This is a genomic window from Flavobacterium frigidum (genome assembly GCF_048286795.2).
Genome location: NZ_JBLVPT020000001.1, coordinates 576,715 through 692,057 on the forward strand (window position 1 = coordinate 576,715; position 115,343 = coordinate 692,057).

Annotated in this window: 105 protein-coding genes, 1 tRNA gene and 2 pseudogenes (2 of these 108 only partly in view); 55 read left to right on the plus strand and 53 right to left on the minus strand. The window is 34.1% G+C overall.

The genetic code is table 11. From position 1 onward, the window contains the following. The 5 genes from ACNQGB_RS02640 to nadD all read left to right on the plus strand — a co-directional run. Window positions 1-136: the final stretch of a YicC/YloC family endoribonuclease gene (locus ACNQGB_RS02640; protein WP_417946793.1), read on the plus strand. The gene continues 725 nt to the left of window position 1, outside the view; the window shows 136 of its 861 coding nt (coding positions 726-861); its start codon lies off the left edge, out of view; its stop codon occupies window positions 134-136. Between the two features lie 10 nt (window positions 137-146). Further along, complete coding sequence (locus tag ACNQGB_RS02645) at window positions 147-1,139, plus strand: PDDEXK nuclease domain-containing protein (RefSeq protein WP_472777056.1); 993 nt, start codon at window positions 147-149, stop codon at window positions 1,137-1,139. A gap of 30 nt (window positions 1,140-1,169) precedes the next feature. Beyond that, window positions 1,170-1,742: a guanylate kinase gene (gmk, locus tag ACNQGB_RS02650; RefSeq protein WP_417947577.1), complete on the plus strand. Its 573-nt coding sequence runs from the start codon at window positions 1,170-1,172 to the stop codon at window positions 1,740-1,742. A gap of 88 nt (window positions 1,743-1,830) precedes the next feature. Then, complete coding sequence (locus ACNQGB_RS02655) at window positions 1,831-2,193, plus strand: four helix bundle protein (protein ID WP_417947576.1); 363 nt, start codon at window positions 1,831-1,833, stop codon at window positions 2,191-2,193. Window positions 2,194-2,268: 75 nt separating this feature from the next. After that, window positions 2,269-2,850 (plus strand): nicotinate (nicotinamide) nucleotide adenylyltransferase, encoded by a 582-nt coding sequence (gene nadD / locus ACNQGB_RS02660; RefSeq protein WP_417947574.1) that lies wholly within the window; start codon window positions 2,269-2,271, stop codon window positions 2,848-2,850. A gap of 57 nt (window positions 2,851-2,907) precedes the next feature. On the opposite strand, the gene ACNQGB_RS02665 is transcribed toward nadD, so the two are convergent. The 9 genes from ACNQGB_RS02665 to ACNQGB_RS02705 all read right to left on the minus strand — a co-directional run bounded on the left by ACNQGB_RS02665 (window position 2,908) and on the right by ACNQGB_RS02705 (window position 15,948). Next, complete coding sequence (locus tag ACNQGB_RS02665; RefSeq protein WP_472777057.1) at window positions 2,908-4,368, minus strand: nicotinate phosphoribosyltransferase; 1,461 nt, start codon at window positions 4,366-4,368, stop codon at window positions 2,908-2,910. 42 nt (window positions 4,369-4,410) lie between these two features. Further along, the gene (locus ACNQGB_RS02670) at window positions 4,411-5,484 is read right to left on the minus strand and encodes an adenylosuccinate synthetase (protein WP_417945785.1); all 1,074 of its coding nucleotides are present in this window, start codon (window positions 5,482-5,484) and stop codon (window positions 4,411-4,413) included. A 3-nt stretch (window positions 5,485-5,487) separates the two neighbouring features. After that, complete coding sequence (locus tag ACNQGB_RS02675) at window positions 5,488-6,342, minus strand: hypothetical protein (RefSeq protein WP_417945784.1); 855 nt, start codon at window positions 6,340-6,342, stop codon at window positions 5,488-5,490. Window positions 6,343-6,344: 2 nt separating this feature from the next. Beyond that, window positions 6,345-6,680, minus strand: a complete 336-nt coding sequence (locus ACNQGB_RS02680; protein WP_417945782.1) for a hypothetical protein — start codon at window positions 6,678-6,680, stop codon at window positions 6,345-6,347. A 25-nt stretch (window positions 6,681-6,705) separates the two neighbouring features. Further along, a complete protein-coding gene (gene prs / locus ACNQGB_RS02685; RefSeq protein WP_417945780.1) occupies window positions 6,706-7,539 on the minus strand; it encodes a ribose-phosphate diphosphokinase in 834 nt (277 codons plus the stop codon). Window positions 7,540-7,632: 93 nt separating this feature from the next. After that, window positions 7,633-13,041 carry an AAA domain-containing protein gene (locus ACNQGB_RS02690; RefSeq protein ID WP_417945778.1) on the minus strand — a complete coding sequence of 1,803 codons (5,409 nt, stop codon included), beginning with the start codon at window positions 13,039-13,041 and terminating at the stop codon, window positions 7,633-7,635. A gap of 1 nt (window position 13,042) precedes the next feature. Further along, window positions 13,043-14,245 (minus strand): M48 family metalloprotease, encoded by a 1,203-nt coding sequence (locus ACNQGB_RS02695; RefSeq protein WP_417945777.1) that lies wholly within the window; start codon window positions 14,243-14,245, stop codon window positions 13,043-13,045. A gap of 10 nt (window positions 14,246-14,255) precedes the next feature. Next, window positions 14,256-14,948 (minus strand): NUDIX hydrolase, encoded by a 693-nt coding sequence (locus ACNQGB_RS02700; RefSeq protein ID WP_417945775.1) that lies wholly within the window; start codon window positions 14,946-14,948, stop codon window positions 14,256-14,258. 100 nt (window positions 14,949-15,048) lie between these two features. Continuing rightward, window positions 15,049-15,948, minus strand: coding sequence for a LysR family transcriptional regulator (locus ACNQGB_RS02705; protein WP_417945773.1), 900 nt, complete (start codon window positions 15,946-15,948; stop codon window positions 15,049-15,051). 86 nt (window positions 15,949-16,034) lie between these two features. Here ACNQGB_RS02705 and ACNQGB_RS02710 point away from each other — a divergent pair, with 86 nt between their 5' ends. The 5 genes from ACNQGB_RS02710 to ACNQGB_RS02730 all read left to right on the plus strand — a co-directional run bounded on the left by ACNQGB_RS02710 (window position 16,035) and on the right by ACNQGB_RS02730 (window position 19,796). Beyond that, the gene (locus ACNQGB_RS02710) at window positions 16,035-16,805 is read left to right on the plus strand and encodes a type 1 glutamine amidotransferase domain-containing protein (RefSeq protein ID WP_417945789.1); all 771 of its coding nucleotides are present in this window, start codon (window positions 16,035-16,037) and stop codon (window positions 16,803-16,805) included. Window positions 16,806-16,809: 4 nt separating this feature from the next. After that, window positions 16,810-17,985, plus strand: a complete 1,176-nt coding sequence (locus tag ACNQGB_RS02715) for an iron-containing alcohol dehydrogenase (RefSeq protein WP_417945771.1) — start codon at window positions 16,810-16,812, stop codon at window positions 17,983-17,985. 305 nt (window positions 17,986-18,290) lie between these two features. After that, entirely contained in the window at window positions 18,291-19,286 is a 996-nt protein-coding gene (locus ACNQGB_RS02720; protein WP_309757305.1) for an NAD(P)H-dependent glycerol-3-phosphate dehydrogenase, read from the plus strand. A gap of 38 nt (window positions 19,287-19,324) precedes the next feature. Continuing rightward, window positions 19,325-19,537 carry a hypothetical protein gene (locus ACNQGB_RS02725; RefSeq protein WP_417945770.1) on the plus strand — a complete coding sequence of 71 codons (213 nt, stop codon included), beginning with the start codon at window positions 19,325-19,327 and terminating at the stop codon, window positions 19,535-19,537. Between the two features lie 10 nt (window positions 19,538-19,547). Continuing rightward, on the plus strand, window positions 19,548-19,796 hold the full coding sequence (locus ACNQGB_RS02730) for a hypothetical protein (RefSeq protein ID WP_417945768.1): 249 nt from the start codon (window positions 19,548-19,550) through the stop codon (window positions 19,794-19,796). On the opposite strand, the gene ACNQGB_RS02735 is transcribed toward ACNQGB_RS02730, so the two are convergent. The 3 genes from ACNQGB_RS02735 to ACNQGB_RS02745 all read right to left on the minus strand — a co-directional run bounded on the left by ACNQGB_RS02735 (window position 19,767) and on the right by ACNQGB_RS02745 (window position 21,734). After that, complete coding sequence (locus ACNQGB_RS02735; protein WP_417945767.1) at window positions 19,767-20,174, minus strand: hypothetical protein; 408 nt, start codon at window positions 20,172-20,174, stop codon at window positions 19,767-19,769. The genes ACNQGB_RS02730 and ACNQGB_RS02735 overlap by 30 nt on opposite strands. A gap of 82 nt (window positions 20,175-20,256) precedes the next feature. Beyond that, window positions 20,257-21,276 (minus strand): phenylalanine--tRNA ligase subunit alpha, encoded by a 1,020-nt coding sequence (pheS, locus tag ACNQGB_RS02740; RefSeq protein WP_417945765.1) that lies wholly within the window; start codon window positions 21,274-21,276, stop codon window positions 20,257-20,259. 101 nt (window positions 21,277-21,377) lie between these two features. Further along, the gene (locus ACNQGB_RS02745; protein ID WP_309757296.1) at window positions 21,378-21,734 is read right to left on the minus strand and encodes a hypothetical protein; all 357 of its coding nucleotides are present in this window, start codon (window positions 21,732-21,734) and stop codon (window positions 21,378-21,380) included. Window positions 21,735-21,876: 142 nt separating this feature from the next. Here ACNQGB_RS02745 and ACNQGB_RS02750 point away from each other — a divergent pair, with 142 nt between their 5' ends. After that, window positions 21,877-22,380, plus strand: coding sequence for a CvpA family protein (locus ACNQGB_RS02750; RefSeq protein WP_417945763.1), 504 nt, complete (start codon window positions 21,877-21,879; stop codon window positions 22,378-22,380). A 68-nt stretch (window positions 22,381-22,448) separates the two neighbouring features. Here the strand turns inward: ACNQGB_RS02750 and ACNQGB_RS02755 are convergent, their stop codons facing one another. Then, window positions 22,449-22,793, minus strand: a complete 345-nt coding sequence (locus ACNQGB_RS02755; RefSeq protein ID WP_417945761.1) for a helix-turn-helix domain-containing protein — start codon at window positions 22,791-22,793, stop codon at window positions 22,449-22,451. 143 nt (window positions 22,794-22,936) lie between these two features. On the opposite strand from ACNQGB_RS02755, the gene ACNQGB_RS02760 reads away from it, so the two are divergent. Continuing rightward, window positions 22,937-23,587: a bacteriocin fulvocin C-related protein gene (locus tag ACNQGB_RS02760; protein ID WP_417945759.1), complete on the plus strand. Its 651-nt coding sequence runs from the start codon at window positions 22,937-22,939 to the stop codon at window positions 23,585-23,587. Between the two features lie 188 nt (window positions 23,588-23,775). Beyond that, window positions 23,776-24,627 carry a TlpA family protein disulfide reductase gene (locus tag ACNQGB_RS02765; RefSeq protein ID WP_417945757.1) on the plus strand — a complete coding sequence of 284 codons (852 nt, stop codon included), beginning with the start codon at window positions 23,776-23,778 and terminating at the stop codon, window positions 24,625-24,627. Between the two features lie 80 nt (window positions 24,628-24,707). Here ACNQGB_RS02765 and ACNQGB_RS02770 read toward each other — a convergent pair whose 3' ends face one another. The 9 genes and pseudogenes from ACNQGB_RS02770 to ACNQGB_RS02810 all read right to left on the minus strand — a co-directional run bounded on the left by ACNQGB_RS02770 (window position 24,708) and on the right by ACNQGB_RS02810 (window position 34,347). Next, window positions 24,708-25,451 carry a tetratricopeptide repeat protein gene (locus ACNQGB_RS02770; RefSeq protein WP_417945756.1) on the minus strand — a complete coding sequence of 248 codons (744 nt, stop codon included), beginning with the start codon at window positions 25,449-25,451 and terminating at the stop codon, window positions 24,708-24,710. Between the two features lie 46 nt (window positions 25,452-25,497). Next, a pseudogene (locus ACNQGB_RS02775) lies at window positions 25,498-25,880 on the minus strand (GxxExxY protein). A gap of 49 nt (window positions 25,881-25,929) precedes the next feature. Continuing rightward, window positions 25,930-27,675: a BatD family protein gene (locus ACNQGB_RS02780; protein WP_417945754.1), complete on the minus strand. Its 1,746-nt coding sequence runs from the start codon at window positions 27,673-27,675 to the stop codon at window positions 25,930-25,932. A gap of 20 nt (window positions 27,676-27,695) precedes the next feature. Then, window positions 27,696-28,493, minus strand: coding sequence for a tetratricopeptide repeat protein (locus ACNQGB_RS02785; RefSeq protein ID WP_417945753.1), 798 nt, complete (start codon window positions 28,491-28,493; stop codon window positions 27,696-27,698). Continuing rightward, the gene (locus ACNQGB_RS02790; RefSeq protein ID WP_417945751.1) at window positions 28,493-29,530 is read right to left on the minus strand and encodes a VWA domain-containing protein; all 1,038 of its coding nucleotides are present in this window, start codon (window positions 29,528-29,530) and stop codon (window positions 28,493-28,495) included. The genes ACNQGB_RS02785 and ACNQGB_RS02790 overlap by 1 nt, the downstream gene beginning before the upstream one ends. Window positions 29,531-29,651: 121 nt before the next feature. Continuing rightward, window positions 29,652-30,653 carry a vWA domain-containing protein gene (locus ACNQGB_RS02795; protein WP_417945749.1) on the minus strand — a complete coding sequence of 334 codons (1,002 nt, stop codon included), beginning with the start codon at window positions 30,651-30,653 and terminating at the stop codon, window positions 29,652-29,654. Continuing rightward, window positions 30,653-32,284 (minus strand): hypothetical protein, encoded by a 1,632-nt coding sequence (locus ACNQGB_RS02800; protein ID WP_417945748.1) that lies wholly within the window; start codon window positions 32,282-32,284, stop codon window positions 30,653-30,655. Before ACNQGB_RS02800 ends, ACNQGB_RS02795 begins: the two co-directional genes overlap by 1 nt. A gap of 114 nt (window positions 32,285-32,398) precedes the next feature. Further along, the gene (locus ACNQGB_RS02805) at window positions 32,399-33,262 is read right to left on the minus strand and encodes a DUF58 domain-containing protein (RefSeq protein ID WP_417945746.1); all 864 of its coding nucleotides are present in this window, start codon (window positions 33,260-33,262) and stop codon (window positions 32,399-32,401) included. Window positions 33,263-33,342: 80 nt separating this feature from the next. Further along, the gene (locus ACNQGB_RS02810) at window positions 33,343-34,347 is read right to left on the minus strand and encodes an AAA family ATPase (RefSeq protein WP_417945744.1); all 1,005 of its coding nucleotides are present in this window, start codon (window positions 34,345-34,347) and stop codon (window positions 33,343-33,345) included. Between the two features lie 212 nt (window positions 34,348-34,559). Here ACNQGB_RS02810 and ACNQGB_RS02815 point away from each other — a divergent pair, with 212 nt between their 5' ends. The 5 genes from ACNQGB_RS02815 (at window position 34,560) to ACNQGB_RS02835 (ending at window position 39,038) form a co-directional block, all read left to right on the plus strand. Next, window positions 34,560-35,432, plus strand: coding sequence for an aldo/keto reductase (locus tag ACNQGB_RS02815; RefSeq protein ID WP_417945743.1), 873 nt, complete (start codon window positions 34,560-34,562; stop codon window positions 35,430-35,432). Between the two features lie 41 nt (window positions 35,433-35,473). Next, window positions 35,474-36,229 carry an SDR family NAD(P)-dependent oxidoreductase gene (locus ACNQGB_RS02820; RefSeq protein ID WP_417945741.1) on the plus strand — a complete coding sequence of 252 codons (756 nt, stop codon included), beginning with the start codon at window positions 35,474-35,476 and terminating at the stop codon, window positions 36,227-36,229. An 84-nt stretch (window positions 36,230-36,313) separates the two neighbouring features. Then, window positions 36,314-37,453, plus strand: coding sequence for an ATP-binding protein (locus ACNQGB_RS02825; RefSeq protein WP_417945739.1), 1,140 nt, complete (start codon window positions 36,314-36,316; stop codon window positions 37,451-37,453). A 320-nt stretch (window positions 37,454-37,773) separates the two neighbouring features. Continuing rightward, the gene (locus tag ACNQGB_RS02830) at window positions 37,774-38,499 is read left to right on the plus strand and encodes a metallophosphoesterase family protein (protein WP_417945738.1); all 726 of its coding nucleotides are present in this window, start codon (window positions 37,774-37,776) and stop codon (window positions 38,497-38,499) included. Window positions 38,500-38,540: 41 nt separating this feature from the next. Beyond that, entirely contained in the window at window positions 38,541-39,038 is a 498-nt protein-coding gene (locus ACNQGB_RS02835; RefSeq protein WP_417945737.1) for a DUF6646 family protein, read from the plus strand. A 74-nt stretch (window positions 39,039-39,112) separates the two neighbouring features. On the opposite strand, the gene amaB is transcribed toward ACNQGB_RS02835, so the two are convergent. The 3 genes from amaB to ACNQGB_RS02850 all read right to left on the minus strand — a co-directional run bounded on the left by amaB (window position 39,113) and on the right by ACNQGB_RS02850 (window position 42,700). After that, a complete protein-coding gene (amaB, locus tag ACNQGB_RS02840) occupies window positions 39,113-40,666 on the minus strand; it encodes an L-piperidine-6-carboxylate dehydrogenase (protein WP_417945735.1) in 1,554 nt (517 codons plus the stop codon). A 294-nt stretch (window positions 40,667-40,960) separates the two neighbouring features. Continuing rightward, the gene (locus tag ACNQGB_RS02845; RefSeq protein ID WP_309760409.1) at window positions 40,961-41,500 is read right to left on the minus strand and encodes a 3-hydroxyanthranilate 3,4-dioxygenase; all 540 of its coding nucleotides are present in this window, start codon (window positions 41,498-41,500) and stop codon (window positions 40,961-40,963) included. Between the two features lie 99 nt (window positions 41,501-41,599). Continuing rightward, on the minus strand, window positions 41,600-42,700 hold the full coding sequence (locus ACNQGB_RS02850; protein WP_472777058.1) for an endonuclease/exonuclease/phosphatase family protein: 1,101 nt from the start codon (window positions 42,698-42,700) through the stop codon (window positions 41,600-41,602). A 258-nt stretch (window positions 42,701-42,958) separates the two neighbouring features. Between ACNQGB_RS02850 and ACNQGB_RS02855 the strand changes: the two genes are divergently transcribed. The 3 genes from ACNQGB_RS02855 to ACNQGB_RS02865 all read left to right on the plus strand — a co-directional run bounded on the left by ACNQGB_RS02855 (window position 42,959) and on the right by ACNQGB_RS02865 (window position 45,055). Beyond that, on the plus strand, window positions 42,959-43,855 hold the full coding sequence (locus tag ACNQGB_RS02855) for a S66 peptidase family protein (protein ID WP_417945680.1): 897 nt from the start codon (window positions 42,959-42,961) through the stop codon (window positions 43,853-43,855). A 75-nt stretch (window positions 43,856-43,930) separates the two neighbouring features. Continuing rightward, window positions 43,931-44,290 carry a YraN family protein gene (locus tag ACNQGB_RS02860; RefSeq protein ID WP_417945674.1) on the plus strand — a complete coding sequence of 120 codons (360 nt, stop codon included), beginning with the start codon at window positions 43,931-43,933 and terminating at the stop codon, window positions 44,288-44,290. A 108-nt stretch (window positions 44,291-44,398) separates the two neighbouring features. Then, a complete protein-coding gene (locus tag ACNQGB_RS02865; protein ID WP_417945672.1) occupies window positions 44,399-45,055 on the plus strand; it encodes an aspartate kinase in 657 nt (218 codons plus the stop codon). An 8-nt stretch (window positions 45,056-45,063) separates the two neighbouring features. On the opposite strand, the gene ACNQGB_RS02870 is transcribed toward ACNQGB_RS02865, so the two are convergent. The 4 genes from ACNQGB_RS02870 to ACNQGB_RS02885 form a co-directional block, all read right to left on the minus strand. Further along, window positions 45,064-45,357, minus strand: a complete 294-nt coding sequence (locus ACNQGB_RS02870; RefSeq protein ID WP_417945670.1) for a type II toxin-antitoxin system RelE/ParE family toxin — start codon at window positions 45,355-45,357, stop codon at window positions 45,064-45,066. Then, a complete protein-coding gene (locus tag ACNQGB_RS02875; RefSeq protein ID WP_417945668.1) occupies window positions 45,348-45,572 on the minus strand; it encodes a hypothetical protein in 225 nt (74 codons plus the stop codon). The genes ACNQGB_RS02870 and ACNQGB_RS02875 overlap by 10 nt, the downstream gene beginning before the upstream one ends. A 204-nt stretch (window positions 45,573-45,776) precedes the next feature. Then, window positions 45,777-49,145, minus strand: a complete 3,369-nt coding sequence (mfd, locus tag ACNQGB_RS02880) for a transcription-repair coupling factor (RefSeq protein WP_417945666.1) — start codon at window positions 49,143-49,145, stop codon at window positions 45,777-45,779. After that, window positions 49,138-49,743 (minus strand): hypothetical protein, encoded by a 606-nt coding sequence (locus ACNQGB_RS02885; RefSeq protein WP_417945664.1) that lies wholly within the window; start codon window positions 49,741-49,743, stop codon window positions 49,138-49,140. The genes mfd and ACNQGB_RS02885 overlap by 8 nt, the downstream gene beginning before the upstream one ends. A gap of 385 nt (window positions 49,744-50,128) precedes the next feature. Between ACNQGB_RS02885 and ACNQGB_RS02890 the strand changes: the two genes are divergently transcribed. Together ACNQGB_RS02890 and ACNQGB_RS02895 are read left to right on the plus strand one after the other, a co-directional pair. Further along, on the plus strand, window positions 50,129-51,079 hold the full coding sequence (locus tag ACNQGB_RS02890) for an L-threonine 3-dehydrogenase (protein ID WP_417945662.1): 951 nt from the start codon (window positions 50,129-50,131) through the stop codon (window positions 51,077-51,079). A 147-nt stretch (window positions 51,080-51,226) separates the two neighbouring features. Beyond that, window positions 51,227-52,432 (plus strand): NAD(P)/FAD-dependent oxidoreductase, encoded by a 1,206-nt coding sequence (locus ACNQGB_RS02895; RefSeq protein WP_417945661.1) that lies wholly within the window; start codon window positions 51,227-51,229, stop codon window positions 52,430-52,432. 61 nt (window positions 52,433-52,493) lie between these two features. On the opposite strand, the gene ACNQGB_RS02900 is transcribed toward ACNQGB_RS02895, so the two are convergent. From ACNQGB_RS02900 to ACNQGB_RS02920, 5 genes are all read right to left on the minus strand, one after another. Beyond that, window positions 52,494-54,368, minus strand: a complete 1,875-nt coding sequence (locus ACNQGB_RS02900) for a M1 family metallopeptidase (protein ID WP_417945659.1) — start codon at window positions 54,366-54,368, stop codon at window positions 52,494-52,496. Window positions 54,369-54,429: 61 nt separating this feature from the next. Continuing rightward, a complete protein-coding gene (locus tag ACNQGB_RS02905; RefSeq protein WP_417945657.1) occupies window positions 54,430-56,061 on the minus strand; it encodes a S8 family peptidase in 1,632 nt (543 codons plus the stop codon). A 177-nt stretch (window positions 56,062-56,238) separates the two neighbouring features. Further along, the gene (locus tag ACNQGB_RS02910; RefSeq protein WP_417945655.1) at window positions 56,239-57,900 is read right to left on the minus strand and encodes a hypothetical protein; all 1,662 of its coding nucleotides are present in this window, start codon (window positions 57,898-57,900) and stop codon (window positions 56,239-56,241) included. 6 nt (window positions 57,901-57,906) lie between these two features. Continuing rightward, entirely contained in the window at window positions 57,907-59,043 is a 1,137-nt protein-coding gene (locus ACNQGB_RS02915; protein ID WP_417945653.1) for a hypothetical protein, read from the minus strand. 214 nt (window positions 59,044-59,257) lie between these two features. Continuing rightward, complete coding sequence (locus ACNQGB_RS02920; RefSeq protein ID WP_417945651.1) at window positions 59,258-60,118, minus strand: MBL fold metallo-hydrolase; 861 nt, start codon at window positions 60,116-60,118, stop codon at window positions 59,258-59,260. A 118-nt stretch (window positions 60,119-60,236) separates the two neighbouring features. On the opposite strand from ACNQGB_RS02920, the gene ACNQGB_RS02925 reads away from it, so the two are divergent. From ACNQGB_RS02925 to ACNQGB_RS03000, 16 genes are all read left to right on the plus strand, one after another. After that, entirely contained in the window at window positions 60,237-60,863 is a 627-nt protein-coding gene (locus ACNQGB_RS02925; protein ID WP_417945649.1) for a response regulator, read from the plus strand. 162 nt (window positions 60,864-61,025) lie between these two features. Then, window positions 61,026-62,627, plus strand: coding sequence for a sensor histidine kinase (locus tag ACNQGB_RS02930; RefSeq protein WP_417945648.1), 1,602 nt, complete (start codon window positions 61,026-61,028; stop codon window positions 62,625-62,627). 192 nt (window positions 62,628-62,819) lie between these two features. After that, window positions 62,820-63,458 (plus strand): IPT/TIG domain-containing protein, encoded by a 639-nt coding sequence (locus ACNQGB_RS02935; RefSeq protein WP_417945646.1) that lies wholly within the window; start codon window positions 62,820-62,822, stop codon window positions 63,456-63,458. A 26-nt stretch (window positions 63,459-63,484) separates the two neighbouring features. Beyond that, complete coding sequence (locus ACNQGB_RS02940) at window positions 63,485-64,336, plus strand: hypothetical protein (protein ID WP_417945644.1); 852 nt, start codon at window positions 63,485-63,487, stop codon at window positions 64,334-64,336. Between the two features lie 18 nt (window positions 64,337-64,354). Continuing rightward, entirely contained in the window at window positions 64,355-64,753 is a 399-nt protein-coding gene (locus tag ACNQGB_RS02945) for a hypothetical protein (protein ID WP_417945642.1), read from the plus strand. A gap of 213 nt (window positions 64,754-64,966) precedes the next feature. Then, window positions 64,967-66,334, plus strand: a complete 1,368-nt coding sequence (locus ACNQGB_RS02950; RefSeq protein WP_417945641.1) for a T9SS type A sorting domain-containing protein — start codon at window positions 64,967-64,969, stop codon at window positions 66,332-66,334. Window positions 66,335-66,346: 12 nt separating this feature from the next. Beyond that, the gene (locus tag ACNQGB_RS02955; RefSeq protein WP_417945639.1) at window positions 66,347-66,817 is read left to right on the plus strand and encodes a T9SS type A sorting domain-containing protein; all 471 of its coding nucleotides are present in this window, start codon (window positions 66,347-66,349) and stop codon (window positions 66,815-66,817) included. Window positions 66,818-66,824: 7 nt separating this feature from the next. Further along, window positions 66,825-68,192, plus strand: coding sequence for a tail fiber domain-containing protein (locus ACNQGB_RS02960; protein WP_417945637.1), 1,368 nt, complete (start codon window positions 66,825-66,827; stop codon window positions 68,190-68,192). Window positions 68,193-68,401: 209 nt separating this feature from the next. Next, the gene (locus ACNQGB_RS02965; protein WP_309758429.1) at window positions 68,402-68,731 is read left to right on the plus strand and encodes a HesB/IscA family protein; all 330 of its coding nucleotides are present in this window, start codon (window positions 68,402-68,404) and stop codon (window positions 68,729-68,731) included. Window positions 68,732-68,773: 42 nt separating this feature from the next. After that, window positions 68,774-69,142: a four helix bundle protein gene (locus tag ACNQGB_RS02970; RefSeq protein ID WP_417945635.1), complete on the plus strand. Its 369-nt coding sequence runs from the start codon at window positions 68,774-68,776 to the stop codon at window positions 69,140-69,142. Window positions 69,143-69,186: 44 nt separating this feature from the next. After that, window positions 69,187-70,635, plus strand: a complete 1,449-nt coding sequence (gene sufB / locus ACNQGB_RS02975; protein WP_417945633.1) for a Fe-S cluster assembly protein SufB — start codon at window positions 69,187-69,189, stop codon at window positions 70,633-70,635. A 70-nt stretch (window positions 70,636-70,705) separates the two neighbouring features. Beyond that, window positions 70,706-71,095 carry a four helix bundle protein gene (locus tag ACNQGB_RS02980; RefSeq protein ID WP_417945632.1) on the plus strand — a complete coding sequence of 130 codons (390 nt, stop codon included), beginning with the start codon at window positions 70,706-70,708 and terminating at the stop codon, window positions 71,093-71,095. Between the two features lie 40 nt (window positions 71,096-71,135). Then, window positions 71,136-71,888, plus strand: coding sequence for a Fe-S cluster assembly ATPase SufC (gene sufC, locus ACNQGB_RS02985; protein WP_417945630.1), 753 nt, complete (start codon window positions 71,136-71,138; stop codon window positions 71,886-71,888). A 123-nt stretch (window positions 71,889-72,011) separates the two neighbouring features. Further along, complete coding sequence (locus ACNQGB_RS02990; protein WP_472777069.1) at window positions 72,012-72,305, plus strand: four helix bundle protein; 294 nt, start codon at window positions 72,012-72,014, stop codon at window positions 72,303-72,305. 131 nt (window positions 72,306-72,436) lie between these two features. After that, on the plus strand, window positions 72,437-73,753 hold the full coding sequence (gene sufD, locus ACNQGB_RS02995) for a Fe-S cluster assembly protein SufD (protein ID WP_417945628.1): 1,317 nt from the start codon (window positions 72,437-72,439) through the stop codon (window positions 73,751-73,753). A 450-nt stretch (window positions 73,754-74,203) separates the two neighbouring features. Then, the gene (locus ACNQGB_RS03000; RefSeq protein WP_417945626.1) at window positions 74,204-78,523 is read left to right on the plus strand and encodes a CheR family methyltransferase; all 4,320 of its coding nucleotides are present in this window, start codon (window positions 74,204-74,206) and stop codon (window positions 78,521-78,523) included. Between the two features lie 348 nt (window positions 78,524-78,871). Here ACNQGB_RS03000 and ACNQGB_RS03005 read toward each other — a convergent pair whose 3' ends face one another. Continuing rightward, complete coding sequence (locus ACNQGB_RS03005) at window positions 78,872-80,224, minus strand: serine hydrolase domain-containing protein (RefSeq protein ID WP_417945625.1); 1,353 nt, start codon at window positions 80,222-80,224, stop codon at window positions 78,872-78,874. Between the two features lie 193 nt (window positions 80,225-80,417). Here ACNQGB_RS03005 and ACNQGB_RS03010 point away from each other — a divergent pair, with 193 nt between their 5' ends. From ACNQGB_RS03010 to ACNQGB_RS03040, 7 genes and pseudogenes are all read left to right on the plus strand, one after another. After that, window positions 80,418-81,632, plus strand: a complete 1,215-nt coding sequence (locus ACNQGB_RS03010) for an aminotransferase class V-fold PLP-dependent enzyme (protein ID WP_472777059.1) — start codon at window positions 80,418-80,420, stop codon at window positions 81,630-81,632. 12 nt (window positions 81,633-81,644) lie between these two features. Then, window positions 81,645-82,079, plus strand: a complete 435-nt coding sequence (locus ACNQGB_RS03015; protein WP_417946970.1) for a hypothetical protein — start codon at window positions 81,645-81,647, stop codon at window positions 82,077-82,079. 23 nt (window positions 82,080-82,102) lie between these two features. Further along, window positions 82,103-82,522, plus strand: coding sequence for a SufE family protein (locus ACNQGB_RS03020; RefSeq protein WP_417946968.1), 420 nt, complete (start codon window positions 82,103-82,105; stop codon window positions 82,520-82,522). A gap of 71 nt (window positions 82,523-82,593) precedes the next feature. Then, a pseudogene (locus tag ACNQGB_RS03025) lies at window positions 82,594-83,001 on the plus strand (GxxExxY protein). A 72-nt stretch (window positions 83,002-83,073) separates the two neighbouring features. Continuing rightward, window positions 83,074-83,397, plus strand: coding sequence for an SUF system Fe-S cluster assembly protein (locus ACNQGB_RS03030; RefSeq protein ID WP_309756135.1), 324 nt, complete (start codon window positions 83,074-83,076; stop codon window positions 83,395-83,397). Window positions 83,398-83,464: 67 nt separating this feature from the next. Next, on the plus strand, window positions 83,465-83,977 hold the full coding sequence (locus ACNQGB_RS03035; protein ID WP_417946967.1) for a DUF2480 family protein: 513 nt from the start codon (window positions 83,465-83,467) through the stop codon (window positions 83,975-83,977). 49 nt (window positions 83,978-84,026) lie between these two features. Next, a complete protein-coding gene (locus tag ACNQGB_RS03040; protein ID WP_417946966.1) occupies window positions 84,027-84,875 on the plus strand; it encodes a DUF3078 domain-containing protein in 849 nt (282 codons plus the stop codon). Here the strand turns inward: ACNQGB_RS03040 and ACNQGB_RS03045 are convergent. From ACNQGB_RS03045 to ACNQGB_RS03065, 5 genes are all read right to left on the minus strand, one after another. Further along, a complete protein-coding gene (locus tag ACNQGB_RS03045) occupies window positions 84,859-84,984 on the minus strand; it encodes a hypothetical protein (RefSeq protein WP_472777060.1) in 126 nt (41 codons plus the stop codon). The two genes, ACNQGB_RS03040 and ACNQGB_RS03045, sit on opposite strands and share 17 nt — an antisense overlap. Window positions 84,985-85,271: 287 nt before the next feature. Continuing rightward, window positions 85,272-85,688, minus strand: a complete 417-nt coding sequence (locus ACNQGB_RS03050; protein ID WP_417946964.1) for a hypothetical protein — start codon at window positions 85,686-85,688, stop codon at window positions 85,272-85,274. Window positions 85,689-85,872: 184 nt separating this feature from the next. Continuing rightward, window positions 85,873-86,268, minus strand: a complete 396-nt coding sequence (locus ACNQGB_RS03055; RefSeq protein ID WP_417946962.1) for a hypothetical protein — start codon at window positions 86,266-86,268, stop codon at window positions 85,873-85,875. Window positions 86,269-86,618: 350 nt separating this feature from the next. Further along, complete coding sequence (locus ACNQGB_RS03060; protein ID WP_417946961.1) at window positions 86,619-88,088, minus strand: serine hydrolase domain-containing protein; 1,470 nt, start codon at window positions 88,086-88,088, stop codon at window positions 86,619-86,621. Between the two features lie 88 nt (window positions 88,089-88,176). Then, window positions 88,177-88,716 carry a helix-turn-helix domain-containing protein gene (locus ACNQGB_RS03065; protein ID WP_417946960.1) on the minus strand — a complete coding sequence of 180 codons (540 nt, stop codon included), beginning with the start codon at window positions 88,714-88,716 and terminating at the stop codon, window positions 88,177-88,179. A 514-nt stretch (window positions 88,717-89,230) separates the two neighbouring features. On the opposite strand from ACNQGB_RS03065, the gene ACNQGB_RS03070 reads away from it, so the two are divergent. The 3 genes from ACNQGB_RS03070 to ACNQGB_RS03080 are packed head-to-tail and all read left to right on the plus strand — an operon-like array spanning window position 89,231 to window position 91,135. Beyond that, on the plus strand, window positions 89,231-90,085 hold the full coding sequence (locus ACNQGB_RS03070; RefSeq protein ID WP_309757013.1) for an SPFH domain-containing protein: 855 nt from the start codon (window positions 89,231-89,233) through the stop codon (window positions 90,083-90,085). A gap of 4 nt (window positions 90,086-90,089) precedes the next feature. Next, window positions 90,090-90,260: a type II toxin-antitoxin system antitoxin gene (locus ACNQGB_RS03075; protein WP_309757011.1), complete on the plus strand. Its 171-nt coding sequence runs from the start codon at window positions 90,090-90,092 to the stop codon at window positions 90,258-90,260. 47 nt (window positions 90,261-90,307) lie between these two features. Continuing rightward, window positions 90,308-91,135, plus strand: coding sequence for an alpha/beta fold hydrolase (locus tag ACNQGB_RS03080; RefSeq protein ID WP_417946957.1), 828 nt, complete (start codon window positions 90,308-90,310; stop codon window positions 91,133-91,135). 807 nt (window positions 91,136-91,942) lie between these two features. On the opposite strand, the gene ACNQGB_RS03085 is transcribed toward ACNQGB_RS03080, so the two are convergent. After that, on the minus strand, window positions 91,943-92,137 hold the full coding sequence (locus tag ACNQGB_RS03085) for a hypothetical protein (protein WP_417946955.1): 195 nt from the start codon (window positions 92,135-92,137) through the stop codon (window positions 91,943-91,945). Window positions 92,138-92,514: 377 nt separating this feature from the next. Between ACNQGB_RS03085 and ACNQGB_RS03090 the strand changes: the two genes are divergently transcribed. Then, entirely contained in the window at window positions 92,515-94,029 is a 1,515-nt protein-coding gene (locus ACNQGB_RS03090; RefSeq protein ID WP_417946954.1) for a S8 family peptidase, read from the plus strand. Between the two features lie 70 nt (window positions 94,030-94,099). On the opposite strand, the gene ACNQGB_RS03095 is transcribed toward ACNQGB_RS03090, so the two are convergent. From ACNQGB_RS03095 to hflX, 5 genes are all read right to left on the minus strand, one after another. Then, window positions 94,100-94,780, minus strand: coding sequence for a TlpA family protein disulfide reductase (locus ACNQGB_RS03095; RefSeq protein ID WP_472777061.1), 681 nt, complete (start codon window positions 94,778-94,780; stop codon window positions 94,100-94,102). A gap of 96 nt (window positions 94,781-94,876) precedes the next feature. Further along, window positions 94,877-95,458, minus strand: a complete 582-nt coding sequence (locus ACNQGB_RS03100) for an outer membrane beta-barrel protein (protein WP_417947562.1) — start codon at window positions 95,456-95,458, stop codon at window positions 94,877-94,879. Between the two features lie 177 nt (window positions 95,459-95,635). Continuing rightward, complete coding sequence (locus ACNQGB_RS03105) at window positions 95,636-96,106, minus strand: hypothetical protein (RefSeq protein WP_417947561.1); 471 nt, start codon at window positions 96,104-96,106, stop codon at window positions 95,636-95,638. After that, a complete protein-coding gene (locus ACNQGB_RS03110; protein ID WP_417947560.1) occupies window positions 96,093-96,899 on the minus strand; it encodes a hypothetical protein in 807 nt (268 codons plus the stop codon). The genes ACNQGB_RS03105 and ACNQGB_RS03110 overlap by 14 nt, the downstream gene beginning before the upstream one ends. Before the next feature lie 391 nt (window positions 96,900-97,290). Then, on the minus strand, window positions 97,291-98,541 hold the full coding sequence (hflX, locus tag ACNQGB_RS03115; protein ID WP_309755287.1) for a GTPase HflX: 1,251 nt from the start codon (window positions 98,539-98,541) through the stop codon (window positions 97,291-97,293). Window positions 98,542-98,794: 253 nt separating this feature from the next. Between hflX and ACNQGB_RS03120 the strand changes: the two genes are divergently transcribed. Both ACNQGB_RS03120 and ACNQGB_RS03125 read left to right on the plus strand, forming a co-directional pair. Then, on the plus strand, window positions 98,795-100,429 hold the full coding sequence (locus tag ACNQGB_RS03120) for a DUF6377 domain-containing protein (protein WP_417947150.1): 1,635 nt from the start codon (window positions 98,795-98,797) through the stop codon (window positions 100,427-100,429). A gap of 317 nt (window positions 100,430-100,746) precedes the next feature. Continuing rightward, on the plus strand, window positions 100,747-102,864 hold the full coding sequence (locus ACNQGB_RS03125) for a glycoside hydrolase family 97 protein (RefSeq protein WP_417947148.1): 2,118 nt from the start codon (window positions 100,747-100,749) through the stop codon (window positions 102,862-102,864). A 61-nt stretch (window positions 102,865-102,925) separates the two neighbouring features. Here ACNQGB_RS03125 and ACNQGB_RS03130 read toward each other — a convergent pair whose 3' ends face one another. From ACNQGB_RS03130 to ACNQGB_RS03160, 7 genes are all read right to left on the minus strand, one after another. Then, window positions 102,926-103,792, minus strand: a complete 867-nt coding sequence (locus ACNQGB_RS03130; RefSeq protein WP_417947147.1) for a hypothetical protein — start codon at window positions 103,790-103,792, stop codon at window positions 102,926-102,928. A gap of 192 nt (window positions 103,793-103,984) precedes the next feature. Then, window positions 103,985-104,434, minus strand: a complete 450-nt coding sequence (locus ACNQGB_RS03135) for an FKBP-type peptidyl-prolyl cis-trans isomerase (RefSeq protein WP_417947145.1) — start codon at window positions 104,432-104,434, stop codon at window positions 103,985-103,987. A 58-nt stretch (window positions 104,435-104,492) separates the two neighbouring features. Continuing rightward, on the minus strand, window positions 104,493-105,848 hold the full coding sequence (locus tag ACNQGB_RS03140) for a DUF5689 domain-containing protein (protein WP_472777062.1): 1,356 nt from the start codon (window positions 105,846-105,848) through the stop codon (window positions 104,493-104,495). A gap of 11 nt (window positions 105,849-105,859) precedes the next feature. Further along, on the minus strand, window positions 105,860-108,697 hold the full coding sequence (locus tag ACNQGB_RS03145) for a carboxypeptidase-like regulatory domain-containing protein (protein ID WP_417945622.1): 2,838 nt from the start codon (window positions 108,695-108,697) through the stop codon (window positions 105,860-105,862). Window positions 108,698-109,240: 543 nt separating this feature from the next. Next, window positions 109,241-109,969 (minus strand): Gfo/Idh/MocA family oxidoreductase, encoded by a 729-nt coding sequence (locus ACNQGB_RS03150; RefSeq protein ID WP_472777063.1) that lies wholly within the window; start codon window positions 109,967-109,969, stop codon window positions 109,241-109,243. 14 nt (window positions 109,970-109,983) lie between these two features. Further along, window positions 109,984-110,280, minus strand: a complete 297-nt coding sequence (locus ACNQGB_RS03155; protein WP_417945619.1) for a Gfo/Idh/MocA family protein — start codon at window positions 110,278-110,280, stop codon at window positions 109,984-109,986. A 748-nt stretch (window positions 110,281-111,028) separates the two neighbouring features. Next, window positions 111,029-112,096 carry an NADH:flavin oxidoreductase/NADH oxidase gene (locus ACNQGB_RS03160; protein ID WP_417945617.1) on the minus strand — a complete coding sequence of 356 codons (1,068 nt, stop codon included), beginning with the start codon at window positions 112,094-112,096 and terminating at the stop codon, window positions 111,029-111,031. A 225-nt stretch (window positions 112,097-112,321) separates the two neighbouring features. Here ACNQGB_RS03160 and rseP point away from each other — a divergent pair, with 225 nt between their 5' ends. The 3 genes from rseP to ACNQGB_RS03175 form a co-directional block, all read left to right on the plus strand. Next, window positions 112,322-113,671: an RIP metalloprotease RseP gene (gene rseP / locus ACNQGB_RS03165; RefSeq protein ID WP_417945616.1), complete on the plus strand. Its 1,350-nt coding sequence runs from the start codon at window positions 112,322-112,324 to the stop codon at window positions 113,669-113,671. 138 nt (window positions 113,672-113,809) lie between these two features. Next, a tRNA-Asn gene (locus ACNQGB_RS03170) sits at window positions 113,810-113,883 on the plus strand. A gap of 194 nt (window positions 113,884-114,077) precedes the next feature. Next, window positions 114,078-115,343 carry the 5' portion of an RNA-binding domain-containing protein gene (locus tag ACNQGB_RS03175; RefSeq protein ID WP_417945615.1) on the plus strand. It continues 582 nt past the right edge of the window, so only the first 1,266 of its 1,848 coding nucleotides appear in the window; its start codon is at window positions 114,078-114,080; its stop codon lies off the right edge, out of view.

Here is a 115,343-nt window from a genome sequence, read left to right on the forward strand (position 1 = left end):
TTTTATTACCCAGGAAATGGGTCGCGAAATCAATACGATGGGTTCTAAATCCAATCACGCACAAATGCAAAAATTGGTCGTTCAGATGAAAGACGAATTAGAAAAAATAAAGGAGCAGGTGTTGAACGTGCTCTAGATAATTTAAGATGCAATACATTCAAGAAATAAAGCAAATATTGATCACAGCCCGACAACAATCGTATCGGGCAATTAATCTTGCAATGATTGAAGCGTATTGGAAAATTGGTCAAAAAATTGTTGTTCAAGAGCAAAATGGCAAAGAAAAAGCCAATTATGGTGAAGCAGTATTAAAAGAATTGTCAAAGAATTTATCCGCAGAATTCGAAAAAGGATTTTCTTCTGCTAATCTTCGCAATTTTCGACAGTTTTACTTGACTTATCCTCACGAACAAATTTGCTACACAGTGTGTAGCAAATTAAGCTGGAGTCATAATAGACTAATAATGCGAATTGACAACCTAGAGGCTAGACAATTCTATCTTACTGAAGCCTCCCAAGAAAATTGGAGTGTCAGAACTTTAGAACGAAATATCAAAACATTCTACTACAATCGCTTATTATCCTCTAAAACAATTTCAAATAGTGAGGTAAACGAAACCAAAGTCAACATTAAAGACTTCATCAAAGACCCTTATGTATTCGAATTTTTAGATATTCCTGAACCTAAAAGCCATTCCGAACAAGAAGTAGAAAGTATTTTGATACAGAATTTTCAGGTTTTCTTAATGGAACTTGGTAAAGGATTTTCATTTGTAGGAAGACAATACCGTATAAGTAGTGAAACTGAACATTATTATATTGATTTAGTTTTTTATAATTATATCCTAAAATGTTTTGTTTTATTTGATTTAAAAATCGGAAAACTCAATCATCAGGATATTGGACAAATGGATATGTATCGTCGTATGTTTGATGATTTAAAAAAACCAGAGGGTGATTTACCAACCATTGGTATAATTCTTTGTACCGAAAAAAGCGAAACAGTTGTTAAATATTCTATTATTAATGATTCACCGCATCTTTTTGCTACAAAATATCTACCGTATTTACCTAGCGAAAAAGAATTGATAGAAGAAATTGAACGAGAAAAAATAAAATTGAAATTATTAGGTAACTAATTCTAATACCTAAACAAATTCATCATACCAATGAAAAAAGGAAAATTAATCGTATTCTCGGCACCGTCAGGATCAGGAAAAACTACTATAGTTAGGTATTTATTAAAACAAGAAGACTTGAATTTAGAGTTTTCTATATCAGCAACTACTCGCGAAGCTCGTGGTGAAGAAGTAAGTGGCAAGGATTACTATTTTATGTCGCTGAAAGATTTTAAAACGCACATTAAAAACGAGGATTTCGTAGAATGGGAAGAAGTTTACAGAGACAATTTTTACGGAACCTTAAAAAGCGAAGTAGAGCGCATCTGGGCACTCGGTAAAAACGTGATTTTTGATATTGATGTAGCGGGCGGATTGCGTATCAAACATAAATTTCCAGAGGAAACTCTTGCTGTTTTTGTGAAACCACCGAGCGTAGATGAACTCAAAAGAAGATTAAAAGAACGCTCTACCGAGAGTGACGATAAAATCAATATGCGCATCGCTAAAGCATCTGTTGAGTTAGCTACAGCGCCACAATTTGATGTGATTATAAAAAATTATGACTTACCGGTAGCTCTTGAAGAAGCCTATCAGTTGGTTAAGAATTATGTTTCTAAATAGTTTCACTAGTCCTTAGTGAATAGTACTTAGTCCTTAGTAATTAGTAAATTGTACTCAGCTAACAAACTAACCGTAACATCGTTTATCTATGAGTGGAGTGAAATCATACAAAGAATTACTCATTTGGCAAAAAGGAATTAAAATTGTGGTTTTAGTTTATAAGCTTACCAAGGATTTTCCAAAGGAAGAAATATATGCTCTAACAAGTCAGTTGAAAAGAGCAAGTGTATCAATTCCTTCAAATATTGCAGAAGGATTTGGACGTCAAACAGATAAATCATTTAATCATTTTTTAAATATTTCTAGAGGTTCATTAAACGAGATAGAAACCCAACTAATCATCGCTAAAGGATTAGAATTTATTAAAAATGAAAATATATTTAACGAACTTTTGTTTTTAATTGAGGAAGAAAGTAAAATGATAAATGCATTTTCTAAAAATCTAAAATAGTAATTAGAGCTTTTTAGTCATTAACACAAACAACTAAGGGCTAAAAACTAAGGACTAAAAACTAAGGACTAAAAAATGAAAATAGGACTTTATTTCGGAACGTTCAACCCAATTCACGTGGGACATCTTATCATTGCCAATCACATGGCGGAGCATTCTGATTTAGACCAAATTTGGATGGTCGTCACGCCACATAATCCTCTAAAGAAAAAAAATACATTACTCGATGATTACCACCGCTTGCAAATGGTGCATCTTGCCACTGAGGATTTTCCAAAAATCAAGCCTTCGGATATTGAGTTTAAATTATCCCAGCCTAATTACACGGTCAATACTTTAGTTCACTTACAGGAAAAATATCCGAATTACGACTTCTCCTTAATCATGGGCGAGGACAATTTAAAATCGCTACACAAATGGAAAAACTACGAAGCCATTTTAAAACATCATGACATTTACGTGTATCCACGAATCTCATCCGAAGAGGAAAACATAGAGTTTAAAAACCACCAAAAAATCAAAGTCATTGATGCTCCGGTTGTAGAAATATCATCGACATTTATTAGGGAAAATATTAAAAAAGAGAAAAATGTGCAGCCTTTATTGCCTGCAAAGGTTTGGGAATACATTGATCATAATAATTTTTACAGGAAATAAAAATCAAAAAAGCCTAAATGAAAATTAACATTTAGGCTTTTTATTTTAGAAACTTAGTTACAACACACTACTTTTAATTTGACTTCGAATCTCAGATAAGCTTCGGTCTATTAAAAGTTTTCCATCTCTAAAAACTTCTTTTAATTCCCCTTTTTGTTCTTCTTCCCAAGACACTTCATCTGTTAAGGTATATTGCCCCTCAACCAATTCTATTTTCATTAAACCTTTAGCCGATTTTTTGGTACCATCATCCGTAATCGGGTCTTTAAAAATAGCTCTTCCTTCTCCGTTTACTTCTCCATAAGTCGCTTTCATTGCAAATCCAAAAGTATCTCTTGTATTGAATTGATACGTAAATGAACCAATTCCAAGAACCACATTAGTAGAAGCAAACCCTTTAACTTTCAATCGCTCGCAGATGGCCGTTGCCCTAGTTACGGTAATACTGTCTCCATAAATAGCGCCAATTTGAGGTACTAATTCTTTAAATCCTTTTGCGTTGACAGTACCTCCAAAAACATCCCAAAGCAATTCAATTACGCCTTTCTTTTCTTGTTCAGTTTTACCATTAGGGTTACCGCAAATAATATCAACAGGATCTCCACTATCGGGACGAATAACTACTTTTCCTTCTCTTGAAACGATTTCATCTTTCAATCGAGGTAAATAATCTGTTAATACTTTCCATAAATCCCAAGTATCTGATACTATAGAAACGATTCCTTTTGGATACACTTCACAAATTAATCTTTTGAAAGTTTCGTATTCTCCCTCGGTAGTGCCCATACACATTACAGAATGTTCAGTTGCAGCAACGGAACCAGCTATTAATTCATTATCAGAATTGGCATTGTAATATTCTTCAAAAAAATCAATTGCAGGAATCGTATCTGAGCCCGTAAAACTCAATAAATGTCCTGCTGCAGATGTTACCGCCGCTTCGATACCTCCCATTCCTCGCATTGAGAAATCGTGCCCTTGCCAATCGACGAACTCTGGCATTGAAGAAGTTTCAGCTGCATATTTATCCAATACTTTCCTATATTCTTTAGCAATTGTAGCCGAATTACAAGGCAACCAAATTACCGCAGAAAGCAATGTCTCAAAATAATTAGTCAGCCAGAAGAACTCAGGAATCGTATTGTACATTGTGAACATTGGTACCCGAATAGGAACGCTGGCCCCTTCTGGCAAAGCTTTGAAAACCATCGGGATATAGCCTAAATCGTGAAGGTCCTCAATATGTTTTGTCCCTACTTGGTTTTCACCCAAATAATTGTTGATTCTGCGGGCATATTTTTTTACTACTTCATCTTTTGGCTGTTTGAAAAAATGAAAATCAAAATCTTGAATGATGTACTTTTTTAGGAAATATTGCAATCCAAAAAACACAACTTCATCAATTCCTTCTACTCTAGATTTCCTTGGAGTCCAGTTAGAATATACTAATGTCGTTCCGTCAGGATATTGTCTTTTATGGTCAACTTTGTAACCGTCTGTTAATAATAATGGGTTCATGTTACTATTTTTTTAATTATTGCTGAAAATGTATATTTAATTTTATAATATTAGCTGTTTGAAATCCTTTGAAAATGGCGAATAAGAACCGTAAATTTTATCCAGTTCTATTATAATTTTTTCTGTCTTAAATGTCTCTTCGTTTTGATCCAAACAAGTAACGACCAAATTTTTTTTGGTTGAAGAAGTATAAGCTGCATCTACTTGAATGGCATAATTCAGTAAATCATAATCCAAATCACCAAACCGAAGTTCTTTTTGATAGTCATTATAAATGCACGTTTCTTCTTCGTTATTTTTTAATGTAATATGACTTTCTTTGCTCATCCAACCACTTCCATGTCGAGTCGAATAATTTCGGGTCACATAATACATTTCTATATCTTCAATCTTTAATAGTTTACATATTTCGAACGCATTTTTTGATGTAGTATTCGCATAAGTGACGTTAGGAAAAACACCATGATCCATGTCCAATAAAACACCTTGACTGCCTTCAAAAATAAGATTATCAAAGGATTCTAGATAACTGTAATCGCTTATTTTCCAATCGATAACATCTATTGCTTCTAAAAAAACCTCTAACTCTTTTTCAATTTGACTTCCATCAAAAAATCCATAGTAATAGGCAATCCCTTTTAATTTTTCAATCAGCATTTGCCTTGGTGCAATCAAATCAATGGCAAATAATTTATACGGACTTTCGTTGCGTTTCATTGTAGCTCCCACTCCTTTTCCACAAGTTCCATGCTCTAAATTTTTGGTATTTTTTCTATTTTGAAAAACATCAAAAGGGGTTGTCACTTTTGCTAATGGATGAATGTGCAGTTCTGTATTTCCTTTGTTTCCTTTTAATTCTTCCCTTTCATTAAATAAAAAAGTCGGATGAAGGGTACAATGCTCACTAAAATAAGAAGGCAAACCTCGAAGTGCTCCGCTGGCAAAACTCGAATGAATATGTTTTTTGTCATCGATCATTACTGTATGTGCCGCTTGTTGTCCTCCAGAAAATCGAATTACTATAGATTCTGGGTTTTGATGAGCTAAAAAATCAGTTGTGATTCCTTTTCCCTCATCACCAAAACCCAAACCTATAACTATTTGTGCTTTTTTCATTATTTATAGCATTTCTAGAAAATCCAATCCTCCTAAATCTACAGATCCTGATGAGCCAACTTTATATTTTTTGCAGATAACATCCTTAATTACATTTGGAATTTCTTTATGATCTTCAATTGACAAACAATTTTGACCTAATGATTCTTTCCAACCACTATTAGCTCTTTTTGCCTGATCAGAATGCAACACGCTGATATGGTATACGTCATACTTTTTTTTAGCCTCTTCCAAAAGTTCTTTAGCTGTATAAGTCAGTTGTCCAGCACCCATAATTTCCTTAATTGCGATTGCAGGCAATACTTCTAAATTAGGTTCATCACCAACGGTAAACAGCAATCCTTTTTGATTACGTTTCTCGAAGGCATCTGTTTTAGTGTGAAAAGCGGCAAAATACCACGCCAAAAGATAACTTTCACCACCATTTCCACCACCACCACCTTCAATGTACGTTCTAGTTAACCACATGTCCAATTCTTCATCACCAGATTCAAATTGTCCAACTTGCAACGGATAACCATCACATTCATGATCTCCAATTCCTAAGAATAAAAGAGCAGGATCAGAAACTCCACCCTCAATAATTCCTCCCATTAATTTTGGAAGACCTTCTTTGATTAATTCAAATGGAATATGTCCCATACTCCCTGTAACATCCAACCCTAGAATAATTGGAACAGAATTAGGATGAATAGCAGAATCTCTTGCTTCTCTAAAAGTAATTCCAGTGGGATTCATAGATTCATGCGCCATTCTTTTGGCGTTTTGCTCAAAAATTTCACCAGCAGATTTTGATGCATAACCTGCTTTTAATGCTCTGCTGCTACGAGCATCATTATCGTATCTTGTACCTCCCATAACTAAAATATTTTACCAAATAAATATTCGAATCTCATTCTTGTAATCTCTAATTGGATATTTAAATTCCTAATTATTAATGCTAATTCCATGTCTTTTTGCACGAATGCCTCTGGTTGAAAATCGGCAAATGTCAGACTGTTTTTGTCTAATGGACTTACGTCAATAAGACCTTCTTGTTCTCTCTCTAGTCTTTTTATTTTTAGCTCAATATCTTCCACTCGTCTTCTATAAATTAATTCGGAATCTGCACCAATAATATTGGCTCTGTCTTCTCTAATTTGATCATTGTTTCTTTTTAAAGATTCAATGAATCTTGGTTTTAAATTGTCACTCATAATTTCTTATTTAGTTTGTTAATAGTTATATTAATTGATTTAATCCTATCACTTCAACACGCTCTCCTTCAAAATCTTTAAATGAGTTGGTGGTAAATATTTTCTCGAAACAATCTAAAACTTCAAATCCTTTATTAAAAATTCCGTGGCTTACCGCCAAAAATAACTTACCGGCGTTCTTATTTTTCAGCACTTCGGCAAGACCTACAAAAGTTCCACCTCCGTCACAAATATCATCTACAATCAGACAATCCATTCCTTGTAAATCGTCATTATAGACTTTAAAACCAGATAATCTTCCTGTTTTAACATCGCGGCTTTTACTGCATTCTACTACTTCAACTCCGCCTATAAATTCTGAAACTTTAAAAATTTTCTTTAAAGCGCCTCCGTCTGGAGAGATTAATCTGACATCGTTCCCAATTGCTTTAACTACCGCTTCAATAAAAGTATGATTAGAAATCACTTCGCAATTATTGACCAATGCCAGAGTAACTTCTGAATGCGCATCAAATACAAATACTTTATCGAATTGCATTGCATTAATAATATCGGCATACACTTTAACAGATAATGGCTCTCCTTTTATCATAACTCTATCCTGTCTTGCAGCGGGAAAGTAGGGAATAAAAAGCTCCATATTTTTTACATCCATTCTGCGCAAAGCATCAACTGCAACACACAATAATCCAAAATCATTGAAAGAATTTAAGCGATGTGTAATGGTTACTTTTTGAGTAGTATCAAAATCAGGATTGATTTTTATATGTGGCTCTCCTCCTGAAAATGTAAAATTTTGAAAATTGATTTCTTGCTCTGGAGCAAATGGTTTAAAGTTTTGGTCTAAATTTAGTATCATAGTTTTTAAATTTTGCGTTAATTATACGCAAATATAAATAGTATTTTTAAATAAACAATTTTATTTGCGTAAAATTTACACAAATATCTGTATTTATTCTTTAAAGTATTCCTTTGCCAGCTTTTGAGCAATCAATTTTCGCTTTTCTTTTACTGCATCATCCTCACTTTCAAAGGCTTTTACCATACGTTGTCCTTTAGTTCCAATTCTGCCATATTGAACAATTACATTTTTGCCATCAGTACCTATTTCCCAGAACTTTTTACTCCCATTGGATATGTTAATGTATTTTTCAAAATCAGTGCTTTCATTTGAATCTGGATGATTTGCTTCATCTTCAGTGGATTCGTTTTCAATTTCAATAAAGCTATTTTCAACTTCAACTTCCTCAAAAAACAGTTCATTATTCAATGATGCCGCTATCATCTTCAAAACTCTTGGTTTGTTTTCTATCCAATCCTTCGAATAAATTTGACAGATATTCCAACCATTAGCTTTCAAGATTTCAGGTCTCAAAAGATACTGTTCCAGAATATCATTGTTCGAATAATGAAGATCATCATCAATCATAATTCCTAAAACAAATTCTTCATCTTCTGTAGATTTTTTAATTCCTAAATGGCACTTGAACTTACTTTGACCAATATTTCTTGTGACAGCATATCCCATTTTTTCAATTTCAGCTTGTAGCTGCTCAGCAATCTGACTTGATTCTTGGATACTATTTTTACTATTTATCGAATTCAAAACATTATTAGCAGCTTCCAATTGCCCCAAGCTAATCAATTCGGCATACTGCAGGTATTTTCTAAAATAATTGGCACCCTCATTGTATTCATTTTTAATATCAAAATACTTAATGGAGCTCACCACACACATACTTTTCTTAGCTCTAGAGAATATTACATTCAATCGTTTTTCTCCTCCCCGTTTATTTATTGGTCCAAAATTCATCAGCATTTTCCCGTTTGGATTGTAGCCATAGCATGTACTCATAATGATAATATCACGTTCATCACCCTGAACATTTTCTAGATTTTTTACAAAAAGTCCAACAAATTGGTTGTTTTCCATGCGTTTGTATTCTTCTTCAAGCAAGTTTTCAAATACTTTATCCTCAATACAAATCGCTTCGATTGCAGTTTCTATTTCATTTTGCTGTTCCATCGAAAATGCTACAATTCCAATGCTTTGCTCCTTATTTTGCACCAAAAGTTCCTGAACCATATTGGCAATATACTGTGCTTCTTTCACATTTGACCTCGCATTATATACTCCATTTTCAATATAATGATAGGAAATTGGCTTAGCAATCAAATGTTCCAAATTGTCTTTGGCCTCGAAAACATCAGTAACAATAATAGGTTCAGCTAACTTGCCATGATCTTTCAAATCAGGAATTGTCAATAATTTGCTGTCATAAAACGAAGCATTCGAAAAACCAATTAACGCTTCATGCTTGCTTCGATAATGCCAGCCCAACATAACAGAAGGAAATTTACGCGCACCTTGCGTCAAGAAACTATCGGCATCTAATGAAAAAGAATCATTGTCCTCAGCCGTTGCATCTGCCCATAAATCATCTTGATTTCCTGACGAACTGCCAAAGAAATTACTCGGTGGCATTTGCATTTCATCACCTACAATTATCGTTTGTTTTGCTCTGTAAATGGGCACAAGTCCTTCCTCGAGTGTAATTTGGCTGGCCTCATCAAAAATGACAACATCAAAATAGTTTTCATCAACTGGCAAGGCATCCGAAACACTCAAAGGACTCATCAGCCACACTGGTTTTATTTCTCTGATAATGGGACCGGAATCCAAAGAGGCCAAATCCCGTATGGACTTAAATCGAATGCTTTTACTAAATTCATTTTCCAGAATTTTTCTTCCTTCTGTAATAGCTCTTTTGCTTTCTTTTTGTGCTGCTGTCATTCCAGAAACTGACATTTCAGAAGTCAAAATCAATTCTTTTAAATTGCTGATCTGTTTTGCAATGATATATTTTCCGTTTAGTTCTAATAAATCGGCATACATTTTTTTTACTTTTTCAATGGATGAATGCAACAAATCCATATTGAATTTTTTATGCGTATAATGAATCGCATAATATTTCTCTAATGATCTTTCTGCTAAAGTAATTTTTAAATGATCGAGCGGGATGTTCTTTGCTTTTAATAATTGAATTATAGATGGATTTACATCTTGTATTTCATCAAAAAAAGAAGCGTACAAATCAAAATAGGCTTTCTTTGCATTGATCGCTATAATTTGATTCTCAATAACTATTAAATTTAAATTCTCATAATTTTCAATGCTGTCGCACAAAGAAGAATTTACTTTTACGAATAAATCATTAATTACAGCAACTTCTTTTCTTTCTGTGTCATTAAGGTTTTTTACAAAATCTAAAATGGTAGAATCCAGTTCTTTTTTTAGCGTTTCGGTATGGTATTTTAATTCAAATAAATCCCCAAGATTATACTTGCTTTCGAAATCACTTTTTAAAGCATTAAATTTTCCTTCTAGCTCAAATTGAGCATTATAGTTTTCTAAAATAAGTGATAAACGAGGCTTCACATTATGTTTATTGATGTCATAAACGGCAAGAATTTCACTTCGTGTTTTTTTATAATCTGAATTTATAAAATTAAAAAAGCTGCTTTCATTTTTTCTGATAACTTCCAAAGCAGTCTTGGCATCGGTTTCAGATAGCGTTTTTATCCAATACGGATATTGTTGGGCTAACTTCTCAATTTCATTTCTTATTTTCAATAAAGTTTCAACTTCATTTTCAAGCGATCTGAAAAGCGTACTGTTTGGCTCCAATAATTCGGACACATTATTGTCAAAATATATATAACTGGACATTGCTTTTTGAAGAAATATGTGAATCTCCAAAAAAGTATCAAAGTTTGTTGGAATAGTCACAAAATCCAATCGTTCTGAAATGTTTTCTAATAGTACCTGACTGTTTTCCAAATCCTTTTTTAGGTCGGAAACTTGCTGATAGGTACGAAACACATCCATCTTTAAAAAACGAAAAGGATGTATTGAGAAAAACTCAGATTGATTCGTTTCCTGATTGATAGCATATAATTTTTCCAACACGTGCTGGTTTTTTTCCCAATCTAGCAAACCGGCATTATCATCCAGAATATTCATATCCTCTAATACTACTTTATGAGGATTAGAAATCAAAACATCAAAAAGTGATTTAACCGTAAGATGATTTTCTGAATTAATCCTGGCATTCATAAAATCATGAAAAACTGCAACTTTATTGATTTCGTCATCAATTTTCTGAACCAATTTATTGCGATTTTCGGCTATCGATTGAAAATTGTTTTTTGATGCTGTAAACGCGTAAAAAGTTTTTTTCAAATCAAAAATAAATTCTTTTTTATCGGCTTGTGAATCGTGAATTAAACAGCATAAATCATCTAATCCCTGATTCATTAATCGGTAAAAAACTACATCGAGTGCGGCTCGTTTCTCGCAAACAAACAAAACCTTTTTATCATTAGCGACATAATTAGCTATCAAATTGGCGATTGTCTGAGATTTTCCAGTCCCAGGCGGTCCTTGAATAATGTAGCTTTCGCCCGTTTCTGAATACTTTACAGCATTATTTTGTGTAGGGTCACTTGCAACAACATTAAAAGTTTTAGTAAAACTGTTGTTGGATTCTACTTCGTTCTTGAAATTTTTTTGCGCTAACGAATTGAACAGACTTTTAAAAACATCGCTCTCCACTTGATTTTCGATTACCTGATTATAATCTCGAACCAGTGACATTTTTTTGTAATTAAAATTACCTAAAATCAAATTACACGTATCAAATTCCCAACGAAAAGGATTGGTTTCTCCTTCATCGAGCTGATAAAATTCTCTTTCAATGGTTTTATTTTCATTAAAAAACTGAGCATTTCTTTTGACATCGCTGTTAATCAAATATTCTAAAGATGATGCTTGTGTATAAACATAATTTCTAAACAACTCTAAACCATACGGCTGAAAATTTTCGGGCTGGTAAGAATAATTCAAAGTGCGCTGATCCTGAATTGCCAGCTTCTTTTTGGAACGTTTATTAAACTGTGTCAGAATCTGCTTAGCTTGTGAATGAATCAGTTTAATTTTAGGCTTGTCAATATAATCCAGGGCAATTCCAGAATTATTTTTCTCTACTTGAACTTTCAATAATCCATAGACTTCTTCTATTTTAGTTTCCGAAAGCTGAATTCGTTCCGGTAAACGGATATCATACAACTCTTTTAGCATATTAGCCAAAACCGGATTTATCTCCACTTCCGAATCTAAAAATTCTAATGAATATTGATCTTTTACGCCTTTTTTCTTGGTTAGGGTTACCGAAACCAAAAGCAAAGGGGAAATTATTTTTTCAGAGTTATTTTCTTTGGTATTAAACCAATTCAGATTACATAAAGCTAGTTTTAACTGACTAAAACCATATTCATTGATGTCTTTATTCGCTTCTAAACGAATTTTATCCAATGTCGGGATGATGTACGGATTATCTCCAATTTCTAAATACTTATTGAGTGAAATCGTGCTTGTAGTGCTGATTTTTTTTGAGATTTCGGGATTCCAGTAGAAAATAGAATTGGGGTTGATATTTTGATAATTCAAAGCTTGCGGAACCGATGAAACCGTAAGATTGAGGAATTTCAAATTCGGTTGGAAATACAATAATCTATTTCGTTTACTATTGTCAAAAAGCCTGTTGCGGAGTTTTTCGTGAATAAACTGATTTCTATTTTGCACTTTAGCATCGACCAAATTTGATAAATCGTATTCAGTTTCGGGGTTATAATCCCTATAATTTTTTAGTTTCTCAATAATTTCGTTTAAATCCTTCCAGCGATTGTCCCGGTTCAATTCGGTCATTCCCAAAATAATGTTGGCAATTGCGGGATTTATTTTGCTATTTAAAAAGTACATTTTCCTTCTGTAATCAACAAATTTTTTGACATCATCAACATCGGTAAAATCAAATTGCAAAGTGATGCTTGCCAGAATCATCCCCAAAATAAAAATATCGGTCAACGGATCATGATGCTCAAATTCAAGTTCAAAACAGCTATAATCTTTTACATAAGCTGCTTTTTTTACATTTTCTACATCATTATCAGCAACACTTTTATCTGCATACTCTCTGCTGATCTTTTCGCCAATTTCAACTGTATTATAATGCTCTCCCGTAATCTCAAATGCACTGCTTTTGCTTTTAAACAATTTTGCAATGGGACTAGAATTATTATTTATTTCAAATGATTTATCAGCAATATTAAAATGCTCATCTTCAACATAGAGAGTAGCAATATCGTTTAACGAAGCAACTTTTCCCTGATTATGAATGGCGGCAACCGTTTTTAACAATGGCAGTATTATGGCAATAATATCGTCGTTCGCAAAATTTCCTTTCTGAAAATTTTCGGTAATGAATTGATAAAAAGCCGATTCCTTTATTGGTGTAATCATGTTAATACGTATTTTCTTTGTCTGCCTCTAAAATGCTATTTAATGTAGTGGTGCAGTTTTGACAGAATGATTTGTATGTTTTTTCGGTAAGGTTCAGCTCTTTTTTCAAGATCGTTTTCAAATTATCCTCCAAAGCTAATTGCTCCGAAATATCCAAAATATGACCAATAAAACCATCCTTCAAATCGGCATCACAAAGTGCAAAATCAAGCATAACATAGGCAAAATAGTCTTTTAGATTTTTCTTGCTGTTGTCAATTTTTAATTTAAAACTGTCATCAATAAATACATCGCTGTTTTTGTCAACATTAGAAAAATACTGCTTGTAAAGTGTGTTACAATATTCAGACTGTGTCCATTTTGGTTTCAGGATAATAGAAATTAATTCTTTTGTAATCTCAAAAACTACCGTTTTCGTAAACAAGTTTAATTGATGCAAATCTATTTTTCCTGAAATAATCTTTTCTGTTCTCGTATAATAATTTGCATTATCCGTTTCAAAGATTTGTAATGATTTGGCACGGATAAAAATTTCCGGATGTGTTTCCCCATCAGAGCCTTCACTGATTCTTTCCAGAATTTCATCGGCTTGTTTAAGATAACTTTCTGCCGAAACTTTTTCTAAACCAGTATTTAATTTAATCAAAGTACTAATTGTAGATTCCAGACTTCCGCTAACTTTTAAAGCTCCCAAATCACAAAATAATTCAGTGTATAGTTGATATAATCTTGCCGTTTCGTAATAAAATAATTCACTTGTGTTATCACTTGCAATAGTATTAATGATTCTGTTTGTGATTTCGAAATCACCATTTTCTAAATTAAATAATAGAATGTGAGACAATTCATGAGCAAACAAAACTAGTAATTCGTCCTCGTTCAGTAATTTTAGAATTGTTCCTGAAAGAATAATATGCGCTTCTTTTTCAAAAAAAACAATACCCGCATTATTGGCTTCAATTGTTTGTGACTGATAAATCGTAATTGGAATAACGATTCCCAATTTATCCTTTGCTTTCCCTAGAATTTCGTACACTTTCGGTTCTGTTTCTAAATCAATTCGGTACGCATTTTTTAACAAATCGGTTTTGTAGGCTTCTTGTTGTTCTTCTTTTACTTTTTCTTCCGAAAACCAAGACCACGTTTTGCCTTGTTTCTTAAAATAGTTTCTCAAATCGGTATGAAATGGAAATGGTTTTATCATAGTAATTTATTTAAGCAAACTTTATTTCAAAATGAAACCCTTTCATTAGTAAATCATTGTATTTCTGTTTATTAAACTTGAATAATTTTGCAGGCCTCCCCGTTTTTAAAGGCGAAAAATGATCTGTTTTTTCAATGATTTCGAAGCTTAAAATTTTTTTTCTAAAGTTTCTGCGATCGATTTCTTTTTCTAAAATGGTGCAATATAAATTTTCAAGTTCTGAGAATAAGAACTCCTTTGGCAGTAAATCAAATCCTATGGGTTCGTAGGTAAGTTTTGCTTTTAAGCGCTGCATTGCTTTGCCTAAAATAATAGTATGGTCAAAAGCTAATGCGGGAATTTCATTAATCTTATACCATTGTGCGTTTTCAGCATCCGAATCAGGCTTAACCTCTAATTTTGATGGATCTACTAATGCAAAATAAGCAACTGAAATAACACGATTCCTTTGATCACGATATACATCGTCACCAAAAGTAAACAGTTGTTCAAAATAATTAACACTAATATTAGTTTCTTCTTTCAATTCTCTTCTCACAGCATCTTGCAAGGACTCTTCATTATGTACTAATCCACCTGGAAGTGCCCAATAAGAATCTTGTGTCCCAAATTTTTGTTGTATTAACAATACATAAAGCTGATTGTTTTGATACCCAAAAACTATGGCATCGACAGCTATTTTGATATTTTGAACTTCATTCATTTAAATAAAATTGTTATGGATAAAAGGAGCATAAAAATAGTTTATTTGTTTCCAATTATTAAGATACGATTGCACTTTTATAGTGAAAATGGTTTTTTTCTTAAAACCCCAAAACCTTTTTCAACTCTATTTGAATATTCTCAAAAACGGCACTCAAATTTTCATTTTTACCTGACAATACAAATACTTCCGTAGTAGGCATTTGCTTGCTATTCCATACTAATTGAATTTTATTTTGGTCTAATAAATTTTTTGCATTGATATCCCAAACTACCCCAATTCCTGTATTTTTTGAAATGATTTCGAGCATTTCATATTCGGATGGAATAATATAATTGGGAATCATCGAAGGTCTCTTTTTGTTAAAAACATACAACCAGAATAATTTGATGTGTGGAATTTGAGCATTATGACTGTACCATTTTTGATCATTTAACCAATGTTCAATAGCCGCAAAATCTTTTAGTTTTATAACGGCTTTTAATGGCGCCGTATCAATTTCGGGAGAGCCAACAATTATTTGCTTAATCGCACCTACTTTTTTTTGAATAGTATCAAAAGTGTCATAACGATTAGTAACTACCGCAAAATCTAATTTTTTCTCATTTACCAGTTCAAATAGTGCGTCGTTGTCGTAGAAACTGAAATCAATATACTCAAATTTTGCAACTAAGATACTCCCTAAACTACTCATTAAATGTTTGGAAATTCCTATAGAAATTAATCTGTTAGCATTGAATGCTTTAGCTCGGAAACCGTTCTCTACATTTTCTAATCGATCTAGAGCTTCAATGATTAAATTATTGAGTAACTTAGCGTAATCCGTTGGCTCGACACCTTTAGACTTTCTATTGAAAAGTTTATAACCTACATGGGCTTCCAACATTGATATTTGTTGACTAACAGCGGGTTGACTAATAAATAATTCTTTAGCTGCCAACGAAAAATTTCCGTTTTTGTAAACGGATTTAAAAGTTCGGTACCATTCTAGATTTGTCATGATATAAATTTCTTTATCACAAACATAACTTAAATTATTTTTACTAATAGCATAATAGCCTTAAATTTGCATCTATGAATAACGTTATGAAAAAAATTGCCTTATTATCAATTATAGTATTAACATTAAGTTGCATTTCAGCAACTGCACAGAAGCAAAATAAAAAAGTTATGAAAAAAGTATTATTTGTTCTTACAAGCCACGATAAGCTTGGGAATACAGGAGAAAAAACAGGATTTTGGATTGAAGAATTTGCTGCTCCTTATTATGAGTTAGTAGATAAAGGAGTGATCATTGATATTGCATCGCCACTAGGAGGACAGCCACCAATTGACCCTAAAAGTTCAGATCCATCTTCGGCTACTGAAGACACTAAAAGATTTGATAAAGACAGTGAACTACAAGCTAAACTAAGTAAAACACACAAACTAGCTGATGTTAAACAAGCTGATTATGATGCTGTTTTTTATCCTGGAGGTCATGGTCCATTATGGGATTTAGCAACTGATGCATCTTCAAGTGCTTTAATTGAAGCTTTTTATACGAATAACAAACCTGTTGCTTTTGTATGTCATTCGCCAGCTGTGTTGAAAAACGTAAAAGTAAATGGGGAATTTTTAGTTAAAGGTAAAAAAGTAACCGGATTTTCGAATACCGAAGAGGAAGCGGTGGGATTAACTAATGTTGTTCCGTTTTTATTAGAAGATGCCTTGAAAGCTAACGGTGCTTCATATTCAAAAATAGGAGATTGGCAGCCTTACGCTGTAGAAGATGGTTTATTGATTACAGGTCAAAACCCAGCTTCGTCTAAATTAGTAGCCGAGAAATTATTGAACCAATTGAATTCAAAAAAATAACAAGATGCTAAATTTCGAATTATACAATCCTACCAATTTAGTTTTTGGAAAAGGACAAATTGAAAAATTATCGACGTTAGTACCAAAAGGAGCAAAAATCCTTTTGGCGTATGGCGGTGGAAGCATTTTCAAAAATGGGATTCACGAGCAAGTTATTAAAGCATTAAAGTCCCGAGACTTCGGGATTGAAATCGTAGAATTTGGGGGAATTGAACCAAATCCGCATTTTGAGACATTGATGAAAGCCGTTGCCGTTATCAAGGAACAAAAAATAGATTTTATCCTTGCCGTTGGTGGAGGTTCTGTAATTGATGGCGTGAAATTCATTTCAGCAGCTGTACATTTTGAAGGGAATCCAATGGAAATTCTTCAAAAGAGATTATTGATTAAAGATTTGTCTAAAGTAATTCCTTTTGGAACAATATTAACTTTACCTGCAACTGGCAGCGAGATGAATTCTGGAGCTGTAGTAACTATTCAAGCTACGCAGGAAAAATTGGCTTTTGGTGGTAGCGCATTGTTTCCAAAATTTTCCATTTGTGATCCAACAGTAATTGAATCTTTACCAAAAAGACAATTGCAAAATGGTGTCGTAGATGCTTACACTCATGTTTTAGAGCAATATTTAACCTATCCACATGAAGGTTTTTTACAAGATCGCATTGCCGAAGGAATTCTACAAACTTTAATCCAAGTAGGTCCTGAAGTAGTCGAAAATCCTAAAGATTATGCACTAGCTTCTAATTTTATGTGGAGTTGTACGATGGCGCTGAACGGATTAATCCAAAAAGGAGTTCCATCAGATTGGGCTACACATATGATTGGTCATGAATTGACAGCCTTGTACGGAATAGATCATGCCAGAACATTGGCAGTTGTGGGTCCAAATTTATACCGAGTGATGTTTGAAACTAAAAAAGGAAAATTGGCACAATACGGAAAACGTATTTTCGATTTAACTGGAACTGAGGACGAAATCGCAAACGAAGCCATCAACAAAACCGTTGCGTTTTTCCATACCATGGGAATGGACACTAAATTATCTGATTATACCAAAGATTTTGATAAAACAGCTAATTTTATTGTAAATCGTTTCGAAGAAAGAGGCTGGTTAGGATTGGGAGAAAAACAAAATATCACTTTAGAAAAAGTAAAAGCAATTGTGGAAATGAGCTATTAATCAGCATAATTATTTCTGGGTTAATTCAAGTCAAATAAAAAGGCGTTCTCATTTTGTGGGAGCGCCTTTTAAATTCTAAAATATAACTAACTAACTCAATTCGCATTAATTTGTTAAATTGATACAAAATCATTAAAAATAACGAGTCGCATGTGTTTTTATTGCGTTGCAAATTAAAAAATATTAAATTATTATTTTTTTAATTATAAAACAAAAAAACTCTGTTACAAAATGAATTTTAGGATGTTACTTTTATTTGCATAAACAGTACTTTTTTAAGTACTTTTGATTAAATTCAATAAAAAATGGCTGACAATATAAAATTCGCAGTAATAGGTGGTGGAAGTTGGGCGACTGCTATAGCAAAAATGTTGTGTGTAAATCTTAGCGAAATTTCCTGGTACATGCGCAATGAGGCTGCAATAGAACATATTAAAACAGAAAAACACAATCCAAATTATTTGAGTTCCGTTGAATTTGACGTTAAAAAACTCAAACTAACGAGCGATATCAACGAAGCCGTAGCCTACGCTGATTATATTATTTTCGCTATTCCTTCTGCTTTTGTGGGTGCCGAATTAGAAAAACTGACTGTTTCCTTAGAAAACAAAATTATTTTTTCAGCCATTAAAGGAATTGTTCCTGAAACAAGCTTAATTGTAGGGGAGCATTTTCATGTGAAATATGATATTCCGTATTACAACATTGGTGTAATTACGGGTCCTTGCCACGCTGAAGAAGTTGCCATGGAGCGTCTTTCTTATCTTACTATTGCGTGTGGTGATCCCGACAAAGCTAAAACTGTAGCTAAAAATTTATCTGGAAATTACATTAAAACTAAAATCACTGATGATATTATAGGAACTGAGTATGCTGCCATGCTAAAAAATATTTATGCAATTGCTGCAGGTATAGCACATGGTCTAGGGTATGGCGACAATTTCCAATCGGTATTGATGAGTAATGGCATTCGCGAGATGAAAAAATTCATCAAGAAAGTCCACAAAATGAAACGTAACATTAATGACTCTGCTTACTTAGGCGATTTATTGGTTACTGGTTATTCGGTATTTTCCCGCAATAGAATGTTTGGGAATATGATTGGTAAAGGCTACACCGTGAAATCAGCAATGATGGAAATGAGTATGGTTGCTGAAGGATATTATGCGGCAAAAAGTGCTTACAAACTTAATCAAGCCTATGGTGCCAAAACACCAATTATTGATGCGGTGCACAGCATTTTATACGAAGGCCAAGATGCGAAAGCCGTGTTTAAAAAATTGACAGATAAACTCGATTAATCCAACGACAGATTTTACAATCAAACAGAAGAAACTTCATGAGCGAAAGATGGAAATACCAGATTAAAATGGGTGGGATTTGGGGCGTGTTTATGACGGTTTTCAATGTACTGTTTGACATCAAGGAAACTCCATTTTCAGCGCAAGTTGCCACTCCTGCTTTTTATTTTAAAGCCATCGCTTATATCTTAGTAGGAATATTTTTTTTAGGCTATTTTACCTGGAAATCCAAACAAAAACAAAACCTTTAAATTTTTAATTATGAGCGAAAGATGGAAATATCAACTTAAATACGGGTTGATTTGGGGACTACTAGTTTCTTTTATAACTGCTGCTTTTGATTTATACAGCATGACTTTTCAAGAGGTGTATTTATCTGAAAAAAACACAATCCGTACCGCATCATTCGTTCTGGCCGGAATATTTGTGGTCAGTTATTTTAGTTGGAAGAAGAAATTAATAAGAGAAAATAGTACTGACTTACCTAACGATAACACCATCGACAAATAATATAGGCACTTCTTCTACCTCTGTTTCATTGATGGAATTGGCTTTGAAAATGAATTTTTTATCGTATAATTTCCCATCCATGAAAAACGTGAGCATAAATTCGTTATTGAGTGCCAAAACACTTTTTTCGATCATTTCAATTTTCACTACTGAAACAGCTGGGACTTCGACAAAAGCATGACGCAACAATGATGTTTTTTTCATTTCGCCATCAATAGTTCCAAAAGCTTTAGAAACTACCATGACACTTTCTATTAGAAAATCACTATCGTTTACTAAATAGGCATACCAAACTTTTTCCATGAAATCGTCACTCCATTGCTGGACTGCCGCAAAAAATACGTTTTCTACTTCGGGGATGATAATGTCTTTTTTCATAAATTGAGTTTTTAGTCCCTAGCTTAAAGTCCTTAGTCATTAATACCAAGAATCTAAGTACTAGTCACTAAGTACTATTAAATTATATACTTGCTTTGAATTGCTCTAAGAAACGAACATCATTTTCGTAAAACATACGGATATCGCCAATTTGATATAGCAACATGGCAATTCTTTCGATTCCCATTCCAAACGCAAAACCATTGTATTCATCAGGATTGATACCACAGTTTTTCAAAACATTTGGATCTACCATTCCGCAACCCATGATTTCTAACCAACCAGTTCCTTTGGTAATTCTGTAATCGGTTTCTGTTTTTAGACCCCAATAAATATCAACCTCAGCACTTGGTTCCGTAAAAGGAAAATAGGATGGACGCAAACGGATTTTTGACTTCCCAAACATCTCTTTGGTAAAATATAAAAGCGTTTGTTTTAAGTCGGCAAAAGAAACGTCTTTATCAATATACAACCCTTCTACTTGGTGAAAAATACAGTGTGAACGGGACGAAACAGCTTCGTTACGAAATACTCTACCCGGAGAAATCGTACGAATAGGCGGCTTATTATTTTCCATGTAACGCACTTGTACAGATGATGTATGCGTACGTAACAAAATATCAGGATTTGTTTGAATGAAAAAAGTATCTTGCATATCACGCGCCGGATGGTATTCCGGTAAGTTTAATGCAGTGAAATTATGCCAGTCATCTTCGATTTCTGGTCCTTCAGAAACGTTGAAACCAATGTTTGAAAAAATATCTATAATTTGGTTTTTGACCAATGAAATAGGGTGACGAGAACCAATAGTTATAGGCTCAGCGGAACGAGTTAGATCACCATAAAAACCTTTTATTTCTTCTTTACTTTCTAAAGCATCCTGAATGGTTTTTACTTTTTCTTCGGCAGAAGTTTTAAGTAAATTGATTACTTGTCCAAATTCCTTTTTTTGGTCATTGGGAACATTTTTAAATTCAGCGAAAAGCTCCTTTAAAAGTCCTTTACTTCCTAAAAATTTAATTCGGAATGTTTCTAATTCTGCTGCGTTCTGCGTAGAAAAAGCTTGTGCTTCGCCAATATATTCTTTTATCTTATCTATCATTTTCCTTCCGTAATTGAGAGTGCAAATTTAGCTTTTTTTAGTGATTATTTAATAGTGAATAGTCCCAAAAAAGCCATTTATAAGCTGCTTTTTAGTGATTTCTATTGTATAAGTTCTCTTTCAACAAAATAATTTACAATAGCTTCCTTCATTAAAACGGATTGTTCCCCTGCTTTTAATGGTGGCAGTTCCTCCTTAACTTTATAATGTGGCCATCCTTCCTCATCAAAAAACTCGAATTCATAAAATCCATAAGGCTCTAATAAACGGCAAATGGCAATATGCATCAAATTGAGTTTTTCGTCTTTCTTAAATTCTTGGTGTACTTTTCCAAGTTCTTGAACCCCAATTAAGTAAATAATGGCGTCTAAATCTAAATCTTCACCTTGCGAAAATTGATTGGAAAGTATATTAACAAGCTGTTCCCAGCGTTCTTTAAGTTGTGTGTCTCTTGACATTTTTTTGAATTATGAATTATGAGTTATGAAATATTAATTCATAACGTTTACAATTATATTGGGCAAAGATAAGAACTTGAAAATTGGCAATGGTACAGAACAATTCATTTATATTTGCGTTTCTATTTTTTAATGAATTATCATGGGATTTTTAGATATTATTTTGGGTGTACTTCTCGCAATTGCGCTGTTTAAAGGCATCAAAAATGGCCTTTTTGTAGAGTTAGCGTCATTGGTTTCTTTATTACTTGGAATTTATGCGGCCGTGAAATTTTCTTATTTTATGAAAGAGTTTTTAGCTGGTTTCGTAAAGTGGAATCCCAATACCATACAAGTAGTAGCCTTTGTTTTGACCTTTATGGTTGTAGTGATTGCCGTATCGATTTTGGGTAAATTTTTGACAGGAATAGCTGATTTTGCCTTTTTAGGTTGGTTAAATTCACTTGGAGGTGGTTTCTTTAGAGTACTCAAAACCATCTTAATTATCGGAATTGTTTTTAAGGTTTTTGAAAAAATAAACTACCATAATTTTTTAGCCAAGAAAGAAACCCTGGACAATTCTCTATTTTATAGTCCCATCCAGAAAATAACGGGATATTTATACCCATCTATTGAAAGCTGGTATGACGATTTGAAGAAAAAGTAATCAAGTGGTAGAGTTCAGTTGCAGTTTAAGTCTCAAACTTTAATACTAAAATTCGAGGGAAATCTATTTTATTTACCCTTTAGATCAAAGATGACTTGTTTTAACTCTTTTATCCTTTCTTCGTATTGTTCAATTAGCTTTTCAGAAAGTTGGTTTACAACTTCTGCATAACCAACTCCATTATTAGTGCCAATATTTCCAATAATAACTTTTTCAGTTTTAACCAATTCCTCAGGAGTTATCTCAAAAACTTCACATATTTTATCAATATGACTAGCCCACGAATGGCTTTCGCCGCTTTCCATTCTAGCATAGGCAGATTGCGATAGATGTAAATAATCTGCCACTTGTTCCTGAGACATACTTTTGCTCTTACGCAATTGTTTGAGTTTGTTACCTACGTTGATATTCATATATCATATTTTTATGCACGAATGTAAAAAACTAATTTGAAATATTTAAATATAGGGTAAAAATACCCTATTTACTCATGAGAATCAATATTAAATTAAGATAATTTTGACAAAAAAAATTTAACAAATTAATTATTACTTTTATGAAAAAAATCAAAATTTCCGTACTAATGTTATTAGTGCTAACATTATTCGCAGGTATCTTCTTTGGATGTACCAAAGAAAGTGATTCGCAGGAATCTACTATTAATGCTAATTTAAGAGAGTCGTTTCTAAAAAACAAAGATTATTCCTCTGTTAAAAATGATTTCAACTTATTAGACAAAAAAGGTAAAATTGAATTGTGGAATGAGAAATTAAACCAACTTTTAAGTCAAGAATTACCTGCAGACATTAAAAATCTTATTAAAAAATTAATTGTAGAATTAAATAAAAAACAAGTTGACCCTAAAATCATGAGTGAAACAGCTGTGAGTTTAGCGAAAAGTATTCCTGCTGAAGACTTTTACAAAATGTTTACCGAATTAAATGATTACAGATATGAAGGTAAATTTAAAGGAAATACAATAGCCCCTAAAGAAATAATTACAGATTTGTATTCAATGAATTATGATTATAAAGCTAACGAAATTGGCGCTGAAATAAATAAAACAACAGTAACAAGAGCTTGTAATTGTAACTGGACTTGTGATTCTTATGCTGGTGGATCTACTGCAAACTGCACATCTACGACATCAGGGTGCGGGTTTTTATGGGCATTTTCATGCGAAAGAAGGGTTGGCCCAGTTTTATAAATAGGTCTACATCAAAAGAAAAGACTTTAGGCAAACCTTAAAAGTTAAATTTAATAGTAAAAAAATGTAATTTTGCTATTAAATTTAACTTTTAAAATTTTAAAGATTTAATTATAATTTATTAATTACGCACTACTTAATTATTAATTTGAAATTAATCTAAGAGACTAAACAAGAATTATTATTTTATGAAATCATATAAAAAAAACATAATAACAGCATTATGTTTAATTGCAAGTTATGTCTTATTTGGCACAATAACCTATGGCAACCATTCCTTGATGTTATTGCTATTTTTAACGACAAGCTTTTTTATATGCATCAAAATATTTCAGACAAATACCTTAAATGAAGCTTTGAAGTTGGTTCTTATTCTGATATCGCCAATGATGCTTATTTTCCTCATGCTTTTTTTTATTTACAATCAATATTCCCGAACAATATTATACTTGGTATTTTTACCAATTAGTAGTGTTTTGGCTTATACTTATTTTAAATTTAAAAATAAAGGAATTATATTTTTAGCGATAGTACTTTTCGGAGTTGTAGGATACGTGTTATTCCCAAATATATTGATTTTGGTTGAAAATCAAAATGCCGAAGTGAATAGTCGATATCCAGTAATACATTTTACTGATGGAGACAATAAAATTGTAAATTTTAAGAAAGACAAAATAATTGTGCTTGATTTCTGGACGACCTCGTGTGCCATTTGTTTTACTAAATTCCCTGATTTAGAGTACACTTATCTAAAATATAAAAACAATCCTAATGTGGTTATATATGCTGTTAATGTTCCTTTAAAGCAAGATGATTTCACTAAAACAACCAAAATATTAAATAATCTTGGATACACTTTCCCGAAAATCTATGCAACATCTGCCAAACAGATTGAAGATAGTTTAAAAATTAATAGCTTTCCTCACTTGATCATTTTAAAAGATGGTCGCATACGATATAATGGTATTTTTGAAAGCGATAAAAAAGTCGCCTTCTACAATATTGAAAGTGTAATTAATAAACTTTTGATTGAAAAATAGATTGGAGCAAAGAACTACAAAAAAGTAAAAAGTAAAGTTCTGCAAATATAAATTCACAAAATTTATGTAGAGAGTTACAACTACTTCACTTCCCTAATCGCGCTGCTATCAATCCAGCCTTCGGTTCCATCTGTAAGTTGTATTTTTTTCCATCGTCCTATTGTTTCAAACACGAATACTTTTGTTCCTTCATGGAGAACAAAAATAGGCTTATCGCCATTTCTTGGTTCGCTTTTAACATCGGACTTTTCAGCAAAAATAATAGCGGGTCGTTCATTATCAAAATAGCTCTTTTCAAAAAATGCAGCGAGCATACTGATGAAAATCAAAATAAAAAACACAAACATCCCAAAAAAGAAAATTCTTTTTGATACTGTAACTTGTGAAAAATAGTATCCAATAAAAAAAAGCAAGAAACCAACAGTTAATCCAACCGAAATCCAAGCCCATGTGTTGTAATGATATACTCCCGTAAAATCGCGAACCAGCTTTGCAAAACCAACTTTTGGGATTACTTTAATTTCATCGATCGTTCGCTTTTGAGCAAATTTCAAGTTGTTTATGGCATCCTTATTATTTGGATTTAAAACCAATGCTTTTTCATAATTATAGATAGAAGGCGCTACCTTATTCAATTTATAATACGCATTCCCTAAATTAAAATACAATTCTGAAGAATGTTTATTTTGTTTCAAAACAGTTTCATAAGCCGCAACTGCTTCCTTATAATTTCCTTTTTGGTAATACGCATTTCCCTTTTCAAAGCCGTTTTGGGCAAAGAAAATTTGGGTTGAAAGTAATAGTATGTATAGAATGTTTTTCATAAAAATTTAAACACGAAGGCCACAAGGAAGTCGCAAAGATCACTATTTATAGTACTCCATTTATAACTCGTCTTACTCCTTCTTTTAGCAATTTTACATTAAAATTAATTAGCAATCCTAATCTGTGCAATCCGACAATCTCAAATATGTTAGTAATTGAGCCAAATGAACATCGGTCAAAGCTTCTACAGATTTTACCTCAATTATAAATTTATTTTCAATAATCATATCAATTCTGTAAACTACATCTAGTTTTACCTCTTCATAAATCAAAGGAAGCGCTTTCTGTTTTTCTACTTTTAAATTACTTTTTTTAAGTTCATAAAATAAGCATTCTTCGTAGGCACTCTCCAATAATCCAGGACCTAGAACCTTGTGCACTTTTAAAGCACTTTCGAATACAATTTTTGATATTTCGTTTTCAGTCATTTATTTTAAAAAACTAGTGTACTCTGTGCCTTCTTTGTGCACTTTGTAGTTAAGAAATCTGTTTTTCTAAATTTGAAATAATCGCAACTGCTTTGTCAAAATCGTGTTGAATTGTAACACTTGATGCTGGTGCATATCGAGCTATTTCACAGTTCTCTGTAAGCGCAATGAAATCATTTACCGCATCTGGATTTGCATTTCTTGACAATAATAATTCTTGAATATTATCCTTACTCATTTCTGAAGTTTCAATATGCAACTTCGCTTTCAAGAAATTATGCATCGCTTTCTCCAGCGCAATGTAAAATAGTTCTTTGTTATTAATTTGCTTCTTGGCTTCTGATAAATATTTCTTGGCCAATTTGTTATTCATTCGGATTCTATTTCCAGTCACATCGCCATCAATAGCTTCTTTTTTCTTTTTGAACAACACAATCAAAGGCAACATCAAAAACGGAAAAAAGAACAATCCGAAGAAAACATTAGACTCAAAGAAATCTTTAGTATCCATGGACAGAAGCTTGCTCTTTACATTTATGGATTTAAATTGTTCTACTTTATCTACTTTATTTTTATTAGAAGAAGCTACCGTAGCATCTGTAGGCGAAGGACCATCGATAACATTAATCAATATCTCTGGCGAACTTAATGTTTTATAGCTTTTTGTATCCAAATCAAAATACGTGAATTTGATTGGTTTTATAGGGTAAATGCCCTTGTATTGTGGTACAATCGTGTAACTGTCTGCTATTTTTCCAGCCATTCCAGAAAGTGGCGTGTTTACTTGTTCGCTATGAACTGCTTCATACATTTCTAAAGCATTTGGCACTACGGGTTTGGGTAAACTAAATAGTTTTAAATTTCCTTTTCCGCTTACACTGACCACTAAATCTAAACTTTCATCGTGCTTTAAAGTCGTTTTAGATGGAGTAACTTTAAAATCAAAACTTCCTACCGCACCCGAAAAATCTTCTGGTTTACCAACCTCTGGCAATGGTTTAACGTTTATGGTTTTGGCTCCAGCCGAAACTTTCTTTGTTGTTTCAGTAAGCACCATTCGACCAAACATATCCCGACGGTTTGTGGGCAACTGCACATCTACCGATAATGTCAATGGCTCAATTTTGAGCTTTCCTGATTTTTGCGGATACAGCACTACTTTTTTCAGTACAATAAACCTGAAATTCTGGCCCTTAAACATTCCTTCTTCGGCCACAGGTTGTTTGATCTCGATATTTTGGCTCCAAAAATCATTGTACTTAGGCTTACTTGATTCTCCAAGGTTTGAAATTCCAATGTTACCAAAATACAATTTATAAACGACTGTAATTGGTTCGTTGATGTAGGGATTACCCTTTGAAACATCAGCTACCAGATACAGGTTTTCATCAGTATTTATTTCAGAATTGTTTGGATCTCTTGGTTCCTCAGTGGCTTCAGTAACTGTTATTTTTACTGGCGCAGTTTTATAGGTAGCTCCATTAAACTCAATAGCAGCACCCTTCAATACAAATGTCCCTTTTTGATTGGGCACAAGATAGTACGAATAGGCCTTTTCAAAAGAGCTTTTTCCATTGATCCACGACTGACTGACCTGTTGGCTGGGTCCAGCTATAACACGAAAACCTGCAAATGAGGGCGGAACAAAGTTATCACCATCTACATTCATCATAAAATCTATCCGAAGTCTCTCGTTTAGACCTAAAGTAGTTTTGCTCACTCTAGCTTCAAACTGAACTTGAGCGTTGAGTAAATTGCAAATCAAAACAAAGCATACTGCAATACATCTTTTCATTTTCAAATTGTCTAATTGAATTACCAATCTTTCTCAGTTTTAACTGGTTTTCCCTTTACTTTCTTGGCATTTACCTTATCCTGCACCTTCTTTTCCTCTTTGTTTACAGCATCCAATAAGTTTTCTAAACGCTCTTTAGAAATCCCACCAGGAGCTGGTTTTGGCTCCCCGTTTTCATTGGGTTTTGGATCTTTGTTTGGCTTATCTTTATCGCCCTTATCGTCTTTATTCTCTTTATCCTTATTGTCTTTTTCGCCGTCTTTCTTATCGTCCTTTTTATCTTCTTTCTTATCCTTGTCACTCTTTTTGTCGTCTTTTTTCTTATCGTCTTTTGGCGGATTTTCTTTTAGCATTTTTTTGGCCAAAGCATAATTATATCGCGTTTCTTCATCGCTAGGATCGTTACGTAAAGCGTTTTTATAGGCTTCAACTGCTTGTGTATAATCCTTTTCATTCATAAAAACATTACCAAGGTTATGAAATGCCCTGTGTTTTTGCGGCCGAGTTTTTGAATTTTTCAAGGATTTAGCATATGCAAATTTCGCTTCGGAAGATTGTTTTTGCTTGTAAATAGTATTTCCTAAATTGAAAGGTGCTGTTGCTTTATTTGGAAATTTTGAATCCGAAATCCTATAATTAGCCTCGGCCTCTACAAATTTATTTTCAGCATATTCCGCGTTCGCTTTAGGCAATATTCTATCTTTCTGTTGTGCGTTTGCAACAAAAGAAATGATTAATAGCAAGTGTAAAATTATGTTTTTCCTCACCCCGACCTTCTCCAAAGGAAAGGGCGACGAGGCTAAATATATTTTTATCATTATGTTTTTTTATTCTCGTTAAATAAATTCAATTTATTAACCCAGCTTGTTTTTCTTTCCAGAAGGAAAATATCTAGAAATAAGAAAACAAAAGCAAAACCCAAAAACCACTGAAATTGCGATTGAAAATCGGCCATTTCTGTTGCTTCAAATTCGGTTTTTTGAATGTTATTCAGTGCATTCTTGATATATTCTACTACTTCTTTAGTGTTATTTCCGTTTACATAACCGCCTTTTGTGGCCTTTGCAATGGTTTGTAAACTTTCTTGATTCAACTTGGTAATCACCACTTCATTATTGTTGTCTTTTTTAAAACCTTCGACAACACCATTCTTTTTTAAAGGGATTGTGCCTCCTTTTTCTGTTCCTACGCCAATGGTAATTATTTTAATTCCCAATTTATTCGCTTCTTCTGCAGCTTCCTGTGCGCCCTCGCTATGGTCTTCACCATCAGAAATCATAATGAGCAACTTACTGGTTTTTTTATCATCATAATACGTTGATGACAATTTGATTGCCTCATTCAGGGAAGTTCCAACAGAGGAAACCATGTCTGTATTCATGCTTTGCAAAAACATTTTGGCTACGTTATAATCGGTTGTAATTGGCAATACTGGGAACGCGTTGCCGGCATAGGCTACAATTCCTATTCGATCGCTTCCTAATTGATTGATGATTTGCGAAACAATTTGCTTGCTTTTGTCCAAACGATTCGGTGCCACATCTTCGGCCAACATGCTTTTAGAAACATCTACTGCAAAAACAATATCTATTCCTTCACGTTTCACCGTCTCCATTTTGGTACCAATTTTTGGATTTACCAAAGCTAGAATTAACCCCGTCAACGCCAAAAGCAATACTCCTAATTTTAAAACGGGTTTAAAAACAGAGCTTTCTGGACTCAGTTTTTTTACCATTTCTAAGTCGCCAAACTCGCGTTGCTTTTTTCTTTTCCAATACAAATTGTATGAGAATAGCAATACCAATAATGGCAGTATACAAAGAAGGTATAAATATTTTTTTTCGTCTAATTCCATTTTTAATTTTAGATTTATGAACTTTGATCTTAGATTTTTACTCTAAGTTAAAATTCTAAACTTGGTCATTCTAATTCCAGTTTCAACTCCCTTCCCTTCGGGGAGGGCTGGGGTGGGGATTTTATATAAAACTTTTAAAAACTGTATTTCGCAATGCTAATTCTAACAACAATAAAAAACCGGCAAACCAAATAAATGGTCTAAATTTTTCATCGTAATCATAGAATTTTAATTCTTCGATTTCAGTAGTTTCTAGTTTATTGATTGAAGCATAAATCTCAGCCAATTTGCTGTTGCTTGTTGCTCTAAAATATTTTCCGTCGGTCTTTCTAGCGATGTTTTTCATCAACTGCTCATCGATTTCAACCTTCATCATTTGGAATAAAAACTGCCCATTTGGAGCAATCGCATACGGAAACATAGCCATGCCGTTTGTTCCAATTCCTACCGTGTATACTTTTATTCCGTACTGCTTCGCGATATCCGAGGCCGTTTCTGGCTCTATAAATCCGGCATTATTTACCCCATCCGTCAACAAAATAATGACCTTACTTTTTGCTTGACTGTCTTTTAATCTATTTACCGCGGTTGCCAATCCCATCCCGATTCCTGTACCATCTTGTAACACATTGTCGTATTTTATACTTCGGATCGCATCTAGAATTACAGCTTTATCGCTGGTTACTGGAGTTTTTGTATACGCTTCGGAGGCATACACCACCAAACCAATCCTGTCATTAGGTCTTTCACCCACAAAATCAGCAGCCACTCTTTTCAGTGCTTCCATTCGGTTTGGTTTCAAATCCTTGGCAAGCATACTTCCAGAAACGTCAATCGCCATAACAATATCAATTCCTTTTGTCGTTTTCGTTTTATTGCTCACATCTACGGTTCTTGGCCGTGCCATAGCCACAATAAGTGAGCATAAGGCTAGAATTCTTAGTCCATTCAACATCGGTTTTAGCTTTGTCAAATAGGAATTAGTTCCTTTAAATCCTTGTAACGAACTTATTTTTAAAGTTGCTGATTGGTGGTTCTTTTTTTGCATCAACCATACAATTGCAACTGGAATCAGAAGAAACAGCCAAAAAAACTCTGGGTTCAAAAAAGTTATTTTTTCCATTATTTAGTTGCTTGTTTTAATTCGACACTATTCAAAACGCGCTCTGATATTTGATTTGCGTACGTATCTCCTTCTTCGTGTAACAATAAAATTTGTTGTAATCCGCCTTCTTGACTGAACAACAATGCTTCATAGTACAACTTGGTACTTGATTTAGTAAGTGCATTTATTTGTGAAAAAGTCCCATACGCTTTAACGCCTTTTACACCCTCTTTGGTTTCAAACTCTTCTTGTTTTACAATCATATTTTGAGCGCCTTGCACTTCCATAGATTGCAACACACCATCCATTGATTTTTTCAAATCAATCTGTGTTTGCTGCTTAAACTTTAATGTAGATACCATTAGATAAAAAGGATCTAAGACACTTCCATAAGCAAAAGACTGCATTTCTTTAATCAAAGCCATTCCATCTTTTGGGAGTGTTTTTGTTAGATCTACTCGCTTCAATACTTTTGGAGTTTCAATTACAATTCCGGGATTTCCGTAATCACTTTTGATCCATTCGCCTTCTAATAATTCTTTGGTAGGATGACCCAAAACATTATCTTTTACATAATTAAACCCTTTGGTTACCACAAAAAATAGTGTGGTGGCGACCAATAAAAAAACTATTGAAACCACTGCTGTTACAAGGCGTTTATTCCTTTGTTTACGCAATACTATTTGGATTTGCTTTTGTCTTTGTGCCTCATTTAGTAACATGTCTTCTTCGTCTGGCACTTCAACTGGAATCGAATTATCTAATGTTAAGATTACTTTTTGAATTTTATTGCGATCGTCAGTGATTTCAAAATCCAATGGTTTTGACTTGGCAAATTTCACTAAATCGGCCTGTTTCAAAACACGCTCCAAATTTTCAATAATTTCCTGAGAAAGCGTCATTTTTTTCTTTACCGATGCGGTTCTCAATCCTTGAATCAGTTCTGAAGTAGTACTTTCCATTGCTGGAATTTCTATCGCTTCTTCAATATAATTTCTTGCAATATCCGTAAGTTCGCTATAATAGGCTTTGACTTCACCTTTTTGCCACAATTCTTTTTTCTCTAAAGTATCTAGCAAGCTGGTGGCTTTCTCTATTGGAGTTTTATAAATTTCTTGATGTAATTTTTTCTCTTGACGTTTTTTAATAAACCAATAAATGAAAACTCCAATTCCTAAAATCAGTGCAACAATTAGCACGTATTTCCACCAATCACCAATAGAATTATCTGCTGGTGCTATGTCCTTAATATCGAACATTTTTTGTTTCAGCGTGTCTACTTGAACATTTGCTACTTCTACCAAAAGCGAATCTGTCAAAAAAGGCTTGCTGTTGATGAAAATCTTAATACTAGGAACCACATAGCGACCAGAATCAAATTGGGTCAACCCATATTTTTTGATCAATTCATAACGACCATCCATTTTAACGGTATCAATAGGATACGACTGAATTACCTCTAGAGCGCCAACGTTTTTCAATTTCGGAAAAATCACTCTAGCCGAAGTATCAACAGTAGTTTTTATAGACAATTTAAATTCTGCGCCAATTTTATTTTTAGTGGTATCAATACTAGTAACCACTTGTTTTTGTTGTGCAAAAACAGCCGTAGAAAGCAGTAATAATAGTAGGTAAAGTCTAATTTTCATTTTTATATTAAATATTTTTTCCTCTCCCCAACCCTCTCCAAAGGAGAGGGAGCCGAATCGTGAAAATTATAATCCTCTTTCATCTCCTCCCCTTTGGGGAGGCTTGGAGGGGATCTATCTCGATTTAAAGTAACTCAGCAATTTCGTCACATAACTTTCATCGACTCTTGTGTTTACAACACCTGAACCTGACTTGCTGAATGTCTCTTTAAAATAATTTACTTTATCGTGGTACTGTTTTTCATAATTCATTCGCACTGCTTTCGCACTGGTATTGATCAATTCGACAGCTCCCGTTTCGGCATCAAGCATAGAAACCATACCTAAATCTGGCATTTTTTCTTCGCGAATATCGTAAACGCGTATGCCGGTGATGTCGTGTTTTTTTGATGCAATTTTCAACGTTTGCTCGTAATCTTCCGACATGAAATCAGAAATCACAAATACAATTGCTTTCTTTTTTTGAGTTCCCGATAAAAATTTCAAGGCTTGCGCAATATCAGTTTTACGGCTTTTAGGTTGAAATTCTATCAATTCTCGAATGATTCGCAATACATGAGATCTTCCTTTTTTTGGTGGAATATACAATTCGATTTCATCCGAAAACAAAATCAAACCTATTTTATCATTGTTTTGAGTTGCCGAAAAAGCCATCGTAGCAGCAATTTCCGTAACAATATCCTTCTTGAACTGATTTTTTGAACCAAAACTTTCTGAACCTGAGATATCAACCATAAGCATCATGGTCAATTCGCGTTCTTCCTCAAAAACCTTTACGTGCGCTTCGTTATAACGTGCAGTTACATTCCAATCAATCGCACGAATATCATCTCCGTATTGGTATTGACGCACTTCACTGAAGGTCATCCCGCGCCCTTTGAAAGACGTATGATACTCTCCCGAAAAGATGTGATCGCTCAATCTTCGGGTTTTAATTTCTATTTTTCGTACTTTTTTTAAGAGTTCTTTTGTATCCATTTCTTTAGTAATTAGTGAATAGTGAATAGTGAATAGTAACCAACCAAGGCTAATTACTATTCACTTATTACTATTCACTTTTAGGGTACTTCTACTTCGTTTACGATTTTGTTGATGATATCTACAGAAGTAATATTTTCGGCTTCGGCTTCATAAGTAACCCCTATTCTGTGACGCAAGACATCATGAACCACCGCACGAACATCTTCTGGAATTACATACCCACGTCGTTTGATAAAAGCGTAGCATTTTGCAGCATTCGCCAAATTAATACTTCCACGTGGCGAGGCACCAAAACTAATTAACGGTTTCAAATCAGCTAATTTATATTTCTCTGGATAACGCGTTGCAAAAATAATATCTAGTATGTATTTCTCTATTTTTTCATCCATATACACCTCACGAACTGCTTCTTGCGCGCGCAAAATTTGTTCAACCGAAACGACTGGATTTACTTTTTCATAGCTTCCTTTTAAATTTTGACGAATAACCATACGTTCGTCTTCCATTTTTGGGTAATCAATGACCGTTTTCAACATGAAACGATCGACTTGCGCTTCTGGTAATTGGTAGGTTCCTTCTTGTTCTATTGGGTTTTGCGTAGCTAAAACTAAAAATGGTCGGTCTAATTTAAAAGTAGTGTCGCCAATGGTAACTTGCTTTTCCTGCATGGCCTCCAGTAAGGCTGATTGCACCTTAGCAGGCGCACGGTTGATCTCATCTGCAAGGACGAAATTAGCAAAAATAGGTCCTTTTTTAATCGAAAATTCATTAGACTTGATGTTATAAATCATTGTCCCTACAACATCAGCAGGCAATAAATCCGGAGTAAATTGTATTCTACTGAACGATCCATGAACGGCTTGCGACAGCGTATTAATGGCTAAGGTTTTTGCTAATCCAGGAACTCCCTCAAGCAAAATGTGTCCTTGACCTAAAAGTCCAATTAATAAACGCTCTACCATGTGCTTTTGACCCACAATAACTTTGTTCATTTCCATGGTGAGAAGATCTATAAATGCACTCTCTCTTTCAATTTTTTCGTTGATTGCTCTAATGTCTAAAGTCGTTGTATTTTCTTCCATTGTGTCGTTTTTAAAACCTTGTATTGAATGCCTACTTTTTGATGGTGCAAATTGAATTTTTTTTTAGAAGTAAGATGTTAAAAAATGGTTAAAACTTCAATAAAATAGGTAATTTTAAGGACTAATTGTGATACAATTTTTATATTTTTAAGAACTTTGAATAATATACACTGAAACAACATAAATACGAATTTGAATAACAAATAAAAACCATGAGTAAAACAAATTTATCTCCCATTGTAGCGGGTGTCATGAATTGGGGAGTTTGGGATAAAAATCTCAATACCAAAGAAATGGAAAACATGATTAATGTGTGTCTAGAGAATAAAATTACCACCTTTGATCATGCCGATATTTACGGAGATTACACGACAGAAGCTGACTTTGGAAAAGCATTTTCTTCCAGCAAAATCGCTAGAGAAAAATTACAATTCATATCCAAATGTGGTATCCAAATGGTTACCGAGAACCGTAAAAACAGTATTAAACATTACGAGTATTCTAAAGAGTACATCATTTGGTCTGTTGAGAATTCCTTAAAAAATTTACAAACAGATTATTTAGACGTTTTTTTACTCCACAGACCTAGTCCATTAATGCGTGCAGATGAAATTGCAGAAGCGGTTTTAAAACTGCAATCAGACGGGAAAATTATTGATTTTGGGCTGTCTAATTTTACTACCTCACAAACTGAATTAATTCGTCAAACAACAACCGTATTATTTAATCAAGTGCAATTTTCTGCCACTCATTTTGAACCGATGGTTGATGGAAGTTTTGATTATATGCAAACCAATGGCATTCGTCCAATGTCCTGGAATCCGCTAGGTTCCGTTTTTAGAGAAGACAATTCACAAACCCGACGCATGAAAAAATTACTTGCGACTTTAGTATCAAAATACCACCTAGGATCTGATTCTATTTTACTTTCATGGATTTTAAAGCATCCTGCACAGGTGATTCCTATTGCAGGAACGGTAAATGTAGCGCGTATTCAATCCTTGATGAAAGCGGTCGAATTAGAATTAGACCAAGAAGATTGGTTTGCTATTTGGACCGAAAGTATTGGCAATGACGTAGCCTAGCAAAGCGTTCAGATCACCTTTAGAATCTAAAACAAAAAAACATGATTAAAACAGCCTTAGTAACTGGAGCTACCAGCGGCATTGGTAAAGCAACAGCTCAAATATTAGCTCAAAACAACTACAAAATTATTCTTTGCGGACGACGTGAAGACCGCTTGGAAGAGGTCAAAAAAGAACTTTCGGCTTTCACAGAAGTGCACACCTTAACCTTTGATGTTCGGGACAAAAAAGCGGTTTTCGAAAGTATTAACTCGTTACCACAAGCCTTTTCTACGATTGATGTTTTGATCAATAATGCGGGAAATGCACACGGTTTAGACCCGATTCAAAATGGTGATTTAGACGATTGGGATGCTATGATTGACATCAATGTCAAAGGACTTTTGTATGTTTCTAAAGCTATAATTCCGCAAATGATTGAACGAAAATCAGGTCATATCATTAACATTGGCTCTATCGCAGGTAAAGAAGTATATCCAAATGGAAACGTTTATTGCGCCTCAAAACATGCTGTTGACGCCCTGAATCAGGCGATGCGAATGGACTTGAATCCGTATGGAATTCGTGTGGGAGCCATACATCCTGGAGCTGTAGAAACTGAATTTAGCGAGGTGCGTTTTAAGGGCGATACCGAAAGAGCAGCTAACGTTTACAAAGGGTTTGAGCCTTTGCACGCTGAAGATATCGCTGATATTATTCATTTTGTAGTTTCTAGACCGTATCACGTAAATATTGCTGATTTGATAGTATTGCCAACTGCACAAGCTGCTGCAACGATTTTGAAAAGAGATATTTAAAATTGATTTTTAGATCGTTAGATTTTTAGACAAGATAGATAATCTAAAAATCCAACTGTCTAATAAATCTAAAAATCTAATTGTATGATCAACAAGCGCCTTCTTATTAAAAACCTGCTCGCTCATAATGATGAAAGTAGTTTTTATGATAAAAAGCGACAGTTGAACTTACACTCTCGTGAGGGAAAAGCTAAGTTTTTAAAACACATTTGTGCACTTTCTAATTCCAATCCTACTAACAATTCTTACATCGTCGTAGGTGTTGAAGATCAAGACAATACTATCGTAGGCGATGATTTTTTTGATGATAGTAGGATTCAGAATTTAGTGAATGCTTATCTAGAAAATCCTCCCGAAATTCAGTATGAAAATGTCCCTTTCCCAAATTTATCTAAAGATAAAGTTGTAGGGCTGGTTACCATCAAGCCAAAGAGCAATACGTCCTATTTTAAAAAAGGAATTCACACCATTCCTGCTAATAGTATTTTTACAAGACGAGGCAGCAACACGATGCCACTGGAAGGTGAAATAGATAAAAATTACCAAAATACAGAAACCGTAATTGGCATTGAAAATAACTCGCGAAATAGCATTGAATATACCCTCGATGGCGTGATTGATTTCATGAATTTCCGCCACAAAGATATGGGGCCTAAATACAAAGTTTTCAAAGAATTATTTGTGATTTGCTGGGCAGGAATTGCCAAAAAGTCGCGTGACAAAACCTATTTATCCCGAGTAGATATTGAACTAATCAACGAACAAATTAAGCTTTTTTATTCGGCTCAGGATGTAGTTGAAATCATTTTCGATGAGGATACTTTTACCATTATCGAATACGTTCCATTAGGTTTGAATGATAAAACAAGCTACTATCCGTTAGAAAAACAAACCATCCACTTTCACGATAATGGGTATTATAAAATTGAACGTGAAATATTGTTTAAACCGCCAGAATTCAACAAAAAAATGCTTTTCCACATTTATAACTCCAATATTGCTTTGCTGAACAAACTGCAAAAAGGAATTTCATTGTCCGAGCGGGAGCACAAGGATTTAGAGAATTTACCTTCCGCTTTTATGATATGTTACCTCAACGGTTTTCAAGAGGCCAAACAAAAGTTGATTGATGCCAAAGTGCTTTTAAAACCTTTCACACCCGTATACTTATCTTTTAAAGAAGCTTTACGAATATTGAGAAAAATGAAGTATGATGTGCAGTGAAGAATTTATTATGATACTAAATCATTGCAATTAATTCTTGTAAAAACTGACAAATCAATTGAACTAAAAGTATCGATAACGCTAGAAGTGTACGCATTTTTGAGTGATTTAATTTTTTGTAAAGTTAATCTTAAAAACTGATAAATCCATCACTAAAAACAGTGATATTTCACTTTGTCACTAAAAAAATATGCTCCATAAATTCTAATCTAAAAAAAATAACCTAAAAAATTGTACGTCCCACTCTTTTACTTATTTTTAGCATATAAAAACAACCTCTTTTATTGGGTTGTTTTAAACTGATAAAATAAAAATCATAAATGAGAACACTCGTCATAGGCGACATACACGGCGGTTTAAGAGCCTTGCACCAAATATTAGAAAGAGCTAAAGTTACTACCAAAGATACGCTTATTTTTCTGGGAGATTACGTTGATGGCTGGAGTCAATCGCCTCAAGTACTCGATTTTATAATTGATTTAAAAACCAAACAAAACTGCATTTGCATTCGTGGCAATCACGACGATCTATTATTGGAATGGCTTGATGAAAGTAAAGACAATCTGTTGTGGTACAAACACGGCGGCGAAGCGACGGTTTTGGCCTACGAATTCGTTAGTGTAGAAACGAAACAAAAACATATTGAATTTTTGAAATCCTTAAAAAACTATCATTTAGACGAGCAACGGCGTTTGTATGTTCATGCTGGTTTTACCAATGTGAATGGTGTTGATTACGAATATTTCCCTGGACTATTTTATTGGGACAGAACCTTGTGGGAAACGGCATTGGCATTAGACAAAACCATGGCAACAGATAATATTTTCTACCCCAAACGTTTTACTTTATACAAAGAAATTTACATAGGTCACACACCTGTTACCCGAATAGGAGAGAATACGCCCGTTCAAAAAGCGAATGTTTGGAATGTAGATACTGGTGCCGCATTCAAAGGGCCACTAACAATTATGGATGTTGACACTAAGGAATTCTGGCAAAGCGAACCGTTGACTCAGTTGTATTTTGATGAAAAAGGAAGAAATTAGTTTTTATTGAACTATTTTTGCAACCATTTAAAGACTTAAATATGAAAAAGAGTATTACAGTACTAGTATTATTGGCCGTTGGTTTGATGCATGCACAAGCCTTTAAAGGAAAAGGAGATATTAAATTTGATGTAGGCGCTAATTTTCAAGAAGGAGGATCTGGAATTCGGGTTTCTGCTGATTTTGGACTCGGAGAAAACATGTCATATGGGTTTGCTACTTCTTATTTGTTATCGGTTTCTAATGATGATTTAGGAAATAAACCAGAATTTGATGATCGTATTGACGCGAAGGTTAGATTCAATGCGAACTTAGGAAATGTATTTCAACTCGACGAAAAAATGGATATTTATCCTGGATTGAATTTGGGTCTCAGAAATTTTGGTGCACACTTAGGATTGCGCTATTTCTTTACCGAAGGATTTGGAATTTTTACTGAAGCTGGTATTCCTATCGCTAGTTATAAAACTGATGCCATAGGTTTTGACAAACTGAATAACCAATTTACATTTAATATTGGTGCTTCTTTCAACCTGTAGGTGACTCATTTATATAAATCAAAAAAGGCAATTTGAAATATTCAAATTGCCTTTTTTAGTTTGTTCTATTTAATCTACAAATCAAATTTAATTCCTTGTGCTAAGGGCAAGCTTGTGGTGTAATTGATGGTATTGGTTTGACGACGCATGTATACCTTCCAAGCATCAGATCCCGACTCACGTCCGCCACCTGTTTCTTTTTCTCCTCCAAAAGCACCTCCAATTTCGGCACCTGAAGTTCCAATATTTACGTTTGCGATTCCACAATCAGAACCTACAACCGACAAGAATAATTCCGCCTCACGCAAATTATTGGTCATGATTGCAGAAGATAATCCTTGAGCCACACCGTTTTGAATTGCAATGGCATTCTCTACAGTTCCTGAGTATTTCAATAAATATAAAACAGGCGCAAATGTTTCGTGCTGTACAATTTCAAAAGTATTCTCAGCTTCAGCAATTGCTGGTTTTACGTAACAACCACTTTCGTAACCTTCGCCCGAAAGCACGCCTCCTGCTACTAAGATTTTTCCGCCTTCGGCAACAACTTTTGTTAAGGCATTGTTGTACATTTCAACTGCATGAGTATCAATAAGTGGTCCCACATGGTTGTTTTCATCTAAAGGATTTCCAATGCGCAACTGACCGTAGGCTGAAACAACTGCATCTTTTACTGTATCATAAATACTTTCGTGAATTATTAATCGACGTGTCGAAGTACAACGTTGTCCAGCTGTTCCTACTGCTCCAAAAACAGCACCTATAACTGTCATTTTGATATCAGCGTCTGGTGTCACAATAATGGCATTGTTCCCTCCTAATTCTAATAATGATTTTCCAAGACGTCCTGCAACCGCTTGCGCTACGATTTTCCCCATGCGAGTAGAACCAGTAGCCGAGATTAGCGGTACACGTCTATCATTGGTCATCATTTCACCTACTTTATAATCTCCGTTTATCAAACATGAAATTCCTTCTGGTAGATTATTTTCTCTGATTACTTCGGCAATAATATTTTGACAAGCAATCCCACACAACGGTGTTTTTTCAGATGGTTTCCAAACACAAACATCACCACAAATCCATGCTAAAGCCGTGTTCCAAGCCCAAACGGCTACTGGAAAATTAAACGCTGAGATGATTCCAACAACTCCCATTGGGTGGTATTGCTCATACATACGGTGACCTGGACGCTCAGAGTGCATAGTCAATCCATGTAATTGACGAGAAAGACCCACTGCAAAATCACAGATATCGATCATTTCTTGTACTTCGCCATAGCCTTCTTGCAATGATTTTCCCATTTCATAGGAAACTAATTTACCGAGTGCTTCTTTATTTTTACGCAATTTTTCTCCGAACTGGCGCACAATTTCCCCACGTTGTGGCGCTGGCATTGTCTTGAATGTTTTAAAAGCTTCGGTTGCTGTTTGCATTACTTTCTCGTAATCTGCTGCAGTAGTTGTTTTTACTGAAGCAATACGTTGACCATCAACTGGCGAATAACTTTCTAAAATTGCTCCGTTAGAAAAATTATTTATCCCTGTTGATGTTCCCTCGTTTATGGATTGAACGCCTAACTGCGCCAATGCTTCTTTCATTCCGAATTGATCTGCTATTGTTATCATTGTAACTTTTCTATTAAAAATTGTTATATTTTTTCACAAATATATTGATTTGACTTGAAATACAACCTAGTGTCGCTTCAAATTTGCGTATTTATGTCCCTAAAATTTATTTAAAATTTACTTGTATTCCTCTTTCGTTTGTCTAGAAAAATTACATTGGCGATCTAAACTGAAAACAAAATAAACTAGTTTACGAATTTTAATTTTTAGCCCCGGTAGTAGCGGCATCCTTTTATGACTGTTTTTGCAGGAATAAAAGATACAGCGAATGACGGGAATAGCTCCCAATGAAAATTAGTCTTTAGATACAAATTTTGGGTCGGCCTCCATGATTGTGCCACAAGAATCACAAGTTCTCAAGGCAATTGAGTTATAGAAATGTTTAAAATGCGGCAAGAAATCTTTTTCGATATCTTTTAGCTCAAATTTTACTTCGTACAGTTTGTGGTTGCAGTTGTCGCAGTGCCATAAAAGTCCGTCCGTAAATCCTTTCCCAACTCGTTTGCGTTCGATTACTAAACCTATTGAACCCGCTGAACGCACTGGAGAGTGAGGAACATTGGCAGGATGCAAATACATATCGCCCGCGTGGAGTTCCATTTCCTTGCGGACACCCTCTTCTTGAATAACAATTTTTATGGAGCCTTCTAACTGATAAAATAATTCTTCTGTTTCGTTATAATGGTAGTCTTTACGGGCATTTGGCCCTGCAACAAGCATTACAATGTAGTCTCCAGATTCTTGATATAAATTTTTGTTCCCAACTGGTGGTTGGAGTAAATGACGGTTTTCGTCGATCCATTTATTGAGGTTAAACGGTTGTGCTATTGCCATTTTTATGAGTTCAAAGTTACTAAGGCACTAAGGTACTAAGATTTTAAATTATAAGCCATACTAATTTTCTCAACAGCATGAAACCTAAGTGGCTGTGTATCATTTTTCCTTAATCAAATAAATATAAACTGGGAAATGATCGCTGAATCCGATTTCGGTGTTTGAATGTCGAAGCGGATAGCCTTTATATTGTCCGGTTGTTTGTATCAAAAAAGACTTGTTGTAAATTCCGGCTTTCCACAACCGATAACTGGAATAATCAGGTTGTATCAAGGTTTCAGAAACCATGATCTGGTCAAAAATATCCCAAGCATCACGAAAGGCAATGGTTCCAAAACCTTTTTTGGCCATATCCTCGAATGGATTGTAGATTCCAAGCTTAGGTACATCTGCTTTTTTGGCTTTGGCGCCAAGAGCCACTTTGACACTTTTATTGTATGCGCCATCGTTTAAATCGCCTAGTGTTATAATTTTTGCCTGTGGATTTATACGTTGTAGAGAATCGATTATTTTTTTGTTTAAGGTTCCGGCTGCTTCTCGAAACGGGCTTGATTTTTTTTCGCCACCAGACCGTGATGGCCAATGATTAACTATAATATTAATTTCCTCACCCTCCAGAAATCCAGTTACAAGCAATTGATCTCGCGTATATACCCGATAATTTTTTGTACTTACTTGTAATTCATCATCTGTTTTTTCTTCGGTATTGGTCTTTTCAATTTCAGTTGTGCCACTTGCTTTTTTGTAAATGTATAAGGGGATATTGCTGTAACTGGTGGGTTGGAATTTCTTTTTTTGATACAAAAGCGCCACATCAATGCCTCTTTTATCAGGCGAATCAAAGTGAATGATTCCGTATTCTTTCTCAATAAGTTTCGGTTGCTTGACTAGATCTTCCAGTACGCCCCTATTCTCTATTTCGCAACCTCCAATAAAAGTAGGCGCATCGGGGTTTTCGGCAGAACCAATTTCGGCTAAGACACGAGCAAGGTTAGTAAGTTTTTTTTGGTATTTATCATAGGTCCAACGCTGCAATCCTTTGGGAGTCCATTCTTCATCAAAAGTATCAGGATCGTTTATGGTGTCAAAAAGATTTTCAAAATTATAAAACGCAATCGTATGAATGTTGTATTTTTTTGATTGTGCAAGTGCCTGGGTGATCGTAAAAAGGTAAAAAAGAACCCAAACTGTTTTTCTCATAAACAACACTTTTAATGAAAATTTGACCTTACTAACTGTTCTCTATAAAAATAGTCATTTGCATTGAACTTCACGTTATATTCTAATTGCCTATCTTTGATTTTATCAAAACAATACACCAAAGTAAGCAATATTTTAGAAAAGCAATACAGCATGAATCAAAATCGATTTCCTTTTACCAGCCATAATCTTATTTATTATCGCCTGCTTTTGCTTATTTTTATTTTTCAATCGTTAAACAGTCAAGCCCAAAAACACATGATTACACCACCCAATTTACAAAAAGGAGATACCGTTGCAATATTGGCTACAGCCCGAAAAAATGTAGAAGATAATTTAAAACCTGCTATCGATTTGCTACACAGTTGGGGACTTGAAGTAGTAATAGGAAGCACAATTGGACTAGACAACAACCAGCTAGCTGGAACAGATGAGCAACGAGCAGCCGATTTTCAGCAGCAATTAGACAATCCAAATATCAAGGCGATATGGTGTGTAAAAGGCGGTTATGGAACGGTTCGAATAGTTGATTTGTTGGATTTTACTGCTTTTAAAAAACAGCCCAAATGGATTGTTGGTTTTAGTGATGTAACCGTTTTACACAATCATTTAAATACGTTGGGGTTTAAATCCATTCACGGAATTATGCCGATAACTGCTCCAAGAGCCACAACGCAAGCCATTGAAACACTGCGAATGGCATTGTTTGGCGAAAAACTTTCCTACACTGTTCCTCCTTTTGGGAAAAATAAAATAGGAAAAGCTTCCGGAGAATTAGTTGGCGGGAATCTGTCTATTTTGTATAGTTTATTTGGTTCGCCATCAGCAATTGACTGTTCTGATAAAATCTTATTTATTGAAGATTTAGACGAATATTTGTACCATATAGATCGGATGATGATGAACTTGAAACGCAATGGGTGTTTGGAAAGCATTAAAGGAATTGTGGTAGGTTCCATGACTAAAATGAAAGATAATGACATTCCTTGGGGCAAAAACGCTATTGAAATTATTGAAGATGTAACTAAAAAATACAACATTCCCATTTTATATAATTTCCCTGCTGGTCACATTCAAGACAATAGAGCCTTGATTTTGGGGCATACAGTAACACTAGATGTTCAGGAAAAAGGAGGGACGCTTACCTTTGAATAATTAAATTGTTGATTAATGATTTTTTACGGCAGCTATTTCAAATTAAATACTGCAACTGAACACTGATCCCTTTATATGGCAGAACACAACGAACTTGGCAAATTAGGAGAAGAAATGGCTGTCGAATTTCTACGAAAAGACGGGTATACTATCTTACAAACCAACTACACTTTTCAGAAAGCAGAAATTGATATTCTTGCCCAAAAAGAAAACACACTTGCTGTTGTAGAAGTTAAAACGCGTTCTTCTTTGGAATTTGGATTGCCTCAGGATTTTGTTAAACCAAAAAAAATCCAGCTTCTTGTTAAAGCTGTTGATGCCTTTGTAAACGAAAGAGATCTCGATATTGAAGTGCGCTTTGATATCATAGCCATCAATAAAGAAGGCAACTCCTTTGTAATTGAGCATCTTATTGATGCGTTTTATCATTTTTAGTGTTATTTTGTTGTTGTTATATTTGTAACAAATTGTTTTTTTATTTACATTTGTGTTTAATTTGCACACAATTTATGTGTAAAACAACAACCAACTAAAATTTACATCATGAAAACCGTTTCTTCTATCGTTGAAAACTACATCAAAACAAAGCCCTTTTTACTAAATGCATTATCATTAGGCATTATCAACTTGACCTCATTATCAAGAAATATAATGACCGAATTAGAAAGTGATTTTGGCAAAGAAGTGAAACAAGGTGCTGTGGTGATGGCGTTAAAACGACTAACGGAAGAATTAGATTTTAGACTGAATCATAAAATTAATAAGGTTATCAAAAACATTGGTGAAATCACAGTTCGTTCTGCCTTGACGGATTACACCTTTGCTGCATCAGATACAGTACTAAACAAACAAGCCGACTTAATTACAGATATTAATTCGCTTCCTGATATATTTTACACCTCATCCAGAGGGGTAAATGAAACGAATATAGTTGTTAGTAATAGCGTTAATCACTTGGTAGACAAACATTTTTCTACTGAAAAACTGATTCAGAAATTAGATAATCTGGCTTCAATAACCGTAAAATTACCCAAAGAAAACATAGTTGTTCCGGGGATTTACTACTTCATTTTTCAGCGTTTGGCTTGGGAAGGAATTATTATAAACGAAGTGATTTCGACTTCAAATGAGTTCACAATTTTAGTAAGCGAAGAACAGGTTGATGTGGCTTTTAAAGTAATTAAGGATTTGAAGAATTAGATGAGTTTCTAATATTTCGGTTTTTGTTTAGTTCCTTTAAAATTAATTATTTCAATACTTGAATTTTTATAATTTACTCGGTAAACCAAATAGTTATTTTTATCTATTATTGCTTTATGAAGATTTTTATAGGTTTCAGATTTTGGATATAAGTCAGGGAATAGACTAATCTGATTGGCAACTTGGTTGATATTTTCTTCCAATTGCAAAATTTCTCTAAAAGTCCATTCTGCTTCTAAATATTCAATAACAATTGCCAAACCATTATCGGCCTGTGGAGTCCATTTGATCTTTAACGCCATTTAGAAAATCTATTCATAACTGTTTCGTGACTTATAAACTCGTCATTTTCTGCTTGTTTTAAACCGATTTCAATTTCCAGTTTTTCTTCTGAATTCAAATCAGTGAACCAATCTTTTTTACTGGTTTTTAATATAATTTCAAGTTTTTCCAATAAACTTTCGTCAATCGCAGACAACTCCTGAATAAAATTATATTTTCTGGTGGCTAAATTCATAACTTAAAATTTTAGTGTAACAAAGTTATCTTTTTTGATTGTGTTAAAAAAACAAATCTTTAAATTTAACTAACTATTTCATTTTCAAATATTAAAGGGAGTTGATCATAAAGCTATTATGTATTTACTTGTAGAAGCTAAAACATAAAATTAAGGTTTAAATTATAGAACAAGTTAAAACAAAAGGCTGGAAACTGCATTGTATTATTCTCCTCCCAACATCTCCATAAATTCTAGCGCTGTTCTAGTGTTTTTTACATTGTCAAAAGTCAATAGAAGTCGCAAACCAGCCGGGGTTTGTTTTTCTTTCATTTTGCAAATAGAACTGTTTTTTTGCACAAACTGCAAGACTTGATGAAAGCGTTTGGATTGATAGTAATCTGATTGTTGATCCGATATGAAATAACCAATCATCTTGCCTTGTTTCATCACTAATTTTTCGATTCCAATTCGGGTTGCAATCCATTTGATTCGAATGCTATTCATTAACGCTTTGGCACGAGGCGGCATTGGACCAAAACGGTCTATCAACTTATTTTGGAAAACAATCAATTCTTCTTCATTTTTGACTGCGCCTAGTTCATTATACAAACTCAATCGTTCCGATACATTATTGATGTATTCATCTGAAAACAGTAATTCAAAATCGGTATCAATTTGTAAATCTTTGACGTATTCTTTGGTTTCTATGTTGCTTTCCTCGGGATATAAATCCTTAAATTCATTTTCTTTCAATTCATCAATCGCTTCATTCATGATTTTTTGGTAGGTATCAAAACCGATTTCATTGATGAAACCACTTTGCTCTCCTCCTAATAAATCTCCGGCACCACGAATCTCCAAATCTTTCATCGCAATATTAAATCCACTTCCCAACTCACTAAACTGTTCCAAAGCCTGAATTCGTTTTCTGGCATCATCCGTCATCGCAGAATAGGGAGGACAAATAAAATAGCAAAACGCTTTCTTATTGCTTCGTCCTACTCGACCTCGCATTTGATGTAAATCAGACAATCCAAAATTATTCGCGTTATTAATGAAAATCGTATTGGCATTTGGTACATCTAGTCCGCTCTCGATAATCGTAGTTGCCACCAAAACATCGAATTCACCGTTCATAAAAGCCAACATCAGTTCCTCTAGTTTTTTTCCGTCCATTTGGCCATGACCAATACCTACTCTAGCATTGGGCACTAAACGTTGAATCATTCCCGCTACTTCCTTAATGTTTTCGATGCGGTTATTGATGAAAAAAACTTGTCCGTTTCGCTGTATTTCATACGAAATCGCATCGCGAATTACTTCTTCGCTAAAACCAACTACATTCGTCTCAATAGGATAACGATTGGGTGGTGGCGTTGTAATTACAGATAAATCACGCGCAGCCATTAGTGAAAACTGTAATGTTCTTGGAATTGGCGTTGCCGTTAAAGTTAACGTATCGACATTTGCAGCAATCGTTTTCAGTTTGTCTTTTACGTTGACCCCAAATTTTTGTTCCTCATCTACAATCAGCAATCCAAGGTCTTTGAAAACCACATTTTTGTTGACCAATTGATGGGTTCCAATCACAATATCGAGTTTCCCTTCGGCTAATAATTTTAGTGTTTCGGCTTTTTGTTTGGCGGTTCTAAAACGGTTTAAATAACCCACAGAAACGGGCATATCTTTCAATCGTTCCGTAAAAGTTCTATAATGTTGGTACGCTAAAATAGTCGTAGGAACCAAAATTGCAACTTGTTTACTGTTATCCACAGCCTTGAAAGCCGCACGAATGGCAACTTCGGTTTTACCAAAACCCACATCCCCACAAACCAAGCGATCCATTGGGCGATCGCTTTCCATATCGGCTTTAACTTCTGCCGTAGATTTGGTTTGGTCTGGCGTATCTTCATAAATGAAAGAGCTTTCCAGTTCGTTTTGCAAATAACTATCTGGCGCAAACTGGAATCCTTTTTCGAGTCTTCTTTTAGCATACAACTGAATCAAGTTGAATGCAATATGTTTGACTCTAGCCTTGGTTTTTTGTTTTAAAATCTTCCAGGCATTCGACCCCAATTTGTAAATTTTGGGAGGCGTTCCGTCTTTTCCGTTGTATTTTGAAATTTTGTGTAGCGAATGAATACTCACATACACAATATCATTATCGGCATAAACTAGCTTGATGGCTTCTTGTGTTTTGCCTTCGACTTGTATTTTTTGCAACCCTCCAAAGCGTCCAATTCCGTGGTCTATATGCGTTACATAATCCCCTACAGAAAGTGTTGTCAATTCTTTTAAAGTGATATTCTGTTTTTTCGAATAGCCGTTTTTGATGCTGAATTTATGGTAGCGTTCAAATATTTGGTGATCCGTGTAGCAGGTAATTTGGTTTTCATTGTCAATAAATCCTTGGTACAAAGGCAAAACTACCGTGTGGTATTGCTTTCGGATATTCTCAGAATTTGCTTCGTCCAAAGTTTCAAAAATATCATGAAACCGTTTGGCCTGAGCGTCATTGGAACAAAACAAATAATTTTTATACCCGTTGAAATGATTTTCGCTTAGATTATTCAGTAACAAATCAAATTGTTTGTTGAACGACGGTTGTGGCTGAATGTGAAATTCGAATTTTTGGGTAGTTCTGAAAACCGCTTTTGAACTCCATTCGACTATAGAAAAATCCAATGCTCTTTTTATGAACTGAGATTGATTTAAAAATAGTTGTTCTGGAGTTGAACGCTTTATTTCCTGAGACAATTTTGCGAAGGCTTCTTCGGCTTTACCAAATTGTTTGTCTAATTGTGCTAAAAGATCTTCCGTATTCTGAATGAAAAGTACTGTTTTCTCCGAAATGTAATCCAAGAAACTTTCTCTGTTTTCTTGAAAAAATTTATTCTCTACATTGGGGATAATCGTAATCTTCTTTTGCGTTTCAATAGATAATTGCGTGGCTACATCAAAGGTTCGAATGCTTTCTACTTCATCTCCAAAAAACTCGATTCGGTACGGATTATCATTGGAAAACGAAAAAACATCAACGATTCCTCCACGAACCGAAAATTCTCCAGGTTCTGTAATAAAATCAACTCTTTTGAACTCGTATTCAAACAATACTTCGTTGATAAAATCAATTGAAATTTTATCTGCCACAGCAACTTTCAACGTGTTTTTATCTAATTCCTTTCGAGTCACGACTTTCTCAAATAAGGCTTCTGGATAGGAGACAATAACGGCTGGCTTCTTGCGGGAATTGATTCGGTTTAACACTTCGGCGCGAAGCAAAACATTCGCATTATCTGTATCTTCGGTTTCGTAAGGACGACGAAAAGATCCAGGGTAAAATAGTACATCTTGCTCGCCAATCATCTGTTCCAAATCGTTCAAGTAATACGCAGCTTCTTCTTTATTGTTCAAAACAATTAAAAAAGGAAGTTCCGCTTTCTTGAAAATCGACCGAATCACAAATGAAAATGAAGAACCTAGAAGCCCTGTAAGATGCATTTTGACTTGTTTGTTTTCTACTAAACGAGCAACTATTTGTTGTGTTTTAGGCGAATTATCGTAGGTAGTGTATAAAGCTGTTTTACTCAACGCGTGGAATGTTTGGGTCTATTTTAGGTGTATTGGGAATGGCTCTTGAAGTGTCCATCATTCTTAATAAATCAGATTCTCCCTCTTCAATTGGAATTTTACTTTTCTCGACAATTTTATCCATTTGACGTTGTAAGGACACCAATTCTAAGTTAATTTCAGCTACAAGTTGCGTCACTTTTTTATCTGGAATGTTATCTAAATGAATGTACAAATCCAACATTTGTACTTTAGTGATCAAAGTCCCAATTCTGCTTCGTATTTGAGGTTTATCGTATTGAATAGGAATTTGGGCTGTAAGCGCCATTACTTTTTTTGTCAGTGCTTTTGATTTTTGCTGAAAAGCGGCAATCGTTTTTTTAGGTTTTTGTGCCAATTCTGTCAAAAAAATTCGCCACTCGTTCCAACTCGATAAACTATTTTCAGAAGCTACGGTCACTGGCGTGTCATAAAAAATCCAGCCTTTTTGTATGTTTGTTAAAATGACTTCTTTTTTCTGTACCTCTTTCCTGTTTTCAGCAAAGCGTTTTTGATCCTCGTTTTTACAAGAGAACAAAACCAAAATAAGAGAACAGCAAACGGCTAATTTATATTTCATTTTTAATTTCATTAAAGCACAAAGTTACAAACTAAATTTACAATAATGAATTCCAGAAATGGGGAATACTTTCATTGCTGAAACTCACTAAAAGGTACTTAAATTAGTTCGTAAAATGAAAAATAAAGAAACTACAAACACCATTTTGGTTCGAAATAAAAACCAAGATTAGAGATAACTTTTTGGTAATTATTTAAAAAACGGTTTCCTGATTATTCTTTAAAATTATCATTTCGATAACTCATTTGCATTTATAGTATTTATAAAAAGCCAAAACCGACTAAACCATTTCTATTTTAAAACTATTTTAAGAGTTTTTTAAACTTTTCTATCAAAACTAATTTACTGACGAAAACGTTATATTTGTTTTTCAAAACAGATAACGATGAGTACTAAAATATTAATCATAGGCGCTTGTGGCCAAATAGGAACAGAGCTTACGCAAAAGTTACGCTCGATTTACGGAACCGAAAATGTAATTGCATCAGACATTCGAAAATTAAATACCGATGTGGTCAATTCGGGTCCATTTGAAGTAGTGAATGCACTAGATTTCAATCAAATTGAGCATTTAGTTGAAGTACACCAAATCACTGATGTGTATTTAATGGCAGCACTTTTATCCGCTACAGCCGAGAAAAACCCAGCATTTGCTTGGGACTTGAATATGAACTCCTTGTTTCATGTTTTGAATTTGGCGAAAGCCGGAAAAATAAAAAAAATATTTTGGCCTTCGAGTATTGCCGTTTTTGGACCAACAACTCCTAAAGAAAATACACCACAATACACGGTTATGGAGCCTTCAACGGTCTACGGAATAAGCAAACAAGCGGGCGAAAGATGGTGCGAATACTACCATAATATCTTTGGGGTAGATGTACGAAGCATCCGTTATCCGGGTTTAATCAGCTGGTCATCTCCTCCTGGCGGAGGAACTACAGATTATGCTGTGGATATTTTTCATAAAGCGCTAGCCGACAAAAAATACGAGTGTTTTTTATCCTCAGAAACCAAAATGCCGATGATGTACATGGACGATGCTATTGCGGCAACCATCCAAATCATGCAAGCGCCTGCTGAAAAAATTAAAATTCGATCTTCATACAATTTGGCAGCTATGAGTTTTACACCTACTGAGATTGCTGCCGAAATCCAAAAGCACATTCCTGAATTTACCATTTCGTACCAACCTGACTTTCGCCAAAAAATAGCCAACAGCTGGCCAGCCAGTATTGATGATACTAGTGCTCGTGAAGACTGGAACTGGAAACATGAATTTGATTTAGAATCAATGACAGTGGACATGTTAAAAAATTTGAGTGCCGAAAAAGCATAATGTTTTTATTTATATAGTTTTCGGGTTTTAAAAAATTAGTGTGAAAATCTAGTTTTTTGAAACCTGTTTTTTTTAATACTCTTTTGTTTTTTTTATTAATCATTATATAAAAAAAATTTAGTTAAATTTGATTAAAGCCTCAGCGCCATGAAACTAAAATCAAGTGAACCTTTTTGGTTGGTAAAAAACGGAATCATCAACTCGTATCCGTCATTAAGAGAAAATCTGGACACAGAAATTTTAATCGTAGGCGGTGGAATAACCGGAAGTCTCATAGCCCATCAATGTATGGCGGACGGTTTTAAAACCATATTAATTGACCGGCGGGAAATAGGTCATGGAAGCACATCGGCAACGACATCGATGTTGCAATATGAGATTGACGTTCCTTTGTACCAACTTATAGATTTGATTGGTGAAAAAGCTGCCGTTGAAAGCTACTGGGCGTGCTATAAATCGATTGATGATTTAAAAAAAATAGTGCAAGAAGTAAAATCTGATTGTGGATTCGAGAAAAAGGAATCGCTTTATTTTGCTGCTTTAAAAAAAGATGTTGGCTGGTTAAAAAAAGAATTCGAGGCGCGAAAAAAAATTGGAATGCCTGTAAAATGGCTCGAAGCCGAGGAAATTGATAAAAAATTTCACATCAAACATTCGCATGGTGGAATCTTATCCGAACAAGGCGGTAGCATCGATGCTTTCCGATTAGCCCATGATATTCTAGCATACAATCACGAAAAAGGTTTACATATTTTTGATAAAACCGATATCAAAAAAGTTACATACAAACAAAATGGCATAACTGTTCTAACAGAACATGGAACTACCATTACCGCTAAAAAGATAATCTACTGCAACGGTTTTGAAAGCACCGAAATCATTAAAGACAAGTTTGTAAAATTACTTTCTACTTATGCCATTGTGGGCGAACGTTTTGAAGACAATCAATCGCATCTTAACGACACGCTATTTTGGAATACCGCGGAACCTTACATGTATATGCGAACCACGGATGATAATCGATTGCTTATTGGCGGAGAAGATGAAGCTTTTGTCGACGCTGCAAAAAGAGATTCCTTACTCAACGACAAGTCTGATAAGTTGACTACATATCTGAAGAAAATCTTACCTGATTATGATTTCAGAATGGATTTTGTTTGGGCGGGTACATTTGGCGAAACCAAAGATGGATTGCCTTATATTGGCAAACATCCTAATTTTACAAGTGCTTATTTTGTTTTGGGCTTTGGCGGAAACGGCATTACATTTTCAGTAATTGGAATGGAACTTGTTTCTGAAATGTTGAAAAACAAGAAACATCCTTTAGCTGAAAATTTTAAATTTAGAAGATAATTTTCAATAGAAACTCCTAAGTATACTGCATAAAAAAAGCCCTTTTCAGGGCTTTTAAATTTTACTTTACTTCGTATGTGTTATTTTCTTTTTTTAAATCTGCCATTAAACCGCTTGGGTCAATGGTGATTTTCTTAATAGAAGCTTTTGGTTTAGCAATGCTAAGCTCATACGTTGGGTACGCCCAGGCCCAGTCCGAAAGTACTGTTCTTTTTACAGCTACATTCGGGTTTGGTTTTTCGAAACTCATCATTCGCAATGGAACGTAAAAACTTTCCATGGTTCCATCATTATATTCCACCAATAAATCAATTGGCATTGGCATTCTACCCATTCGTTCCAAAACTACCTTAGTTTGTCCTGCAGTTTCAGATACTTCTTTAATACCGTAATCAATCGTATTTGTGGTTTGTGTCCAATCTGTTAAATACCAATCTAAGTTTGCTCCAGAGATTCTCTCGGCAGATCTTTTGATATCATTGGGTGTAGGGTGCTTGAATTTAAAATCGCTATAATATTTTTTCAACGTTTTCATCAAATTCTCTTTTCCTATCAAATACATCAATTGGGTTAGGAATAATTCGCCTTTACTATATGATGTTATGCTGTACACTCTATTTTCGTCAAAACGATCTGCGTGTGTTCCCTGAGGCAATTCTTTTCCTGAATTTACCATCGAAAAATATCCTGTATACGCACCCGAAAATGGGTTTTCTACTTTTTTATCGGCAATCGCGTCCAGTCCAAAATCTTCCAAAAATGAAGTAAATCCTTCGTCCATCCAACCGTGCTTCGATTCGTTTGAAGCTAACACATGCTGGAACCATGAATGCGCCATTTCGTGTGCCGTTACACCAAGCAAACCTTCAAACGTGCCTTGTCCTAAAATCAAAGTACACATGGCATATTCCATTCCGCCATCGCCACCTTGAATTACGGAGTACTGCTTATATGGATAATCGCCAACTGTTTTGTTGTAAATCTCCATTAACTGTACTGTTTTTGGTTGTAAATTTTTCCAGTTCTGAATAAACTGTGGGTTGTTTTTATACAAGAAATGGATGTCGACACCATTAGGTCCTTTCGCCACATCGTGAATATAATCCTTATCTGCTGCCCAAGTAAAATCATGAACCATAGGTGCATTAAAATGCCATGTTAACGTTTTTGCTTTCTTTGGCACATTGACCACAACTCCTTGATCTTGGTACCCAAAACCAATTTCATTTTTGTTTTGTAAGTAGCCCGTACCGCCTAGAACGTAGTTTTTATCGATCGTGATTTTGACATCAAAATTTCCCCAAACACCGTGAAATTCTCTGGCGATATACGGATCAGCATGCCAACCTTCAAAATCAAATTCCGCAAGTTTTGGATACCATTGTGCCATTGATAGTTCTACACCTTCGGCATTATTTCGACCGGAGCGACGTATTTGAATCGGAACTTGACCATCAAAATCAAGTGTGAATGTTGTTTTTGAATTGGGTAAAATAGGTTGAGCCAAAGTAACCTCTAGAATAGTTCCTACTTCTTTTGCAACAGCAACTGCACCATCTTGTTTGAAATTCGCAATTCGCAAATAGCCCATTTCATTAGGCTTCAAATTCTTGATGCGGCTTTCTTTGATTTCCTTATCGCCTACTTTTATTTTTGAGACCATTCTGCCGTCTGGATCTTTGATGCTTTGAATTCTCGCATCCATTTCGCTTCCTGGTTGGAAGGCATTATTAAAAAGATGGTAATATACTTTTCTTAATGTATCTGGCGAATTATTGGTATAAACCAATTCTTGTTTTCCTTTGTATTGGTAGGTTTTTACATCCATGGAAACCTCCAGTTTGTAATCTACATGCTGTTGCCAATAGGTATTACTTTGCGCAAACAAACTCGTAAAACTTACTGTTAAAAACGAAAATAAAACTATTTTTTTCATAATTAGTTGAAATAAAAATGGAAGGACAATTTGTCCTTCCATGAATTAAATTTTTAAAATGTTACTTTTTGGACATTTTTTCAGCCATCAATAAAGCATTGTAGGCATTTACAATTTTACCAGATTTGGATAATGTTGCAAAAGAACGAACATCTCCAGCTTTACCTCCAACAATTACATCGGTTGTGATAGCAACACCAGAGTCCATTAAAATATATTTCACTTGCTTAGCTGTTAACTTTGGATAATAAGAACGAATCAAAGCAGCAACTCCAGCGGTATTAGGCGCAGCCATTGAAGTACCTTGTAAGTATTGGTATTCGTTGTTTGGAGTGGTTGCATAAATTTTTACTCCCGGCGCAAAAACATCTACATTCAGTTTCCCGATGTTTGAAAAACGAGCCACAACTTTGTCTCCGTATTCAAAATTTAATGCTCCAATCGTAATTACATTATCCGCAAACTCTTTTACTTTATCCTCCGAGTCATTTGGGAAATTCTCAGCAAAATCAATATCTTTTGCGTCATTTCCTGCAGCATGTACAAACAATACATCTTTTTTCTCTGCATATTTTAAAGCATCATACACCCATTGTCTGTGCGGTGAAAAGCTTTTTCCAAAACTTCCGTTGATTACTTTAGCACCATTATCAACAGCATAACGTATCCCCAATGCAATGTCTTTATCATACTCATCACCATCTGGTACGGCACGAACAGTTAAAATTTGAACATTATTGGCAACTCCGTCTCCACCTAAATTGTTGTATCTAGACTGAGCCACAATTCCCGCTACGTGCGTTCCGTGCAATATTTCGTTTTTGTCTGGACCCATTACATTATTATTACCATATTTAGTATCGGTAATATCGTTAGGATTATCGCCTACAACTTTACGGTAATCTGTTTTAAGATTGTCACCATTAATAAGGGCCTCTTGCGCCTCTTTTTGTTTTTGAACCGCTACCTTAAGTTCAGCAACTGGTAATCCATACCCTAACATTTGTAGCATTGTAGCTTTACTTTTAAGCAAGTCCTGATCTTGAGTGTCAATTGTCTTCACCTCATCAACAGTATATACCGCTTTACCCAAATGTTTTGCAACAGCGGCATCACTTGATGCTAGTGTTTCAATCATTTTTGTAGATCGTTCTTTCACTGTAGCTGCCTCAGCAACTTTTTTGTCATTTAAAGCCTTGGCTTCTTGGTATGTTTTTTCATCTACCAATGATTTATCCTTGATGATTCTTTCGTATTCCAAATTTTCCTTAGTACTGTCTCCTAAGAAATTCCAACCGTGCATGTCATCAATATAACCGTTTTTGTCATCATCAATTCCGTTACCCGCAATTTCTTTGGCATTGGTCCAAAGTACTGATTTTAAATCCTCGTGTTCTATATCAACACCAGAATCTACGATACCTACAATAACGGGCACCCCTTTTTTTCCTTTTAGCAATTCAGCGTATGCTCTGTCAACACTCATTCCAGGAATGGTATCGGTTACAATATCCAAGTGACTCCAACGTTTCAAATCGTTTTCAGCAAGTGGTGCTTTTTTCTTAATATTTAAGGGAGCTGTTATTGCAGTAAAACTTGACGTACTAGCACTAGTTACTTGTTTTGCTGTTCCACATCCTACCAATGCTAAAAAAGCAAAAGCAGAAATGTAAATGGGTTTAATGGTATTCATTCGTTTGTTTTTATTAATTTTTGAAATATTGGACTAAAATAATTGATTTTGTCAAACAAATAAAAGGATTAACAGTACATTAAGAAAATATAAACGTAGTTTTTATTTGATAAGATTCAAAAAAATAAAAAAAGCTACCCTTTACAGGTAGCTTCGATCTTGTGTTTAATCGCATTATTAATTACCGCACATTGCTGTATAATCATCAAACATCTTGATGTAAGTTTCTTTATTTTCAAAATTGTAAAGTCCATTATTGATGTTTTCAATCATTTTAGGACAATCTGAGAAATATTCCCTTAATTCTTTTTTTCTACCAATTAAAACAGCTGGACTGAAAAATTCATCTTGAATTTGCTTCTTCAAAACATAAGCATCTTGAGGGAAAAACTCATGAAATACTGATATTTTTTCTCCTTTTTTAATTTCTTCAAACAAAGAATATCTTTTTGTATTTACATCAGATGTAAGACCTACGCCTTTACCTGTTTGACCAGCTATGTAGAAATGACCTTCATTATCTTTGATAGTAACCACTTTTTTCAAGTTAGTACGTTCTGGTTTTTTCTGTCCTTCAATGGTAATTCTAACTGTACTTTTATCCGAACCAATCCCATTTGCTAGAGCACGAAGAGCTGAAACTTGCGACTCTGTTCTTAAGTCTACCATCTCCGGATAATCACTAATAATTCTTACTTTACCTTTAAAAGCCTTACCGTCTACATCTACAACTTCACCATCAAATTCAGCATATCTAAAAGCCGTTGCAGCCTTTTTGTATGATGGTAAATTAGGCTCTGTTTGCATCGCCTCTAACGTAGTCGCTTTTTCTGTGGTTTTTTTGTATGTATCAATATTAGCAGCGAGGTTTGTTAAAAAAGGATGGTGTGTACGCATTCCTAAAAAGCTTTTTTCATTTTCCTTTACTCCATCAAAATATTTTGAAGCTTCTTCAACTTGACCTAAGAGTAAATTGGTTGTAGCCAAATTATAATAAGCGCTAAAACGAACTTTTTTCTGAAGGTCCTCGTCATTTTTATCTTCAAAAGCTAAATATTCTTTCCAATAGTTTTGAGCTTCTCCAAATAAACTTGGCCAATCCGCTCTATCTACATCGACTAAAGTTGGTAGTACTTGAACCGATTGATTGAACTCATCTGGATTAAAAGTTGATTTTGATTTCTTTTTCTTCTCAATATCAAAATAACGCAAACCAGAAACTTCTGGACCATACAAATAGAAACCTTCGAACTCTTCTAACATCGAGTAGAAATTATTAGTCAATATTTTTATTACTAAAGCTTCATAACTATACATTGGATCTGTTACATACATATTAACTTTTGGACTTGTATACCTTTTATAAATAACCTTGCCCGTTTTATCCATAATCTCAAGGTTAGACTCCATGCCTAAATAATATGCTGGAGATTTTTGATAATAGGTTTGTACGTAATCTTCGTCATTAATAGACTCAAATCGGGAAACAGTATATTTAATTTTAAAGTCTCCATCATTCGTTTTTTTCAAACCTGAAATAAAGAAGATGTTATTTATTTTTTCACTTGAATATGGAATTTTTCTAAATCCGAAACTATCTTCAATACCTGTTGATAAATCTAGTTTGATTTCATAGGTTTTATAGTTGCCATATTGTTTGTCAACAGGAGCCTCAGGACCTCTTAAATTCAGGGTGTTTTTTCTTTCTTCATCTTGACCAACTGGCGTACTTGCATTTTCCACTTTACTAATCATCTTGCCAAGTGAAAACTGACTGTATGCATTACAACTTAATAATGTAAAGGCTCCTATTAAAGCTAGTTTTGTAATTTTTTTCATATGCTATTATTTTAAAGTTGGGTTGTGTCGTGATGTTGTTTTCGCAATTTTAAAATCTTCAATTAATCTATTCGCACGATTAATCAATTCTTTTCCATCTGCCTTATCATAGTCGTTTAAAATTAACTTCTCAGCTTCTACAATTGTTTTCTCTGGTTCGTCTAGCAGCAAATAGATCACCGCTAAATTATAGTAAGCAGAATATCTCATTTTACGAGCTGGTTTGCTATCTTCAGTATATTTGGTTTTTAAAGAATCAAAATATTCAATTAAAGGCTGCATATTGCTTTTTAAATCTACAATTGGCTCATCAGCTTTCATACTTTTAAACAAAGATTTTACAGCTTGTATTGCCTCTATTTGAGTTGTTCCCTCCTCGTTTTTAGCATCTAATATCCATAAAATTTGATTGGTGTTAACTGGTTTATAACCGTAATTATAATTAATACTTGTATTAACTTTATTTAAAGTCCCGTCAACAAAACCTCTTAATGTATTATCATGGATTCCATTTTTATTTAAGTAAAAAGCCTTCATTGCAGATCTTGGATCTGGGAACTCAGCCGATTTAACTTCAATTTCTTCATTGTAATTCAAATTAAATCCTCCAATAGCATCTGTCGTGTCTTTTTTTACAACAGCATTTTTTAAAAACCTGTTCGTAGATGCCGCTGCTTGCTTTGCTTTTTCGTCCTCAATTTGCTTCGCTGATAGCGGAGTTGGTGTTCGTGGACCAACCAATTTTGCATAAGCTCTTCCAGAATATTTTGATAACACATAGTGGTATTCTCTGCGGCTTGTTACTTTTCCATCCCTATCTTTTGTTTCTTCAACACGTATTTTTGGAGTAACATCTCTTTCAACAAAATCTTCAATATTTAGTTCGATTTTTACCGTAGGATTTTCATTAGATCTTTTCCATCCAAAGATGTTTACATTCTCGTTTAAAGTGGTAGGGTTGGCATACGTCTGTATTTTACCACCTAGTTTTACCTCTGATGCAAAAGATCTTTTTTCAAAAGTCACTGGCTCTTTTGGAAGTATCTGATAACTAACATCAAAGTAAAAACGATCTAAATCTACTTTTTGAGCTGAAATAGTAACAGAAACTAAAAACAACAAAAAAATTAAAGTTTTTTTCATAAGTGTATTTTTTATAAATTTGGGACAAACCTATTTATAATATTCAAGAAAAACAACTTATTCTCTTACTAAAGTTTTAAGAATTAAATAATTAGAGATTGCTTAATCTTTTAGAATTATTACTCCACTTTTAAAAAACAAAAAACAAAAAAATAAACTCCAAAAAAAATCCCCTATTACAACTGTAGTAGGGGACTTGCTTTTTTGAAAATGGTTATTTAAAAATTTCATTTGTTGTATAAACCTCCTTCAACCGAACGCCTTTTTCTGTGTTTTGTACTGTAATGATTTCATTGTGGGCATCATGTTCTAAAAATAAGTAGTGATTATTATCTGCAGCATCTTGCAGAAACTTTGCTTTTTCAGGCATTGTTAATAAAGGTCTCGTGTCATAACCCATCACATACGGAACCGGAATATGTCCTGCTGTAGCCAATAAATCAGCACAAAAAACAATAGTTTTATCCTGATATTTCAAACGCGGAATCATTTGTTTTTCGGTATGTCCATCAGCAAAGAAAATTCCAAAACCCAGTTCTGATTTTTCAAGAAAATCGCTTTCAGGTCTTTTTATAAAATACAATTGGCCACTTTCCTGCATGGGTAAGATATTTTCAGACAAGAACGAAGCTTTCTCTCTAACATTTGGTTTTGTTGCCCATTTCCAGTGGTTTTCGTTGGTCCAAAATGTAGCATTTTTAAAGGCTGGTTCATAACCCGTTTTGTCTTTGTTCCATTGTATACTTCCTCCGCAATGGTCAAAATGCAAATGCGTCATAAACACATCCGTAATATCATCTCTGTGAAAACCGTATTTAGCTAGTGAATTATCTAAGGAGTGGGTTCCCCAAAGCGAATAGTACCCATAAAATTTTTCAGACTGTTTGTTTCCCATTCCGGTGTCTATCAAAATCAATTGGTTACCATCTTCAATCAAAAGGCAACGTGCCGCAATATCGATGAGGTTGTTTGCATCGGCCGGATTGGTTTTGTTCCAAATAGTTTTTGGTACCACGCCAAACATTGCGCCACCATCTAACTTAAAGTTACCCGTTTCTATGGAATAAAGTTTCATGAATGTTGTATTTAATTGAAAAAAATGCAATTTAATCCTTTAGTTTTATTTACTACGCTTATTTGCGTATTTTACAAGTGTATTATTATTTTTAATATTGTGCGTTAAATCAGGGAATATGAAAAAAAGAATTGGGATTGTTGAAGACAACCGCGATTTACGAGAAGCATTGGCAATGATGATTCAGTTTACTGAACAATTTGAACTAGCTGGGACTTTTGAAAATGCAGAAACCGCAATTGTAATTGTTCCTACAATAGCAATTGATGCATTATTAATGGATGTTAATTTACCGGGTCATAACGGTTATGAATGTGTTTCGATATTAAAAGCCAAAAAACCTGAACTTCTCTTTATAATGTGTACTTCTTCGGAAGATGATGAAATTATTTTTAATAGTTTAAAAGCAGGAGCTAGTGGATATATTTTGAAAACCGAAGGCCCCACTAAGATTATTGATGCCTTGAATGATTTATTTGATGGCGGAAGTCCTATGAGTGGTAGCATTGCCCGAAAAGTAGTGGCAAGTTTTTCAAAATTAAATATTATTGATGAAAGTGTACAACTATTAACACCTCGTGAGAACAAAATTTTAGAACTGTTGGCTACCGGAAAAATGAATAAGGAAGTAGCGGACGAACTTCAAATAAGTGGCGGAACAGTAAGAAAACACATTCAGCATATTTATGAAAAACTGCAAGTAAAAACTAGGGTTGAAGCAGTAAATCTATTTTTAAAGAGATAATTAAAATGAAAGAAAAATGAAATTATATTACTTCCTATTTTTTCTATTTTCGGCTGTTTTTGTTTTTTCTCAAGAAACAATTTCAGATAAAAAAAGGCGTTTGATAAATGCACAACTAGTACTTGTAAAATAACGAATTCAATTGCTATTTCAGAAAAATATTTGGAACTCGACCAAATTGAAGAAGCTCAAAAATGGTTGGATTATTCTAAAAAGGTTTTATTAAAGTATCCAAATGATAGCGAGCAGTATTTAGTAAACAGTTTACAATCGGCGCTCTTTTATTATTCGGGATTGTATCAATTTGGTTTACACGAAGCTCAAAAAGCAATAAAATTTGCCAAAAAATCCAAAGACAGTGTACTCCTTTCGAATGCTTTTCTCATTGAAGGAATTAATTGGTATGAAATAGGTAAAGTAGCCAAAGCAGAAGCCTCCTATCATAAAGCAAAGAACTATTTTCCTTTCAAATCTAATCTTAATCACAAAAGGTACCAGATCAATAAGGAATACATTTATAATGATATTGCCCAATTAAAAATTAAAACCAGCCAATTTGATTCAGCTTATTTTTATAATAAAAAAGCGTACGGTTTTGCTATAAATTTAAAAGATAAAAGGTGTATCGCCAATGTTGAACGCACTTTTGGATACCTATTTTTAAAACAAAACAAAAAAGATTCAGCTGTATTTTATCTCAAAAAAAGTATCAAAACATCTTTAGACGCAGCGATTTATGATACCGCTTTATTAGGTTTTGGAAGTTTGATAGAATCTAGTTCTAAAAAATCTCGAACAGTTTATTATTATTTTGAGAAAGGACAGGAAATAATAAAAAAACACAATGTAAATCCTTCTTTTCAAAAACTTTTTTACGAGCAGTCATTAGCCAAATTTCAATCTCTAGATGATAAAAACTTATTGTTGTCAACTCAAGAAAAGTTATTGCAAATTGAAAAAGAAACGAATCAAAACGGGAATCTTTATATTCAAAACATTACAGATCAATATATCAACAGTGAAAAAAAACTGTTATTGGCTAAAATTAATGAATTAGATAAAGAAAAAAATATAAAAGTTTTACAACTTCTTGCTACGATTTTTTTCGGTTTAATTTTATTGCTAGTAATTATTATAATAAGAAGGAAAAACCGGTTACAAAAGAAAATTTTAAATCAAAAAAATGAGATTAGTAATGACCTTCACGATGATATAGGCAGCGAATTAAGCAGCATTTTAATCAATGTCAATTTATTAAAAAATTATGATCCTAACGACAAGCAAAAAGTCCTTATTGACAAAATAAGCAATACCAGTTCTGAAATTTCTCAAAGGCTTAATGCCTTTATTTGGTCCCTGAATGCAGATAATAATAATGTTCAGAATTTTACGGAATATGTAAAACAATATGCTTACAAATTTTTTGAAGGAACTGCAATTAAGTTAATTTTTTCGGACGATATTGAGGCTATTTCGAACAGAATTTTAAACGGAAATTCCCGAAAAAATCTATTTTTTTCTATCAAGGAAGCACTAAATAATACTGTAAAACATGCAGAAGCCACTAAAGTGATTATTGCCATTTCTTCAATTGAAAAAAAAGGACTTCTAGTTACTATTAAGGACAATGGCAAAGGATTTCAGGAAGAGAACAAGTTTGGTAACGGACTGGTAAATATTAAAAAGAGAATTGCTTCTTTAAAAGGGAATGTAAAAATACAGTCCGATAATGGATTGAAAATCAGCATTGAAATTCTTTTTTAATATTTATTTAAATACGAAAAAAAGTAAATACGCCATTGAGCGTATTTTTTTTGGCTTACAATCACCTCTATCTTTTAAAAATACTAAGCTATTTAACTTTTTTTAAGAAAAACCCCATTTATTCTATACTCCTTATTGCGTATTGTAAGATATTTCAATTTAAATCAATTTTACAATATAAAATATTTTATCATGAAAAAAACCATATTACTTTTTAGTTTACTCATTTTATTTTCCTGCTCGAAAGATGATGATGATAAAGAAACTTTACTTACTACTAGTATTAACCCATCTACGGGACCAAAAAATACTCCTGTAACGATTATTGGATCTGGGTTTAGTAATGTAAGTTCCGAAAATGTAGTAACTATAAACGGCAAAGTTTGTCCTGTAATAAATAGTACTTCTACCCAACTTACAATTACCATACCGCCAAGTGCAGGATCAGGCAAAATAAAAGTTACGGTAGCTACTGCCAACGCCGAGAGTAGCAATTTTGATTTCATTGCTACCATAACCGCAAGAATAATAGCTGGCTCAACTTTTGGATTTAACGATGGGTCGGCTTCAAATGCTCAATTTAAAAACCCAGCAGTTATAGCAGTTGATACGGACGGAAATCTATTTGTTACCGATGGAAGTAAAATTCGTAAAATAACAAGCAATGGATTGGTCACAACAATTGCTGGAACTGCAACAAATGGTTTTGCAGATGGAAACGCTAATATTGCCAAATTTAACAGGTTAGATGGAATAACTATAGATTCTCAAGGAAATCTATATGTTGCAGACACAAATGACTTTAAAATCCGCAAAATCACTTTTGATTAATATTCAAACAATAAAACTGCAATATCATGATCATTCAAACCTTCATATTGTTCATCGCACTATTTTCATGCCAAGAACAAAAAATAAAAACTAAAACAGCTAGTAAACCAAAAGTTATTAAAATGGTTGCGACAAAAAAATTAGTCAGCAATTTTGTAGGCAATTATAATGGCACTCACAATAATAAAGAAATTTTTGTAACATTAAAAACAGTACCAAGAACAAGTAAAATATCTGGCATTTTAACCATGGATGGTAAAGAGGCTAACATTACTGCTTCTGAAACATCTGCTACAAATTGCACTGGCATAATCACAGAAAATGACACCAAAAAAAGGTACAACATAACTGCAGCAATAGTCAATAAGAAATTGCATTTCAATATTACTTTTCCAGAATATAACAACCAAATTTTAGCATTGGTGCTCGACAGAAGTACATTGACAACCAGTCAAGGTGGCAATACTATTGCCATAGACAGTGGCGGTGGCACAACCACATCTTCTGGTTCAAGCGGTACTTCAACAAAAAAGAACAATAGAGATAGAGCCTTGGTAGGAAAATGGCGTTTTACAGAAGTAATTAGTAGTGGTAGTGGACAGTTTTATTCCTCTTTTTCTACTGATTATTTTTTGCAGTTTAATGCAAATGGCGAATGCAGAACATGGACTGGTAGTAGCGCAGGTGGATCTGGTAACGTAAGTTATGAAGGATCTGGCAATACGAATCTTGAAATTGCGCAATGGTACACTTTCGGAAAAAATGTGGTGTTTGTAAACTCAAATACGAACAAAGAATTGAGTATTCCCTATTTCGCCGAAGAAAACAGAATGATGCTCAAAGGCAGTTTGAACAGAGTTTATCAAAGGATCTATTAAACAAAAATCAAAAAAATTATGAAAACATTAAAAACAATTTTAGCAACATTATTCTTTGTAGTTATTTGTGTTTCGTGCAGTAAAGATGATGAAGGCAGTGAGGTAACTACAAAAGAACTTAATCCAGAATTTATAGGAACATGGCGCTTTACCGAAGTGTTGAGTAGCGGTGGTTTTACGGTGGTTACAGATTATTTTTTCCAATTTAAAGCTAACGGGGAGGTTGACAATTGGTTTGGCACACCAAGCAATCCTGTAAATAACCTTATAACTAGTGGGTGGTACACAAATGGCAATAATCTGTTCTTTTTCAATTTGCAAACCAAAGAAGAAGAAAGAGTAACATTTTTAATATCTACAGACGGAAACACACTCCTGTTTAATGGTAATAGCACAAGAGTATTTAAAAAAATATAACCCATAATTTAAATCTAAAACTTATAATGTGGTAAAAATCTTGAAATTGCGCAATGGTACACTTTCGGAAAAATGTGGTGTTTGTAAACTCAAATACGAACAAAGAATTGAGCATTCCCTATTATGCCTAAGCAAATAGAATGATGCTTAAAGGAAATCTCAAACGCGTTTACCAACGCATCGAATGAGATACAACTTTTAAAATTAAATAGCATGAAAAAAATTATTTTACTGTTTATAATTATTTGTTCAGAGCAGTTAGAGGCGCAATGTTGGCAAACTTTTAGCGTTGGTTACAATCATACTATGGCTATAAAGCCCGATGGTACGCTCTGGGGATGGGGCGTAAACACCGATGGTCAATTAGGAAACGGTACAGTTACAAGAGCTCCAATACCTATACAAATTGGCACGCAAACTAATTGGTTAAAAGTAATTGCTGGCGATAGAAACACCATGGCTATTAAAACCGATGGAACATTGTGGGTCTGGGGCGACAATTTATTTGGTCAAGTAGGAAACAATACATTTACAAACAATGTAACAACGCCAACACAAGTCGGAACCGATACGGACTGGAATAGTATGAGTGCAGGTTTTGAACATGTTGCAGCCATTAAAAATAACGGTACGCTTTGGGTTTGGGGTTCTGGTGGTAATGGTCAGATAGGAAATAACTCACTTTTAAACACATCTTTGCCAACACAAGTAGGTTCAGATACCGATTGGTCAACCGTTTGCGCAGGTTTGTCAACCACTATGGCACTAAAATCTAATGGTAGTTTATGGACTTGGGGACGTAATGATTTGGGTCAATTGGGTTTAGGATCTGGTTCTAGCAACAGAACAATGCCAGTGCAGGTTGGAGGTACAGATTGGCAAAAAATAAGCACAAAATCAAGTCATACCACAGCCATTAAATCTGACGGAACACTTTGGCATTGGGGCAGACAAACAGGCGGTAGTCCTTCTTTCATTACAAATTTAAACATCCCTACACAAGTTGGTACGGCCACTAACTGGTCAAAGATTAGTTCTGGTACAGATCATAACCTTGCTATAAAAACCGATGGTAGTTTATGGGCTTGGCTAAGTAATGGAAGTGGTCAATTAGGCAATAATTCAACAACCCGTGCTTTCGCTCCAGTCCAAATAGGAACTGACATTAATTGGGATTCTATTCATGGTGGTTCACAGTTATCAGCAGCAATAAAAACAGATGGTACTTTTTTTTATTGGGGATCCAATGTTTTCAATCAATATGGTAATAACTCTACTGTAGCATCTACTATACCATTCTTGATTTCTTGCCCGACAAGTTTATCAAATTTAGATTTCTCTAAATACAAATGTGGCATAGCACCCAACCCATCAAAAGGTATTTTTACCATATTAACCGAAAATTCCCTAGAAGATGCTATTATCTCAGTAGTCGATCTTAATGGAAGAATTATTTATAATTCCAATCTAAAAAATCTAAGCAATCAAGCTTTAGATTTAAACCATTTACAAAGCGGAATTTATATTCTCAATATTTCCAATTCGAGTTTTAATAGTTCTCAAAAAATAGTAAAACAATAAAACTTAAGAATTATGAAAAAAATTATACTTCTATTTATGCTTTTTTGTTTACCAAAACTTATGGCACAAAATGCAACTGTTGCCTCTGGCGGAAACGCAACTGGTTCTGGTGGATCATCAAGTTTTACGGTTGGACAAGTGTTTTACACCAATGCCGTTGGGTCAAACGGCTCAATCAATCAAGGAGCGCAACAACCGGTTGAAATTTTTGCATTAGGAACAACCGATTTTCCAGAAATTAGCTTAACAATGAGCGTTTATCCGAATCCTACAACAGCTTTGGTAATTTTATCCATTGCAAATTACAATTCAGAAAACATCAATTACCAACTTTTTGACTTGAACGGAAGAGTTATTCAATCTAATAAAATTTTGCAAAAAGAAACGCAGATATCCTTACAGAATTTATCAAAGGCTATTTATTTTTTGACTGTTTCAGACAACAACAAATCATTAAAAACTTTCAAAATTATTAAAAACTAAAGCTATTATGAAAACATTTACAAACAATATCAAAACAATCTTTATTCTTTGCTCTTTTTTCTTTGCTCTCTTTTCTGCCACAGCACAAGCACCAAACCGCATGAGTTATCAAGCTGTAGTGCGAAATACAACTGGCGCATTAGTAGCAAATGCCAACGTTGGGATACAAATAAGCATATTGCAAACCACAGCAACTGGTACAGCAGTTTACATTGAAAGACACACTACACCAACCAATGCGAATGGTCTTGCCTCGATAGAAATTGGCGGTGGCACCTTGGTAGCAGGAAATTTTACAACCATAAACTGGGCAAACGGACCTTATTTTATTAAAACCGAAACCGATCCAACAGGTGGAACAACGTACTCTATTTCTGGAACTAGCCAAATGTTAAGTGTACCTTATGCTTTGTTTGCAGCAACAAGTGGTAACTCTTGGGGTTTAAATGGAAATACTGCAACAGCATCAAATTTTATTGGAACTACAAACCTTTCCGATGTAATTTTTAAGAGAAATAACATTATTGCTGGAAGAATTGAAAGTTTTAATACAAGCTATGGGTTTAATTCACTTGTGAGTAGTAATTCAGGGTTTGATAATACTGCAATTGGAAGTAGATCGCTTTCAAGCAATACAAACGGGAACAATAACACTGCAATCGGAGATAATGCTCTATTTAGCAATACAATTGGATCTGAAAATACTGCAATTGGAAGTAGCTCGCTTTCTAGCAATACAAATGGAGACGATAATACTGCGGTAGGGACTTTTTCTCTTTCTCAAAATATTGGGGGAATTGAGAATACTGCAATTGGGGCCAGATCTCTTGTAACTAATACTACAGGACAAAGCAATACGGCTGTCGGCTGTCGTGCCCTTTCTCAAGTAAGTTCGGGTAACAATAATACTGCAGTTGGTTTCAACGTTCAAGTTGCAAGTCCAACGAACAGCAATCAAGTGCGCATAGGTAACACCGCCGTAACTCTAGCGAGTGTTCAAGTACCTTGGACAATTACATCAGACAATCGCTGGAAATCTAACATCAAAAAATCAAATCTTGGATTGGAATTTATCAAACAATTGAACCCTGTTTCTTATACTCGCAAAGATGTTCAAGACAGTGAAGGCAAACCAATTATTTTAGAAACCACCACAAACCCAACAATAGAATATGGTTTTATAGCACAGGAATTGGAAAGCACACTTAACAAATTTAATGTTAAAGATAATAGCATAATTACTAAAGATAATGCAGGAATGTTAAGCCTTCGTTACAATGATCTACTTGCGCCAATAGTAAAAGCAATGCAAGAACAACAAGCGATGATTGAAGAGTTGCAAAAAGAAATTAAGGAAATAAAAAGCAGAAAATAGTAACACAAAATATTTATCCATTAAAGGATAATTAACAATAAAATTTCAACTATCAGTTTCCAAAATCCTCTTTCAATGTATCGATAGAGGATTTTTTGTTTAAGTTAGATTTGGCTATTGAGTTATAAGTTATAATAATGTTAGTAATTATGTAAAAAACGAAATATGACGTATCTTTGCAGATAATTTAGACAATATCAATATAAGCTATGATAAAAGTATCAGATACAGCAAGTAAAAAAATCGTTGCTATGATGAACGATGATGGTTTTGACGCAACTCAAGATTATGTTAGAGTAGGCGTAAAAAGCGGAGGATGTTCGGGATTGTCTTATGAATTAAAGTTTGACAAAAATTTAGGTGAGAACGACAAGGTTTTTGAAGACAATAATGTAAAAATAGCGGTTGAAAAAAAATCTTTTTTATATTTAGCAGGAACCGTTCTCGAATTTTCAGGCGGATTAAACGGAAAAGGATTTGTTTTCAATAATCCAAACGCCACTAGGACTTGTGGATGTGGAGAAAGTTTCTCTCTTTAATTAAAAGATTGAAAAATTTAAAGATTAAAAGATTATGAAAGTATGACAAAATCATTTGAAGAATTTGATGTTCATAAAAAAGGTATTGTCTTGACTAAATTAATTTTTCAATTATTAAACAATAAATCTTTAGAAAAGGAATTTGGTTTTAAAGACCAAATTAAAAGAGCTATAGTTTCAATTACAAATAATATTGCCGAAGGTTCAGAATACAACAGTAATAGGCAATTTACAAGATATTTAAAAATCTCTAAAGGCAGTTGTGCTGAGGTTAGGAATATGTTGATATTATCAAGGGAGTTAGGTTTTTGCAATCATGAAGAGATTCAAATATGTTATAATTTAACAATTGAAATTTCTCAAAACCTTTCTAATTTTATTAAATATTTAGACACAAATAATAAAGTTTAATATTCAATTTTTGAATCTTTAAATCTTTAAATCTTTAAATAACAATGAGCAAATATACAGAAGACGACTTAAAAATCGAACTCGAAAATAAAGAATACGAATACGGATTTTACACGGAGCTGGAAGCCGAGACCTTTCCTATAGGTTTAAACGAGGATATCGTTCGTGCTATTTCGCACAAAAAAGGAGAACCACAATGGATGACCGATTGGCGCCTTGAGGCTTTTCGTGCTTGGGAGCAAATGATTGAGCCGGAATGGGCAAATGTAAGCTACACTAAACCTGATTTTCAAGCGATTTCGTACTATTCAGCTCCAAAAGCAGTCGACCCTAATAAAACATTAGACGATGTAGATCCTGAACTTTTAGAAATGTACAAAAAGTTAGGTATCTCTGTCGATGAGCAAAAAATGATGAATAATGTAGCTATGGATATCGTAGTCGATTCGGTTTCTGTTGCAACTACTTTCAAAAAAACATTGGGCGAAAAAGGAATTATTTTTATGAGTATTTCCGAAGCTATTAAAGAGCATCCAGAATTAGTTCGCAAGTATTTAGGTACCGTAATTCCACAAAAAGACAATTATTATGCAGCTTTGAATTCCGCAGTTTTCTCTGATGGATCTTTCTGTTATATTCCAAAGGGCGTTCGCTGTCCAATGGAACTTTCCACTTATTTTAGAATCAATCAAGCCGGTACAGGACAATTTGAAAGAACCTTATTAGTTGCCGATGAAGGCAGTTATGTTTCGTACTTAGAGGGTTGTACGGCTCCAAGTCGTGACGAAAATCAATTGCACGCGGCAGTAGTCGAATTAATTGCGCTTGATGATGCCGAAATAAAATATTCAACCGTACAAAACTGGTATCCAGGAAACAAAGAAGGTAAAGGTGGTGTGTATAACTTTGTGACCAAAAGAGGGATTTGCGAGAAAAACGCAAAAATTTCTTGGACACAGGTAGAAACAGGTTCCGCAATTACCTGGAAATATCCATCAGTGGTTTTAAAAGGTGACAACTCAACTGGTGAATTTTATTCGATTGCAGTAACTAATAATTTCCAGCAAGCTGATACTGGAACCAAAATGATCCATTTAGGAAAAAACACTAAATCAACGATTATTTCAAAGGGAATTTCTGCTGGAAGATCACAAAATAGTTACAGAGGTTTGGTGCGCATTTCACCAAATGCAGATAACGCAAGAAATTTTTCGCAATGCGACTCCTTGTTAATGGGAAATAACTGCGGCGCACATACTTTTCCATACATCGAAAGTAAAAATCCAACTGCAAAAATAGAACACGAAGCTACAACGAGTAAAATTGGCGAAGACCAAGTTTTTTATTGCAACCAACGCGGAATTCCAACAGAAAAAGCAATTGCTTTAATTGTAAATGGTTTCAGTAAAGAGGTTTTAAATAAATTACCAATGGAATTTGCTGTGGAAGCACAGAAGTTATTAGAAATTTCGTTAGAAGGTTCAGTGGGATAAAAATTTGTTTAAAGTTTAAGGTTTAAAGTTGAGCAACTTATGACTAACTTTAAACCTTAAACAAAAATAAATGGCGACAATAACTAGGTTCGAAGATTTAGAAATTTGGAAAGAGGCTCGACGACTGGCCAAAGAAATTCATATTATTGCTGTAGAATCAAATTTAAAAAATGATTTCAGATTTAAGGATCAAATAAAAGCATCATCTGGCTCAGTAATGGACAATATTGCTGAAGGTTTTGAAAGAAACGGAAATTTAGAATTTAGACAATTTCTGTCTATCGCAAAAGGATCTGCTGGAGAAACAAGGTCGCAATTATACCGAGTTTTGGATTATAATTATATAAATGAAGAAGAGTTTGAAATTTTAAAAACTGACTTCGAAAATTTAAGTGGAAAAATAAACAATTTTATATCATATTTAAACAAGAAAGATTTTAAAGGCACCAAGTTTCAGTAAACACGAGAACTTTAAACTTTAAACTTTAAACAAAAAAAACATGTTATCAATAAAAAATTTACACGCCTCAATAGGTGACAAAGAAATATTAAAAGGGATAAACCTTGAAGTAAAAGCAGGAGAAGTTCATGCTATAATGGGTCCTAACGGTGCCGGAAAAAGTACGCTTGCTTCCATCATTGCAGGAAACGAAAATTACGAGGTAACTCAAGGTGAAATTGGATTAGACGGGGAAGACCTGGCTGATTTGGCACCAGAAGAAAGAGCACATAAAGGCGTTTTCCTTTCGTTTCAATATCCTGTTGAAATTCCTGGTGTTTCAGTAACTAACTTCATGAGAACAGCTATCAACGAAACACGCAAAGCAAACGGTAAGGAAGAAATGCCGGCTAATGAAATGCTAAAAGTGATTCGTGAAAAATCAGAATTATTAGAAATAGACCGTAAATTTTTGTCACGATCTTTAAACGAAGGATTTTCGGGTGGAGAGAAAAAGCGTAACGAAATTTTTCAAATGGCTATGCTAGAACCAAAATTAGCGATCCTTGACGAAACCGATTCTGGATTGGATATCGATGCTTTACGTATCGTTGCTAATGGTGTTAATAAACTTAAAAGCGATAAAAATGCAATCGTAGTCATTACGCACTACCAGCGTTTGCTAGATTACATAGTTCCTGATTTTGTTCACGTTTTGTACAACGGAAAAATTGTAAAATCCGGTGGAAAAGAATTAGCCCACGAGCTAGAAGAAAAAGGATATGACTGGATTAAACAAGAACAAGAAGCTTAAAATTAAATAGTCAAAAGCCTAAGGTCATAAAGTCAAAAGAAAAAGAGAATGGGGAAATTTAATTCTTTCGAAGAAATTAATTCTTGGCAAAGAGCAAGAGTTTTTAACAAATGAATTTACCTCATTACTGAAAACACAAATTTCAAAAAAGACTATGATTTCACTAGACAAATCAGACGCGCTTCAATTTCTATATCGTCAAATATCGCCGAGGGATTTGAGAGAAATACTGACAAAGAGTTTATTTACTTTTTATATGTTGCAAAAGCCTCCGCTGGAGAAGTTCGTTCTCAACTATATCTAGCATTTGACTTGAATTATATTACTAAAGAAGAATTTGAAAAACTTTTAGAATCAGTTACAGAAATATCAAAATTGTTAAGTGGTTTTATTAAATATCTGAGCCCAAAATCATAAAGTTTAAAGTCATAAAGAGGTAACCTCAATATAACTTTAAATACTTTCAGATTATAAACTCATAAATAACGTTATGTTGACAATCCAAGGTCTTTCGACTTTCGACTTTCGACTTTAAGACTAAAATTAAAATGGAATTAAAAGAAAAATTAATCTCGTCGTTTATGGCTTTTGAAGAGCGCATCGATGTTCATGCTGAACTTCACGATGTACGCACAGCAGCACTAAAAAACTTTGAGAACAAAGGTTTCCCAACCAAAAAAGAAGAAGCTTGGAAATATACCTCACTCAATGCGGTACTAAAAAATGACTTTACCGTTTTTCCGAAACAAGAAAATACTGTGCAATATTCTGATGTAAAAAAATACTTTTTACATGAAATAGACAGCTATAAAATAGTCTTTATTGATGGTATTTTTAGCTCCCATCTTTCGGCTACAACGCATGAAGGCATAGATGTCTGCTTGCTTTCATCGGCATTGACTAAATCAAAATACAAAACAATTGTTGATACATATTTCAATCAAATTGCAAATAAGGAAGAAAGTTTAACATCTTTGAATACGGCTTTCGCCAATGAAGGAGCGTATATCAATATTCCGAAAAGTAAAGTAGCAGACAGACCAGTTGAAATCATATATTTCTCTACGGGAAATGAAGCCGCGCTTTTAGTACAACCTCGCAACTTGATAGTAGTAGGCGAAAATGCACACGTTCAAATTATCGAGCGTCATCAGAGTTTGAACGAAAATCCAGTTTTAACCAATTCAGTTACTGAGATTTTTGCTCAAAAACGTGCTATAGTTGATTTTTATAAAATTCAAAACGATACTCTTACCGCTAACTTGATCGATAACACTTACGTTTCACAACAAGAGGAAAGCAGTGTAGCTGTAAATACATTCAGTTTTGGTGGAAACCTTACGAGAAACAACCTCAATTTTTACCATTTTGGAGAAAGAATTGTGAGTTACCTGAACGGAATTACGATTATTGGCGACAAGCAACACGTAGATCATTACACACTGGTGCAACATGCTACGCCAAACTGCGAAAGTCATCAGGATTACAAAGGCATATTCTCTGATCGTTCAACGGGCGTTTTTAACGGGAAAATTTTCGTAGAACGAGAAGCTCAAAAAACAAATGCTTTTCAAAAAAGCAACAATATTTTATTGAGTGATAAGGCGACTATTAATGCTAAACCACAATTAGAAATTTTTGCCGATGATGTAAAATGCTCTCACGGTTGCACCATTGGTCAACTTGATGAAACAGCAATGTTCTACATGCAACAACGCGGAATCCCTAAGAAAGAAGCAAAAGCATTATTAATGTACGCGTTCTCCAATGCGGTTATCGAAAGCATCAAAATACCAGAATTAAAACAACGAATCACCAAAATTATCGCTACCAAACTGGGCGTGAAAATGGGATTTGATTTGTAGTTTAATTAAAACCTGATATACAGAACCCGACAGATTTTAGAAACCTGTCGGGTTTATTTTTAGGAACTAATCCTACTATACATTGCAAATGAAATGCAATGATCACCAAAATAAAATAGCAAGTTGGTGAAGTAATCTTTTTTCGGTAAAAACCTCAAAAAGGATTTTCATTTCTATCGGGGTTAAACATATATTCTTTTGAAATCCAATCAGCAAAAAATTGTCGTAAAGCCTTGTTATATATATTTATAGACTTTTAATGATTCAAATTTTTCCAAAAAAAATTCATTTGCCCGAAATAATAAAAATCCAAAAAACATATAATTTTCAATTGTCAATGTTTTATAGTCTATGAACTCAAATTAGACTACATTTGAGTACAATTAACATTTGTTTATTTAGACAAGTTTAGATTGATTTACTATTTCCCTAAAATAAATTATGGCGAAAATGAAATCAGCACTTCCAAAAAATACTCCTTTAATACTTTCAAAAAAGCAAAAGGTAGCGCCAAATCAAAATTCTGACAAAGATGATTCACAATCTGAATTAAACTCTAAGCAAGAACTAGGCAATGAATCTCATGAATTTCCTATAGTTGCAATTGGTGCATCAGCAGGCGGTCTTGAGGCGGTTACAGAATTGCTGCAGAATCTTTCGCCTACTACAGGCATGGCTTTTATATATGTGCAGCACTTAAGTCCAGATCACAAAAGTATTTTACCTTCTTTACTATCTAAAGTAACCCAAATGGTGGTACAAGATATTGATGATATGGAAAAAATGATTCCTAATAATGTTTATGTAATTCCATACAATAAAGAGATTAAAGTAGTAGATGGGCATATCAAATTAATTCCAAGACCCGAAAAAAGAAAATCAAATTTATCAATTGATTTACTCTTTTCATCATTGGCAGAAACGCATAAAGAAAATGTTATTGGAGTTGTGCTATCAGGAAATGCTCATGATGGAACCGCTGGTTTAAAAGAAATAAAACAAGTTGGAGGCATAACTTTTGCTCAAGATGATTCGGCTAAGTTTGCTAGTATGCCTCACTCGGCTATTGCTTCTGGAGTTGTTGATTTTATTTTATCACCAAAAGAAATTGGCTTGGAAATAAACCGAATTAGTAAACATCCTTTGGCTACTCTAAGACCCATAAAAAATATACCTGAATCAGAAATAGAAAATAATGATCCCGCTTTACAACATATACTACAAGTACTTCACAAGAGCAAAAATGTAGATTTTAGTCATTACAAGATGAATACGATCAAGAGAAGGATAACTCGCAGAATGCTGATTCACAATATAAAAACATTAAAAGAATATGCGGCATTGCTTCTCTATCAAACTTCTGAAATTGATTTACTTTACCACGATTTACTTATAAATGTAACTGCTTTTTTTAGAGATGCCGATGCTTTTTTACTTTTAAAAAATACAATTTTACCCAAAATAATAAAGAATAAAACTGCTGGTGATAGTGTAAGAATATGGATTGCAGCTTGTGCAACAGGCGAAGAAGTATATTCTATAGCTATGTTATTATTAGAAATTCAAGACCACACAAAAAATAACATTCCTCTTCAAATATTTGCGTCAGACTTAAGTATAGAAGCCATTAATTTAGCGCGTATTGGTGAATATTCTGCCCATCAATTGGCAAATGTTTCTCCAGAAAGATTGCAACGATTTTTTACTAAAACTAAAGATAAATATCGCGTTTGTAAATCCTTGCGTGATGTTTGTGTTTTTGCACAACACAATATTTTGCTTGATCCACCATTTTCTAAAATGGACTTAATTAGTTGCCGCAATGTGCTTATTTATTTAGACACAATTGCGCAGAAAAAAGCCATTTCCACTTTTCATTATGCACTAAATGATGGGGGTTGTCTAATGCTAGGAAAGTCAGAAACGATTGGGTCTTCTGGACATTTGTTTGGAGTTACAAATAAAAAATATAAATTTTATTGTCGAAAAAATTATTCAAGATTAAATACCATTTCCAATTTAAACTCAAGAACAGCAAACAGTATTATGCCCAATAAAAATAGCAGTCTGGCTCGAATCCTTAAAAAAACGAACAGCCCGGCAAATGGAACTATTGGTTTAGCTTTCGATACTGTATTGCTCGAAAATTATGTTCCTGCAAGTGTAATAGTTAATTACGACTTAGACATCCTTCAATTTAGAGGAAGTACATCGCTTTATTTGCAACACTCTTCAGGCAAAGCCAGTTTTAATGTTTTGAAAATGGCACATCCAGAAATAACATTTGAGTTGCGAAATGCCATTCATAATGCCATTAAAACCGAACAAACGGTTGTAAAAATAGGTATTGAAATGAATCGTGATAAAAATGAAAATGCATATAGAATCGTTAATTTAGAAGTTACACCCATTACCATTGAAGGCGAAGAACCTTTATTGGTTGTGGTGTTTACGGGTCAACAAGTTTCAGAAGTTGAAGAAGATCCCATAAAATCCTCCCAAAATATTTCTGTTGCCAAAGACCGACGCATTAAAAAACTAGAAGAAGAATTAGTCGCCGCAAGAGCCGATATGGGATCCATAATTCTTGACCAAGAATCTAGTAACGAAGAATTGCAAAGCTTAAATGAAGAAATTGTTTCTAGCAACGAAGAGCTACAAAGTTTAAATGAGGAACTAGAAACATCTAAAGAAGAGATAGAATCTACAAACGAAGAACTTACAACAAGTAATCAAGAATTGCACGCTCGTAACCAACAAATAGAAGAATTATATTCTTATTCTGAGGCGATTATATCAACCATTCACGAACCCATGCTTATTCTTGATAAAGATATGAAGATTCGTTCTGCTAATGAATCTTTTTGCAAAACCTTTCGTGTTTCTGAGCAAGAAAGTATTGGAAAATCACTTTATAAATTAAATGATAATCAATGGAGTTTTCCTGAATTACGAAAACTTCTTGAAGATATTGTTCCCAATAATGTTCGGTTTCATGATTTTGAGATTGATCATATTTTTTCAAATATAGGACATAAAATATTATTGTTAAATGCACATAGAGTGAGTCAACCAAGTCAAAATGAAGAATTGATTGTACTCACTATTATTGACATTACAGCGGTTAGAAAACTAGCTTTAGAGGTTCAAGAAAAAGAGATGAAAATTCTCGAAGTTCAAGCTGAATCCGAAAAAAAAGCCATGAAAATTGTGGAAGATAGCAATAAACGCTATGATATGATGCTTATGCAATCGCCATTTGCCTTTGCGATTCTCAAAGGAAAAGATATGAAAATTATACTTGCCAACGATAGTGTAAAAAAAGTTTGGGGTAAAGGAAATGACGTAGAAGGAAAATCATTTTTTGATGTTTTGCCAGAAATTGCATCTACCGAATTTCCTAGTTTATTAAATGAAGTATTTACCACAGGAAAACCATTTAATGGATATGAACATCGTGTATCGCTTTTACGAAAAGGAAAAATGGAAGATGGATATTTCAATTTTGTATATCAGCCTTATTTAGAAGCTGACAAAACCATTTCGGGCGTTACAATAATTGCTAATGAAGTTACTAAGCAGGTACATTTGAAAGACCAATTAATAGAAGCTATTGCCAATGCAGAGCATAAAACAAAACTTGCTGAGGACGCACTTAAAGCCAAACAACAATTTTTGTCTAACATGAGTCACGAGATTCGAACACCAATGAATGCTATTATTGGATTTACAAATGTGCTACTAAAATCAGAATTAAACAGCCAACAAAAAGAATGTGTTAACGCCGTTAAAACCTCTGGGAATTCTTTAATTGTAATTATTAACGACATTCTTGATCTTGCCAAAGTGAATGCGGGAAAAATGAATTTTGAAGAAAATCCACTCAATTTAAACCAAACAATCTGCGAAATTTTTCACTTATTTGTAGTGAAATGCGAGAAAAAAAATATAGAATTGGTGAAAAATATTGACAGCGCTATTCCAAAAATAGTTTTGGGTGACGACATTAGATTGCGACAAATATTTTTGAATTTAATAAGCAACGCCATTAAGTTTACAGAGAAAGGAACAATCACTTTAGACATAAAAATTCTTGACCAGAATGCTGAAAAAACCACTATTGAATTTGCGCTAACCGATACCGGAATTGGTATTCCAGAAAACAAACTCGACACTATTTTTGATAATTTTGAGCAAGCATTTGATGCAACATCTAGATTGTATGGAGGAACAGGATTAGGCCTTGCCATCGTTAAACAACTAGTAGAACTTCAAGGCGGAACACTGTTTGTAAAAAGTATATTAGGAAAAGGCTCTACTTTTGGTTTTTCTATGAGTTTTAAAAACACCACTCTCGAAATGCCAGTTGAATCAGCAATTCAATTAAATAAAGACAATAAACTTACCAATGTAAAAGTGTTAGTAGCAGAGGATATGCCACTCAATCAGCTTTTAATAAAAATGATATTAGAAGATTTTGGACTCGAATGCGATATTGCTGAAAACGGGAAAATTGCTATAGAAAAACTTCAGAACAACACCTATGATATTATATTAATGGACATTCAAATGCCAGAAATTAATGGCTTTGAAGCAACAGAATTCATTAGAAAAAAAATGAAGTCTAAAATTCCAATTATTGCGCTAACTGCAGATGTTACTTCTGTCGACATCAAAAAGTCATTGGAAATAGGCATGAATGATTACATCTCAAAACCAATAGACGAAAAATTATTATACAATAAAATTAATGAATTATTGATGCGATAAGTAGCGCTAAATAGTTGTCATGTCAATGCCACAAAAAATCAGAAACTCGGGACTTTGTGATTCTGTGTTCTTCTTTGATGAACTACCACTTACACCAATGTATCCTTGAATTCCTTCTAAAGTGACTTTATTTTTTAAATAATTTTTCGATTAATAGCCGAAAATGTTACATCTTTTCTCCTAAATAAAAATTAATACTAACTAGTATTGTTTCCCTTACTTATGAGGGAAACAATTTTTAAACGCTTGATTTCATTGGGGTTTACGCCACTTAAAAATAGGATCAGAAACTATTTCATTTTAGTTAGCAAAAAATAATCAATACATTACTCTACATAAAAAGTTTGTTTATTTGATTTTTCCCAAACTCCCCACAATCCCTTTCAACATTTCATTGAAATCAAATTCAGGTTCTTCTTTTAAGCCCAATCGTACAATGACTAAATCAAGTGACGGAATAATCGCCACCATTTGCCCTTGAAAACCGCTACAGTGATACATGTCTCTTGGTACATCTGGGAAATGTCCACCTGCATTGAGCCAAAAATGTCCGCCATATCTTCCCTCAGATCTATTGGTAGGAGTTGTGGTGTATTTTACCCAGCTTTCATTAAATACCTGTTCCCCGTTCCAGTTGCCTTGGTGTAAATAGAGTAAGCCAAACTTAGCCCAATCCCGAGTAGTTGCCCAACCGTAGGACGAGCCCACATAATTCCCCGCCATGTCGGTCTCAATCACCATAGAATTCATACCTATTTTATCAATTAGGTCTGTGTACCAAAAATCTAAGTACTCTTGATGCGTTTTGAATTGCTTCCGCAAAATCCCAGATAGTAAATTTGTAGTTCCAGAAGAATAATTCCATTTCATATTTGGTTTATATTCTGCCGGTTTTTCCAATTGTGCGCGGGTCATATCTTCGGCTTGAAAAAGCATTTCGGTAGCATCACAGATGGTATTATAATCCTCAACCCATTGTAAACCAGAGTTCATGTGCAGCAAATCACTTGTGGTTATCAATTTTCGGCTGTCATTTTTCCATTCAGGAATAGGAGCTGGCGCATTAATGTCAAATTTTCTTTGTTTTTCTAAAACACCAAACATTGCACTTGTGATACTTTTGGTCATGGACCAACCTAATAATTTGCTGTTTTTATCAAAACCAGTGTCGTACTTCTCTGCAATGATTTTGTCTTTATAAATTACTAATAAGGAACGTGTTCTCTTTTTGATTTGCCCTTTTACATCAAAAGCATTGGCCACAGCCGCATTTAGTTTGGTATAATCAACGTTAGCAAATATGGTATCTTTAGGTTCTTTGTTCCCGTACGGAAAAGGTATTACATTGTTCGGTACCCTTCTTTTAGGAACCAGATACGGTTTTGAAACATCAAAATCATCATTGATTAAAGTGGCGCCCAACCCTTCGCGGTAAATTGCTTTTCGTTCTTTTAAACCATAAACCGAAGCTGATGCATACTTTTCTGCAGCATTGATGGTGCTTTTGGCTAAATCAATCATATCGATATCATTGTCCCCTTTTTCAATTATTTCCTGTGAACGATTATCTAAAAAATGACCAGACGCCATACTTTTGGCTGAAAAGCCCGAAATTAAATCCAGTTTTGGATACTTTGTGAATCCAACATACAGTATTCCGACCAGAATTACGAAGGCAACAAACTTGAATAATTTTTTCATAGCGATTTAATTTGTAGCAATTTAATAAAAAGGAATCACATTTTTAAACTAATTATGGGATGAGAAAATGAGGTTTAATTAACAACTGTTTGCTAAAAATTAATTCGATTTTCACTACTTTTGTATTTAGAAAAATTCTAAATAATAGAGTCCTAGTCATCTATTCTTTTTCTAGAAATAAAAAAACAACTACATGTTAGATATTAATAAAATTAGAGCCGACTTTCCTATTCTTTCCCAGAAAGTAAATGGAAAACCGCTGGTTTATTTTGACAACGGAGCGACCACACAAAAACCACAAGTGGTGATTGATGCCATTTCAAAATACTACCAAGAAATCAATGCAAATATTCATCGTGGCGTGCATACGTTGAGCCAATTAGCAACGGATGCCTATGAGGAATCTCGCAAGAAAATTCAAAATCATATCAATGCTAAATTTGCTCATGAAGTATTATTTACATCAGGCACCACACACGGAATAAACGCTATAACTAATGGTTTTGCCTCTATTTTGAAACCTGGTGATGAAATTTTAGTATCGGCATTAGAGCACCACAGCAACATTGTACCTTGGCAAATGCTAGCCGAGAGAACTGGCGCTGTTCTAAGAGTGATTCCAATGAATGACGATGGTGAGTTGATCATGTCCGAATATGACAAATTACTTTCTGATAAAACTAAAATTGTAACGGTCAATCATATTTCAAACGCATTAGGAACTATCAATCCCGTAAAATACATGATTGATAAAGCACATGCTGTTGGCGCAGCCGTTTTGATAGATGGTGCGCAGGCGGTTCCGCATTTAAAACCCGATATGCAGGCTTTAGATTGTGATTTCTACGTTTTTTCGGGACACAAATTATGTGGGCCAACGGGTACCGGAATTTTATACGGGAAAGAAGAATGGTTGAACAAATTACCTCCATATCAAGGTGGTGGCGAAATGATCAAGGACGTTAGTTTTGAGAAAACAACCTATGCTGAACTACCTCATAAATTTGAAGCAGGAACGCCAAATATTGCCGGCGGAATTGCATTAGGAACTGCCGTTGATTATATGAATGAAGTTGGTTTTGACAACATTCAGCAACAAGAAAACGAATTGCTTGCATATGGAACAGCACGCTTATTAGAAATTGAAGGTTTAAAGATTTATGGCACTGCCGCAGAAAAAACTTCCGTAATTTCGTTTAATATTGAAGGAATACATCCGTATGATATTGGCACTATCATTGATAAACTTGGAATTGCGGTGCGCACAGGTCATCATTGTGCCCAACCCATCATGACTTTCTTTGATATTCCTGGGACAATCAGGGCATCGTTTGCTTTCTATAACACTAAGGAAGAAATTGATCAGATGGTAGCCGCAGTCAAAAAAGCACAAATAATGTTATCTTAAAATTTTATTCTTATGAAAATACTATCTATTTTGTTCCTTACTATCTTTTTAGGCAACGGCTGCGATAGTGCCAAAGCGCAAGATATGGAAAACGCTATTATTGAATACACAGCCAATACCAGAGGATTTTATCAAAAAATAATAGTGAAAAACAAGACCGTCACTATATCCAAAGATCGAGATGGACAGGGTCAAGCGACGCCCATAAAAATCAATGAGGCTGACTGGAAAGAAATAATAACTTATTTTGATACGGTAGAAATAGAACAATTGTCAAAATTTAAAGCCCCAAGTGAAAAAAGGTTTCATGATGGCGCGGCAATTGCCAATTTGAAAGTTACATACAAAGGCAAAACCTATGAAACTACAGATTTTGACCATGGCTTTCCGCCAAAGGAAATACAGCAATTTGTTGCTAAAATAAATTCATTTGTTACAGAGGAATAATACCGAAATTAATGCAGCCTGCTATGAAAATTAAAGAAATACAAGACGAAATAGTTGATGAATTTTCCATGTTTGACGACTGGATGGAGCGATACGAATACATTATTGAATTAGGTAAAAAACTGCCAATTATAAAGGACGAATTCAAAACCGAAAACAATATCATCAAAGGATGCCAATCGAAAGTGTGGTTGCAAGGAGAACAAACAGAAGATAAAATTGTTTTCACAGCGGATAGCGATGCTATTTTAACCAAAGGGATTATTGCGATTTTAATTCGGACTTTCTCCAATCAAAAAGCTTCGGACATACTAGAAGCAGAAATGGATTTTATTGACCAAATAGGATTAAAAGAACATCTATCGCCTACCCGTGCCAACGGACTGGTTTCGATGATCAAAAATATAAAAATGTATGCCTTGGCATTCGATGCGAAGAATTAATTTACGAACCAATTCTTTTAACCATATAAGTTATCTAAGGTCATATAAGTCAGAATAAAAACAGAAAGTTTATGACCAAAACATATTTAAAAGATTTAATTTATCAGGTTAATGGTTGTGCTATTGAAGTACATAAGCATCTTGGCCCTGGCCTTTTAGAAAGTGTTTATCATACTTGTTTGAAAAAAGAATTAACAATTAGAGGTTTTGGATTCCATACCTAACGGATTATACCAGTTAATTATAAAGGTTTAGATCTTGAAACAGGATTAAGGTGTGATTTATTAGTAGAAAAAAGTTTAGTTGTAGAGCGTAAAGCAGTAGATAAAATACTGCCTATCCACGAAGCTCAAATATTAACCTATATGAAACTATTGGAAGTTCCGATCGGATTATTAATCAATTTCAATGTAACACATATTTTTAAAAAAGGACAAAAAACCTATGTCAATGAAAGATATAGATATCTAGAAGATTAAACGAATAACTTAAATGACCTTATATTCCTTATATGGTTCAAAAAAATTAATAAAAAATAAATTGTTAATAAAATGGAACAAGAAATAGACACCAATGAACTAGGAGAATCAATTGTAAAAATATTAAAAACCATTTACGATCCAGAGATTCCTGTAGATATTTACGAATTAGGATTAATTTATGATGTAATGGTTAATACCGATTATGAAGTAAAAATCCTGATGACCTTAACTTCACCCAACTGCCCAGTAGCTGAAAGTTTACCACGAGAAGTCGAAGACAAAGTAAAGTCGATTGCGAGTGTAAAAGATGCTGAAGTAGAAATCACTTTTGATCCGCCTTGGAGTAAAGATTTGATGAGCGAAGAAGCCAAATTAGAATTGGGAATGTTGTAAAATTTGTTTCAGGTTTAAAGTTTAAGGTTGAGCAACTTTAAACTTTAAACCTTTTAAACTTTTCAATATGGAAGAAATAATAAATAAAGTTGCAAATAGTGTACTAGAAGTTTTCGATCTCGAGGATTATTATCCCTCAGGAATACGTGCACAAATAGATATTTCGCAGTGGCTTTTAGAGGGTTTTTTATTACGGGAAAAAGACTTTCGAGAGGCGCTTAAAAATCACGATTGGTCGCAATACCAAGATCAATATGTATCGATTCATTGCAGTACCGATGCAATTGTTCCAACCTGGGCATCTATTCTAGTTGCGATTCAATTAGCACCATTTACAAAGAAAATCATCAACGGAACCTTAGACGATCTTGAAGCATCTTTATACCAAGAACTTTTGCCCAAAATAGACTTCTCCGTATACCAAAACAAACCGGTAATTATAAAAGGCTGCTCTAGGAAAGCTGTTCCTATGAGAGCTTATGTTTTGGCTGCACAGTACTTACACCCATTTGCCAAAAGTATTATGTATGGCGAAGCGTGCTCTGCAGTGCCATTGTACAAATCGACTAAGAAAGACTAATTTATTGTAATTATTTTATACTTTAGTTGTGGATTTTAAAATGAAAATCATGAATAAAATAGCCTTTTCTTTCGTATTGCTTTTTACCCTACTTTCTGCTGCTGCACAAGAAACAGCAACAGACACCGTAAAATATTGGACCAAAAAAGGTAACATTTCGTTACTTTTCAATCAATCAGCTTACAACAAGCAGTGGTTGGGTGGCGGAACATCAAATGTTGCAGGGAATTTTGGATTAAATTATGACTTCAATTATAAAAAAGATAATGTTATTTGGGATAATAAACTGATTCTAGCCTACGGTTTAACCAAAATAAAAGGAGATGAAAAAATAGCTAAAACTGATGACCGATTGGAGCTGAATTCGCTTTACGGAAAGAAAGCAAACGGACAGTGGTATTATTCAATGTTTTTTAATTTCAAAACACAAATGGACACTGGTTTAGATAAAAATATGACCAAAATATCCCATTTTTTCTCTCCTGCTTATTTTCAATTAGGACCCGGAATGCTTTGGAAAAAAAATGATAACTTGAGTGTGAATTTTTCACCAGCAACAGCAAAACTGATCGTTGTTCATCCTCATTTTACAGAATTAAGTCCCTCTTTTGGCGTAAAGCAAGGCGATGCAACACGATTTGAGTTTGGAGCCAGTATTTCAGCATACTACAAGTTTAATATTATGACTAACGTATCTATAGAAAATCGGTTAAATTTATATTCTAATTATTTAGACAAACCACAAAATGTTGATATCGATTACCAGATGAATATTATTATGAAAATCAATAAATACATGTCAGCTAATGTAGCGGTGCAAGCCATTTATGATGACAATTCGATACAAGCCGTGCAAGTACGAGAAGTTTTTGGATTAGGAGTTAACTACGGATTTTAATCCCAGTTCTATTGTACAAGAAATCCCTTTTGAAATAGTTTCCAAAAGGGATTTCTTGTTCTGTAGCATCTTTAAATTGACCCATTTTGGCCGTCATCGTAGCAAACATTACAAATGATTTTCAATTTTAAAAGACGAATGGCAAATAACTACAACACGGCTTTGTGTAATATTTAATTATTTGTTTATTGTTTTGGTTACAGTTTGCAAAATTCACTAACGATTACTTCAAATCAGCGCGGTTGGGTACAAAATCCTCTTGACATTCTCATTCAAAAATTTACGAAAAGTGCACAGTATTCATTGACTTTTAATAGTTCTCCTGTTAAAAAACGGGCCAAGCTGTTCAGCATGAGTTTTATTTTTCGGCTTGCAGCCGCAACGAAACTTTATCTGTTATGTGGTGGAGCTTTCATTGTGATTTTTTTTAAATACTAACTTTTTATATTTTAGAAAACGTATTCCAAAAATAGAAAAGACAGACTTCTCGATTATACTGAATTTAGAATTAGCAAAATTGTTTAAGTATTCTGAAATATCATTTTGCATATCTTCAATTTTTGTTTTTGAATTTCCTTTATAATAATCAAACCATTCTTTATGGATTTCTATATTCTGATCATTTCTGATGCTATAATCCCAATCAATATTTATAGAATCTTCTGAGTCTTCATTAATCGTATCATTCGGGAAAGAGATTTCTATATTTAATGAATTACAACTCTTAAAAGCTATTTTATAATATTCATCTTTTACAGGAATTGCTCCAAAACCGAGTTTAACTGCAATTTCAAATAAATCTATAAATTTCATTTCATCGTGATTTTTTTTTGCTCTAGGACATAATGTTCTGGCACTAAAGCGGGTTTGGGTTTAAATTATGCCCTGTTTTCGGATTTGCCAAATCATCCCAAATACAACACCAATTTTAAGTTTAGCCTAATGCCGAAATTGCTTGTGCTGGTATTACTAGCTCGTGTTTTGTTATTAGAGAAAGCTATTCATCGTTAATTATTAGATTTCCTTTTCCATTAATTATTTTAGAAAGAACTATTTTCAAATTCTCAAATTCTAACTCCTCTACGTTTATTTTTGTTTCAAATATTTCATTATCAATACTTATAACAAATTTCGCACGAGTCAATTCAATTTTAAATTCTTCTAATTCACAAGACTTATCAAAGTCGCTTGATTCAAAGTAATAATAATCACCCTCATATTCATCGTCGGCATAAGTTCTTTGAAGCATAATATATTGCCCTGAAGAAGCTAGTATTTCGTCAACCGTTAGTTCATTTGAAGACTCACAAGTATCTGGTTTTTCAGAAAATGTAATTTCGCAGCCAAATTCAAGGTCAATAATTGACAATTCTTTACATTCGAATTTCGTCATATATATCTTTTATTCAATACTATTTCTTGTGATTTGGTTTTCTACACTAGCTAGTAAAGTTAGTCTATGAAAAAACTTCCGTTTTATTATCCTCAAATATATCAATAAGTCCCGATAACCAGGTACGATTTAAGATGCCTTTTTTGAGTATGTTGATCGCTCTAAACTGAATTTTGCTGTAAAAACGCTCAAGACTGAAAGCCCTCTTGATTATTCTCTCTCTAAACTTTACGATAACTCCATATTTTCTGCCAGTGACCGGTTCTCCCGTAAAAACGGGACAGGCTGTTCAACACGGATTTCATTGTTCGTGCTAAGCACGCAACGAAAACGTAGCTGATGTGGGAAGTTTATCTTTTGTCCCACAGTTCCTTACCTAAATACATATACTTTGTTAGTAATTCTTCAAATATTTTTCCAGCATTATCTCCATTTAGAAAAATAACATATCCATTTTTACTTTTGGGAAACATAATAGCTAATGTGTTTACGCCTGGATCTTTCCCTGTGTGCATCAAAGCATATTCGTCTCCACTAAATCCTGTTAATTTTTCCCAACCCAGTCCGAAGTAATCTTTGTCTTTAAGTTGTACTTGATTTCTTGACATTTCATCAAACACCGATTGCGATAAACCTGCACCGTTCAAAATGTAAGAAAGAAAGTTTCCATAGTCTTCAACAGTAGTCAAGAGATTTGCAGCTGCATTTGCTTGGTAGTATTTTATCGTATCCAATACTTTGCCGTCTTTATCATAGTTTTTCACGTATCGTTTTTCGTCCATTGACTTGTCCCACCAAAAGTGAGTATCATTCATTTTGGCAGGTTTAAAAACTAATTCATCTGCAAGCTTTTCAAGTTTCTTACGAAACTTCACTTCTAAGGCTTTTCTTAAATATTCAAAACCTTCACCTGAATATTGGAATTTAGTAGCGGGTTCAAATTCAAAAGAAAGTGTCTTATTTTCAGCTAAATAACGCCAATTTGGAAATCCTGTTTGATGAGAAAGGATAATTCTTGGTGTGAGTTTTCCAGTCCACTTATCATTTTTTAAATCAGGGTCTTTCCAATACTTGTCTAATGGTTCGTCTAAACCTAATTTTCCTGCACTAATCAATTTCAATGTAACCAAAGCTGTGATTGGCTTAGTAAGTGATGCTACTTTAAAAATTGAATTATACGAAGCAGGTATTCCTTTGTCTATATTTCCTAAAACCTTTATTTGTTTTAGTTTTCCATTTTCAATAATCCCTAATCCTAATACAGGTACATTTTCTTGTATTAAAAGATTTCCAATTTCTTTTTCAAATGTGCTTTTAGTTTCCTTGTTAGATGGGTCATTATGGTCAAAACTCAACACCACTTTAAGCAACCAATTTCCATTCTCAAGTAAATACAAATGGGTAAATTTTGCTCTACTTGTATGAACATCAGCTTTATTTTTTTCTCTTATGTAAAAGTCGTGAATCCCACTTTGAATAGCTCCATATAAAACACCATTATTATACATTGGAAAAACTTCCATACTTTCTTCTACAACCTTTCTTATTGGCTTTCTTATTGTGTCACCACAGATGTGTTTTTTAGTGTTTTCTATAAAAATACTCCTGTTTTGAATACCACTTTGGTCGTGATAAAACATTAATTCTTTATGAACAGCATTGCTTAAATATTCCAAGTCGCATAGGTTGAAGCTGCGTTCAAAGAAAATACTGTCCTGCTTTTTTAAAGTCAGGAATATTTCAGAATTTTTTGGTACCTGTGCATTTGCTAATCCAATTGAAAAGATGGTAATTACCAGCGAAAGAAAATGTTTTTTCATAATATTTAATTTTCGACAAAGATTGAGAATTAAACGATTTCCTATATATAAATTTAGTTGCCAATAACCCGCCAATTGCACGCCAAAATTATATTAGGCTAAAATTCAGCTTTAATTTTAGATCTTTGGTTTTATCAATTGCTTTAGCATTTAAAAGTATAATTGCGAAATTTGATAATACCAAAATCACCATAATAATTAAGGTGAACTTATTGCCAAGCGAATACCAATTTTTCATAAAAGAGCTTAACATGAATATAATAAATGACAAAATTGTCCATAAAATTTGAACGGATATTATTTGTTTTGAAATTGGATTAAATTCTTTTTTTACAAACATCAAAAAAAGCGGAAAAACAATATTTAAAGGAGGAAAAAATGTAGCTGGTATAGAAGAAAGATTGATGAGTTTAATTAATGGGTAATTTATTGATGTTTTTTTATCTTCTCTATTAATCAATTCATTTCGGTCTATATTTAGGGTTTTAGACAGTATTTTGAGTGTATATCCCTTTGGCTCTATTCCAGACTCAATTCGCTGAATTGTTCTAACTGAAACACCAGATTTTGTAGCTAATTCTTCTTGAGTTAAGTTTAACTTTTCCCGATTATTCTTTAACTTTGACATTTTGGGTTTATTTAAATTTCCCACAACGTCAGCCTGTGCAAAAACTTCCGTTTTATTATGCTCAAATATACCAAAATGTTGATATAAAAAGAAGATTTTTCATATTTCTAAGCATGCAGCACATCATAGGTATTTCTCATCAACAACTGCGTTTTACAAGTTTAGAAGATACAATAAGTCCCGATAATCAGGTACGATTTATAGATGCCCTTGTTGAATATGTTTATCGCTCTAAGCTCGACTTTGCTGTAGAATCGCTCAAGACTGAAAGCCCTCTTGTGATTCTCTCTCAAAACTTTCTATTACGTCGTCCGCGCCAATGACTGGCGTGTGCTTTTATAGGTTGGTCGTTGCACATAGTTTTTCTGTCTGTGTCCGCTGTTATTGTCTAGAAGTCTAGAAAGATAGGTGAATTAGTTAAAAGGCTTGTTTTTGTATCGAATTATTGTTTACATTTGTGATATCAAAATGATATCATTTAAATATTACTCACTATGAAAAAATATTACTCACTATGAAAACAGAAAAAATTATAGCACCGTTAAATGGCTATTTGGTTGTTGTCGTGCTATTAGTATTAACAGCATTAGCGCTTTATAGCTTTATCTCTAATAATATGATGTTGGGAGTTGCGTCATTTCTAATATTTGTTCTTTTAATAAAAGGCTTTATTGTAGTAAGTCCGAACAGCTCAAAAGTCCTATTGCTTTTTGGAGACTATAAAGGTAGTGTCAAACAAAGCGGCTTTTTTTGGATCAACCCACTTTATAATTGGACAAGCTTGTCTTTACGTGCAAGAAACTTTGAGAGTGAAAAAATTAAGGTCAATGATAAAATGGGAAACCCAATTATGATTAGCGTTATTTTAGTTTGGAAAGTTAAAGACTCATTTAAGGCTACGTTTGAAGTGGATAATTACGAAAACTTTATAAGAATTCAAACGGATTCAGCAGTTAGGAAACTTGCAGGTTCTTTTCCGTATGACCATTTTGAAGATGAAAGAGCGACAGTAACATTAAGCACTAATTTTGATGATGTAAATAAAGCTCTTGAGCGTGAAGTCACAGAGCGTTTAGAAATTGCCGGAATAGAAGTTGTAGAGTCAAGAATTGGATACTTAGCTTATGCTCCTGAAATTGCTCATTCAATGTTAAGAAGACAACAAGCGTCTGCTGTTGTCGCCGCTCGTCATAAAATTGTTGAAGGCGCTGTCGGGATGGTAGAAAGTGCTTTAAAACTTTTAGCTGATAAAGAAATTATTGAGTTTGATGAAGACAGAAAAGCATCAATGGTCAGCAATTTAATGGTTGTCCTTTGTGGTGATAGTGAAACGAAACCTGTAATTAATACAGGCACTTTAAATCAATAGGGAAATGTCCGAGAAAAAGTCATTTGCATTAAGAATAGATTCAGAAACGATGAAAGCCATTGAGAAATGGGCTGCTGATGAATTCCGTAGTGTCAATGGTCAAATCGAATGGATGCTTAATAATAGTCTTAAAGAAGCGAAAAGAATTAAAGTAAAAACTGTCCCAAAAAATTAGTTTCCGAATGTTGTGTGCAAGTAGCTAAAAAATCGTATAAATAAAAAATGAAATTAAAATTATTACTATTTTTGTTTGCAATATTCATTTCTAAAAATGGAATTGCCCAAATTAAATATAATTCAAATAATGGAAAATATTTAACAATACGAGGAACTAAACTCTATTATGAAGAATATGGAAAAGGGACACCTTTACTTCTACTTCACGGAGGTTTAGGAAATATCATTGATTTTAAGAAATGCTTTCCAACTTTATCAAAAAAATACAGAGTAATTGCTTTTGATGCACCTGGGCTTGGACGTTCTGAATTCGCAGATAGTGCTATGACTTATCAGCTTATGGCTGATTATTATTCCTTAGCAATAGATTTATTAAAATTAGATAGTACTTATGTAACTGGTTGGAGTGATGGTGGAAATGTAGCATTACTTCTTGCAAAAATGAGACCTGATAAAATTAAGAAAATTGCGGTTTCTGGTGCAACATACAAACTGGAAGGAACTACAAAAACATCATTAGAAGAAATAAAAAAATTCTCAGATACAGTTTGGGTATCCAAAGAACTAAAACCTTGGATAAAACAATATAAAGAAAAATCGCCTACAGGAAATTGGAAAAGATATATAACCGAAGCAAAAAAAATGTGGTTTGAAGAAATTTATTTTGAAAAGTCCATTTTGTACGAAATAAATATTCAAACATTGCTTGTTTATGGGGATAATGACATGTACACGCCAGAACTTGGATTAGAATTACACAAAGCAATCAAAAAATCACAATTTTGCATTTTACCTAATACTTCTCACGATGTATTTTGGAAAAAACCTGAATTAATAAATCAAATATTAATAACTTTTTTTAATGAAAAATAGGGCTTAAAATAATACCAGCACACAACAGTCAGAAAACTAGGCGAAAAAAGCCCATCAACCAAGAATGTTGAGGGGCTTTTTTCGTTTAGTTTGTGTTGACTGAGTGCCCCATATTTACGATTCCTTTATAGCGGCATTTACGTTTACGAAAAGTCAGTCCAACGGCTTACCTATAATGTTGGCTTGTATCAAGTGTTATTGTGTGTAGCGACACGTATGTTGAGCACGAAAGATTGGACATTACAATATTCCATTCCAATTTCGGCAAATTTTTCCGCCTTCCAACTTTCGCTTTAAATAGTTTTCTTTTTGCAAATTTAACTTTGAAAACTTCAATTAAACCTCAAAAAAACGACGAAAAAATTCCGCCTTCGGTCTTCCATAACGCGGTCAATATTTGTATTTCCACATCGCTTAAAATTCGAGTTTTCGGTTCAAATTTCTGTCAGCTATATTTCTACTTCATTAAATCCTTTTTTGTGCTAATACGCCCGATTAAAATCTGCTGAGTCACGTCCAAGGAGCTATACACTATAACGTCAGTCTGTGAAAAAACTTCCGTTTTACTATGCTCAAATATAACAAAAAACTTATATTAAAAGAAGATTTTTCGTATTTTTAAGGATACAGCACATCACAAGTATTTCTCGTAAACAAGTGCGTTTTTCCTGTTTAGAAGATACTATCAGTCCGGATAACCAGGTACGATTTAAGATGCCTTTGTTGCGTATGTTAATCTCTCTAAGCTCGATTTTGCTTTAAAAACGCTCAAGACTGAAAGCACTCTTGTGATTCTCTCTCAAAACTTTACAATAAATGCGTAGTTCCTGCCAGTGACCAGTTCTGCCATAAAAACGGGACAGGCTGTTCAACTGGTGTTTCATTGTTCGTGCTGCGTAAGTAACAAATCTCTAGCTGTTGTGTGACGTAGATTACTGTTATTTTAATAAGTACTTTTACTCTTTCAAAAACAAATTCGGCTTTTTTGTCTATTACAATCATATCAAAATCATTTATAGGAACATCCGAAAATGCAGTTATGATTCAAGTTTGGATGGCTTTAATTACCATTCTCATTCTAAAAACATTAAAAGCACAATCAAAATTTGATTGGTATTTGTCCAATTTAGTCTCTTTTATATGATTGAATCTTTTCGTTAAAATTGCCTTGCAAAAATGGTTAGATAAACCATTTGAAGAACACATATAACCTCCTCCAGAAAACATGCAATAGGTTCTATTTTAAAAAATTGCCATTTCAATGTATAAACTCAATAAATGGTCGAATTTTATATGTCTTAATTTTATTTAGAACAGTATTGAGAATTAATAACAAAATAATGCTATATTCACAAGTTATTAACCAAAAATAAACCAATATGACATTTAAACTTTTTAGATTCGTACTCGTAACCGCTATTGTATTCACCTCGTGTAGCAGAGATGAAAATGAAAATCAAACCGTAAAGGTAAATGCTTTGCAAAAAGAACCGTTGACCCCAACACAAATTAACGCCACAATTAATCAAGTTTTGTCTTCAAACAAACAGTTTCATTGGAGTGAAATGTCTAGTCAAATGATTTGGAGTGCCGCTTTACAAGGACAAAACTTAATCACAGTTGGTTTTGGAAATTCTGAAACTGATTACGATAGAAGTAAATCATCTAACAATCAAAAAATGCAAGACGATTTACTGCAACTTATTTCTAAATATGAAGGTAAAGAAATTAAGGACATTTTAGTTTCTTCGGATGCATTTTTAAATCTGATGGATGTTGTGATCACCAAACAAGAAACCGTTCTTGCCTTAAGACAAACTAAATTTGTTAGATACGTTGAGCCTGCTGATTACCGCTTTCTAGGTGAAACTCCAAAAAATCAAAACGAGAAATCAAGCTCCAGCACAAGCTCCGGTTGCGGGTTTGAAGCTTCTACTTTAAACACCACCGATTTTACTACTGTCACTCCTAATGCAAGAGTGCCTTGGGCATTTTACCAACATAATATTCCATCGGCTTGGAATGTCAGCACCGGAAGAGGAATTACAATAGGCGTTATAGATACTGGTACTTCACCAAACCAAACTTTACTAGGCTCTAGTTTTAACAACGGTTTATCAACTGGTCGTACTATTCAAAAATTTGGAACATTTGTAGATTCTATTTGGCCATGGAGCACAGCAACAGATGGTTCTAGTGATTTATGTGGGCACGGAACCAGCATGTCATCAGTAGCTACTGCGCCAAGAAATGACAAAGGATTACCTGTTGGGGTTGCTTATAATGCTAACTTAGTAACCTATAGAGCGGCAGAAAACGTATTACTAGAAGGCTACCACGAACAAAATGGTGTTAAAGATGCCTTTACTGGTTTAGGAAACAATCCAAATGTAAAAATTATTTCTATGTCTATGGGATACATATTTTCGGTAGGGAAAATTTCTGATGCTGTAAAATACGCTCACAGCCGAGGCAAATTGATATTTTGCGCCGGAGGAACTTCTACAACATTCACCACTTTTGTTGGAGTTATTTTCCCTGCTTGGATGCCCGAAGCAGTGGCTGTAACTGGAGTTAAAGAAGGTACTACTTATCAAAAATGTGATGTTTGCCACACTGGAGATAAAATTGATTTCACCATTGCCATGCAAAGAGCCACAGGAGGAAACACAGTTCCTGTTACAAGTTACTACGACAATCAATCTGATTATGTGGGTGGTTCATCAGTAGCTACTGCCACTACTGCAGGAATTGCAGCATTAGTTTGGGCCAAAAATCCAACTTGGACAAGAGATCAAGTACTCACAAAAATGAAACAATCCTCAAGATATTACCCAACTAAAAATCCTGATTTTGGTCACGGAAACATTGATGCTTTAAAAGCCGTTCAATAAACTGTAAAAAAACAAAACCACTTAATGCTAAAAAGATTAAGTGGTTTTTTTATGTTCAATAATTTTGAATTTATAACAAGGTCGTAAGAGTAGTTTGTATGTCTTTCATATGTACTGGTATTATTTCGGCGGTTACAATTTTAATAACTCCATTTTTATCCAAAATTAAGCTTGTTGGATATGCATCAATTTTAAGTTTTTCTATCTGTTTACCTGAATTAGTAATATGTTTATAATCAAACTTGTGCTTTTTTAAAAATACCTCAACCGCTGCCAAGTCATCAAAGGTAATGTTGATAAAGTTGACCTTATCTTTGAAGTTTTCTTTTAATTGATTTAATAGCGGAAGTTCTTCAATGCAAGGAGGGCATCTAGTGAACCAAAAATTAATGTAAGTTGGTTTTCCTTCTAGATAATCTTTCTTGAAATTTTTTTGGTCATTGTCAGCATATTGCTCAATTTGAAATTTTGTTCCAATAAACTTTTTTGTATCTCCCCAAGGATCAAAGCCGTCAGGCGTAACCTCCAAATTAGTAAGTCTTATGTAGTTTACAATAGAATCCTTTTTTTCAATAGTCTTTAAATTCACTTCTTCAAGTTTTCCGTTTTTCGCCTTATTGTCTTTGTAAACTTTGTAGTTGATGTCGCTCATCATATCTTCTCCATTTACTACGTAATATACTTTTTGAGCAAAACAATTTACATTAACGGTCAATAGTAATGCAATGACAATTTTTAGTACGTTTTTCATATTGGTACGGGTTGTTAAGTTAGGGATATTGATTATAAATTATTTTGAATTAATAATTTTGAAAAACTTGTAACGACTTCTAGTTTAATAGCTCCTTTACAATCTTAAACCTAGACCAACTTTTAATAGATTTACATTTGTATTGAATGCCGTTTTAGGAACTTCATTGCCGACATTTAATTTTACATAATCAAACTGAAGGTCTAAAAATATTTTACTTGTAATGTCATAAGCAACTCCAAAATTTGCATTAATACCACTTTCTGTGCTATTTGAAGCTGAAACATCAAATCCATTATTAGTTCCAGTTGCTTTAAAAACCATAAAAGTATAACCAATACCAACAAATAGGCGTATTTTAGGTACTGATTCTATCTTCAATTCACTAAAAATTCTTGGTTGAATAAGATATGATTTAACTCTAAAATCCTGATCTCCGATATTATCATTAGTATTATTTGATAAAATTCCGCCGTTTAAAGATGCACCAATATTTATATTTTTTAATTCCGAAAATCTAAATTTTCCTCCTACATCAATAATTCCACTGTAGTTTTTACTAATAAAATTTTGACCCATCGTTAGTGGATAATGCATTTCAAGACTAAGTTTTGAATCCTGCGAAAAAGATTTCATTGATAAGATAAATAACAAAGTCAAAAGTAAATTTTGTTTCATATTGCAATTTTTAAATTTTGTTTTATGTTAGTTGGTTTAACATCTATTATTGAGTACACAAATATAGAAGATATGAACTACAAAAAAATTCATTTTGCTTTATATCTACTTTTTTTTGTTGTGTTTTTATCTTAAGTAATGTGCTCAAGGGTTGGGAAAAACAGGTGATTGAGTAAACTATTTAGTTGCACTTTTTACAATAAATTTTGAAAAAGTTTTAAATAATCTAATAAAAGTAATGAATGAAATTATAGTTAAATACCAAATACTGGATTTTAGAAATACTGTGAAAGTAAGTGGATATCTTTTAAGAGTAAATAATGTTTCTGTTGATATTACACCAAATTTATAAATTAAAATTAATCCTAATGTTAAAATAAAAATAAGTGTCGAAACTTGGAATTGGTCAATTAAGACATGAAGCAGTGTCTTAGAATTGTTTGTACTATCCTCTATTTTGTAAAGTTCTTTAGAAAAAGAACTTGTACCTATGATAGAAAGCGCTGTAATCGTAAAACCTACAGTTATTGACAAAAAAGTTGAAATAGTGTCAAATGCTACTTCATTATCAAAATTCCAAACTGTTGAAAACAGAAAAAGAACCGATAACGTAAATCCTAGAAATGATATGGTTTTAAAAATCTTCATTTTTTATTTTAGATATTAATTTGGAAAACACTTCATCCGGTAAAAACATTTCATTTTCATCAACCATCGTTTTAAATTCAATTTTTCGAGAAAAACCATCCGCATTAAAAAGCATTCCTAAATTATTTTCATCACGGCCCGAAATTACAACACCATTAAAGTTAACTCTATTTTCAAAAATACTCTTTATTTTCTCTAATAAACTGTTGCCAATAAGTTTGTCTTGATAATGAAAGTGTAACTGAGCAGAAACTGCTTCAAAGCCATTAATTTCTTCGGCAAGTTTTTCGGTCAAAATATTTGATTGACTCAAAAGATTAGGGACAGCAGAAAGCCTTATGTCATCTAATTTTTTTAGGGTTTTTATAAATTTTTCTTGGTCATAAATATCTTTAGAAACAAGTTTTGTTTTATTATCAAATCTGATTCTAAAAAAATCTATTAAAGAATTTCTTTTTCTTGAATTACTAAGCCAAAGAAACCCTGTCTTAAAGTCAATTAAACCAAATGTTTCTTTTGGTTCAGCTTGGTTTGGTTGTCTTGGATTTGGTAAGGTTGTCTTTGTTTCAACGTCAAATACATTCGGATTTCTAGGCATAGCAGAACCGTCGCCAAAAGTTATTTTAAGATGATTTTCAGTATAAATGTATTTATAAATGTGTACCCGTTTATTTTCGGTGATGGTATATGTGTCTTCAGGAATTTGTTTTTTAAAGTCATCAATGTTTATCGCATTGTCATTTACTGACAGGAAAGTTCCGCTAAATACAATATTTTTCGAGCTATTTTCCATTAATTTAGTTTTCTGTGTTTTACAGTTTTTTCACCCTATTATTTATCTAATATACTACAAAATAACTTCAAATCCATCCCATTTTGGCTTGGTACGTTTAATGACAGTCACATTGTATTGATTATCAAATATAAGAATAATTGTATTACAAATAGTCTAAAAATCCTAAACGTCACTAATTACCGTCAAGCCCCGCATGAAGGATGGAAGCGGCATCCTTTTAATACATTTTAGGCTACTAGCCTCTTAAAAGCTAGTAGCCTAAAATGTATTAAAAGATATAGCAAACAGCCTGACGCAGCTGCAACGCTAGTGAAAGCTGGGACATGCCCAAAAAAAATCCCTCTTGAAAATTTCAAAAGGGATTAATTTATTTATGTTGTAAAGAGAATTATTCGTTTTCTTCTTCGTCTTTTTCTTCTTTCTCTACCGCGTCTTTGTAATCCGGATACAAGAATTTGTTGTAGGGGAAACGGGTGATGTGAATTTGCCTTACGGATTCGTACACGCGTTCTCTAAACTCTTCGAAATTTTCTTTGTGCGTAGCCGAAATAAACAATGCATTTTCTTCGCCCACTCGGCTCATCCAAGTCGCTTTCCACTCTTCTAGCGTGTAATGTCTTGGCGTTTTTTCGGTCATTAAATCGTCTTCATCAATCGTCAAATGCTGGTACGCATCGATTTTATTAAACACCATGATTACCGGTTTGTCATTGGCCTTAATGTCTAATAAGGTTTGGTTTACCGAGGCGATATGATCTTCAAATTCTGGGTGCGAAATATCTACCACGTGCAAAAGCAAATCGGCTTCGCGAACCTCATCGAGCGTACTTTTGAAGGAATCAACCAGTTGCGTTGGCAGTTTCCTGATAAATCCTACGGTATCCGAAAGCAAGAAGGGCAAGTTTTTGATGACTACTTTTCGAACTGTTGTGTCTAGCGTTGCAAAAAGTTTGTTCTCTACAAAAACATCACTTTTACCCACAGCATTCATCAAAGTCGATTTCCCCACATTAGTATATCCTACCAGAGCCACACGAACCATTGCGCCACGATTTCCGCGCTGCGTTCCCATTTGCTTGTCGATTGCTTTGATTTTATCTTTCAATAAAGCGATTCGGTCACGTACAATACGTCGGTCTGTTTCGATCTCGGTTTCCCCTGGTCCACGCATCCCGATTCCTCCTTTTTGACGTTCTAAGTGCGTCCACAAGCCAGACAATCGAGGCAACATATAAATGCATTGCGCCAATTCGACCTGCGTTCTCGCATAGGAAGTTTCGGCACGTTGCGCAAAAATATCAAGGATCAAGTGCGTCCGGTCCAGAATTTTACATTCGGTTATGATTTTAGATATATTTTTTTGCTGGGATGGCGACAATTCATCATCAAATACCAAGGTTGATATTTCGTTTTCTTTGACAAAAAGGTGAATCTCTTCAATTTTTCCAGTTCCTACAAAAGTTTTAGGATTAGGTCGTTCCATTTTTTGCGAAAAACGTTTCACCACTTGGCCACCTGCGGTAAAAGTCAAAAACTCTAATTCATCAAGATATTCGTTTAGTTTTTGTTCGCTTTGATTTTGGGTTACGATACCTACAATAGCTGTTTTTTCGAAATTTAATACTTGTTTTTCTAACATGTCTTTGAATAAGCTACAAATTTAATGATTTGTCAGATACTTATCTAATTGTACGTTTATAAAAAAATAAGAAGACGTGAATAATGATAGTATTCTGTTCAGACAAAATATTCGACCAAAAAAGCCTCGAAAGGAATTAGCAAATAAATGCTTGTTTTAAAAACTCTTGCAATGGCAACGCATACTTTTAAGGTTCTTCTAGATTTTTAATTATTTTTACACCTACTTAATCCCATTTTGAATGAATCGCTTTTTGATACTACTTATTGCATTCTTGTTTCCTGTTGTTCTTTTTGCACAAAATGATTTTGAGGAATTGCTGGAAGAATTAGATCAATCGGTGGCTAATTATGCTATTTATTCCGATACAAAAGAGGGTGAAATCAACCAACTCAAAAAACTGCTCTCCTACTCTTCTTCTGCTTCGCAACGCTATGATATTTACGAAAAATTGTATGCGGAGTATAGATCCTACCAGTCCGATTCAGCGATGGTTTACGCTCGAAAGAGTTTTCAAATTGCTGAAAAACTTAATGATATTCATAAGATCAATCACTCCCGATTAAATTTGGCTTCGATCATGGGAACATTAGGAATGTACAAGGAAGCGACTGATATTCTTAACAAAATCAACATCGCGTCTTCACCAGAATTGATAGGCTATTATTTTACGGTAGAAAGCTACGTTTATGGCTACATGTCTGATTATGCAGCTTCGCCTCAAGAAAAAAAGAAGTATGTTGTCCTGACTCAGAAGTACCGAGATTCGTCCTTAAGGTATTACAAACCACAATCAAGTGCGTACATTATGGCAAAGTCCAGTACCCTTCTACAAGCAGGAAAATACAATGAAACAGTAGCTTTATTACTCAACTATTTCCCGACTATTGCACATAACAGTGAGGACCGAGCGGTTATTGCCTACATGATTTCGCAGGGCTTTCGCCAAAAAAAAGAGGCTGAGCAGGAGAAGAAATGGCTGATTATTTCGGCTATTTCCGATTTACAATTGGCCAAAAAGGAATATATTTCGTTGCGTTCTTTGGCTTTTCTAATGTATGAAAACGGAGATATTGACCGCGCTTACAAATACATAAAACGCTCGCTTGAAGACGCCCTTTTTTGTAATGCGCGCTTACGAACCTACGAAATATCGAAGATGTTGCCTATTATTAACGAGGCGTATCAAAAACAAAATGAAACCAATCGATTTCAGTTGGTTCTGTTTTTAATAAGTGCCAGTATATTATCTGTGTTCCTGTTGGCGGTACTTTTTTTACTTTTTAAGCAAATGAAAAAAGTATCTAAAGCAAAGCAGGATTTAAGTTTGGCCAATAGCAAGCTTTCGGAGTTAAATACCGATTTAAATACTTTCAATGAAAAATTGAATGAAACCAATTATACACTAACAGAAGCTAATCTTTTAAAAGAAATATACATTGGTCGCTACATGGATCAATGTTCCGATTATATTGGCAAGTTAGACGAATACCGCCGAAAATTGAATGTCATGGCAACAACAGGAAAAATGAATGACCTGATTGCTGCTGTAAAATCAAAACAATTTGTCGAAAATGAACTCTCAGCATTTCTCACAAATTTCGACAAGACCTTCCTGCAACTCTTTCCTACTTTCATACCAGAGTTCAGCGCGTTATTAATTGATGACGATGCCATACAATTGAAGGAAGGAGAACTGCTTAATACCGAACTACGAATTTTTGCACTAATTCGTTTGGGCATAAAAGACAGCGCAAAAATTTCGACTTTTCTGCGGTATTCGGTATCTACAATTTACAATTACCGTTCGCAACTCAAGAATAAAGCTGCGGGTCCACGAGAAGATTTTGAAGCTTCAGTAATGCTTATTGGAACCCATTTAAAATAGAAAAAACCTGTTGTACAACGAGCACTTGATGGTTAAAACACCTTACAAGCACTCTTTTTTATTATATGTCTACCACTTTTTTTGAACGATAAATATACATAATGTGCTATTATTCAATATATTGCATAACCTAAATCGAAAAACAATCTACTTTTTTAAAATGATAATAATAGGTAACGCATAAAGCGTTTACTTTTACTTTATCGAAAATCTGGAATACTTTTGAGTTTTTAAATAAATCGATTTCGTAAAAACCATTTTTATTACAATACCATTAAACCACTATCAGACTAATTATTAATTTATACCTAAAAAAAATGAAGCAATTTCTTTTCGCTGCGCTCGTGTGGCTTACGATTTTTAACTCCACCAACGCTCAACGGTTACAATCACCAAACGGAAATTTTGTAATGGAATTTGCATTACAAAATGATGGCACGCCCACGTACAGCTTGAATTATAAAAGTAAAGCAGTGGTAAAACCCAGTAAATTAGGTCTAGAGTTGAAAAATGACAAAAAATCACTGCTAAATGATTTTACTGTTTTAGATACAAAAACAACAACTTTTGATCAAAACTGGACACCTGTTTGGGGAGAAGTAGCTTCGATTCGCAACCATTATAACGAACTTGCAGTGACTTTAAATCAAAAAGGAACCGATAGACAACTAGTGATTCGGTTTCGATTATTTGACGATGGATTGGGTTTCCGTTATGAGTTTCCTTCGCAAAAAAACCTAGTATATTTTATCATTAAAGAAGAAAAAACTCAGTTTGCGATGACGGGCGATCACAAAGCATATTGGATTTCGGGAGATTATGACACACAAGAATACGATTATACCACATCTAAATTATCTGAAATTAGAGGTTTATCTTCTAAAGCTAGAACCGAAAATGCGTCGCAAACTTGGTTTTCAGATACTGGCGTACAAACTTCTTTGATGATGAAATCGGATGATGGCATCTACATCAACCTACATGAAGCGGCTTTAATCAACTATTCGCTTATGAACTTGGATTTAGATGATAAAAACATGATTTTCGAATCGCATTTAACTCCAGATGCAGTAGGCGATAAAGGCTACATGCAAACGCCTTCTCAATCGCCATGGAGAACCATTATTGTGAGTGATGATGCTAGAGAAATTTTAAGTTCTAAAATGACTTTAAACCTCAACGAGCCGTGTAAAATTGAAGATACCTCTTGGATAAAACCCGTAAAATACGTTGGTGTTTGGTGGGAAATGATCACAGGAAAAAGCTCTTGGTCTTATACCAACGATTTTCCAGCAGTACAACTTGGAATTACTGATTATTCTAAAGCAAAACCAAACGGCACACATGCTGCCAATACCGCTCACGTAAAAGAATATATCGATTTTGCAGCAAAACATGGCTTCGACGGTGTATTAGTAGAAGGCTGGAATCAAGGTTGGGAAGATTGGTTTGGTCATGCCAAAGATTATGTTTTTGATTTTGTAACACCTTATCCTGATTTTGATGTGAAAGGAATTCACGATTATGCCAAATCTAAAGGTGTAAAAATGATCATGCACCATGAAACATCAGGTTCAACTAGAAACTACGAACGTCACTTAGACAAAGCATTTCAATTCATGAACGACAATGGTTATGAAGCGGTAAAAAGTGGTTATGTTGGACCCATTTTACCTATTGGCGAACACCATTACAGCCAATCGATCATCAATCATTACCAATATGTTGTCGAAAAAGCAGCCGATTATAAAATTATGATTAATGCGCATGAAGCGGTTCGTCCTACTGGAATTTGTAGAACGTACCCAAATATGATTGGCAACGAATCTGCAAGAGGGACTGAATTTCAAGCTTTTGGTGGTTCAAAACCAAACCACGTTACTCTTTTACCATTTACGCGATTGATTGGCGGACCTATGGATTACACTCCAGGAATTTTTGAAATGGATATCAAAAAATTCAGCCCTAACAATAGCTCTCATGTCAACAGCACCTTGGCAAATCAATTGGCGCTATACGTAACCATGTATTCTCCGTTGCAAATGGCAGCCGATTTAATCGAGCATTACAATCAATTTCCAGATGCTTTTCAATTCATAAAAGACGTAGCCGTAGATTGGTCTGATAGTAAATATCTAGAAGCAGAACCCGGAGATTATATTACGGTGGCTAGAAAAGCAAAAGGAACGAACAACTGGTCTATTGGTAACGTGAATGGTGAAACCCCACGTAACGCTACCATCTCATTTGATTTCTTAGACAAAGGAAAAAAATACATGGCAACGATTTATGCTGATGCAAAAGAAGCGCATTACAAAACCAAACCACAAGCCTATTCAATTCGAAAAATAGCGGTGACTAACAAATCGAAAATTAGTCAACTTTCGGCAGCTGGAGGCGGCTATGCCATCAGTATAATTGAAATAAAAAAGTAATAACTAAAAAAAGGCTGTCTTGCAAGACAGCCTTTTTTTATGCAATACAATGTGCTTCCGTTTATTCATACACATAACTGAATTCTGTTTTTACGATTCCGTTTTCTTCAACAAGCGAGCAGGAAACAGGATAGTTTGCAGCATTGTACTTGTATTTTCGAGTTTTACCAATAGCGTTTATAGCAGTCGAGGAGAAAACCAGTTCATTGTTTACGCCGATTGATCCTAAATCAAATTCTTCTTCATGAAAAGAAACTAAGGGAACAATCACTTTATAATTGACTCCAAAAACATTTTGTACAATTAATAAATTGACCGAATTTTTGTCGTCAAACGTATAATTCTTAGTGGATCTGTCTCCAATAAGTCCTTTATGGCGGACAATATTTTCTTTGAAATACACATATTCTATTTTATTCACAATCTGCTGGTTCCGATCTCGGGTCAAACGTCTGTTGATCAATCCATTTTCAATCACATATTCAATATCTTCCATTTGAGATTGCGGACTGTTGCTTTTTTTGGTAATCACTTTTACTCGAGGTCCTTCATACGTAATCGTGACTGTTTTTGTCACTTGCTCGCCATTCTCCTCGTATTGTTTGATCAACTTGGTCAATTGTTCGTCTTTATTGTACCCATAATTAATCACTTCTTTCCAGTTGCTCCCAACTCTTTCTTTGACGGTCATGTCTAAAAGTTCTTTGGTGTTGTAAAAAAAACTCTGAATAACGTCTGAGGTTTTAATGGATTGTAGTTTTCCATCCTTAAAGAAGATGGTTTTGTTAACAATTTCTCCGCTTTTGAGATTGCGGAAATTAGTCTTTACAATATTAATTTGCATGAGCTTAACGATGTTTTCTGAAGATTGGCTCTGCATCAAACAAGGACAAGCTAACATAAATAAAATAATAAGGTAGGTTTTCATTTGGGTTTGGTATGAATTTGGAATTGGCAAAGTACGAAACTAAATTTTTAATTCAAATTATACGCTGCAACTTTCGAACAATGCCTTAATGCAGCAAAATAGGCTACTAAAAAAAACAGGAGTTGTCTTTATGATTGACAACTCCTGCTTTATATATTTTCGTTTAGACTTAGTAGTGCCTTTAGAATGAAGTTAATTTACTTTGATCAATTTTACTTCAAAAATAAGTACAGAACCACCAGGAATACCACTGTAATCACTATTGCCATAACCCAAATGAGCAGGAACTAAAAGAATACCGCTTCCGCCTTCTTTAAAATAAGGAATTCCTTCGGTCCAACCGCGAATCACTTGCTGTAAACCAAATGAAATTCCGTCGGCATTGCTTTGATCAAAAACGCTTCCGTTTGTGAAATATCCTTTGTACGCTACAGTTACATTTGAAGTTGCAGTAGGTTGTTTTCCCGTACCCGCTTCATTGATGACATAGTACAAACCCGAATCACTACGTTGAGCATTCAATTTATTTTTGGCTACATAAGCAGCAATTTCTTCTTCATTTTGGGCAACATAATCTACTTCTTTCTCTTTTGAACAAGAGATAAAAAGAGTAAAAACAATGGAAAGTAAGGCGTATTTCATGATTTCAATTTTAAAATAATGACAAATATAGTGATTTCGATTATTGCCATAATAAAAATTATTTGACTCCAAAAACTTGCACATCATCCACTAGAAATGATCCATCAAGAGCTAGGTTTCGACCTGAACCAACATATTTAAAAGCAACATTAATTTTTCCAGTATAGGCTGATAAATCAACCGCACCGCTGCCTACAAACTGATACCATGGTGTCGCTTGATTGGGTAATTTCACATCCAACCGCGTCCAAGTCGCCCCAGTAACATTGACACCATCAAAATTGGTAGAAACATAAACCTCGAGGGCATTCAATGGCGAATCGACATCTAAATGATGCTGCGCCGTCCTAAAAGTCAACATTTCCTTGGTGTATACATCCATATCAATTTTTGGAGAAATCAGCCAAGCCGCATTAGAAAGCACTCGGGTTCCCGAAAAATAAAATTCAGCATATCCATTCCCAGCCGAAAATCCGCCACGCCATGCAATAGAACCGTTTTGAATGATATTTGCCCAACCAGGCAAACTTACATTCGATCGGTCTACAACAGTTTTAAAATCTTGGGAGAAAAAAGGAACAGCTCTTTCTCCAGTAAGCATCACATCTTTTTCTGAACGTGGTAAGAGTTGGTAATCCGTTCCAAATTTGGTTAAAATACCCCGTACTTTTCCGCTACCCTTAGGAACAATCTTTGTGGCAAAATCTGCAAAACTACTGGTTCTCAAGTAGACTTGATTTCCTGATTTATCTACTAAACTCCAGTTTGTAGCACCGCCTACATTATTGGCTTCCTCAAAATAATGGCGCCCTATTGCTTCTTCTACAAACTGCACCTCTGATAATTCTACCAAGGTATTTAAATTCGAATCATTCAATAATTCTGATAGCTTCAAAGACCGAATCAACTCTTCTTCTTTTACCTGGGTACACGAGGCGTTCAATATTTTTTTGTAATCGTTTTGCGAGAGTCGGCCGACCGCGCCTTGATTTCCTGCGGTTACAAATAAACCGCCAATACGCATACCCCCAAAATAAAGATCTGTATACAAATCTTTCAATTTGACATAGACTTTATTGCCCACTCTAAATTCGATGTAAAGATTGCTAGCATCTATGGGAACACTAAATCCGGTAGCGGGTGTTGTGGCTGTCGCCAAAGTTTGAAAGGAAATCGATTTGAAAAAATTTCCAGCTTCATCGCTAGAAACTACATACGCTTCAATGACATCGTCATACTTATATTGTGATACTATGGCATTTGTAACTGCATACACATCGCTAACCTTTTTATTTGGTGTTAAATCGGGTTGCGTACAAATGAGTTTTGGCGCAGCAACCTCATCCGTCACGCAACTTTCGAAACAAAATACAAGTACCAAAAACGATATGGCTTTGTGAAAAACTGATTTCATAGATTTTATTTTTAAAGATTGATATTGAGATTCACAAAATACGTTCGGCCATATCCGTAAAAATATTTTGGTCCAAAAGAGGGAGTTCCACTAGAAACGTCTTGGTCAATTTGCCTAAAATTAGCATTTCGAGCTTGTTCATATCCGCCCGTTTTATAGGTACGGTTCAGCACATTGTTGATACTGGCAAAAATCCCAACGTTCTTCCCGTAGATTTTCCATGATTTTCCGCCTACGAGATTGACTAGCGATATTGGATCAAATTTTTCTTGTTTTAGCAATTCGGCAGCCCGTTCTTCAGTCGCTTCTGGAAAATTGAAACCGTTTGCTGGATTTTTATAAAAAATTTCAGTTCTGGAAATTGGAGCAATATCTAGGTAACTATTGGTAATGTAATTCACATTGGCACTAATCCACCAATACTTGGGGTCCCTATACTCTAATCCTAGTGAATAAGCGCGTTGTGGCATTCCTGCTTGCTTGTAATTTTTGAGTGAAGCTTTACCAAAATCAAAAATCGGATTGGTATTGTTAACTGAAGCCTGAGCATCATTAGTTAACGTCACTTTTGGATTACTGTCGTAGGTATATTCACCAAAGGCCGCCGAAAAAGTAGTTTTAAAAGTTTGACTTAATTGATATTCTAAACTCAATTCTCCTCCGATATTCTTTTTGTTCAATTGTGTCAACGTTTGACTCACAAAAGCATCTGTGCTTAAATAACCTGCACCATCATCAAAAATTCCTTCGGCATAAAAAAAAGAAATTTGAGTAGCATTTTTTAGCAATGCATAATAGGCTGTAAGTCGGGCTTTCAGCTTTGGAGATCGAAAAATGTAGCTGGCATCTACACTGCTGAGGCTTTCGCTTTCTAGGTCGTTGACAATAGAATTGTTTAAGCGTGAATTAGCAAAAGTGTTCCGAAGGGATGGCGCTTTAGTCAAATGTGCCGCATTGAAAGTCACTAACTGTTTACCCGAAATCTTTAACTGCAATCCGGCTTTGAAGCCAAAGTTTTCGAAGGTTACTTGCTCACTTTTCCCAAAAGAGTTGGTAGGATAAAGTCCGTTTTTGTACAAACCTTCTCTTTGATATATACTGCTGGAGAAATTTTGAGCCAGGTAAAAATCTACTTTATTGTACGTAAATTTGAACTGCGTGAAAGCCTCTAAAGTAGTGGCAAACAAATTATAATTGTATCCATAGGTATCACCCACCACTACTTGCCGATCTGGATTATTCAAATCTGACTGCGATTGATTTCCGCTATAAAAGGCATCAATATCATCAAAGTAAGAACCGCCAAGTAAATCTACAAGCTGTTGAAAATTATGCGATTGTAACTTTTTAAAAGATGCTCCTGCATTGAGAACAATATGCTCCGAGAGTACTGCATTCAAATTGGTTGTCGCAACTGCTGTTTGATCTTCAACTTGGTCTTCGTACAACACATACTTACTTCTTGCAGGTTCATAGCCCGTAATTGTTCCATTCGAATCAAAAATTGGATTTTGATTGGCTTGATAAATCGCGCTCCAATCTATTTGAGGATTGGCTAAAAAGGCTGCTTTATTTTTGGCTGCATTTTCAAAATCTGGGGTAAATGCTCCCGAAAATTCTCCATTGTCTGGCGCATAAAGTGAGCTGTAAAAACTAGGCATTTTTCGATAATACGTAGGATCTGGACTATTTGCATTTTGATAATCAATATTGCTATTCGCAACTTTACCAAATTGATACATTACGCTTGAATTCAAATTGACTTTATCATTTATTTTAAAATAATGATTGAGCATAATAGTAGGTTCTTCAATGGTTTTTACACGGGAATTTCTCTTTTTACCGTCTTGAAAACCCCAATAGCTGTTGTATCTCACGTTAGTCAGTTGCGTTACTTCTGCGGTATTTGGAGAGTTTTTAGCTCTAGAATTGGGGGTATATAGAGCGGTTAGATTTAACGAATGCTGATCGCTTAATCTTTTTTCGACGCTCATAAAAAAAGAATTAGCATCATAATTTGTCCCTTCAAAATAGCCTTCTTGTGCCCAGCGTTTTCCTGCTGAAACTACATAAGCTAAGCCACTACTATTTATTCCAGAGGCATGTGTGGCCATAGTACGCCAACTGTAATTAGTATTGGTGCCTGAAAATGAAATTCGGGTGCCTGGTCTATAAATAGAAGCTCGTGTGTTGATTTCTTGTGTTCCTAAAATACCCCCAAATTTATAATCCGAAGGCGCAGTTCCTAGTGTGAATTCCTGATTGCGCAGCGCATCATTCAATCCGCCCCACTCGCCCCATTGCGGACGCCCATCATAGATTTTGTTCATCACCACTCCATTAATCATCATGGTAGCATGCTCGCTATCTAAACCCCGAACTCTAAAACGAGCCTGTCCCCAATTGAAAGCTGCAGCTTGCAAAAAAGCATCACGAGAAGATTGCAACAATCCCGAAGTGTTTTCAGAACTGTTATTTTCATCACTAAAATCGCTTTCTATGAGCGTTATAATGCTACTTTGTTGTTCTATAGATTGGTCTTCCTCTAGCGTTATCGTGCCTAAATCCAGCATGTTGCCAGCGGTGATTGCTACGGGATACAAGCCGTCTTGGAATCCTTGACTATGTATGAGTATTAAAATATTTCCTGCTGGAACGTTTTCAAAACTAAAAGTACCATCTTCGTTTGTAAGTTGCATGAGTGCCGAATTCTGGACACTAACCACCACAAAACTTAATGGATTTTGAGTTTTAGAATCGACAACCTTACCAAAAAAACCGGTCTTGTTTTGCGCGACAACAGAACCTACTTGAACTAAAAAGAAAAAAACCACCCATAATTTATTCATAGATTCACATTATAATGATACTGGGATTGCTCTAATATTACAAGCAATACCAATTTGATTTTTAGAATTTCTAGCCAGTCATTCAACCGTTTAAATTAATTTAAAGGTTGAACAAAAAGCATAGAACTAGTCCTCCCAATTGGGACAACAACTTAAAAATAACTAAATATGAATTTTGGAAAAGTGGTATAAATCTTAAATACAATCGTGCTGAAAAATGTGGTATTTCTATTTTAGCGTCTAATTATTATTTTACTAGAAAGAATTATAAGAATAAATGTATTAAAAATAAGTATATAAAATATTTTTCGACTACTTTTTTTCATGTAATCGATTTTATTACAAATTCTTAACCCATAAAATATTTGAAAAATACATGAGATTTCAACAACCACGCTTTTTCTTAAAATTTAAAAAAAGTAATGCTAGTAAATAGCTTCCTTTTAAGGAGGTATATGGAAACAAAACTATTTTGTAAACCACCTAATCGTCAAATAATTTTACATGAATTCTTATCAACTCCACACAAAATAATAAGAATGTTTAAAGCAAAACTACTTTTTGTTGCGCATTACTTTCTATAGCTGCTTCAATGATTTTCATAACGTGTATACCATCAATTGCCGTAACCGGCTCTTCAATGTCATTTGTAATCGAATTAAAAACACCATCGAAATAATCATAATAATTTCCTTGAAGAGTTGGGATGTGTTTTTTTACAATTTCACCATTTATTTCTGTGTGTAACAGTCCTTGTTTGGTAATGGATTCGGTTCCCCAAGTATCTAAATTTGGTTTTTTTCCTAATTTTAATTCGTCCTCCTGAACATCGCCACGAGCTTTTAAAAACGAACCTTTTTTTCCGTGAATGACATAGGCTGGATTGGCTTCGCGCACAAAGAAACCTGCTTTTATTCGCACTCGAAAACTTGCATAATACAATAGAATATCAATACAATCATCGACTAAAGATTGTGCTCTTGTGATTCGGATATCAGCAAAAACCGATTGTGGTAGCCCAAATAAACACAAGGCCTGATCGATTAAATGAGGTCCTAAATCCTTTAGAATTCCGGCACCTGAATTGCGCGTTTCCTTATGTTGCTTTGGACTCAAAAGCGGATTGTAGCGATCAAAATGGAATTCGGCTTCCACAATATCGCCCAAAACATCTTCTGAAATAATTTTTTGTATGGTTTTGAAATCACTGTCCCAACGACGGTTTTGAAAAACAGACAGTTTCACATTTTTTTGTTTGGCAATAGCTGCCAATTCCTGAGCTTGTTCTACCGTTGTCGTAAATGCTTTTCTACAACGGCATGTTTTCCAGACAATAAAACTTTTTTAGCGTATTCGTAATGCGTCTCGACTGGTGTATTTACAATGACTAAATCTACTTCATCAGCTAATAATTCATCAATAGAAGCATAGCTTTTCATCTTCGGGAAATCAATTTGGATTAGCTTTTTACTGCGTTCCCACGAACCCAGCAGTTCAAAACCCGGGTGAAAATTTAAAAAAGGCGTGTGAAACACTTTGCCAGACATCCCGTAAGAGAGCAAGGCCGTTTTTATTTTTTGCATGCAAGGCGTTATATAGTATATTTTATTTTATGAAACATATAAGTCACATAAGTTTTTAAAAAGAAAAAGCCTAATACAAGCGTAAAGCTAAACCTTAACTTTTCTTAATTCCTTAATGGTTTAAAAGCCGAAACAATTATTTTTCTAACATATAAGTCACATAAGTTTTTAAAAAGAAAAAGCTTAATACGACCACAAAGCTAAAGCTTAACTTTTCTTAATTCCTTACTGATTTAAAAGCCGAAACAATTATTTTTCTAACATATAAGTCACATAAGTTTTTAAAAGAAAAAGCTTGATATGGCCAAAAAACTAAACCTTAACTTTTCTTAATTCCTTACTGGTTTAAAAGCCGAAACAATTATTTTTCTAATATATAAGTCACATAAGTTTTTAAAAAGAAAAAGCATAATACGACCACAAAGCTAAAGCTTAACTTTTCTTAATTCCTTAATGGTTTAAAAGCCGAAACAATTATTTTTTTAACTTGTATGCCATATAAGTTTTTAAAAGAAAAGCTTAATACGACCACAAAGCTAAACCTTAACTTTTCTTAATCCCTTAATGGTTTAAAAGCCGAAACAATTATTTTTTTAACTTACGTAGCATATAATTTTTTAAAACCGAGACTAGAAGTTGATTTTTAAGCTAGAAGAACTGTAATACCGCTGAAAGATTGAAATGTTTTTATACACTAAATCTCTACTCCTATAAAGTGAAACTTACATGACTTATAGGTTTAAAAATATTATTTTTTAGCTCTTTCGTATTGTTTTGGCCAAGTGATTTCTGCTTCTAAATCATGTGCAAATGTCAATCCGAGGTTCGGATTACGCAATGATTCTCTAGCAAACAATACCAAATCTGCTTTTCCCGAGGCAATAATTTGCTGTGCCTGAGCAGCTTCAGTGATTAAACCTACAGCACCCGTTGGGATTCCCGCTTCGTTTTTTATGCTTTCGGCAAAAGCAACTTGGTAATTTGGACCTAACGGAATTTGTTGGTAAGAAACTGCTCCGCCTGATGAAACATCGATTAAGTCTACTCCCTTTTCTTTTAAAATTTTAGAAAGTTGAATGGATTCCTCCAAATTCCAACCACCTTCTGCCCAATCTGAAGCTGAAATTCGAACCAATAAAGGCAAATTTTCTGGCCATTCTGATTGCACTGCTCCGAGAACCTCTAGCGTCAAACGGATTCGGTTTTCGAAACTTCCACCGTATTCATCGGTTCTAAAATTAGACAAAGGAGATAAAAACTGGTGCATCAAATACCCGTGCGCCGCATGAATTTCCATAACCTGAAAGCCTGCTTCCACTGCTCTTTTAGTAGCCGACTTAAAATCGGTAATTACTTTTTGAATGCCAATTTTATCTAATGCAAGAGGCGCTTCTTCGTTTTCATGATATGCCACAGCACTTGGCGCCACCGTGTTCCAACCGCCTTGCTCTATGGCTACTTTCCTGCCTCCGTTCCATGGTGATGCTGCGCTTGCTTTACGTCCGGCATGCGCCAACTGAATACCTGGAACCGAATTTTGACTGATAATAAAACGATTAATTTGTTGCAATTTCTCGATTTGCTCGTCCCTCCAAAGACCTAAATCTTCAGGAGAAATCCGACCTTCAGGAGAAACTGAAGTGGCTTCCTGAATAATTAATCCTGCTCCACCAATAGCACGACTGCCTAAATGCACCAAATGCCAATCATTGGCAAAACCATCTATAGCTGAATATTGACACATTGGAGAAATACCAATTCTATTTTTTAGCGTGATGCTTTTTAAAGAAAGAGGAGAAAATAATTTTGAAGACATATTATTGATTTTAAAGTGAAGGTAACGAGAAATAGTTGTTTCCAAATGTAAAGTTAAGGGAGAGGGGTCAAATGAAAAAAATGAATTTATAATAATTAACAAACATTTAAAATGGTCTGGAACAATTATTGCAAAATATACAAATAGAAAACCTTACTTTTGTGAGTTTTAAAAATTAAATTAATAAGAGGATTAGATTGCTTCACTCCTCGCAATGACAAATAAATGGACATAGTTATCAAGCTTTCTCAATTTTTATTGAGCTTATCATTACTGATTATACTTCACGAATTAGGACATTTTATTCCTGCTAAACTGTTTAAAACCAGAGTCGAAAAATTTTACTTATTTTTTGATGTTAAATATTCCCTTATCAAAAAGAAAATTGGCGAAACCGAATACGGAATTGGTTGGTTGCCTCTTGGTGGATACGTGAAGATATCAGGTATGATTGACGAGAGCATGGACAAAGAACAAATGGCTTTGCCACCGCAACCATGGGAATTTCGTTCTAAACCAGCTTGGCAACGATTGATTATTATGTTGGGAGGCGTAACGGTAAATTTTATTTTAGCGTTTATTATCTATATCGGAATGGCATTTGCTTATGGCGAAACATATGTGACTAATAATGACTTAAAAGATGGAATTTGGGTAACAAATCCAGCTATTGAAAAAGCAGGAATTCAAACAGGCGATAAAATTCTCTCTATAAATGGAAAGAAAATGGAACGTTATGACGATATCTCTAAAAATTTATTCTTAGCCAAAGAAGTTACAGTTGAAAGAAATAATGAAACAAAAACAATTGAGTTTCCTGTAAATATTATCAATCAAATAAGTAATTCCGGCGTTAAACGTACATTGGTAGAAATGAGGATTCCATTTATCGTTAGTGTGATTGAAAAGAGTTCTCCTAACTTTAAAAATATAAAATCTGCAGATATTATAACCCACTTTAATGGCAGCCCTATAAAATATGCTGATCAAGCAATATCACAATTTAAAAACTTTATTGGAAAAACGGTTCCCGTAACTTTAAAACGAGATGGTAAAATCATTCAGACAACAGTAATATTTAATAACAAATCAAAATTAGGAATAGCATACGCTTCAAGATTACCTTATTCTAATATTGAAAAATTGAATCTTTATAAAGTTAATCGTGAGAAATATAGTTTTGCAGAATCAATTCCAATTGGGATTAATATTGGTTTTAATGGGTTAGTTGATTATGGGAATCAGCTTATGACGATATTTAATCCTAAAACTGAAGCCTATAAAGAAGTTGGAGGGTTTGCAGCTATTTTTAACATCTTTCCCAATACTTGGAGCTGGGAAGCTTTCTGGACCATTACGGCTTTGTTATCGATAATGCTTGGTGTAATGAACTTATTGCCTATTCCTGCGCTTGATGGTGGTCACGTGATGTTTTTATTATACGAAATTGTTTCAGGCAAAAAACCTAGTGATAAATTTTTAGAGAACGCACAAATGGTTGGTTTTGTTTTACTTATCACACTATTACTATTTGCGAACGGAAACGACATTTACAAGGCAATTCTAGGGAAGTAAAAAAAAATAAAAAAAGTTTGCTTTTTGTTTGCATAAACCAAATGATAGCCTATCTTTGCACCGCTTTACAAGTGAAACAAACAGCACTAATAAGCAATTAAAAACGTTCATTCAATACTAGAATAAAGACATATAGTTTCCTTCTTAGCTCAGTTGGTTAGAGCATCTGACTGTTAATCAGAGGGTCCTTGGTTCGAGCCCAAGAGAGGGAGCTTTTTAAAACCTGATACGCAAGTATCGGGTTTTTTTGTTTTATACTTTTTCGAAATGAAAATTTTCGATTCTGCAAAAAAATGTGAATTGGAAATGTATTTGAAATCGTATCTTTTTTTCAAGATAAAAAAATTCATATTTTATCTAAATAAAAAGCAGTAATTTTATAAATCAATTACAAATAGGTCGAAGAATGAAATCAGAATTTATATCCCAAACCATAAATACAATAGCTGACTCCATTCAAAGTGGCGTATTTGTCGATGTTGAAAAATCTAAAGTAGAATTAAAAGATTTATCAACTAAGGGGGACTGGAAATCTCTTCATGAAACTATCTGCGCTTTTTTGAATACAGATGGAGGAACTGTTATTTGTGGTGTCAGAGAACGAAATAAGAAATACTCTTTTACTGGATTCGATAGAAATAACGAAAGTAATTTAATTGATCTACATTCTAAATTTTTTAAAAATGACAATGATCAACTTGTAGACTTATCTAATCATATTTATTTTGATTACGAAAAATTTTTAGATGGAGAAATAGCAAAAATAGTAGTCTTTTCTTTGGCTGACGACGAGAAATTTTTACGTTTTGATGGCTCCTATTACGAACGAAAATTAACTCAGGACAAAATAATTCCAGTTTCAAAAATTCAAAGACAAAAAGAATATAAAATAGAAATTGAATATGCTAAAGAATTAGCAAAGGTTAAAAATGCAACTATTGAAGATTTAAGTTTAGACAAAATCAATTACTATATCAACCTTCTCAATAAAGAGATTAGGAACGAAACCTTAAAAGCGAGTCACGATCAGGCAAAATCGTTTTTAAACAAACAACATTTCATCAAACAAGAATTGATAACGACATTAGGCATGTTGGTTTGCGGGGATGAACCTTTTCATTTTTTAGGTTCAAGAGTTGAAGTTAATTGTTATTATGATACTAGTATCGATATTGGAAAAGACAAAAAATTGTTTCGCAATGATGTTATCAATTTAATGGAAGATACATTTAGATACATTTGGGGGCATATCAAAATTAATAGAACTATTCGTGAAGGAGGAAAGAGCGAACCCGAATATCCAGAAAAACTAATTCGTGAAACCATCAATAATGCTTTAGCACATCGGGATTATACGATGGATAATTTTGTTACGGTAACTGTAGAACCCAACCGATATATAGAAATTAAGAATCCTGGCTCATTTAAAGAAAAAATTAAAATTATAAACACCGAAACAGATATCGCTGTTCGTCGGTTAATTCCCGGAATTCCAGAAAGCAAGAATCCAAAACTAGCTTCTGTACTTAAAGTTTTTGACAAAATAGAAAGTCAAGGTCGAGGAATGGCATCACTAGTTAATGCTGCTCTTGATAATGAAATCGATTTACCTACTTACGAAATTAAAGAAGGGATCATTAGTTTAAAGATTCATTCAGGGAAGCTGGTAGAT

Bases quoted from the DNA above. Each gene is read 5' to 3' on its own strand.
- ACNQGB_RS02645 (WP_472777056.1), top strand. From the start codon at position 147: ATGCAATACATTCAAGAAATAAAGCAAATATTGATCACAGCCCGACAA.
- gmk (WP_417947577.1), top strand. From the start codon at position 1,170: ATGAAAAAAGGAAAATTAATCGTATTCTCGGCACCGTCAGGATCAGGA.
- ACNQGB_RS02655 (WP_417947576.1), top strand. From the start codon at position 1,831: ATGAGTGGAGTGAAATCATACAAAGAATTACTCATTTGGCAAAAAGGA.
- nadD (WP_417947574.1), top strand. From the start codon at position 2,269: ATGAAAATAGGACTTTATTTCGGAACGTTCAACCCAATTCACGTGGGA.
- ACNQGB_RS02665 (WP_472777057.1), bottom strand. From the start codon at position 4,368: ATGAACCCATTATTATTAACAGACGGTTACAAAGTTGACCATAAAAGA.
- ACNQGB_RS02670 (WP_417945785.1), bottom strand. From the start codon at position 5,484: ATGAAAAAAGCACAAATAGTTATAGGTTTGGGTTTTGGTGATGAGGGA.
- ACNQGB_RS02675 (WP_417945784.1), bottom strand. From the start codon at position 6,342: ATGGGAGGTACAAGATACGATAATGATGCTCGTAGCAGCAGAGCATTA.
- ACNQGB_RS02680 (WP_417945782.1), bottom strand. From the start codon at position 6,680: ATGAGTGACAATTTAAAACCAAGATTCATTGAATCTTTAAAAAGAAAC.
- prs (WP_417945780.1), bottom strand. From the start codon at position 7,539: ATGATACTAAATTTAGACCAAAACTTTAAACCATTTGCTCCAGAGCAA.
- ACNQGB_RS02690 (WP_417945778.1), bottom strand. From the start codon at position 13,041: ATGATTACACCAATAAAGGAATCGGCTTTTTATCAATTCATTACCGAA.
- ACNQGB_RS02695 (WP_417945777.1), bottom strand. From the start codon at position 14,245: ATGATAAAACCATTTCCATTTCATACCGATTTGAGAAACTATTTTAAG.
- ACNQGB_RS02700 (WP_417945775.1), bottom strand. From the start codon at position 14,948: ATGAATGAAGTTCAAAATATCAAAATAGCTGTCGATGCCATAGTTTTT.
- ACNQGB_RS02705 (WP_417945773.1), bottom strand. From the start codon at position 15,948: ATGACAAATCTAGAATGGTACCGAACTTTTAAATCCGTTTACAAAAAC.
- ACNQGB_RS02710 (WP_417945789.1), top strand. From the start codon at position 16,035: ATGAAAAAAATTGCCTTATTATCAATTATAGTATTAACATTAAGTTGC.
- ACNQGB_RS02715 (WP_417945771.1), top strand. From the start codon at position 16,810: ATGCTAAATTTCGAATTATACAATCCTACCAATTTAGTTTTTGGAAAA.
- ACNQGB_RS02720 (WP_309757305.1), top strand. From the start codon at position 18,291: ATGGCTGACAATATAAAATTCGCAGTAATAGGTGGTGGAAGTTGGGCG.
- ACNQGB_RS02725 (WP_417945770.1), top strand. From the start codon at position 19,325: ATGAGCGAAAGATGGAAATACCAGATTAAAATGGGTGGGATTTGGGGC.
- ACNQGB_RS02730 (WP_417945768.1), top strand. From the start codon at position 19,548: ATGAGCGAAAGATGGAAATATCAACTTAAATACGGGTTGATTTGGGGA.
- ACNQGB_RS02735 (WP_417945767.1), bottom strand. From the start codon at position 20,174: ATGAAAAAAGACATTATCATCCCCGAAGTAGAAAACGTATTTTTTGCG.
- pheS (WP_417945765.1), bottom strand. From the start codon at position 21,276: ATGATAGATAAGATAAAAGAATATATTGGCGAAGCACAAGCTTTTTCT.
- ACNQGB_RS02745 (WP_309757296.1), bottom strand. From the start codon at position 21,734: ATGTCAAGAGACACACAACTTAAAGAACGCTGGGAACAGCTTGTTAAT.
- ACNQGB_RS02750 (WP_417945763.1), top strand. From the start codon at position 21,877: ATGGGATTTTTAGATATTATTTTGGGTGTACTTCTCGCAATTGCGCTG.
- ACNQGB_RS02755 (WP_417945761.1), bottom strand. From the start codon at position 22,793: ATGAATATCAACGTAGGTAACAAACTCAAACAATTGCGTAAGAGCAAA.
- ACNQGB_RS02760 (WP_417945759.1), top strand. From the start codon at position 22,937: ATGAAAAAAATCAAAATTTCCGTACTAATGTTATTAGTGCTAACATTA.
- ACNQGB_RS02765 (WP_417945757.1), top strand. From the start codon at position 23,776: ATGAAATCATATAAAAAAAACATAATAACAGCATTATGTTTAATTGCA.
- ACNQGB_RS02770 (WP_417945756.1), bottom strand. From the start codon at position 25,451: ATGAAAAACATTCTATACATACTATTACTTTCAACCCAAATTTTCTTT.
- ACNQGB_RS02780 (WP_417945754.1), bottom strand. From the start codon at position 27,675: ATGAAAAGATGTATTGCAGTATGCTTTGTTTTGATTTGCAATTTACTC.
- ACNQGB_RS02785 (WP_417945753.1), bottom strand. From the start codon at position 28,493: ATGATAAAAATATATTTAGCCTCGTCGCCCTTTCCTTTGGAGAAGGTC.
- ACNQGB_RS02790 (WP_417945751.1), bottom strand. From the start codon at position 29,530: ATGGAATTAGACGAAAAAAAATATTTATACCTTCTTTGTATACTGCCA.
- ACNQGB_RS02795 (WP_417945749.1), bottom strand. From the start codon at position 30,653: ATGGAAAAAATAACTTTTTTGAACCCAGAGTTTTTTTGGCTGTTTCTT.
- ACNQGB_RS02800 (WP_417945748.1), bottom strand. From the start codon at position 32,284: ATGAAAATTAGACTTTACCTACTATTATTACTGCTTTCTACGGCTGTT.
- ACNQGB_RS02805 (WP_417945746.1), bottom strand. From the start codon at position 33,262: ATGGATACAAAAGAACTCTTAAAAAAAGTACGAAAAATAGAAATTAAA.
- ACNQGB_RS02810 (WP_417945744.1), bottom strand. From the start codon at position 34,347: ATGGAAGAAAATACAACGACTTTAGACATTAGAGCAATCAACGAAAAA.
- ACNQGB_RS02815 (WP_417945743.1), top strand. From the start codon at position 34,560: ATGAGTAAAACAAATTTATCTCCCATTGTAGCGGGTGTCATGAATTGG.
- ACNQGB_RS02820 (WP_417945741.1), top strand. From the start codon at position 35,474: ATGATTAAAACAGCCTTAGTAACTGGAGCTACCAGCGGCATTGGTAAA.
- ACNQGB_RS02825 (WP_417945739.1), top strand. From the start codon at position 36,314: ATGATCAACAAGCGCCTTCTTATTAAAAACCTGCTCGCTCATAATGAT.
- ACNQGB_RS02830 (WP_417945738.1), top strand. From the start codon at position 37,774: ATGAGAACACTCGTCATAGGCGACATACACGGCGGTTTAAGAGCCTTG.
- ACNQGB_RS02835 (WP_417945737.1), top strand. From the start codon at position 38,541: ATGAAAAAGAGTATTACAGTACTAGTATTATTGGCCGTTGGTTTGATG.
- amaB (WP_417945735.1), bottom strand. From the start codon at position 40,666: ATGATAACAATAGCAGATCAATTCGGAATGAAAGAAGCATTGGCGCAG.
- ACNQGB_RS02845 (WP_309760409.1), bottom strand. From the start codon at position 41,500: ATGGCAATAGCACAACCGTTTAACCTCAATAAATGGATCGACGAAAAC.
- ACNQGB_RS02850 (WP_472777058.1), bottom strand. From the start codon at position 42,700: ATGAGAAAAACAGTTTGGGTTCTTTTTTACCTTTTTACGATCACCCAG.
- ACNQGB_RS02855 (WP_417945680.1), top strand. From the start codon at position 42,959: ATGATTACACCACCCAATTTACAAAAAGGAGATACCGTTGCAATATTG.
- ACNQGB_RS02860 (WP_417945674.1), top strand. From the start codon at position 43,931: ATGGCAGAACACAACGAACTTGGCAAATTAGGAGAAGAAATGGCTGTC.
- ACNQGB_RS02865 (WP_417945672.1), top strand. From the start codon at position 44,399: ATGAAAACCGTTTCTTCTATCGTTGAAAACTACATCAAAACAAAGCCC.
- ACNQGB_RS02870 (WP_417945670.1), bottom strand. From the start codon at position 45,357: ATGGCGTTAAAGATCAAATGGACTCCACAGGCCGATAATGGTTTGGCA.
- ACNQGB_RS02875 (WP_417945668.1), bottom strand. From the start codon at position 45,572: ATGAATTTAGCCACCAGAAAATATAATTTTATTCAGGAGTTGTCTGCG.
- ACNQGB_RS02885 (WP_417945664.1), bottom strand. From the start codon at position 49,743: ATGAAATATAAATTAGCCGTTTGCTGTTCTCTTATTTTGGTTTTGTTC.
- ACNQGB_RS02890 (WP_417945662.1), top strand. From the start codon at position 50,129: ATGAGTACTAAAATATTAATCATAGGCGCTTGTGGCCAAATAGGAACA.
- ACNQGB_RS02895 (WP_417945661.1), top strand. From the start codon at position 51,227: ATGAAACTAAAATCAAGTGAACCTTTTTGGTTGGTAAAAAACGGAATC.
- ACNQGB_RS02900 (WP_417945659.1), bottom strand. From the start codon at position 54,368: ATGAAAAAAATAGTTTTATTTTCGTTTTTAACAGTAAGTTTTACGAGT.
- ACNQGB_RS02905 (WP_417945657.1), bottom strand. From the start codon at position 56,061: ATGAATACCATTAAACCCATTTACATTTCTGCTTTTGCTTTTTTAGCA.
- ACNQGB_RS02910 (WP_417945655.1), bottom strand. From the start codon at position 57,900: ATGAAAAAAATTACAAAACTAGCTTTAATAGGAGCCTTTACATTATTA.
- ACNQGB_RS02915 (WP_417945653.1), bottom strand. From the start codon at position 59,043: ATGAAAAAAACTTTAATTTTTTTGTTGTTTTTAGTTTCTGTTACTATT.
- ACNQGB_RS02920 (WP_417945651.1), bottom strand. From the start codon at position 60,118: ATGAAACTTTATTCCATAGAAACGGGTAACTTTAAGTTAGATGGTGGC.
- ACNQGB_RS02925 (WP_417945649.1), top strand. From the start codon at position 60,237: ATGAAAAAAAGAATTGGGATTGTTGAAGACAACCGCGATTTACGAGAA.
- ACNQGB_RS02935 (WP_417945646.1), top strand. From the start codon at position 62,820: ATGAAAAAAACCATATTACTTTTTAGTTTACTCATTTTATTTTCCTGC.
- ACNQGB_RS02940 (WP_417945644.1), top strand. From the start codon at position 63,485: ATGATCATTCAAACCTTCATATTGTTCATCGCACTATTTTCATGCCAA.
- ACNQGB_RS02945 (WP_417945642.1), top strand. From the start codon at position 64,355: ATGAAAACATTAAAAACAATTTTAGCAACATTATTCTTTGTAGTTATT.
- ACNQGB_RS02950 (WP_417945641.1), top strand. From the start codon at position 64,967: ATGAAAAAAATTATTTTACTGTTTATAATTATTTGTTCAGAGCAGTTA.
- ACNQGB_RS02955 (WP_417945639.1), top strand. From the start codon at position 66,347: ATGAAAAAAATTATACTTCTATTTATGCTTTTTTGTTTACCAAAACTT.
- ACNQGB_RS02960 (WP_417945637.1), top strand. From the start codon at position 66,825: ATGAAAACATTTACAAACAATATCAAAACAATCTTTATTCTTTGCTCT.
- ACNQGB_RS02965 (WP_309758429.1), top strand. From the start codon at position 68,402: ATGATAAAAGTATCAGATACAGCAAGTAAAAAAATCGTTGCTATGATG.
- ACNQGB_RS02970 (WP_417945635.1), top strand. From the start codon at position 68,774: ATGACAAAATCATTTGAAGAATTTGATGTTCATAAAAAAGGTATTGTC.
- sufB (WP_417945633.1), top strand. From the start codon at position 69,187: ATGAGCAAATATACAGAAGACGACTTAAAAATCGAACTCGAAAATAAA.
- ACNQGB_RS02980 (WP_417945632.1), top strand. From the start codon at position 70,706: ATGGCGACAATAACTAGGTTCGAAGATTTAGAAATTTGGAAAGAGGCT.
- sufC (WP_417945630.1), top strand. From the start codon at position 71,136: ATGTTATCAATAAAAAATTTACACGCCTCAATAGGTGACAAAGAAATA.
- sufD (WP_417945628.1), top strand. From the start codon at position 72,437: ATGGAATTAAAAGAAAAATTAATCTCGTCGTTTATGGCTTTTGAAGAG.
- ACNQGB_RS03000 (WP_417945626.1), top strand. From the start codon at position 74,204: ATGAAATCAGCACTTCCAAAAAATACTCCTTTAATACTTTCAAAAAAG.
- ACNQGB_RS03005 (WP_417945625.1), bottom strand. From the start codon at position 80,224: ATGAAAAAATTATTCAAGTTTGTTGCCTTCGTAATTCTGGTCGGAATA.
- ACNQGB_RS03010 (WP_472777059.1), top strand. From the start codon at position 80,418: ATGTTAGATATTAATAAAATTAGAGCCGACTTTCCTATTCTTTCCCAG.
- ACNQGB_RS03015 (WP_417946970.1), top strand. From the start codon at position 81,645: ATGAAAATACTATCTATTTTGTTCCTTACTATCTTTTTAGGCAACGGC.
- ACNQGB_RS03020 (WP_417946968.1), top strand. From the start codon at position 82,103: ATGAAAATTAAAGAAATACAAGACGAAATAGTTGATGAATTTTCCATG.
- ACNQGB_RS03030 (WP_309756135.1), top strand. From the start codon at position 83,074: ATGGAACAAGAAATAGACACCAATGAACTAGGAGAATCAATTGTAAAA.
- ACNQGB_RS03035 (WP_417946967.1), top strand. From the start codon at position 83,465: ATGGAAGAAATAATAAATAAAGTTGCAAATAGTGTACTAGAAGTTTTC.
- ACNQGB_RS03040 (WP_417946966.1), top strand. From the start codon at position 84,027: ATGAATAAAATAGCCTTTTCTTTCGTATTGCTTTTTACCCTACTTTCT.
- ACNQGB_RS03045 (WP_472777060.1), bottom strand. From the start codon at position 84,984: ATGTTTGCTACGATGACGGCCAAAATGGGTCAATTTAAAGATGCTACA.
- ACNQGB_RS03050 (WP_417946964.1), bottom strand. From the start codon at position 85,688: ATGAAATTTATAGATTTATTTGAAATTGCAGTTAAACTCGGTTTTGGA.
- ACNQGB_RS03055 (WP_417946962.1), bottom strand. From the start codon at position 86,268: ATGACGAAATTCGAATGTAAAGAATTGTCAATTATTGACCTTGAATTT.
- ACNQGB_RS03060 (WP_417946961.1), bottom strand. From the start codon at position 88,088: ATGAAAAAACATTTTCTTTCGCTGGTAATTACCATCTTTTCAATTGGA.
- ACNQGB_RS03065 (WP_417946960.1), bottom strand. From the start codon at position 88,716: ATGTCAAAGTTAAAGAATAATCGGGAAAAGTTAAACTTAACTCAAGAA.
- ACNQGB_RS03070 (WP_309757013.1), top strand. From the start codon at position 89,231: ATGAAAACAGAAAAAATTATAGCACCGTTAAATGGCTATTTGGTTGTT.
- ACNQGB_RS03075 (WP_309757011.1), top strand. From the start codon at position 90,090: ATGTCCGAGAAAAAGTCATTTGCATTAAGAATAGATTCAGAAACGATG.
- ACNQGB_RS03080 (WP_417946957.1), top strand. From the start codon at position 90,308: ATGAAATTAAAATTATTACTATTTTTGTTTGCAATATTCATTTCTAAA.
- ACNQGB_RS03085 (WP_417946955.1), bottom strand. From the start codon at position 92,137: ATGATTGTAATAGACAAAAAAGCCGAATTTGTTTTTGAAAGAGTAAAA.
- ACNQGB_RS03090 (WP_417946954.1), top strand. From the start codon at position 92,515: ATGACATTTAAACTTTTTAGATTCGTACTCGTAACCGCTATTGTATTC.
- ACNQGB_RS03095 (WP_472777061.1), bottom strand. From the start codon at position 94,780: ATGAAAAACGTACTAAAAATTGTCATTGCATTACTATTGACCGTTAAT.
- ACNQGB_RS03100 (WP_417947562.1), bottom strand. From the start codon at position 95,458: ATGAAACAAAATTTACTTTTGACTTTGTTATTTATCTTATCAATGAAA.
- ACNQGB_RS03105 (WP_417947561.1), bottom strand. From the start codon at position 96,106: ATGAAGATTTTTAAAACCATATCATTTCTAGGATTTACGTTATCGGTT.
- ACNQGB_RS03110 (WP_417947560.1), bottom strand. From the start codon at position 96,899: ATGGAAAATAGCTCGAAAAATATTGTATTTAGCGGAACTTTCCTGTCA.
- hflX (WP_309755287.1), bottom strand. From the start codon at position 98,541: ATGTTAGAAAAACAAGTATTAAATTTCGAAAAAACAGCTATTGTAGGT.
- ACNQGB_RS03125 (WP_417947148.1), top strand. From the start codon at position 100,747: ATGAAGCAATTTCTTTTCGCTGCGCTCGTGTGGCTTACGATTTTTAAC.
- ACNQGB_RS03130 (WP_417947147.1), bottom strand. From the start codon at position 103,792: ATGAAAACCTACCTTATTATTTTATTTATGTTAGCTTGTCCTTGTTTG.
- ACNQGB_RS03135 (WP_417947145.1), bottom strand. From the start codon at position 104,434: ATGAAATACGCCTTACTTTCCATTGTTTTTACTCTTTTTATCTCTTGT.
- ACNQGB_RS03140 (WP_472777062.1), bottom strand. From the start codon at position 105,848: ATGAAATCAGTTTTTCACAAAGCCATATCGTTTTTGGTACTTGTATTT.
- ACNQGB_RS03145 (WP_417945622.1), bottom strand. From the start codon at position 108,697: ATGAATAAATTATGGGTGGTTTTTTTCTTTTTAGTTCAAGTAGGTTCT.
- ACNQGB_RS03155 (WP_417945619.1), bottom strand. From the start codon at position 110,280: ATGCAAAAAATAAAAACGGCCTTGCTCTCTTACGGGATGTCTGGCAAA.
- ACNQGB_RS03160 (WP_417945617.1), bottom strand. From the start codon at position 112,096: ATGTCTTCAAAATTATTTTCTCCTCTTTCTTTAAAAAGCATCACGCTA.
- rseP (WP_417945616.1), top strand. From the start codon at position 112,322: ATGGACATAGTTATCAAGCTTTCTCAATTTTTATTGAGCTTATCATTA.